General features: G+C 43.0%; 72 protein-coding genes, 3 tRNA genes and 1 other annotated feature. Of the genes, 13 read left to right on the top strand and 62 right to left on the bottom strand.

Annotated elements, in window-relative coordinates:
* Window positions 1-146: 146 nt before the first annotated feature.
* The 7 genes from AB5213_RS10845 to AB5213_RS10815 all read right to left on the bottom strand — a co-directional run bounded on the left by AB5213_RS10845 (window position 147) and on the right by AB5213_RS10815 (window position 7,379).
* Entirely contained in the window at window positions 147-2,027 is a 1,881-nt protein-coding gene (locus AB5213_RS10845) for a heavy metal translocating P-type ATPase (RefSeq protein ID WP_055156101.1), read from the bottom strand.
* 33 nt (window positions 2,028-2,060) lie between these two features.
* Window positions 2,061-2,279 carry a cation transporter gene (locus tag AB5213_RS10840; RefSeq protein WP_055156100.1) on the bottom strand — a complete coding sequence of 73 codons (219 nt, stop codon included), beginning with the start codon at window positions 2,277-2,279 and terminating at the stop codon, window positions 2,061-2,063.
* Window positions 2,280-2,533: 254 nt separating this feature from the next.
* Window positions 2,534-3,097, bottom strand: a complete 564-nt coding sequence (locus AB5213_RS10835) for a TetR family transcriptional regulator (protein WP_022220520.1) — start codon at window positions 3,095-3,097, stop codon at window positions 2,534-2,536.
* A gap of 88 nt (window positions 3,098-3,185) precedes the next feature.
* On the bottom strand, window positions 3,186-4,595 hold the full coding sequence (locus AB5213_RS10830; protein WP_368276679.1) for a radical SAM protein: 1,410 nt from the start codon (window positions 4,593-4,595) through the stop codon (window positions 3,186-3,188).
* A 20-nt stretch (window positions 4,596-4,615) separates the two neighbouring features.
* The gene (locus AB5213_RS10825; RefSeq protein WP_195368872.1) at window positions 4,616-5,206 is read right to left on the bottom strand and encodes a manganese efflux pump; all 591 of its coding nucleotides are present in this window, start codon (window positions 5,204-5,206) and stop codon (window positions 4,616-4,618) included.
* A 251-nt stretch (window positions 5,207-5,457) separates the two neighbouring features.
* Window positions 5,458-6,636, bottom strand: a complete 1,179-nt coding sequence (locus tag AB5213_RS10820) for a phosphoribosylaminoimidazolecarboxamide formyltransferase (RefSeq protein ID WP_008373294.1) — start codon at window positions 6,634-6,636, stop codon at window positions 5,458-5,460.
* A 29-nt stretch (window positions 6,637-6,665) separates the two neighbouring features.
* Entirely contained in the window at window positions 6,666-7,379 is a 714-nt protein-coding gene (locus AB5213_RS10815; RefSeq protein ID WP_008373293.1) for an IMP cyclohydrolase, read from the bottom strand.
* 213 nt (window positions 7,380-7,592) lie between these two features.
* Here AB5213_RS10815 and AB5213_RS10810 point away from each other — a divergent pair, with 213 nt between their 5' ends.
* The 5 genes from AB5213_RS10810 to AB5213_RS10790 all read left to right on the top strand — a co-directional run bounded on the left by AB5213_RS10810 (window position 7,593) and on the right by AB5213_RS10790 (window position 12,092).
* Complete coding sequence (locus AB5213_RS10810) at window positions 7,593-8,339, top strand: AzlC family ABC transporter permease (RefSeq protein WP_055156097.1); 747 nt, start codon at window positions 7,593-7,595, stop codon at window positions 8,337-8,339.
* Window positions 8,329-8,640, top strand: coding sequence for an AzlD domain-containing protein (locus tag AB5213_RS10805; RefSeq protein WP_022220771.1), 312 nt, complete (start codon window positions 8,329-8,331; stop codon window positions 8,638-8,640). Before AB5213_RS10810 ends, AB5213_RS10805 begins: the two co-directional genes overlap by 11 nt.
* Window positions 8,641-8,678: 38 nt before the next feature.
* Window positions 8,679-9,941, top strand: coding sequence for a sensor histidine kinase (locus tag AB5213_RS10800; RefSeq protein ID WP_368276678.1), 1,263 nt, complete (start codon window positions 8,679-8,681; stop codon window positions 9,939-9,941).
* Complete coding sequence (locus tag AB5213_RS10795; protein WP_195548676.1) at window positions 9,942-10,799, top strand: response regulator; 858 nt, start codon at window positions 9,942-9,944, stop codon at window positions 10,797-10,799.
* Between the two features lie 228 nt (window positions 10,800-11,027).
* The gene (locus AB5213_RS10790; protein WP_055247708.1) at window positions 11,028-12,092 is read left to right on the top strand and encodes a PTS sugar transporter subunit IIC; all 1,065 of its coding nucleotides are present in this window, start codon (window positions 11,028-11,030) and stop codon (window positions 12,090-12,092) included.
* A gap of 106 nt (window positions 12,093-12,198) precedes the next feature.
* Here AB5213_RS10790 and AB5213_RS10785 read toward each other — a convergent pair whose 3' ends face one another.
* A complete protein-coding gene (locus AB5213_RS10785) occupies window positions 12,199-12,654 on the bottom strand; it encodes an Lrp/AsnC family transcriptional regulator (RefSeq protein ID WP_055156113.1) in 456 nt (151 codons plus the stop codon).
* 408 nt (window positions 12,655-13,062) lie between these two features.
* Here AB5213_RS10785 and AB5213_RS10780 point away from each other — a divergent pair, with 408 nt between their 5' ends.
* The gene (locus tag AB5213_RS10780; RefSeq protein ID WP_008373270.1) at window positions 13,063-13,266 is read left to right on the top strand and encodes a cold-shock protein; all 204 of its coding nucleotides are present in this window, start codon (window positions 13,063-13,065) and stop codon (window positions 13,264-13,266) included.
* An 88-nt stretch (window positions 13,267-13,354) separates the two neighbouring features.
* On the opposite strand, the gene AB5213_RS10775 is transcribed toward AB5213_RS10780, so the two are convergent.
* The 10 genes from AB5213_RS10775 to AB5213_RS10730 form a co-directional block, all read right to left on the bottom strand.
* Entirely contained in the window at window positions 13,355-14,356 is a 1,002-nt protein-coding gene (locus AB5213_RS10775; RefSeq protein ID WP_055156093.1) for a dipeptidase, read from the bottom strand.
* 3 nt (window positions 14,357-14,359) lie between these two features.
* Window positions 14,360-15,154, bottom strand: coding sequence for a class I SAM-dependent methyltransferase (locus tag AB5213_RS10770; RefSeq protein WP_173692565.1), 795 nt, complete (start codon window positions 15,152-15,154; stop codon window positions 14,360-14,362).
* Window positions 15,155-15,176: 22 nt separating this feature from the next.
* The gene (locus AB5213_RS10765) at window positions 15,177-16,409 is read right to left on the bottom strand and encodes an MFS transporter (protein ID WP_175305774.1); all 1,233 of its coding nucleotides are present in this window, start codon (window positions 16,407-16,409) and stop codon (window positions 15,177-15,179) included.
* Window positions 16,363-17,229 (bottom strand): zinc dependent phospholipase C family protein, encoded by an 867-nt coding sequence (locus AB5213_RS10760; RefSeq protein WP_368276677.1) that lies wholly within the window; start codon window positions 17,227-17,229, stop codon window positions 16,363-16,365. Before AB5213_RS10760 ends, AB5213_RS10765 begins: the two co-directional genes overlap by 47 nt.
* A gap of 326 nt (window positions 17,230-17,555) precedes the next feature.
* Window positions 17,556-19,112, bottom strand: coding sequence for an ABC-F family ATP-binding cassette domain-containing protein (locus AB5213_RS10755; RefSeq protein ID WP_055260823.1), 1,557 nt, complete (start codon window positions 19,110-19,112; stop codon window positions 17,556-17,558).
* Between the two features lie 177 nt (window positions 19,113-19,289).
* Window positions 19,290-19,682, bottom strand: a complete 393-nt coding sequence (gene rpsI, locus AB5213_RS10750) for a 30S ribosomal protein S9 (protein WP_008373223.1) — start codon at window positions 19,680-19,682, stop codon at window positions 19,290-19,292.
* Window positions 19,683-19,709: 27 nt separating this feature from the next.
* Window positions 19,710-20,138: a 50S ribosomal protein L13 gene (gene rplM, locus AB5213_RS10745; protein WP_022220779.1), complete on the bottom strand. Its 429-nt coding sequence runs from the start codon at window positions 20,136-20,138 to the stop codon at window positions 19,710-19,712.
* A gap of 185 nt (window positions 20,139-20,323) precedes the next feature.
* On the bottom strand, window positions 20,324-22,867 hold the full coding sequence (locus tag AB5213_RS10740) for an HD domain-containing phosphohydrolase (protein ID WP_173692566.1): 2,544 nt from the start codon (window positions 22,865-22,867) through the stop codon (window positions 20,324-20,326).
* 9 nt (window positions 22,868-22,876) lie between these two features.
* Window positions 22,877-24,493, bottom strand: coding sequence for a GH3 auxin-responsive promoter family protein (locus AB5213_RS10735; protein ID WP_173692567.1), 1,617 nt, complete (start codon window positions 24,491-24,493; stop codon window positions 22,877-22,879).
* A gap of 17 nt (window positions 24,494-24,510) precedes the next feature.
* Window positions 24,511-25,083, bottom strand: a complete 573-nt coding sequence (locus AB5213_RS10730; protein WP_055156086.1) for a hypothetical protein — start codon at window positions 25,081-25,083, stop codon at window positions 24,511-24,513.
* Window positions 25,084-25,336: 253 nt separating this feature from the next.
* Between AB5213_RS10730 and AB5213_RS10725 the strand changes: the two genes are divergently transcribed.
* Window positions 25,337-26,641, top strand: coding sequence for an alpha-amylase family glycosyl hydrolase (locus AB5213_RS10725; RefSeq protein ID WP_008373212.1), 1,305 nt, complete (start codon window positions 25,337-25,339; stop codon window positions 26,639-26,641).
* Between the two features lie 165 nt (window positions 26,642-26,806).
* Here the strand turns inward: AB5213_RS10725 and AB5213_RS10720 are convergent, their stop codons facing one another.
* On the bottom strand, window positions 26,807-27,853 hold the full coding sequence (locus tag AB5213_RS10720) for an AraC family transcriptional regulator (protein ID WP_368276676.1): 1,047 nt from the start codon (window positions 27,851-27,853) through the stop codon (window positions 26,807-26,809).
* Between the two features lie 240 nt (window positions 27,854-28,093).
* Between AB5213_RS10720 and AB5213_RS10715 the strand changes: the two genes are divergently transcribed.
* Window positions 28,094-30,481: a glycoside hydrolase family 2 TIM barrel-domain containing protein gene (locus AB5213_RS10715; RefSeq protein WP_195548673.1), complete on the top strand. Its 2,388-nt coding sequence runs from the start codon at window positions 28,094-28,096 to the stop codon at window positions 30,479-30,481.
* Between the two features lie 91 nt (window positions 30,482-30,572).
* On the opposite strand, the gene AB5213_RS10710 is transcribed toward AB5213_RS10715, so the two are convergent.
* From AB5213_RS10710 to AB5213_RS10555, 32 genes are all read right to left on the bottom strand, one after another.
* A complete protein-coding gene (locus AB5213_RS10710; RefSeq protein ID WP_055156083.1) occupies window positions 30,573-31,175 on the bottom strand; it encodes a nucleoside triphosphate pyrophosphatase in 603 nt (200 codons plus the stop codon).
* A gap of 3 nt (window positions 31,176-31,178) precedes the next feature.
* Window positions 31,179-31,688 (bottom strand): flavin reductase family protein, encoded by a 510-nt coding sequence (locus AB5213_RS10705; RefSeq protein ID WP_055156082.1) that lies wholly within the window; start codon window positions 31,686-31,688, stop codon window positions 31,179-31,181.
* Between the two features lie 12 nt (window positions 31,689-31,700).
* Entirely contained in the window at window positions 31,701-32,924 is a 1,224-nt protein-coding gene (gene tyrS / locus AB5213_RS10700) for a tyrosine--tRNA ligase (protein ID WP_055156081.1), read from the bottom strand.
* Window positions 32,925-33,303: 379 nt separating this feature from the next.
* Window positions 33,304-33,558: a binding site (T-box leader), on the bottom strand.
* Between the two features lie 137 nt (window positions 33,559-33,695).
* Window positions 33,696-35,099: a sodium:alanine symporter family protein gene (locus AB5213_RS10695; RefSeq protein ID WP_008373201.1), complete on the bottom strand. Its 1,404-nt coding sequence runs from the start codon at window positions 35,097-35,099 to the stop codon at window positions 33,696-33,698.
* A 130-nt stretch (window positions 35,100-35,229) separates the two neighbouring features.
* A complete protein-coding gene (locus AB5213_RS10690; protein ID WP_022220784.1) occupies window positions 35,230-36,072 on the bottom strand; it encodes a carbohydrate ABC transporter permease in 843 nt (280 codons plus the stop codon).
* A complete protein-coding gene (locus AB5213_RS10685; RefSeq protein ID WP_055156080.1) occupies window positions 36,072-36,923 on the bottom strand; it encodes a carbohydrate ABC transporter permease in 852 nt (283 codons plus the stop codon). Before AB5213_RS10685 ends, AB5213_RS10690 begins: the two co-directional genes overlap by 1 nt.
* A gap of 190 nt (window positions 36,924-37,113) precedes the next feature.
* Window positions 37,114-38,433, bottom strand: coding sequence for an ABC transporter substrate-binding protein (locus tag AB5213_RS10680; protein WP_055156079.1), 1,320 nt, complete (start codon window positions 38,431-38,433; stop codon window positions 37,114-37,116).
* Between the two features lie 162 nt (window positions 38,434-38,595).
* The gene (locus AB5213_RS10675; protein ID WP_227084714.1) at window positions 38,596-39,885 is read right to left on the bottom strand and encodes an ABC transporter substrate-binding protein; all 1,290 of its coding nucleotides are present in this window, start codon (window positions 39,883-39,885) and stop codon (window positions 38,596-38,598) included.
* Window positions 39,875-41,656, bottom strand: a complete 1,782-nt coding sequence (locus AB5213_RS10670; RefSeq protein WP_055247690.1) for a sensor histidine kinase — start codon at window positions 41,654-41,656, stop codon at window positions 39,875-39,877. Before AB5213_RS10670 ends, AB5213_RS10675 begins: the two co-directional genes overlap by 11 nt.
* Complete coding sequence (locus tag AB5213_RS10665) at window positions 41,653-43,251, bottom strand: response regulator (protein ID WP_055156077.1); 1,599 nt, start codon at window positions 43,249-43,251, stop codon at window positions 41,653-41,655. The genes AB5213_RS10670 and AB5213_RS10665 overlap by 4 nt, the downstream gene beginning before the upstream one ends.
* A 35-nt stretch (window positions 43,252-43,286) precedes the next feature.
* Entirely contained in the window at window positions 43,287-43,769 is a 483-nt protein-coding gene (locus AB5213_RS10660; protein WP_215634179.1) for a Na+/H+ antiporter NhaC family protein, read from the bottom strand.
* 63 nt (window positions 43,770-43,832) lie between these two features.
* On the bottom strand, window positions 43,833-48,962 hold the full coding sequence (locus AB5213_RS10655) for a penicillin-binding Tp47 domain C-containing protein (RefSeq protein WP_215634178.1): 5,130 nt from the start codon (window positions 48,960-48,962) through the stop codon (window positions 43,833-43,835).
* 68 nt (window positions 48,963-49,030) lie between these two features.
* Entirely contained in the window at window positions 49,031-49,546 is a 516-nt protein-coding gene (locus AB5213_RS10650) for a Gx transporter family protein (RefSeq protein WP_215634177.1), read from the bottom strand.
* 14 nt (window positions 49,547-49,560) lie between these two features.
* The gene (locus AB5213_RS10645; RefSeq protein WP_368276675.1) at window positions 49,561-49,959 is read right to left on the bottom strand and encodes a NusG domain II-containing protein; all 399 of its coding nucleotides are present in this window, start codon (window positions 49,957-49,959) and stop codon (window positions 49,561-49,563) included.
* 3 nt (window positions 49,960-49,962) lie between these two features.
* Entirely contained in the window at window positions 49,963-50,826 is an 864-nt protein-coding gene (locus tag AB5213_RS10640; protein ID WP_215634194.1) for a 4Fe-4S binding protein, read from the bottom strand.
* 10 nt (window positions 50,827-50,836) lie between these two features.
* Window positions 50,837-51,271 (bottom strand): FMN-binding protein, encoded by a 435-nt coding sequence (locus tag AB5213_RS10635; RefSeq protein WP_055156073.1) that lies wholly within the window; start codon window positions 51,269-51,271, stop codon window positions 50,837-50,839.
* A gap of 2 nt (window positions 51,272-51,273) precedes the next feature.
* On the bottom strand, window positions 51,274-53,031 hold the full coding sequence (locus AB5213_RS10630) for an FMN-binding protein (RefSeq protein WP_215634176.1): 1,758 nt from the start codon (window positions 53,029-53,031) through the stop codon (window positions 51,274-51,276).
* Window positions 53,032-53,059: 28 nt separating this feature from the next.
* Complete coding sequence (locus AB5213_RS10625) at window positions 53,060-54,151, bottom strand: FAD:protein FMN transferase (protein ID WP_215634175.1); 1,092 nt, start codon at window positions 54,149-54,151, stop codon at window positions 53,060-53,062.
* A gap of 177 nt (window positions 54,152-54,328) precedes the next feature.
* A complete protein-coding gene (locus tag AB5213_RS10620; protein ID WP_215634174.1) occupies window positions 54,329-54,862 on the bottom strand; it encodes a GNAT family N-acetyltransferase in 534 nt (177 codons plus the stop codon).
* Window positions 54,863-56,014, bottom strand: coding sequence for a double-cubane-cluster-containing anaerobic reductase (locus AB5213_RS10615; protein WP_022220794.1), 1,152 nt, complete (start codon window positions 56,012-56,014; stop codon window positions 54,863-54,865).
* A gap of 5 nt (window positions 56,015-56,019) precedes the next feature.
* On the bottom strand, window positions 56,020-56,790 hold the full coding sequence (locus AB5213_RS10610) for an acyl-CoA dehydratase activase (RefSeq protein ID WP_022220795.1): 771 nt from the start codon (window positions 56,788-56,790) through the stop codon (window positions 56,020-56,022).
* 246 nt (window positions 56,791-57,036) lie between these two features.
* On the bottom strand, window positions 57,037-57,783 hold the full coding sequence (gene truA, locus AB5213_RS10605) for a tRNA pseudouridine(38-40) synthase TruA (RefSeq protein ID WP_022220796.1): 747 nt from the start codon (window positions 57,781-57,783) through the stop codon (window positions 57,037-57,039).
* Between the two features lie 11 nt (window positions 57,784-57,794).
* Window positions 57,795-58,619, bottom strand: a complete 825-nt coding sequence (locus AB5213_RS10600) for an energy-coupling factor transporter transmembrane protein EcfT (RefSeq protein WP_215634173.1) — start codon at window positions 58,617-58,619, stop codon at window positions 57,795-57,797.
* Window positions 58,616-59,479 (bottom strand): energy-coupling factor transporter ATPase, encoded by an 864-nt coding sequence (locus AB5213_RS10595; RefSeq protein ID WP_022220797.1) that lies wholly within the window; start codon window positions 59,477-59,479, stop codon window positions 58,616-58,618. Before AB5213_RS10595 ends, AB5213_RS10600 begins: the two co-directional genes overlap by 4 nt.
* A complete protein-coding gene (locus tag AB5213_RS10590; RefSeq protein WP_008373161.1) occupies window positions 59,464-60,315 on the bottom strand; it encodes an energy-coupling factor transporter ATPase in 852 nt (283 codons plus the stop codon). Before AB5213_RS10590 ends, AB5213_RS10595 begins: the two co-directional genes overlap by 16 nt.
* A gap of 140 nt (window positions 60,316-60,455) precedes the next feature.
* A complete protein-coding gene (locus tag AB5213_RS10585) occupies window positions 60,456-61,145 on the bottom strand; it encodes a GTP pyrophosphokinase family protein (RefSeq protein ID WP_022220798.1) in 690 nt (229 codons plus the stop codon).
* Window positions 61,146-61,234: 89 nt separating this feature from the next.
* Window positions 61,235-62,914 (bottom strand): PucR family transcriptional regulator, encoded by a 1,680-nt coding sequence (locus tag AB5213_RS10580; protein WP_252198796.1) that lies wholly within the window; start codon window positions 62,912-62,914, stop codon window positions 61,235-61,237.
* A 142-nt stretch (window positions 62,915-63,056) separates the two neighbouring features.
* Window positions 63,057-64,427, bottom strand: a complete 1,371-nt coding sequence (locus AB5213_RS10575) for an amidohydrolase (protein WP_349096105.1) — start codon at window positions 64,425-64,427, stop codon at window positions 63,057-63,059.
* A 37-nt stretch (window positions 64,428-64,464) separates the two neighbouring features.
* Window positions 64,465-65,163, bottom strand: a complete 699-nt coding sequence (locus AB5213_RS10570) for a hypothetical protein (RefSeq protein ID WP_173690430.1) — start codon at window positions 65,161-65,163, stop codon at window positions 64,465-64,467.
* A gap of 13 nt (window positions 65,164-65,176) precedes the next feature.
* Window positions 65,177-65,872, bottom strand: a complete 696-nt coding sequence (locus tag AB5213_RS10565; protein WP_173690429.1) for a DUF5058 family protein — start codon at window positions 65,870-65,872, stop codon at window positions 65,177-65,179.
* A 203-nt stretch (window positions 65,873-66,075) separates the two neighbouring features.
* Window positions 66,076-67,929, bottom strand: coding sequence for an ATP-dependent helicase (locus AB5213_RS10560; protein WP_252198795.1), 1,854 nt, complete (start codon window positions 67,927-67,929; stop codon window positions 66,076-66,078).
* Window positions 67,850-70,558 carry a DEAD/DEAH box helicase gene (locus AB5213_RS10555; protein WP_349096104.1) on the bottom strand — a complete coding sequence of 903 codons (2,709 nt, stop codon included), beginning with the start codon at window positions 70,556-70,558 and terminating at the stop codon, window positions 67,850-67,852. The genes AB5213_RS10560 and AB5213_RS10555 overlap by 80 nt, the downstream gene beginning before the upstream one ends.
* Before the next feature lie 276 nt (window positions 70,559-70,834).
* Between AB5213_RS10555 and AB5213_RS10550 the strand changes: the two genes are divergently transcribed.
* The 4 genes from AB5213_RS10550 (at window position 70,835) to AB5213_RS10535 (ending at window position 74,342) form a co-directional block, all read left to right on the top strand.
* On the top strand, window positions 70,835-71,773 hold the full coding sequence (locus tag AB5213_RS10550; RefSeq protein WP_368276674.1) for a phosphate ABC transporter substrate-binding protein: 939 nt from the start codon (window positions 70,835-70,837) through the stop codon (window positions 71,771-71,773).
* A 137-nt stretch (window positions 71,774-71,910) separates the two neighbouring features.
* Window positions 71,911-72,786, top strand: coding sequence for a phosphate ABC transporter permease subunit PstC (gene pstC, locus AB5213_RS10545; RefSeq protein WP_215634169.1), 876 nt, complete (start codon window positions 71,911-71,913; stop codon window positions 72,784-72,786).
* The gene (locus AB5213_RS10540) at window positions 72,776-73,609 is read left to right on the top strand and encodes a PstA family ABC transporter permease (RefSeq protein ID WP_195255926.1); all 834 of its coding nucleotides are present in this window, start codon (window positions 72,776-72,778) and stop codon (window positions 73,607-73,609) included. The genes pstC and AB5213_RS10540 overlap by 11 nt, the downstream gene beginning before the upstream one ends.
* Window position 73,610: 1 nt before the next feature.
* Window positions 73,611-74,342 (top strand): phosphate ABC transporter ATP-binding protein, encoded by a 732-nt coding sequence (locus tag AB5213_RS10535; RefSeq protein ID WP_117557126.1) that lies wholly within the window; start codon window positions 73,611-73,613, stop codon window positions 74,340-74,342.
* A gap of 83 nt (window positions 74,343-74,425) precedes the next feature.
* Here the strand turns inward: AB5213_RS10535 and gatB are convergent, their stop codons facing one another.
* From gatB to AB5213_RS10505, 6 genes are all read right to left on the bottom strand, one after another.
* Window positions 74,426-75,859 (bottom strand): Asp-tRNA(Asn)/Glu-tRNA(Gln) amidotransferase subunit GatB, encoded by a 1,434-nt coding sequence (gatB, locus tag AB5213_RS10530; protein WP_215634168.1) that lies wholly within the window; start codon window positions 75,857-75,859, stop codon window positions 74,426-74,428.
* Entirely contained in the window at window positions 75,860-77,350 is a 1,491-nt protein-coding gene (gene gatA, locus AB5213_RS10525; protein ID WP_215634167.1) for an Asp-tRNA(Asn)/Glu-tRNA(Gln) amidotransferase subunit GatA, read from the bottom strand.
* A gap of 14 nt (window positions 77,351-77,364) precedes the next feature.
* A complete protein-coding gene (gene gatC, locus AB5213_RS10520) occupies window positions 77,365-77,658 on the bottom strand; it encodes an Asp-tRNA(Asn)/Glu-tRNA(Gln) amidotransferase subunit GatC (protein WP_008373126.1) in 294 nt (97 codons plus the stop codon).
* A 14-nt stretch (window positions 77,659-77,672) separates the two neighbouring features.
* Window positions 77,673-78,818, bottom strand: a complete 1,146-nt coding sequence (locus AB5213_RS10515) for a hypothetical protein (RefSeq protein ID WP_368276673.1) — start codon at window positions 78,816-78,818, stop codon at window positions 77,673-77,675.
* Window positions 78,819-78,882: 64 nt separating this feature from the next.
* Entirely contained in the window at window positions 78,883-80,214 is a 1,332-nt protein-coding gene (gene aspS, locus AB5213_RS10510) for an aspartate--tRNA(Asn) ligase (protein WP_022220804.1), read from the bottom strand.
* A 472-nt stretch (window positions 80,215-80,686) separates the two neighbouring features.
* Entirely contained in the window at window positions 80,687-81,955 is a 1,269-nt protein-coding gene (locus tag AB5213_RS10505) for a chloride channel protein (protein ID WP_368276672.1), read from the bottom strand.
* A gap of 536 nt (window positions 81,956-82,491) precedes the next feature.
* Between AB5213_RS10505 and AB5213_RS10500 the strand changes: the two genes are divergently transcribed.
* Entirely contained in the window at window positions 82,492-83,055 is a 564-nt protein-coding gene (locus AB5213_RS10500; RefSeq protein WP_368276671.1) for a hypothetical protein, read from the top strand.
* Between the two features lie 85 nt (window positions 83,056-83,140).
* On the opposite strand, the gene AB5213_RS10495 is transcribed toward AB5213_RS10500, so the two are convergent.
* From AB5213_RS10495 to AB5213_RS10475, 5 genes are all read right to left on the bottom strand, one after another.
* Window positions 83,141-84,106: a carbohydrate kinase gene (locus tag AB5213_RS10495; RefSeq protein ID WP_368276670.1), complete on the bottom strand. Its 966-nt coding sequence runs from the start codon at window positions 84,104-84,106 to the stop codon at window positions 83,141-83,143.
* Window positions 84,107-84,440: 334 nt separating this feature from the next.
* Complete coding sequence (locus AB5213_RS10490) at window positions 84,441-86,117, bottom strand: M3 family oligoendopeptidase (protein WP_368276669.1); 1,677 nt, start codon at window positions 86,115-86,117, stop codon at window positions 84,441-84,443.
* 212 nt (window positions 86,118-86,329) lie between these two features.
* Window positions 86,330-86,403, bottom strand: a tRNA-Pro gene (locus AB5213_RS10485).
* A 62-nt stretch (window positions 86,404-86,465) separates the two neighbouring features.
* Window positions 86,466-86,536: transfer RNA gene (locus tag AB5213_RS10480), tRNA-Gln, on the bottom strand.
* A gap of 65 nt (window positions 86,537-86,601) precedes the next feature.
* Window positions 86,602-86,675 (bottom strand) — tRNA-Pro (locus AB5213_RS10475).

Raw genomic sequence — 86,675 nt, 5'->3', positions numbered from 1 at the left:
TTTCAGTCATTTATACACAACAGGTACAAAAAGGGAGATGTAAAAAAACTCAATCGAGTTTTTTCACATCCCCTATGAAACAAAAAAGAATTATCCCCATCACGTTAAGGATAATTCTTTCTTGTTTTACATTATGCTTTTGACATCTATTTTACTTTCAGTGTTCTCATAGAGTTCAGGATTGCGATTACGGATACTCCTACATCGGCAAAGACGGCTTCCCACATATTGGCCATGCCGAGGGCTCCCAGGATGAGGACCAGAACTTTGACACCGAGGGCAAAGACGATATTCTGATGTACGATCTGGAGAGTTTTTCCTGCAATTCTCATAATGGAGGATATCTTAAGGATATTATCATCCATCAGAACAACATCTGCGGCTTCGATTGCTGCATCGGATCCCATGCTTCCCATTGCGATTCCGATATCAGCTCTGGAGAGTACCGGTGCATCATTGATACCATCACCAACAAAACCAAGCTTTTCTTTCTCACCGAGTTCTCCGAGAAGTGCTTCAACCTTATCTACCTTATCCCCCGGAAGGAGATCTGTGTAGACTTCATCGATTCCAAGGCTTTCTGCTACTGCTTCACCGACATCTTTTCTGTCACCGGTAAGCATAACTGTCTTTTTGACACCGCTTTGTTTGAGCTGCGCGATCGCACGTTTGGCTTCCGGTTTGACCGTATCAGAAATTACAATGGTCCCGAGGAATTCTTTTTCAGCCGCCAGATATACGACCGTACCAGGGACTGTGCATGGCTCATATTCCACGCCTTTTTCTTCCATCAGCTTTGCATTTCCGGCATAGACAACTCTTCCGTCGATCTTTGCCTTGATTCCATGTCCGGCGATTTCTTCAGCCTGTTCCACCCTGTCCATGGACAACTCACCAAGCTCCGCTTCTTCGTACGCTTTCTTGAGTGCTGCTGAGATTGGATGATCGGAATAGCCTTCCGCAAGGGCTGCCACTTCAAGAAGTCCTTCTTTTTCCCATCCGTTCGGAATAACTTCTGATACAACGAATTCACCTTTTGTCAGTGTACCAGTCTTATCAAATACAATCGTTTTCATCTCAGAGAGTGCTTCCAGATAATTGCTTCCCTTTACCAGAACGCCCTGTTTGGATGCTGCTCCGATTCCTCCAAAAAAACCAAGTGGAACAGAGATCACCAGTGCACATGGGCAGGAGATTACAAGGAAAATACATGCTCTCTGAATCCATTCTGCAAATCCACCGCCAAGAATGATTGGTGGAAGGAATGCAAGTACAACTGCCGCACAAACCACGATCGGCGTATAGTATTTTGCAAACTTTGTAATGAAGTTTTCTACATGTGCCTTTTTGCTGCTGGCATTTTCAACCAGTTCCAGAATCTTCGCAACTGTAGAATCATCAAACTCTTTCGTTGTGCGCACCTTAAGAAGTCCGCTTCCATTTACACAACCGCTGATAATCTCGGAACCTTCTGTTACTTCTCGCGGAACCGACTCTCCGGTCAGTGCAGAAGTATCTACAAAGGATGTTCCCGATACAACCACACCATCGAGAGGAACTCTCTCTCCTGCTTTGATGACGATCTCTGTACCAATCTCTACATCATCCGGATCAACCTGTTTGAGCTTTCCGTCTTCTTCAATATTCGCATATTCCGGACAGATATCCATCATTGCACTGATTGACTGGCGGGAACGGTTGACTGCATAACTCTGGAATAACTCCCCGATCTGATAGAACAACATAACCGCTACCGCTTCCGAATATTCCTTTACTCCAAGTGCACCAAACGTTGCTATACACATCAGAAAGTTCTCATCAAATACCTGACCATGACTGATATTGCGCACAGCCCGGTAAATGATGTCCCATCCCACGATCAGATAAGGTATCATAAATAACAAAAACTGCACCGGAATTTCGGACTGAAATTCCAGTTTTCCCATATGTTCCAGTACAAAAAGAGGAACATAAATAACTGCCGCTGCGATAATACGGTACAGCATTATTTTCTGTTTTTTCATCATAGAAGCCTCTCCCCTTTCATACCTTTTCCGGTTTTACAGCTGAATCTGGCAGTCCGGCTCTACCTTCTTGCATACAGCAACGACTTCCTGCATGATCTCATCAAATCTTGCATCATCTGCATCAATCGTAAGCTTCTGCATCATAAAACTTACCGTTGCATCATTTACACCATCAATTTTTTTGATTGCATCTTCCATTTTTGCTGCACAGTTTGCGCAATCAAGGTCTACCATTTTAAATTTTTTCTTCATCTTTCTTTCCTCCTGAAAAATTTTCTCTCACTGAACATATGAGCAACTGTTCATATGTTCATAATAACTCTGTAATAGAAATCCGTCAAGCAGTTTAGATAACATTTTTTATTTTCTACAATTTCAAAAGAATATACCTCTCCAGAACGTATTCCCTTTTATTTATCAGAACGCTCTATCAGAATTTTCTGACAGAAAAACAAAAAGAAGAACCCGGAATATCCCAGATTCTTCTCAAATTTATATTTTGTTCTTTACTTTTCAAGCAGCTCCAAAATAGGATGCGACATCAGGAACAGATAATACTCCATCGCTTCATCCGCCGACAGATGAATATCCCGGCTGGTCAGCCAGTATTTGAGTCCGGTTACAACGGTGATCGTATGGAACTCCAGAAAAATCTTTTTGTCTTTGATTCCCTGAAGCTTCTCAAGCTTGATCTTATGTCTGCCCACCATCTCTTCGATCAGCTGACGGATCTTCTTTTCAAGAATTTCCTCAAACCCATTCTGACCGGTCGCTTCAAATGCTTTCTGATAATAAATCCGGTCTTTCTCCATCTTTCGGAACAACAGATAAATGGCTTCTCTTTCCATCCCGTCTTCGGTCATCTCACGGATATGCTGAAAAACCTCCGTCTCCAGAAGCCATTCCATCACTTCATACTTATCCTGAAAGTAATTATAAAAAGTCGGTCTGATGACTCCCGCCTGATCTGTGATCATTTTAATCGTTATCTTATCAAAAGATCCTTTTATCAGTAGTTCCTTAAAGCTTTCCGCAAGCAGGATTTTTGTTAATTCTCTTTTTCTTTCCATGTGTTGTCCTCTTTTTCCTGCCCATTTCTCTTGACGAATATTCTATCACAAACAAAACGTTTTTTCAAACCGCTTTTTTTCTGTTTTTTTACTGCTTTTCCACGCATTTTTTGTAATTTGTGTAACCCTTCTGCTGATGCGGATGCTCTTTCCATAGTTGATCTGCTGTTTTTTTCCACTCACAGGCATAAGCTTTGCACTTACTGCACAAATGTTCCGCACTTTCCGGTGACTGCAGATCGGTCGATTTTGCACTGGTCTCTTTGATCATTTCCTGAAGAATCTCCGGATTTTCAAGCATCGGACAAGGACGCAAATGATTGCTATTAAAAGGCTGCCGGTCTCTGTATGCCATAAAGAGTGGCTGTTTCAGAGCTTCCAGCAGAGTAACTTCCCGAATATTTGCAGAAGAGTAGTGAATAAATACACATGGTTCTACATCTCCATTCGCATTGATATGGCAGTAGTTTCTTCCACCTGCGATACAGCCTCCGACAAATTCTCCATCATTCTGGAAATCCATTGCATAAATCGGCTTTCCACCTGTTGCACCGCGGATTTCTCTTACCCGGTGATACATATATTCTCTCTGTTCCTTTGTCGGGAGCAGATCCGGTGCTGCATCATTTCCAACCGGCATATAATGGAAATACCAGGTGAAACGACATCCCTTTCCGATGATCATATCCAGGAATTCATCCGATGTAACCGTTTCAATGTTCTTTCTGGTATAACAGATTGACGTACCGAAGATCAGTCCATATTTCTTTAACCGATCCATAGCTGCCATAACCTTGTCGAATACACCCTCTCCACGGCGCATGTCATTGACCTCTTCAAATCCTTCCAGACTAATTGAAAGGGACAGGTTGCCGACTCTTCTCATCTCTTCGCAAAATTCATCATCCACCAGTGTTCCATTTGTAAATGCATGGAATTCGCAGTCATAATGCTTTTCACAAAGTCTGATAATATCTTTTTTTCTTACTAACGGTTCCCCGCCTGTATACATATAGAAATAAATCCCCAGTTCTTTTCCCTGCGTAATGATGTTGTCCATCTCTTCATATGTAAGATTCAGTTTATGCCCATATTCTGCCGCCCAGCATCCGGTACAATGAAGATTACATGCACTTGTCGGATCCATCAGGATCAGCCACGGAATATTGCACTGATGTACCTCTCTCATACTGCGGATTGTCTTCGTTCCATGGAACGCCGCTTCAAATCCAAGGTTTAATGCTGTCTGTTTAATAACATGCGGGTCAATTTCATCCAATGCACGATTCACATAACTCATCCACTTCGAATCCGGATCCTGTATCATCTTTCTTGCGCCTTCATAGGAACTCTTCTGGAAATTGTCTCCCATGAAACGCTCGGTCAGATCAACAAGATCAAGCAGACCTTTTTCTCTGTCTTTATCCATTTTTCGCATTGCCAAATCAATTGCTCCGCCAAATGCTGCCCTTGCTGCTTTATGTGTCAATTCGCCCATACTCTTTTCCTCCTGCTATTTTAAAATAAAAAATGCGTAACCACCATATCTGCCCCGGCGATCAGGAATAATATCCCACCGATCCAGTAAGCTTTGCAGTTATATTCACAGCCCAATCTATATCCGACCTCCACACCAAGAAAGCACTGAATGATCGTAACCGGAAGCAATACCATTCCCTGTTCCAGGATCTCCACACTCCAGAATCCGATACCCATTCCGGCAAAATACGCATCTACGCTGGTAAGTACTGCCAGTTTTCTAAGCCGTTTCCAGTTTATTTCATCGTTTCTCCGCTCAAAGATCTGCTTATTATTTCTTGCTTTACAGATCATATAAATGCCAAGTCCGATAAATATCAGCACCGATAAAATTTCCCAACCGCTTGCCGCTGTTGAAATCGTTTCATTCATCTTCCTGTCCGGCTTCAGAATATCTGCAACAACATTTCCCAGAATCAATGCAAGGAGTTGTGCCCCTCCAAAAAGCAGACTGGATAAGAGTATGTCTTTTCCGTGCTTTCTTGAAAATCCTGCTCCGACACAGATATGCACGACAAATACGTCAAACGAAAGCCCGATTGAAATTAAAAGAATTTCAAGAATACCCATAGATTCGCCTCCTCCTGCTGGCTGTTATATATATATTATGTAATTTCCTTCCGAATAATAAATCTTCAGATTACCGGTTCTGTTTATTTTTTAACGACATTTTTCCACATTTGTCGCATATCTTTTTATTTTTCAATAGACTATTCTTCCGAATTTTTTATACAATAGAAAACTCCATTTTCTGTTAAAAATAAAAAATTCCCGCAAAGGTAGATCTTCTACCTCTGCAGGAACTTTGCTTCTTTATTATCTTAGTGATGGAATAAACGGATTCCGGTAAATGCCATCGCCATGTTGTATTTGTTGCAGGTATCGATTACATTGTCATCACGGATTGATCCACCCGGTTCTGCAATATATGTAACACCGCTCTTATGTGCACGTTCGATGTTATCTCCAAACGGAAAGAATGCGTCTGATCCAAGTGCCACACCCGTCAGCTTATCAAGCCATGCTCTCTTTTCTTCTCTGGTAAATACTTCCGGTTTTTCAGTGAAAATATTTTCCCAGGTTCCGTCAGCCAGTACGTCCATATATTCTTCACCAATATACAGATCAATTGCATTATCTCGGTCTGCACGCTTGATTCCTTCTTTAAATGGAAGAGCAAGTACTTTCGGGCACTGTCTCAGCCACCAGTTATCTGCCTTCTGTCCGGCAAGACGGGTACAGTGGATACGGGACTGCTGTCCGGCTCCGATTCCGATTGCCTGTCCGTCTTTTACATAGCATACAGAATTTGACTGTGTATATTTTAAAGTAATCATGGAAATTGCAAGATCTCTCTTTGCGTGATCCGGAATTTCTTTGTTCTCAGTCACTATATTTGAGAAGAAATCATCATCGATCTTCAGTTCATTTCTTCCCTGCTCAAAGGTAATACCAAATACATCCTTGTGTTCTGTAGGTGCCGGAACATAATTCGGATCGATCTGGATCACATTGTAATTACCTTTCTTTTTCTGTGCAAGAATCTCCAGTGCTTCCGGTTCATATCCAGGTGCGATCACTCCATCCGACACTTCTCTCTTGATCAGTCTTGCCGTATCAACATCACAGACATCAGAAAGCGCAATAAAATCACCGAATGAAGACATACGGTCTGCGCCTCTTGCACGTGCATAAGCACTTGCAAGCGGAGAAAGTTCTCCAAGGTCATCTACCCAGTAAATTTTTGCAAGAGTTTCATCCAATGGCAGTCCGACTGCAGCACCTGCCGGTGACACATGCTTAAAGGAAGTTGCTGCCGGAAGTCCGGTTGCTTTTTTTAATTCCGATACCAGCTGCCATCCGTTAAATGCATCCAGAAAGTTGATATATCCCGGACGGCCCATCAGAACTTTGATCGGGAGATCACTTCCGTCTTTCATATAGATACGTGACGGCTTCTGATTTGGGTTACATCCATATTTGAGTTCTAATTCATTCATGATTCCTGCTCCTTCTTCACCTTTGTATACTATTTATTCTTATTGATGATCTTGCTTTCGTATGTTCCTGTCTCAATATCAATATATCTTACAAACAGAGATACTTTATTATCTGCATTCAGACTGTTCCAGAGTGTATCTGCAAATGTGTCCATATCATCCGGAATTGCAACAAGCTTTGGTTCTCCTTCAAAACTCGGAAGCGGATTTCCATCACACTTGTATGTGTGGATAAAATGTCCTTCTCCGGCTACCGGATTCTCATATGCAAAGGTGTAACGGTTGCATGCATCCGGATTTCCGTTATTGCTCTTCAAAATGGACATTGCATAGTTATATTTTCCGTTCTCAATGTGCATGATACCGGAAATACGTGGTGTGTAGTTTGGTCCATCCGGTTCAAATTCACGGCTTCGAAGGGACTGTTCAAACGTCATCTGTCTGTCCATACCTTCATAAATTGTATCAGTCTGATCTCCGTTTGTAACGATCGTCTTATTGCCGAGTACACGCACCGGTGCGTAGATAATTAAGCTTGGGTCTGTCAGCTTTGACTCGTCAAATGCCTGTGTGCGGATTCCTTCTCCCTCTTCTACAAAGACACGATTACGGCTGTTCTCACTTCTTCCCATGATAAAATAAGCTGTTACCGCTTTGCTTCCGTCGGCAGACTTTCCGATGATGATCCCTCTTCCGGGATAAGAATTGCTCTGCAGTTCTTTTTCAATAGATAACATTTCCATGCTTCAATCTCCTTTTATAACTTGTACTTATGTTTGCACATTCATTTATCACTATTTATTATAACTCATAATACCACTATATTTCCAGTCTTTCTGTAAATTTTTTTCAAGTTCTTTTAAAACATCATTTTCAAGACCACTGTTCCATGGTAAAATGTTAGTAAAATAACAATTCAAATTTGGGGATTATTTACAAAAGAGAGGTTTTACTTCATGAGTAGAAACAGAAAAATGGATTTTGCAGCCGGGATACAGGATGGCATTCCCATCTGTCTCGGTTATATTGCGGTATCATTTACCTTTGGTATCATGGCAAAAAATGCAGGACTTTCCACTTGGGAAGCTGTTCTGATTTCCCTTACAAACCTGACCAGCGCCGGGCAATTTGCTGGTCTGTCACTGATTACGGCATCCGCATCCTATTTTGAAATGGCATTCACCCAGCTCATCATCAATCTCAGATATTCGCTGATGTCCTGTGCCCTTTCACAGAAAATTGATAACCACTATCCTTTTTTCCACCGTTTTCTTATCGCATACGGTGTAACGGATGAAGTCTTCGGCGTATCCGTATCCCGCCCCGGAAGGATTACTCCATGGTATTCTTACGGTGTGATGGCACTTGCCGCACCTGGCTGGACACTTGGCACTTTCCTCGGAGTAGTATCAGGAAATATCCTGCCTGACCGGATCGTTAGCGCACTGAGCGTTGCATTATATGGAATGTTTATCGCAATCATTATTCCTCCGGCACATGATAACAGGATCATCGGAACCATTGTCTTGATTTCCATGGCAGCAAGCTTCCTTTTCACAAAGGCTCCTGTGCTATGCCAGATTTCTTCTGGCTTCCGAATCATTATCCTTACGATTCTGATTGCCGGAATCGCAGCGTATTTCTTCCCTGTAAAAGAAGAAACAAATCCAGAAGATAAGGAGGATTCTTCCGTTGAAGCATAATCTATATATGTATATCTTTGTCATGGCAGCCGTCACCTATCTGATCCGTATGCTGCCACTGACGCTGATCAGGAAAGAGATCAAAAATACTTTTATAAAATCTTTTTTATATTATGTACCTTATGTAACTCTGGCTGTTATGACCTTTCCGGCCATTCTGACAGCCACAGCCAATATCTGGTCTGCCGCCATTGGTTTTGCAATCGCACTGATCCTTGCATGGAACAGAAAAAGTCTGATCTGTGTTTCCCTGTTTTCATGTGCCGGCGTATTTCTGGTTGAATTATTAACCGGACTGTAGACTGTAAGAGAGATGATCTGAATAAAGGAGGCTTTCTTATGTGGACCAAAAGTTTTTCACGTTATACCCGCATTTTGCTGGTCAGTGCTGCTGTTATCATTGGCGCCCAGATCAGCATCTCACTTTTTGAAAGCGATTTTCGTGTTTCCATCGGAATTTTTGGCATTTTCATGTCTCTGATCCTTTTTGGGAAATATCCGATTCTTCCGGTCACGGTGATAAGTGCCCTCTGTGTTTTCTTTTCCCGTACGCTGATGCACTGGCTTCGCTTTGGCAGCTGGAATCCACAGAGCTATTTTCCGGAAATGTTTTTCTATCTGGTCTACGGAGTCCTTTTTTTCCTCTACTGCCGTAAAAATGACTATGAACTTTCGATGTATTCTCTGCCCTGGATGTTTCTTTTTGACTATCTGGCAAATATAACAGAACTGCTGACCCGTAGGGGTATGGACGCTTTTTCTTTTCAGTCCCAGGCAGGCGTCCTTCTGGTTGCGCTTCTGCGTACTGCACTTGCGGGTCTTTTCCTGTTCTGTCTCAGCCATTACAAGTTCAGTCTCCTGAGTGCTGAACATGCACGGAGATACCAGAACCTTCTTCTTTTGATTTCTGAGCTTAACGGCGAAGTTGTTCTGATGCAGAAAGGTACACGTATGATAGAGGACACCATGAGCACCGCATACCGGCTTTACCACGATATGAGTGAACGGAATATAGACGAATCCCTCACCCGCACCGCACTTCAGATTGCACGTGATGTCCACGAGATCAAAAAAGACTACAATCTGATTGTAAGAGGACTTTCCTCTTCAATGGAATTAAATTCTGAAAATGACGGAATGAGCCTGGATGATATCCTCACCATTCTGAAAAGCAGCCTGGATGCATCCCTTCCAAAAGGGAAACGACTTTTTTTTAATATACAACTGGAGGAAAATCTATATACACAGAACCATTATCTTCTGCTCTCAATCTTCCGCAATCTTTTCAACAATGCGATTGAAGCAGCAGACGGAAATCCGGTCGAGCTTTCTGTCCGTCAATCCTCCACGGATTCTTCTTATGTTATTGAAGTTGAAGATCATGGACCCGGAATTGATCCGGAGGATATGGAACAAATTTTTGAACCGGGTTTTTCCACAAAGATCAATTACGAAACCGGCGAGGTCAATCGGGGACTTGGACTTAGCCTGGTAAAGGATTTTATCGAACTCCGCCTGGGCGGAACCATCCGGGTAACTTCCGTTCCCGGAAAAACAGTTTTCACACTTACTATACCAAAAGAGAAATGGAGCGGTTTATAAATGAAATTCTATCTCATTGATGATGATAAAAATGTACTGCATATATTAAAACGTATTATAAGGGACCGGGGGCTTGGAGAGATTGCCGGAACTGCCGAAAACGGTGTGGATGCACTCACGGATCTTACTCTTATAAATCCAGACATCGTAATTGTTGATCTTCTGATGCCGGAAATAGACGGAATCACTTTCGTGAAACGCGCCCGCTCTCATGCACCGAATCTTACTTTTATTATGCTTTCCCAGGTTGCATCCAAAGATATGATCGCAGATGCCTATTCTGCAGGCATTGAATTTTATATTCATAAGCCAATCAACAGTATCGAAGTAGAATCCATACTCCGGAAGGTCAGTGAATCCCTGACTGCCCGCCGGACATTGCAGCAGGTACAGACGATTTTCCAGACCCAGCAGAATTTTGTACAGCCACAGGGATTTATAAATGATACGGCTGAAAAACCTTATATTATCCGGTTAAAAGGAATTCTCCAAAAGCTTGGCATCACCGGTGAACGTGGCAGCAAGGATATCATTTCCCTTGTCGATTATCTGATCCAGCATAACCAGAAAGTTGACAATGTCACTTTAAGCGAACTTTGCAGTCGGTTCAGTGACAATCCAAAATCCATGGAACAAAGAATCCGTCGGACAGCCAACATGGGAATGGTCAACCTTGCCAACCTTGGTCTTGAAGATTACGCCAATGACACGTTTACAACCTACTCCAACTCCCTGTATAACTTTGAACAGGTCCGAAGGGAAATGGATTTCATCCGTGGAAAAAGTGTACGGCACGGCAATGTGAAAATTAAAAATTTCCTGAATGCACTGATTCAGGAATGCACCGAGAGAGCCTGATTTTCAGGTTCTCTCCTGCTTCTTATTTCATCTCTTTATATGTTTTCTCTATAATTCATTATCACTTATAGTTATCGTCATTATATACAATAAATCTTTCCCGTATTTGTAGTTTTTTCCAAAAATAAATTTCATTTTGATACTTTTTGTATCTTTTTGTAACTTCCATTTTATTATGTTATCACGATAACTGATGCGAATAAGTATAAATTTTAAGGAGGATGTCATATGTTAACAATCGTAAAAGGTATTGGTTTACTGCTTCTCACTTTAGCCTGTTTCTCTGTATTCAGCCTGAAGTTTCCAAAAGGATCAGAAGCAATGTCCGGAATGGCTAATGCAGCCGTTGCTTCGTTCCTGGTAGAAGCTGTTCATCATTACATCACAGGTGATTTATTAGGAATTGCATTTTTCTCAGAACTCGGAACCATATCCGGCAGCTTCGGGGGAATCGCTGCAGCTACTTTAGTTCCGATCAGTATGGGATGTAATCCGGTACTTGCAGTCGTTGCAGGTGTTGCAGTCGGAGGATACGGAATCCTTCCTGGTTTTGTAGCAGGTTATATTGTAGGTTTTGTAGCTCCGTTCCTGGAAAAGAAACTTCCAGAAGGTCTGAATCTGATCGTTGGTGCTCTTGCAATCGCACCGCTTGCAAGAATTATTGCCATCGCAGTTGATCCGGTCGTTAATTCAACACTGCTCAACATCGGACGTATGATTTCTGCAGCTGCTGAACAGTCTCCACTTATCATGGGATTCCTGCTCGGTGGTATTATGAAGATGATCTGCACCTCACCACTTAGTTCTATGGCTCTGACTGCTATGCTCGGACTTGATGGACTTGCAATGGGTATTGCAGCAATTGCATGTGTTGGTGGTTCTTTCACAAACGGTATCATTTTCGACCGTTTAAAACTTGGCGAGCGCAGTAATGTTATCGCGGTAATGCTTGAACCTCTTACACAGGCCGATATTATTACACAGAATCCGATTCCGATTTACGGATCAAACTTCTTTGGCGGCGGACTTGCCGGACTCGCAGCAGCTATGCTCGGTATTATCAATAACGCCCCTGGAACAGCATCTCCGATTCCTGGACTTTTAGCTCCATTCGGATTTAACCCACCACTTAAGGTTGTAGCTGCAATCGTACTTGCTGCGATCGGCGGATCTTTAGCTGGATTTGTTGGTTCTATCGTGTTTAAAGGTTTTGCAAAAACACCTGCAGATATCAAAGCATCTGAAAAAGCTACTGAAACAATTGTTCCGGAAGTTGCTATCGCTGCTGAATAATCAAAATGACTATTTCAAACTGCTTGTTTATATAGCCCTTAAAGAAGAAAAAGACTCGAAAACTTTTGTTTCCGGGTCTTTTTCAATTTACGGGAAATTATATTTCTCACTCCAGTGTTTCTTCTATATCATCTGCATTGATTCCTCTGTGTTCAACCGAAGTTGAAAATACGATCAGTGTCTTTGTTCTTCCAAATCGCTGCAATTCTCCAATAAATTTATCCAGCTCTGTTGTGCTGGGAAACAGTACTTCCAACACCATAGAATATTCTCCGGTCACACAGTTGCATTCGATCACATTTGAACACTTTCTCACAAACGGATAAAACACATTTTTTTCCTCCGGCGAAACCTCCAGATTGATCAGTGCCTTGATATGATATCCAAGTGCTTCCGGATTCACCTGTGCCTGATAACCGAGAATATATCCTTCTTTTTCCATCTTTTCAATCCGCGCTGATACAGCCGGTGTAGACAGATACACCTTCTCTGCAATCTCTTTCAATGGACATTTGGCATTTCTCTGTAAAATATTCAAAATTGTACGATCCACTGCATCCAGTTCATGATTTTTCATCTGCACTACCTCTTTCTGACATCCCATTTATACTTTTGACCCCTTTGATACCAGATTGCTACGTGCTTTGCACTCCTGCAAGTCAAAAAAAAGATACTCTCTGCGTTCTTCTCCGCAGTAAAGTACCTCTTTGTACAAATATTTTCACTCTTTAAATATGTTAAAAATAATAGCATTCCTTTTTCTTCCTGTCAATAAAAAGACATTTATTTTTTCCTATTTTTCCTATTTTGATTTGACATTTGTCCTACCACGTGATATTCTGAAATTGTGTTTTAGATAAGATTTAGATTTCACATATTTTTGTAAATCATTAACATCTGTCTGATGACTTACAAAAATATGTGATTTTTATTTTTATCGGCATCATCAATTTTTTAGGAGGTACTACTAATGAACAAGGGTACAGTTAAGTGGTTCAACGCACAGAAAGGCTACGGATTCATCACAAACGAAAGCACCGGAGAAGATGTATTCGTACATTTTTCAGGAATCGCGGGAGAAGGATACAAATCTCTTGAAGAAGGACAGAACGTTACTTTCGATATCACAGAAGGAAACCGCGGACTTCAGGCTGTTAATGTAACAGTTGCGTAATCGCTGCAAAAGATGCTAGAGTAAAAAACCCGGCTTGTGTATTACTCCACAGCCGGGTTTTCTATGTTATAAATATGCTTTGCCGGAATTACCCAAGCAGTTCTCTATATATTCGCATTACATTCTTACAGAAGATTTTCTCAATCTCGCTCTCTGTAAATCCATTCTTTTTAAATACATCTTCCAGCTTTGTCATATCTACAGGGGATGCGATCTCCAGTTCTCCATTCATACCATCAAAGTCCGAACCAAGTCCTAAAGCCTCTATTCCCGCCATATCACGGATATATTTTGCATGTGCCACAATATCCTCCGCTCTGCTCACAACCGTCTCTCCGTCTTTCCAGTCGCGCAGGAAATATGCATAATAATTCAGCCCGATCACACCGCCTCTTTCCCCGATCGCTTTCAGAAGTTCATCATTCAGGTTTCTCGGATGACTGCACAAATGTCTCGCGTTGGAATGGCTCGCTACAAAAGGCTTCTTTGTGAACTTTAATACATCCCGGATTCCTGCATCGTTTAAATGTGCCACATCGATGATCATTCCCAGGTTCTCCATCTCTTCCAGAAACTCAATTCCACGCGCTGTAAGCCCATATCCGGCTTCTGAAAAGACTTTTCCGGCAAATTCTCCGCCAGTCGCTTTTGCCGGATATCCAAGCTGATTCGGATAGTTCCAGGTCAGAGTCATCATCCTTGCCCCCATCCGGTAAAAGTCTCTTAAAAGGGAAGGATCGCCCTCGCAGATTTCTCCTTCTTCCAATGTCAGCAACGCCGACATCTTTCCATTCTTCCGGTTTTCTTCAATCTCGTCATACTTTGTGACCGGCCGGATCCAGTCTTTATTTTTCTCCATTTCCCGATAAAATACATCCGCCATTTTCATTGCATAACGAAATGGACTTCCTGCAAGCATCGGATCCTCCAGATCCAGAAAAATGGCAAAATTCTGAATCAGATAATCCCCCTTTTTCATCCGTTCAAGATCCACATTTAAATTATTTTTCCGAAGTGAAATCTCTTTTCCCTGTTCCCTTCCTCTCTGAATCGCTAAAATTGTATCACAATGCATATCTGCTACTTTCATTTTCTATTCCCCCATCTTTTTCTTTCTTATAATATCTACCGTATGTGATCCCGCACCAACCAATTCCGGGCGTTCACACGTAGTCAGATGATAGTCAATAAACGTCTGGAAAGTCTTTTCATCCATCGTATTTAACACCTGACGCATATAATCGGATGGTCCATCCGCCGAAATAATCTGGATCCGTTCCATTCCTGCTGCTTCATTGTAGCTGTCAATATCCTCCAGACGCACATAATCATACAAATCTTCCGGTGAAGGACATACCCGGTAATTCGCATCCAGTTTGCCATTTTCCAGGCATTCCTGTATATGGTTCTCCCGGAATCCATACACCAGAACACTGTACTCATTCATTGTATAAGCCACCAGGATCGTGCCCTCATCCTTCAGAACACGCTTCGCCTCCATCAGCGCCTTCACCTTATCTTCCTTTGTATAAAGATGATACATCGGCCCAAACAGGATGATCAGGTCAAATTCCTTATCCGGAAAACGTGACAGCTTCAGCGCATTTCCCTGATATGCTTTCACAGAGCTGTTCTTCTTTTTCAGAATTCCCAGATTGTATTTCACCAGCTCTACCGCCGTCACATCGTACCCTTCTTCGGCAAGTGCAACACTGTAGCGCCCGGTTCCGGCTCCTACATCCAGAATCTTTACCTGTCCATGCTCCCGCTTAGGAAGATATTTGTGAATGTACTTCATTGAGGTAATAAATTCTACCTGTCCATGGCGGCTCTTAAGCCGCTTCTCTTCGTTGAATTTGTTATAATATTTTTCAAGCTCTGTCATCATAAATCTATTGTATCCTTTATTTTTATTCTAGCGCTGCCGCTCTCCGGAATAGAATAATTCCGATCACAAATAAGACAGCGATCATCCCCACACCAATATTGATATTGCCGGTAAGCTGCGAGATCAGGCTCACGATCGTTGTTCCCATAAAGGACGCGCCTTTTCCGCAAATATCCATTAAGCCGAAGAATTCACCTGACTGGTTCGCCGGTATGATCTTCGTAAAGTAAGATCTTGAAAGCGCCTGCACACCCCCCTGGAACATACCTACCCAGACTGCAAGAACCCAGAACTGCCACTGGTAATGCAGAAAAATCGCAAAAATTGCCACTCCAAGGTATGCCACGATACATACTGTGATCAGCTTTTCTGCAGAATATTTCTTCGCAAGTCTTCCGAAAATAATCGCAAATGGGAAAGCTACGATCTGCGTAAGCAACAATGCAAGAAGAAGTCCTGTACTGCTAAGTCCAAGTGCTGATCCATATGCAGTTGCCATATCAATAATCGTATAAACCCCGTCAATATAAAAGAAAAACGCCAGAAGAAACAGAAAAACCTTCTTCTCCTTCTTTACATTTTTCAGAGTAATGCCGATTCTTTTGAAGCTTTCTGAAAAAGCATGCTGCTTCTTTTCTACATAATACTTCTGGTGATAAGTTTTCAGAAGTGGTAATGTCATAATTACCCACCATACCGTGATGATCACAAAGGAAACCATCATTGCTATCTCCATTGTAATCCCAATCTTCCCTGCATTTAACACAACCAGAAGACAGATTACAAACGGTACACAGCTTCCGATATATCCCCACGCATAGCCCTGGGAAGACACTTCATCCATCCGGTCTTCCAATGTCACATCAACAAGCATGGAATCATAAAATACCAGCGTTACGGAATATCCGACCTTTGCAATGACAAAAACTACCAGAAAGGCCAGCCAGTACTTTGCAAATCCCAGTGCGACTGAAGCAATTACCCCGATTCCAAGTGCAATTGTAAAAACTGGTTTTTTATAGCCTTTTGTATCTGCAACGGTTCCAAATACCGGTCCTGCAAGTGCTGTAAGTAAGGTTGCAATGGATACTGCATATCCCCAGTATGCCAGATACTGTACATCCGAAAGTCCCTGCTTTCCTGCGATATAGTTGAAATAAATCGGTAAAATGGTTGCTGCCAGAAGTGTAAATGCAGAATTTCCGACATCATAAAGTATCCAGTTTTTCTCCTGTTTTGTCAATTTTATTTTCATTTAACGTATCCTCCTTGCCAGGAAACTGAGAACCAAATGTATAGGCATATACAGAATCTAATGTGGCGTTTCCTTCCAGAAACGGTTTGTATTCGCAGATCAGTTTGTCTGCCAGTGGAACTGCTTTTTCATAAAGATGAAGCAGTTTTCTTATCTGTTCCCTGCAGGATTCATTCTCATGATACTTGATAATAAACCCATGAAAATCATAATAAAGCCCTGCCACTTTAAGTGCTGCATAAAGTGCCATCCGCTTTAATTTAGATGGACAGACAAGAATCCTGTCATAAAATACCATTCCATTCAGTGCTTTTTTGACTTCCTTTGCTGTAATTCCGCGATAAAAATCTTTTATAATTATCGCATTTTTCATAGAAGGAACAATATGTCCGGTCAGTCTCCTGCTCACTGGATTTTCTCCGTTCATAATCATCAGCTTACGATCCAGCTCGCCCTCCACTGCAATATGTGCAAGACCAGTCTCTTTTACTGCCTGTTCCACGTAACCATGACAGATTTCATCCAACGCGAAGTGGCAGAGCACTCCATATACATAAGCCAGATGCTTCTCATACTGGTCGTGTGTATGTAAAGCCTTCGCTGCATGAACGAAAAACTTTGCCCCGCTCTCGTTATGTATACGGCTTCCCAACTGATTGACCTTGTTCTTGCCAAGCGGTCTGTAATAAAAAAGAATATCCGGTCCATGAAGTCCAATATTAAAAAGCTCCGGATATTTATCAATAATTTTTCTCTCATATCCGCTTAATCTGCCCCTGATCTGCTGTCCAAAAATGTAATGTGCATAAGTTGACGGCATATTATCCCATCCTTTCTTTTCTGAAACACGTTTTATTATAGACGTTGCGCTTTGCAGGCTCTATCTTACTTCTGTAAAGCTTATATAACGGCTTTGTAAAAAAGAATGTGCCTTGGCACATTCTCGCGCCGAGCGCAGTCGCTTGCGACATTCTTCATCTTCGTGCGAGTGCGCATCTCCGGCACGTAGTGCCTTTTATTTCATAGGAAGTTCCTTCGGAATTTCCTATAAAATAAAAAGTAATGACTAAAATGATACGTTCTGAATAAATAGTAACACAAAAAGGCCTTTCAGGATAGTCCCGAAAGGTCTTCTGCACGACACTTTTAAAATACTTTCATCGTCCACTTGCTCATATCCCACACCTCATTTACCACATCCTGATAGAATTCCGGCTCATGGCAAATCAGAAGAATACTTCCTTTGTATTCCTGAAGCGCTTTTTTCAGAGAATCCTTTGCATCCACGTCTAGATGATTGGTCGGCTCATCCAGGATCAGCAGATTCGTGTCCTTGTTGACCAGCTTACAGAGTCTTACCTTTGCCTGTTCACCACCACTCAGTACCCTTACCTGGCTCTCAATATGCTTCGTAGTGAGTCCGCATTTTGCAAGGGCAGAACGCACCTCATACTGGGTAAATGACGGAAATTCCTGCCACAGCTCTTCAATACAGGTTGTCTTGTTTTCTCCTTTAACTTCCTGTTCAAAATAGCCGATCTGAAGATTTTCCCCAAGCTCACACTCGCCGGAAATTGCCGGGATCAGACCAAGTACACTCTTCAAAAATGTAGTCTTTCCGATACCATTTGTTCCGACAATCGCAATCTTGTGTCCTCTTTCCATCTGGAAATTCAGCGGCTTGGAAAGTGGTTCATCATAACCGATTACAAGATCCTTTGTTTCGAATAACATTTTCCCCGGAGTCCGTCCGTAACGGAACTTAAATTCCGGTTTCGGCTTTTCCGCTGCCAGCTCAATTACATCCATTTTATCCAGCTTTTTCTGTCTGGACATCGCCATATTTCTTGTAGAAACACGGGCTTTATTTCTTGCCACAAAATCCTTCAGTTCACTGATTTCCTGCTGCTGTCTGCGGTATGCTGCCTCAAGCTGTGCTTTCTTAACTGCATAGACCTCCTGAAAATGATCATAGTCTCCCACATAACGATTCAGTTCCTGGTTCTCCATATGATAGATGATATTTACCACTTCATTCAGGAACGGAATATCATGGGAAATCAGAATGAATGCATTCTCATAATCCTGCAGATACCGCTTCAGCCACGTAATATGCTCTTCATCCAGATAGTTTGTCGGTTCATCCAGAAGCAGGATGTCCGGCTTCTCAAGCAGAAGCTTTGCCAGAAGAACCTTCGTTCTCTGACCTCCGCTTAGATCTGTAACATCACGGTCAAGTCCCAGATCCAGAAGTCCCAGTGCCCTTGCCACTTCCTCTACCTTTGCATCGATCGTATAAAAATCATGCAGTGTCAACTCGTCCTGAATCGTTCCAAGCTCTTCCATCAGAAGATTCATCTCATCCTCATCTACTTCGCCAAGCTTCTCACAGATCTCGTTCATTCGCTGCTCCTTCTGCAAAAGCGGATCAAACGCACTTTTCAGTGCGTCCTGGATCGTCATACCGCTCTGAAGGACTGCATGCTGGTCCAGATAGCCTGCTCGTACATTCTTCGCCCATTCCACCTTTCCCTCGTCTGGCGTAAGTTTCCCGGTAACGATACTCATAAAGGTAGATTTACCCTCTCCGTTTGCTCCTACAAGACCGATGTGCTCCCCTTTTAAAAGACGGAACGATACATCATCAAAAATGGCACGGTCACCAAAACCGTGTGTCAGATGTTCTACATTTAATATACTCATATTTTATTATTCTCCCTGATTCATTTCTTTACACATTGTCTTTTATTATATGTGGAAATTGGTGTTCTTTCAATATAAACAGACAAAAAACCCCAGAAACACAAGGTTTCTGAGGTTTGTATTTTTGAAAATGAACTCGAAAAAACTTCGTCTTTCCCGCAGCCACATTGCTCCAAATTAACGTTTTGAGAACTGTGGTGCTCTACGAGCTGCTTTGAGACCGTATTTCTTACGTTCTTTCATACGTGGGTCACGTGTAAGGTATCCGGCTTTCTTAAGTACCGGTCTGTAATCAGAATCTGCTTCAAGAAGTGCTCTTGCGATTCCGTGACGGATTGCTCCTGCCTGTCCTGTGTATCCACCACCACGTACGTTAACGAGAACGTCAAATTTATCAACTGTTTCAGTTGCAACTAATGGCTGACGAACTACAACTTTAAGAGTTTCAAGTCCTAAATATTCGTCGATATCTCTTTTATTGATTGTGATCTTACCTGTACCTGGTACAAGGTATACTCTTGCGATAGATTTTTTTCTTCTTCCTGTTCCGTAGAATTTAGCTGTTGCCACTTTTATTTCCTCCTTTCAAACCTCTGACTAAAATGTTAAAACTTCTGGTTTCTGTGCCTGATGAGCATGTTCTGCTCCAGCATATACGTGAAGTTTCTTGATCATTGTTCTTCCCAAAGGTCCTTTTGGAAGCATACCTTTAACAGCAAGTTCGATAACCTGTTCCGGTTTCTTTGCCATCATTTCTCTTAATGTAGTTTCTTTCATTCCTCCTACATAATCTGAGTGATGATAGTATACTTTCTGATCTAATTTCTTTCCTGTAACTTTGATCTTTTCAGCGTTGATAACAATTACGTTGTCACCTGTATCAATGTGCGGTGTAAATTCCGGTTTATTTTTTCCTCTTAAAACTTTAGCGACTTCTGCTGCAAGACGTCCAAGTGTCTGTCCTTCAGCGTCAACTACATACCATTTTCTTTCAATCTTATCTGGATTAGCCATGTAAGTTTTCATTGGTTGACCTCCTATGAATTTCAGTTTACTAATTATTTTCATTGTAGATTCTATAGAAAACAAGTTCACTCCGGGGCTTTGGTGCAAACCGTTTCTTCTCACGTCATACTTGCATATTATATTATACCAGCAAGCTTTTGTCAACTGTTTCTTGCTGATTTTCGTCACTTTTTTGTGGGAATTTTCTACAGCATTTCTTTCAGATTGTCCACAGTTTCTTCTGCCTTCACCAGTGTAATACTGCCATGATCCAGGCATTCAACAAACTTACATACCAGGTCAGGATCAAACTGTCTGCCTGCATCCTGAAGAAGCTTCTCCCGTGCTACTTCAATAGGAAATGCTTTTTTATAACATCGTTTGGATGTCATGGCATCAAAAGAATCTGCCACGCACAAAATCCGCGCAGTCAGTGGAATATCTTCTCCTGCGATCCGGCGTGGATATCCTTTTCCATCATACCGCTCATGATGACCGATGACTGCCGGAATTACATAATCCAGCGATGGAAGGTGACGGATAATATCGATCGATGCCTCTACATGCCCTTTGATGATCTCATATTCTTCATCTGTCAGTTTTCCCTCTTTATTGAGTACATACTCCGGAATGCCGATTTTGCCGACATCATGCAGAAGTGCTGCCTGCCGGATAATCTCTATCATATCTTCGTTCATTCCAAGGGCAGATGCCAGTGCCGTTGCATAATAAGCTACGTTGTTGGAATGGCTGAACGTATAGTGATCCTTCGCATCAATTGCCGCCGTCAGCGCATAAATCGTAGCCTCATACTCCTGATAAATATGGGTGCGATTCCTTGTATTGTTCCCCACACTGTTGTTCCGGAACATCATATCAAAGACCTGGATCCCATTTTTCCCATTATGTTTCACATGATAAACTGCCAGATCTACATTTTCCATCAGCTCTTTCACGTTCCTTGCCGCATAAGGAGCCGCACTGATACCGGCACTCACAGTTACTGCTTTCAGCTTCATATCCGTTCTGCGGTTATTCATAACGTAAATCTGTTTTGCAATAGATTCCACCATATTTCTGGCAGAAAAAAGATCATATCCCGGTAAAAGAACCGCAAATTCCTTTCCTCCATAGCGAGCCGTGTATCCACTTTCTCCGACACTGCTTCTGATGATATCTGCAATCCGCTGCAGACACAGATCTCCTTCTTTCACCCCATACAACTGATTATACAATTTAAAATCATCTACATTGATGATCGCAAGTGCCAGCGATGCCTCCCTGTTTTTCTCAAGCTCTTCATTCAGCACTTCGTAGAAATACTTCCGGTTCAGTAATCCGGTCATCTCATCTGTTCTGGCTTCCTGACGGGCTCTCTCGTACAATCTTGAATTCTTAATCGCAATCGATGCAACCGACGTAACAGATGAGATCAGCTGCACCTCATCATATACCAGCCGTTTTTTTGCCGAAGCATCTGTGATCAGAATCACACCAACCAGGCATTCTCCATCTTTCAGTCCTGCACAGTAACGGATATGCGTCTTATCCAGCCGGTGTTTTTCACTCTCCCACATCGACTTATACTCCACAGTATAACGAAAATCCCGGTAAATGATCGGCTCTTCATGTTCTTTCAGCCACTGGATCATCGGGTTTTCTTCTTCCATCGTAAATGTCAGATCATTCAGTGGCTGATCACTTGCCACTCCCCGATATGGCTGTCCTGGTGCATCCTGCATACAAATATAGATATTTCCAACATCCATCAGTTCTTTCATGACACTGATCGTTTTGTCCAGAATTTCATTTAAATCCAGCGTCTTCGAAATTGCAGAGCTGAACTCCCTGATTTTTTCTGTCTGATAATTTTCTTCCCTGACAAACACACTGCGTACCAGAAGCTTCCACAAAAAAGTAAACAGCGCATAAATCACCAGAAACACAATTGCAAAAACAAGGGCATAAAGCGTTGTATTCTTATCCATCTGTATATGGAAGATTTTCTGCAGATATGGAATTATATTTAAAAATACAATAACAGAAAACAAGAATCCTACACCGTAACACAGACTGGGCGATGCCAGCATCTGCAACCGGAACAGACGTCTGCGTATCAGTGCATAAAACAGAAAAAATACATTTACAACGCCACTTAAAATATCAATCGGAAATCCACTGAAGAATGGTATTCCAAGCAACATATTCCCTGCAAACAACACCAGAACCCCTGCCATGACCGGTTCATACTGTACTTTCATATTGGGATTCGCTTTGCAGATCCGCACAAGGATAAGGAAAAGATAAATCAAAAAAATCCCAGCCGGGAAAAAGAGTACTAATATAGTAGGTTTAATCTCATACACAAAAGTAGGAAGCCCATTCTTTTCCACCACATTCGGGCATCCCAGGAATACCCCATGCCGGATATTTACCACAAAACAGATCAGCATAACAGCCAGATATATTTTCCCTGGCAGACTTTTTTTCACTCCGCCAAATGCCAGAATAAAACAATAATATGCATACGGCAGCAGTAAAATTCCAAGCAGGGAAACCTGATACCAGAATTCATAACTTGGCCACAGATGGACACGCATAAATGCCGATCCTCCAGCCCAAAAAAGCAGTCCAACCAGCACTACCAGAAAGCTATTTACAATTTTATTTCGCTTCGCTGTCAGAAACATCAGCAGCATAAATCCATAGCACACCATTGCTATGATTGAAATATATCCATAGGTTCCCATAATTCCCTCTTATCTCACTTTGTTCAAACATTCCTGCACTTCCAGCAACGCCTTCAAATCATAATAAGAAGGATTCATCTGATGCAGTTTTTTCCCAGTCTTTTTTTCATAAGTTTCAAATGTTCCGCACGTAAAAATTGTAACCTGTAAAGGATCCATTCCCAGGATTTTCTTCAAGTCACGGTAATCCTGATCAATATATTTAAAATATGTACTCAGTAACTCTTTTAAAATATCGGCGCTCATGGCACTGTTCAGCAAGGATTCCCGTTCCAGTTCTACATACATATGCAGATATGGGCGGTTCTGTTCATTATATTCCTTTGCCGCAACCCAGTTTGTGATCGGGAGCTTTGACAGACGAATGACATTTCGGATCCCATTTTCTGAAATCCTTGTAAATCCTGCTATATCAATGATCCATGGTACCCGGTCCACATATTCAAAACGTGGGATCTGTGTTTCATCTTCCCTGTTTTCCAGTCCAACGCACCGATACATATCACCACAGCGATATCTCGCGAATGCACCGCCTTTCAAAATCGTAAATACGAGCTCATATTTTTCTCCCGGCTGGACTTCATCCATCAGATATGTCGGTGGAACATAAGACGGATCCTCATGATTTTTCAACATGTCCTTCTCTGTGATAAATTCATAAAATGCCGTATCCGGGAAGAAATACATTCCTTTTCTCGTCCAGGTCTCTGTCCCCATTATAGATGGTTCCGTACCGGCAAACAATTCCATCGGCCGGATTCCCCAGAGTTCTTCCAGATCATCTTTATAGCACTGATTGTCCGTACCTGCTACCATGAACCCTTTCAAATGGAATAAATCCTTTGGGAGTAATTGCCGGTTCTCCTTTTTGCAGCGGTATTTTGCCTGTATCATACGGAAGATCATATGCGGTCTGCATTTCAGAAGACTTGATAGTTGGATACCGCCGCCACCGGTCATCGAAGAAAGGCTCAGACTTACCGCATAAGCCACACTTCCAAGACCAAAGAAAAATCCCAGATCTTTTTTCATCGCCATTTTAAATCCCAGCTTGTTTCGTTCGCTGAAACTCATATTCACAGCATCTTTTACTGCCGGAAGGAACTCAATATCGATTTCTTCCCCGAGTGCCAGTGGAAAAAGTCCGGTAGCATACGGAAGCGGTGCCAGCGCATACAGAAATTTGTCCGTAGATGCAACATCAAAAGAACCCTTTTTCCTGCTGGTCGATAAAATCAGACATGCTGTCACATTATTCCGGTAGGTATCCAGCATACTTCTTGTATACGGTGCAACCTTAATCGGATGTTTCCCGCCTTCCCAGGTTGTCTGAATCCAGATCACCGGATTCCCCGGAAGCATATCAGGCTGCTTGGTCAGAAGAATGTCTGCATAATCTTCATACTCCGTCAGCGGTACCATTTTGCGGAATTCATCCAGATTTCGGGGATGTTTTCCTTTCAAAATCGACTGTCCAAGTCCACAGTTACTCCACAGCTGGATCTGTTCTTCCATCAGCCGCCGCTGGATTTTCATGTAACCGTCCATCGACAGATCCAGAAATCCACAGTACTGCTGCCATATTTCATTATACTGTTGTTTTTTTAATTTTTCTTTTAAATTCATAGACTGTCCGCTCCAGATCAATCATTTTTTCTGATAGTACGCAGGCACACCCGTATACTTTTTCTGTTCGGTATCAGAAACGGTGTACTTTGCTGATATTCTTTATAGTTAAAAAATGTCCGTGGGAATGTCCACAGATCCTGAAAAATAATATACAGATAATTCCAGAAAATCATAAGTAAAAAATAAATCCCATGTTTCCATCCACCGACCATTCCCCACATGCACAAATATGCTCCTGCAAACCATAAAACACCAGGATGGCGGCACAATCCATACATACCTTCCGTATAAGCCGCACGCAGTTTATTTTCTTCACAATAGGTTTCTTCAAAGGGAAGCGCAAAAAACAACGTATAAATGAGCAGACAAAGGAAAAGGAATCCTCCTAATCCAAATCCGGTCATTGTTCCGATCTTCCGCTGGCAACTCCCCCATGCTGCATAAAGCTCTGCAATCAGTGATACTACAACGAGAATACTCCCAGCTGCAAAAAATTTTTGTAATACTGCATTCTTCATCCGAACACTGTTGATATCATAAATAAAATACAGAATAAATCCTGTACTTCCTAGTATAAACTGCCACATTTTTCTCTCCATGATTTGTGCATTATTATGCACAAATACCTTTTCACGCACTCTAAATTATAATAAAAGCTACTATAAATTGCAACCAAAAAATGTCTTCCCTTTCCCCTTTTTTCAAAAACATTACCATATCATTACATTTTTTACAAATTCCACTTTTGCTTTAAATAGTATACCATCATTTGCTTCTATCTGATACAATAGATGTATGGGATTTTTATCCAAATTTTGACTAAAAGGCAGGTACTAGAATATGTGGGCTTATGAAGGAATTTTTTATCAGATCTATCCAATTGGATTCTGTGGCGCTCCGACCGCAAATGACGGCAAAACCGTATCCCGGATTTTAAAATTAAAGGACTGGAGCAGTTATCTGGAATCCTTAGGTATCTCTTCTATATTATTAAATCCAATTTTCGAATCAGACAATCATGGTTATGATACCAGGGATTATAAAAAAATCGACTGCCGTCTCGGAACCAATGAAGATTTCGCAGAAGTATGCAAAGATCTCCATGCACACAATGTAAAAATCGTTCTTGACGGTGTGTTTAATCACGTAGGACGCGGCTTCTGGGCATTTAAGGATGTACAGGAAAAGAAATGGGACTCTCCATACAAGGACTGGTTCTGCATCAATTTTGACGGTAATTCCTGCTACAATGACGGATTCTGGTATGAGGGATGGGAAGGACATTTTGAACTGGTCAAACTGAATCTTGCCAATTCTGCTGTTGTAGATTATCTCCTGGAATGTGTAAAAGGCTGGATCGATGAATTTGACATCGACGGTCTCCGGCTTGATGTTGCATACTGCCTGGACCGCAATTTCATGAAACGTCTGCGCAGTTTCTGCCAGGAATTAAAACCTGACTTTGCCCTGATCGGAGAGGTTCTCTTCGGGGACTACAATCAGATCGTCAATGACGAAATGCTGCACAGCTGCACCAACTATGAATGCTATAAAGGTATTTATTCCAGCTTCAACAGCATGAACATGTTTGAGATTGCGCACTCTCTGAATCGTCAGTACGGACCGGAACAGTGGTGCATTTACCGCGGAAAACATCTGATGTCTTTTGTTGACAACCACGATGTAACCCGAATTGCAAGTATCCTGACCAACAAGAACCACCTGCCGCTGACTTACGGACTTCTTCTTGGTATGCCGGGTGTTCCTTGTATTTATTATGGAAGTGAATGGGGTGAGGAAGGGGTAAAAGCACCAAATAATGACTACGCCCTTCGTCCATGCTTTGAAGAACCAAAGCCAAATGAACTGACCGAAGAGATCAAAAAAATGATCCACGTCAGAACCGGAAGCAATGCACTCTGCCACGGAAGCTACCGTAATGTTGTCCTGACCAACCATCAGCTCATCTTTGAGCGTCGGACCGATGATGAACGGATGCTGGTTGCGATCAATGCATCGGACGCACCGTTTACTGCGCACAATGGAGAACTCGGAGGCACAATGACCGACCTGCTCACCGGAAATGAAATCCAGATGAGCGGACAGCTTGAGATGCCGCCGTACAGTGTGCAGTATCTGAAATAATATCTCCGGACATTTTCCAAAGCAGACCTCTTTGGTTTGCCATGAGAATGATTGATATTGCTTAACAGCACAAATGCCAGTTCCGGCTTGCTGTCGGTTCTGGCATTTTTTCAAAGAATCTCTGTTCCAGTAAATACAGTAATTTCGTTTGAGATTTCCTGTCATTTAACGGAACTTCGATTTTCTATATTCCCTCGGAGTCATTCCATAATTTTTTCGAAAAAGCCTGTAAAATTGTGTCCGATTACTAAAGCCAAGGTCCTCCATGATTTCTGCAATCGTAAGATCCGAATCCAAAAGAAGTCCCTCCGCCTTTTCCATTGTAAATTTCGTGCTATATTCATACAGAGACAACCCGGTATATTTTTCAACCGTTTTATAAAGATAATCTCCTGAATAACTAAACTTTTCCTCCAAATCCTTTCTGCGCACCTGTCCATCCTTTTCCCGGATATAACTGGTTATCTGATCAAATAGTTCTCTCTCAGACGTATTTCCGAAAGCAACCGGCGTATTTGTGTAAAGCGCTCCGTCAAACAATGCAGATAACATTCCTATCATTGCTCCTGCAATCTGAAAATTTGATTTAGGCGTTCTCTTCTGCAATCCTACTGCAATTTTGTCAAAACAATCATGCACTACTTTTGTCTCTTTCATCGGAATAAAATCGATATAAGCCCGTCGTGATGCCTCTTCTTTATCCAATTCATGTAAAAAGAATTTCCTTACCATCTCATATTCCTTTGTGCGTTTCCCGGAAAAAACACTTGGAAATTGTAGTAAATTCAAAATATATTCTTGTGTAAATTCCAGAAAAATCACTCTGCAATACTCATCGAATTCCTCCAGATGGCGAATATTCATATTCATCAGACAGCAACTTCCTTTCGGATAAAGATGTCTGGTATTTTCAATGTTCTGATATAGCCTTCCATCTGCAACATACATCAACTCATAGAAATTATGTCTGTGCATACTTTTCCTTTCAAGAATTTTGTCCGATTCCTCCTTGTCCATACAAAGATATCCTAAATCCTTCGGTCCTATAAATGTAAGCACCTCTCTTCCTTCTTCTTTTTCCGGATAATAGGAATCTAAAATAAAAGAAAGACTATCTTCTGTAAAATGATTTTCTCCAAAACCTTTTTCATATGCCTTCATTTCTTTAATTAAATCCTGATACATCATAGGACGTGTAGATTGAAAATACATAATTTATTCCTCTTTCTGATAAAAACCAGTTTTATCTTTTTATAGTGATCATTCCTGTTCATCTCGAATAGCTCTTAACAATTGAATCTGATACACATAAGGTTCAATCCCATCATTTATGCCATTTATACTCTTTTTCATATCATTTATAATAATATCATATGATGTGGATGTCAAAATTTTTTACCACTCACTAATTAACCGAATTGTTCTATTCAATAGTAAAAGCGAGGAAAACTTATGCAAAAAACAGATTTCAACCGTGACTGGACCGTACAGAAAGACGGATCCAATGAAATACTTCATGTCAATCTTCCAGATGACGCCATGATCCGTGAAGAGCGCTCAAAAGAGAATAAAACCGCAAGTGCAAGTGCCTATTTTGCCGGTGGCAAATATATTTACACTAAAATTTTCGATCTTTCGGAAAATGAAACCAGACAAACTCTGATCTTAGAATTTGAGGCTGTCTATCAAAACGCAACCGTATTCTTAAACGGCAGACAGGTTGCCGAACATCCTTACGGATACACAAACTTTTTTGTTGACATCACCGGAAAAGTTATTGCCGGAACAAATGAACTGAAAGTCGTTGCAGACAACGCAGATGTCCCGAACAGCCGTTGGTACTCCGGATCCGGTATCTACCGCGAAGTGCACCTTTACCGTTCCGGAAGTTCTTATATCCGCCCGGAAGGGTTAAAAGTGCAGATTGTTGATCTTAATACAATCCACATTTTTACTGACGCGGTTATGCAGCCTGATGAAAAAATTGTACTGGAAATTTTCAATGACACTGGCAAAATCGTATCTTCCGAAGGCACAGATGTCACCATCACCATCCCAGATGCACACCTCTGGTCTGCCGAAGATCCTTATTTATATACCTGCAAGGCAACCCTTCTACAAAATGGAACTGCCATTGATACTGCCAGAACCTCTTTCGGAATCCGTACCCTTTCCTGGGGAAAAGATGGATTTCTTGTAAACAACAAGTCCGTCCTTTTCCGGGGTGCCTGCATCCATCATGATAATGGGGTACTCGGTGCCTGTGGCTTCCATGATGCTGAATGTCGGCGGGTACGCATTTTAAAAGAAGCCGGATTTAATGCCATCCGTTCTTCACACAATCCCATTTCAAAGGCAATGCTGGATGCATGCGATCAACTTGGTATGTACATTATTGACGAAGCTTTTGATATGTGGCTGATCAAGAAAAATCCTTACGATTACGCCGGTGAAACATTTTCCAAATGGTGGAAAGCTGATATTGCTGCCATGATTTCAAAAGACTATAACCATTCTTCTGTTGTGATGTACTCTGTTGGAAACGAGATTACAGAGCTTGGACTTGCAGACGGGCAGGAACAGGCCCGTATCATGACTGAATTCTGCCATACCAAAGATCATACAAGACCTGTCACAGCCGGGATCAATCTGATGCTTGCTACCATGGCCGGAAGTAAAAAAAGTATTTATGGCACGGACGAAGACGGTAAAGTCAAAGACAGTGGTTCCGGTGGACTGGATAACGCTCCGACCTCTGAATTTTTCAATATCATGATGAACAAAATGGGCGGACTCATCAATAAAGCAGCCAAAACAAAAAAAGCGACTGCCATTGCTGAAATTATGTCCGGTATTTTCGATATTCCCGGATATAATTATGCATCCAGCCGCTATAAAATTGATGCCAGAAATCATCCGGAACAGGCGACAACCGGCTCTGAAACTCTCCCGCAGACCCTTTACGATAACTGGCAGCTTGTCAAATCGATTCCTACCATGACCGGCGACTTTATGTGGACCGGATATGATTATCTTGGTGAATCAGGCATTGGCACCATTCAGTACAAAGACAAAAAGACGAAGCAAAATGCCGATCCGGGCCTTATTATTTCCGGTGGTGCCGGTATCATTGATATCTGTGGAAAAAAACGTCCGGAAGTTGGATGGAGCAAGATCATCTGGGGATTACAGAAAACTCCAACAATTGGTGTTGACCCTTATACCCGCACAGACTATTTCCAGTCTCTTTCTATGTGGCGTGTCACAGATGCGGTGGAAAGCTGGTCATGGGAAGGCTGCGAAGGGAAAAAAGCTTCTGTAACAATCTACTCAGATGCAGACAAAATAGAACTTCTTGTCAATGGAAAAAGCGCAGGTAAAAAGAAACCGAAAAAAGATATTGCAAAATTCAGGAAAATTCCATATGAAGCCGGCAAAATCGAAGCCATTGCTTACGACTCCTCCGGAAAAGAAACAGCCCGCACCACGCTTGTCTCAGCCACTGGAAAAACTTCGATAAAACTCACTCCTGAAACAACAAACCTCTGTGCAAATGGTCAGGATCTCTGCTTCCTTAATATCGATCTTATCGGTGAAAATGGAATCACAAAATCCTCTGTCGACCAGGAGCTGAAAATAGAAATCTCTGGTCCTGCAACACTTCAGGGATACGGTTCTGCAAGACCAAATGTTGAAGAAAGCTTCTGCAACGATACTTTCAAGACATTCTATGGCAAATCCTTAGCCGTAATCCGGGCCGGCTATGAACCAGGCACTGTCACTGTAAAAGTATCCGGAAAAGGATTAGACACCCAGGAACTCACACTAAATATCTGTTAAAACTCTACAGATTTCTAAATAAAACCAAAGGAGAACATCAGAACTCTTTTTCTGTTCTGACGTTCTCCCTTCTGGTCATTTATCCCATTTTCTAATAAATATATTTCTTCATTTCCTGATATACCCTTGCAAGAGGAAGTCCGACGATCGTATTATAATCACCTTCAATCCCACAGATATACACGCCAAATGCCCCTTGGATTCCATAGGCTCCTGCCTTGTCCATCGGCTCTCCTGTCGCAATATATTCCCTGATTTCTTCCTTGCTCATCGGATATACATGCACATCACTGCATTCATGAAATGTCTTCCGGATCTTTTTCCCATCCTTCTTTATCAGAAGCGTAACACCGGTGTAAACCTGATGTGCTTTTCCCTGAAGCATGGAAATCATCTGATATGCCTGCTCTTTATCCTTTGGCTTTCCGAGAATCGTTCCATCCGCTGCAACCACCGTATCTGAGCCGATCACCAGAAAATCTCCTGTATTTTTCGTTTCATACTGCTGATAGACATCTTCTGCTTTCTGTACAGAAAGTTCTTCCACAACCTGGCTTGGAACCTGGGATGTAATTACTTCCTCACAGTGTGACGGCATGACTACATGCTTTATATTTCCCTGTTCCAGCAGTTCTGTCCTGCGCGGTGATGCAGAGGCCAGAACTACAGTCAGCTTCTGTGTCCTACTACACATAGCCTAATCCTCTTTCACAAGAATCTTCTTAATTTCTCCCATATACATGTTATGCATATCTTTGTCAGCATACCATTTGTCAAGATTTGCTTTCTCAACAAAATTTTCTTCTCCCATGCGCTGTACATAAACCTTCTTGCATACAAAGATCATTTTTGCTTCTTCAAACGCAACTGTTCCATCTACATAATATGGTGTCAGACCGGCTTCTTTGATCTTATCTTCGTCCCTTCCGGAGACTCTTCCACAGAGATTTAACGCTTCTCTATGCTCTTCTCCAAAGAATGCCAGTGTAAAATAATCTTCTCTGTCTACAAATTCTTTTGTATAACGGGAATCACGGATATAGGCTGTTGCAGTTGGTTTTCCCCACATGATTCCGACACCGCCCCAGCTTGCGGTCATGGTGTTACATTTTTCTTCATTTCCTGCTGTGATCAGCATCCACTGTTTTCCGATCAGGTCAAATGGATTATCCTTTAATTCTTCTGCTTTTATTTCTGTAAAACTCATTTTTCTGTCCTCTTATTTTGCGATTACTTTACGGAAATTCTTCTTTCCTTTTCTTACAACTTTTCCTTCTCCTTCAAAGTCTGCTTTTGCAAATGTTGCTGAAATATCAGAAACCTTTTCTCCGTCAACGGCAACTCCGCCCTGCTGTACAGCACGACGTCCTTCTGATTTGGAAGCAACCAGTCCGCTCTTATGAAGAAGTGTCAGGATATCGACAGACCCGTCTGCGAAATCTTCATCAGAAAGCTCTGCTGTCGGCATATCTGCTGCATTTCCTGAGCTGAACAGTGCACGTGCACCTTCCTGTGCCTTCGTAGCTTCTTCTTCGCCGTGAACCAGCTTTGTCAGTTCAAATGCAAGGATTTCTTTTGCTGTATTCAGCTGTGCGCCTTCCCATTTATCCATCTCATCAATCTGCTCAAGCGGAAGGAATGTCAGCATACGCAGGCATTTGAGAACATCTGCATCTGCCACGTTTCTCCAGTACTGGTAGAATTCAAACGGAGAAGTCTTTTCCGGATCAAGCCATACAGCTCCAGACTGTGTCTTACCCATCTTCTTTCCTTCTGAATTCAGAAGCAGTGTGATTGTCATCGCACTTGCATCCTTACCAAGCTTACGACGGATCAGTTCTGTACCACCAAGCATGTTGCTCCACTGGTCATCTCCACCAAACTGAAGGTTACATCCGTATTTCTGGTATAACATATAGAAGTCATAGCTCTGCATGATCATGTAGTTGAATTCAAGGAAGCTCAGTCCCTTTTCCATACGCTGTTTGTAGCATTCTGCTGTCAGCATACGGTTTACGGAGAAGTGTGCTCCGACTTCACGAAGTACTTCCACATAATTCAGATCCATCAGCCAGTCCGCATTATTAACCATCAGTGCTTTCCCGTCTGAAAAATCAATAAAACGGCTCATCTGCTTCTTAAAGCAATCACAGTTGTGCTGGATTGTCTCCGGTGTCATCATCTGACGCATATCTGTTCTACCGGACGGATCCCCGATCATAGCAGTACCGCCCCCGATCAAAGCAATCGGCTTATTGCCAGCCTCCTGCAGTCTCTTCATCAGGCACAATGCCATAAAATGTCCAACATGCAGACTATCCGCCGTCGGATCAAACCCAATATAAAACGTAGCCTTCCCATTATTCACCAGATCCCTAATTAACGGCTCATCCGTAACCTGTGCAATCAATCCTCTAGCCTGCAGCTCTTCATAAATACCCATTTCTAATCTTTCCTTTCTTTTTCAAAACCTATATCTTACTCACAGCCAATCTTCTCCGCCAGGAGAAGGAGGCGTCCCTGTCTGGAACTCTTTGAAGTTTTTAAGGATGTCAGCCATCCGGAAACCATTTCTATTTGACTGCATGTGCAGGCGGATGCTCATACTTCTTAGGTTTTGGGAATTTGTGTTATGATTGAAAATCCATCTGTCTGAGCGCAGCGAGTTATGGATTTTCAATCATGCCCTTAACAAATTTACAAAACCTTAGAAGTATCAGCTGCCGAACCCGCAGACAAATAGAAATAGATTCCGGATAGCGTCCGTCCTGAACCCCTTCAATTTTTCCAATAAAAAAACCTCGTCCTCCGGCCAATCAGCCTTTAAGGACGAGGTATATTCTCTCGTGGTACCACCTTAATTCACATCCGGCTCGCACCGAATGCCTCAGTCAGTAACTAACATTACCGTAGCAGGTATAACGTCCGCCACTCCGTCACAGCTTACTTGCGCTTCCGTGCGTTCGGTGTGAAACTCCAAGATGTATTCACATCTGACTCTTCGTGCACCTCTCATCAACCGGTTACTTTCTGTCTGAGCCTTGTCATCTGCTACTTGTTCTCTTCATAGTCTGTAATTTTCTCTTCTTTTGTCATACTACCGTATCCTTCAAAATTTGTCAAGCCGGATTTCACGCCAAATTATCACAAAACAACTTTTGTCAAATCCAATTCACAGCCTTCCATCATTTTCCGAACCACTCTCGCAGATTCCCTAATTCCAGAAATCCGTCTTCTGCTCCAGCTCAATATCTGCACTTTTAAACACCGGATTAACTCCCCGCTTCAACTGATCCTCATAATCCCGGATTGCCTTAAATGCCGTCCCGGACAAAATCAGGATCACCGGAATATTGATCAGTGCCATCACACCCATCAGTACATCGGAAAGATCCCACAAAAGCGACATTTCCATACCTGCCCCTAGAAATACAACAAATGCAGATACCAGGCGGAATCCGCGCATAAATTTTTTCCCCGGTTCCTTTTTATGGATATAGGTCAGAAGATTGTCGCAATAGAAACAGTTTCCAAGCAATGTTGTAAACGCAAAAAATACCATAGCCACCGTTATAAATACCGGACCAAATGCTCCCAGGGATTCCTGAAGAGATGCCTGAACCCACGGTGCCCCCTGCATCTCCCTGGTTGGATCAATGCCAGACGACATACACATCATCGCCGTTGCCGTGCAAAGAAGAAGTGTGTCGATAAAGACAGACAGCATCTGAACCAGTCCCTGTTTGACCGGATGGCTGACATTTGCAGAAGCAGATGCATTCGGTGCCGAACCGATTCCGGCTTCGTTGGAATAAAGCCCACGGCGGATACCCTGCATCATAGCAGAACCCGCAAACGCTCCGAAAATCGCCTTGAAATCAAACGCTTCCTCAAAAATACGCAGGAACATTTCCGGCACATTGCGGATATTGATGATAACCACAATCAGCGCCATACCGATATATGCAAGTCCCATCACCGGCACAAGCGTCGATGTCACCTTTACAATACGGCTTCCACCGCCAAGCAAACACCATCCGGTCAGAACTGCCAGAATCCCACCAATGATCCATGGGCTTACCTTCGGATCATAAAAAGAAAATCCGGAAAATGTAGACTGCAGATTGTAGGATGCCAGCATATTGAATCCAAATGCATAAGTCAGGATCATGGCAATACAAAACACGATCGCCAGTGGTCTGCAATGCAGCGCCGCCTCGATATAATAAGCCGGACCACCATAGCATTTCCCATCCTCTCCCTTTTTCTTGTAAATCTGTGCCAGCGTACTTTCAATCAGTGCAGACGCACTTCCAATGATCGCAATCACCCACATCCAGAATACAGAACCAAATCCCCCAATACAAATTGCCGATGACACCCCGACAATATTTCCCGTTCCTACTCTCGATGCCGTTGAAACCATAAGCGCCTGGAATGATGAGATTGCCTCTTTGTCGTCCGGCTTCTCCATCACGGACTCACAAGCTCTCTCAAATAAACGCACCTGTGGAAATCTTGTCCGGATTGTAAAATATAAACCTGCACCGATCAGAATAATCACCAGAAGTTTGCTGTACATAAATGAACTGACCGCCCCAATAATCGTCTGAAACATACCTTCTTTCCTTTCTCAATGTTTTCTACCATTTTCGCTATATCTTAACGGAAACTCTCAAAATTTGCAAGCTTTTTCTATTTAAAAGCGGACAAGCAACGCCTGTCCGCCAAATTTATACTATATTTTTCTATCCCTTTACAGCTCCGGCAGCAACACCCTTGATGATGTACTTCTGTCCTGCCAGATATACAATGATGATTGGGATTACTGTAAGCATAATGCTTGCCATCATCGGTCCCATTTCAACTCTTCCGTAACTTCCGCGGAAATACTGGATCAGCATTGGGATTGTTTTATACTTCTTAATATCAAGTACAAGAGTTGGAAGCAGGTAATCATTCCATACCCACATTGCTTCCAGAATACCTACGGATATCATGGTAGGCTTCAGGATATGGATATCGATCAAAAAGAAGGTCTGCAGCGGATTACATCCGTCGATCATGGCAGCTTCTTCGATTTCTACAGGAATCGATTTTACAAATCCGCAGAACATAAATACCGCAAGACCTGCGCCAAATCCGAGATAGATCACCCAGATATTCCATGGCATATTCAGATGTAAGGTATCTGCTGTCTGTGACAAGGTGAACATAACCATCTGGAAAGGAACAACCATGGAAAATACAAACAGATAATATAAAATCTTTGAAATCGGACTATTTACACGGGTTATATACCATGCACACATGGAGCAACATACAAGAATAGCAACTACAGAAGTAATCGTAATAAATGTACTGTATCCAAGACTGCTCAAAAATCCTTTTGAAGCAACGGCATCTACATAGTTTGCGATTCCTGCAAATGCATCTGCAGTCGGAAGTTTAAATGCAGTTCCTGTACTGATCGCTGATTCTTTTTTCAAAGAGTTCATCAGGATCATAATGATCGGATAAATCCAGGCGAGTGCCGCAATTGTTAATATAACTATCCATATTGTATTTGCAATACTTTTCTTCTTTTTCATTACTGCTGCACCTCCTTAGATCTTGTTGCTTTCAGCTGTACCAGTGAAATAATGATAACCAGAACACAGAAGATCACTGCTTTTGCCTGTCCATAACCTTTCCACTGCATTCCGGCACGTGCGTAGAATGTCTGGTAAATATTCAGTGCCAGCATTTCTGTCGCATGGTTCGGATCTCCACCTGTAAGAGCCAGGTTCTGGTCAAACAATTTAAATGAATTGGTAAGTGTCAGGAAGACGCAGATCGTGATGGAAGACATTACCATCGGAACTCTGATTTTCCAGAGGATATCCCACTTTGCTGCTCCGTCAATCTCTGCTGCTTCGATCAGATCATCCGGTACATTCTGAAGACCTGCGATGTAAATGATCATCATATATCCGATCTGCTGCCAGCACATCAAAATGATAAGTCCCCAGTAACCGGCTGAAGAATTCAGTGCCAGAAGCGGCTGTCCGATGATCGTAAGCAGACAGTTGATCAGGATCTGCCAGATATATCCAAGTACGATTCCACCAATCAGGTTCGGCATAAAGAAAATAGTTCTGAAAATATTGGTTCCCTTTAACTTCTGTGTCAGAAGCAGTGCCAGACCAAATGCCAGTACGTTGATCAGTAAGATCGATACAATCGCAAATAATACTGTAAATTTAAATGAACTTGTAAATGATGTATCCTTGATTGCTGCGGTATAATTTGATATTCCAACAAATGTTGCATTTCCTACTGTTGTAAACTTACAAAAAGAAAGATAAAATCCCTGTGCAAACGGAATAATAAATCCGATCACAAATGCAAGAAATGTTGGGAGAACAAATATTGGTGCATGTTTTTTCAGTGCCTTCTCCATAGAAATCCTCCTCTTTTCCTTTTGCCCGGAAGGATCTTCCTACCAGGTGGCTCTCATTTCACTTTTTATTTTTATATGGAAAAACGTAGGTTCCCATATCCAGAAAACCCGCTTCGTACAGGCTCTCCTCTCACTTAAAAGGGGCAGGCAAGCCGCCTGCCCCTAGGTCAGTTCTTTTTATGCAACTTATTTATTCATTTGCAAGCTTGTATTCAGATGCCCATCCATCTACGAATGCACTTACTACTGCATCCCAGTTAGCATCTGTCTGATCTGCCGCATAAGCTGTCAGTGCAGATCCAACACCATTTTTCCACTCTTCTGAAGGCATTGTTGAGAAGTTCCATGCTACCGGAGTCTTTCCGTCTTCGGTCATCTGTTTGTCTTCTTTGATAAAGAGATTCTTAGATTCCTGAGCTTTCTTAAACGGAATGTTGAATCCCATATCGTCTGCCATACATTTTGTTCCTTCATCTGAAGTTACACACCAGTCCATAAAATCTAATGTAGCCTGAATATCAGCTTCGTCTGCGTCTTTATTTACGCACCAGTAATTTTCTGTACCTGTGCAGAGTCCCTGGTTTGCTTCATCGCCTACACCAAAGTAAACCGGAAGCATGGTCATGTCATCATCTGTCAGACCGCCATCGATCAGCTGTGTATATTCCCATGTACCATTCTGATAGAATACAGCTTTTTTATTCAGGAATTCATTTCTTGCATCGTCACCTGTCTTTGCAGCAAGATCCTTTGGATCGCATGTGCTGTTGTTGATGTACAGATCCCACATATCGCGATAATTGTCAAGATATGTGCCTTTGATTGCATCTGTTGTGTTAATTCCTTCATCCTGATATTCAAAGTAGATCGGAAGGTTTGCAAGGTGTGTCTTGAATCTCCAGTCAGAAGATCCGTCCATACCTGCTGAAGTAAATGCAGAAAATCCAAGTTCAGAAGTTCTATTTGTAATGTCTTCTGCTACTTTTTTCAGATCTGCAAAAGATTTGATGTCATCCGGTGTATATCCTGCTTCTTTTAATAATGTCTTATTTGTGATAATTCCGTATGTTTCAATAACATATCCGATACCCGCTACAGAATCTCCGTCTTTCAGTGCATAATCATCACTTGTGAGTTCTTTGTAAATATCAGAATCTGATAAGTCGTAGCAATAATCTTTCCAGTTTGCAAGTCCTACAGGTCCGTTTACCTGGAATAATGTTGGTGCTCCGCTCTTTCCCATTTCACTCATCAGAGTGGTTTCATAGTTTCCGGAAGCTGCTGTAACAACCGTTACATCTACACCTGTCTCTTTTGTGTAATCCTTTGCCAGCTGCTGCCACTGCTCATCCTGCTCCGGTTTGAAGTTCAGATAATATACAGATCCTTTGCTGCTGTCCCCTTTACCGTCTGCACTCTTGCCATCGCTCTTGCTTCCACATCCTGCAAAGCATCCAAGTGTCATGATTCCTACCAGCCCCAGTGCCAGCCATCTTTTTTTGTTTTTCATAATTTCCGTTCCTCCTCGTCTGGATTTCTTTTCTATGCTTAGATAATAGCAAGAATCCGTGCAAAAGATGTAGCAAATAGAAAACCTCATATACCAAAAAATATACTTTTGGGTATGTAAAAAATTTGTTATTGATAAAGGGACGCCAACAGCCGTCTTCTCCTACCTCTCTGCCGCATACTCCCGGATACTTTCATCGGCAGTCTCCACCATCTGCGCAAGCGTCATTTTCCCGGCGGCAAGCTGTGGCAGGCACTCCCCGATCGTCTCTTCCTGAAGGATGGAGTTCCATTTCACCTGATAGTTCGGAACGATCTGCGGATTGTTATTGTAGGCATTTACATAATCCTGAAGGAGCTGGCTGATTTCAGTGCGTCCGTTCTTGTCCATCAGCTCTTTTTTCTCTTCCAGATTGAATTTCGTGCGAAATTTCAAAAATTCAACCGCTCCTTCTTTGACCTCCTCGCTGTAAGTGGAAACCACCGCCCAGCCAAAGGTTTCCGGTGAGGCAATCAGTTTATTTCCCGGAAATGCGGAAAATCTTACCTTTTCTTTCCATTCTTCCGGCAACTGGTCGATCATCCAGTATCCGTTCGGGATCATTGCCACCTTTCCTGCGACAAAATTATTGTATGCCACATCGTAGTCAGCATGAATTGCATCTTCTGTTGTATACCGAAACAATTTCTGCAAGGTTTCTGCAATTTCAAGACCGGTATCATTGGAATAGCTTTCTGGGAGAAGCTCTTTCATAAATGCATAGCCTTCTTCCGTGTGTGCTGCCTCTGCTGTTGCAATCAGCATCGGCGCCCAGCCGGTTCCTTCAGTGTGAAGTCCAAGCGGTGTGATTCCGTTTGCCTGCAGCCGGTCACAGCAGTCCCAGAATTCTTCCCATGTCTCCGGGAATTTCTCAATCCCTGCTTCCGCAAAAAGCTCCGGATTCCAAAACATGCCGGCGCACGCAAATGCCGCCGTACTGATCGGTCCAAGATAGATATTGCCATCCTCATCCGTACAGCCTTCCATCACCGCCGGTTCGATCATATTCCTCCACTCTTCATCCTCTTCCAGATACGGACTCAGATTCTCGATCCGTCCATCCGCAACCATCATCTGATAAAAGGACGGCAGGGTGCGCACATCATAGATCACAGCCGGAAGCTCGTCTGTGACATTTAACCGTTTCAGATTTTTTCGGTATTCCTCTTCCGTCTCCATGATCCATTCCACTTGCATATGATACGTACCGGCATATTCTTCATTAAACGCATCAACGACATCCTGTTCCGTTTTCTTGCCGGAAGTCGGATCTACCGTCAGAATGATCGGAATATCAATCTCTTTTTTTTCTGTGCTCCGGCTTGTCTGCCCCGTATTTTTACCACATCCGGTCAGCACTGTCAGAACCAGTGCGATACAAAACACCGATTGCAAATATTTTCTATAAATCACGTTTCTCCTTTCCGTCATCCGGAATTTGGATTGTACACCGAGTTCCATTTTCTTCTGCCTCATAGTAAAACAGCACATCCTCTCCATATTTCAGCCGCAGTCTGGTCAGTACATTCACCACTCCATATCCGTGTTCCTTATCCTGGAAGCATTTTTTCGCCTCCAGAATCGGATGCCCGTTTAAGGCATTGATCTTTTCCATCATTTCCCGGTCAATCGGCTTCCCATTATTGAATACCACGATTTTCAGCTGGCTATCCTCCCTCGCAATCTCAATCCGGATCAGACCATTCTCATAAATTTCGCAGAATCCGTGCTTGATCGCGTTCTCGACAAGTGGCTGCAAGATCAGCTTCAGCATCCACGTACTCTTCTCTTCCACCTTACACTCAATCTCATACCGGAACAGATTTGCATTCCGGATCTGTTGGATTTCCATATAACTCTTTACATTTTCCAGTTCGTCCTCCACCGTCGCGATATCACTGCCCTTGCTGAGTGACAGACGCAGATATTTGGAAAGTGCCTGAATCATCTTCATGGTTGTCTCTTCTCCGTTTATCCGCGCAAGCATGTAAATTGTATCCAGCGTATTATAAAGGAAATGTGGGTTGATCTGTGCCAGAAGCATGTTCAACTCCGTCCGTCTGAGCACCCCTTCCTGTTCTTTGATCTCTGCCAGAAGATTCTCAATATTTTTTAGCATCTTATTGTAGGAATGTCCGATCTGATCCAATTCTGTATTGGTATTCAGTTCAATCAGGCGACTGAAATCATTTCCGTCAAACTGTGTCATCTCTTCACTGATCTCCCGGATCGGACTGGTGAACCGCTTGGAAAAATAGATACTGATCACAACCGCTACCACTGCCACAAACAGATAAATCCCGATCAGCACCGTAAGTACCCTCATCGTTCCCTGCGTCATTACACTCGACGGAACGACTGTGAACACCGTCATTTCAGAGCTGCTTTCTTTGTAAATGGAGCAGACACCACCGCTCACTCTCCGGCTTTTTGCAAGAATACCACTCGTTTCCTGTGCGCTGATCTTATAGACTTCCTGTTTTACCGCATCCGAAATCTTCGTCCCTTTCGGGCACCAGGCAGCGCATAAATTTCCCTTCTTATCCAGAATTCCGATCTGCACTTCATCTGTCATACTCCGATCCTTTCCAAGTATCGTTTCCAGAAAGCCGTCATTCATCTTGATGAGCAGCAGTCCTGGTTTGCTGGCGTATTCCATGCTGTGTACATATCTTCCGATAAACAATGCTTCTTTCTCCGTCCCAAACAGAGTATCCTTCGCCCAGAACCATTGTGTTTTCGCATAAGAATCTCCCATGTAATCTTCCAGATGGCTGTCTGAAAAATCTTCATAATCAATATGCGAGTAGGATCTGGCATAAACATTATTTTTATTATCCACATAGCAGTATTCTGCCACATGATCCAGATTCATATAGGCAAAATATTTCTGAAGAGAGTTCTTTTCCACATCTGCAAATGAAGCTTTTTTCAGACTTTCCTGAACCTGATCGTAAGTAATACATTCTGCTGTCCCTTCATCCGCCTCTTTTGACAGTGTATCCAGAGCCAGCCCCATCTTCTCATTTAAAAATTCATATTTATCTGTAACCTCTGTGGTCAAACTCTGCCTTACATAAATCCAAACACCGATGCTTGACAGCAAAATTGCCAGCAACAACAGCCCCATTATATATCGAAGGTATTTTCTCTGTATTCCGGATTTAATCACCCATTTCTTCATTCTTCGTAATCCTTTTTGTATTCACTCGGTAATTTTCCTGTATATTCTTTAAATAAATGTGAAAAATAGGATGCATTGCTGATTCCCACCTGCTCACATACCGTTCCTATACTCTCACATCCATCCTGGATCAGCCTCTTTGCTTTCTCCATTCTCTGCTGTAAGAGATACTTTTTAAAGGTCATATGAAATGTATTTTTAAATACACGCCCGAAATATACCGGATTCAGATAAATCTGCGTTGCCACCTGAACAATAGAAAGTTCTTCCTCCTGCAAATGCTCACCGATATAAGAAAGTGCCACTGTCATATATTCCTTTGCACATTTATTTTCTCCGCTTTCTGCATATTTTTCCCGTTCCTCAATTGCTTCTCCGAGGATCCTATAACTGACATCTACCGCCTGTGCTGCTGTCAGACTCTCCATATTCGAATAATAATTTCGGAACTGTTTCTGCAGTTTTTCCGTCATTCCGTAAGTATCGTTCAGCATCATCTCCGCTTGCAGCATAACCTTATGTATATAACGGATCTGTAACTCTTCCTCATGTGGAAGTGCGTAGATCAACACAATAAAAGCCTGTTTTAACTCTTTAAACGTATTCTTCCGAACAGCATTGACGATCGTAAGTCCTGCCTCTTCACAATCACTTTTTGCCGCTTTTTCTTCCTTTTTCACAGGTATGGGAAAAGTATTCTCATTTGTGGCATTGCTGCAGATTGGCTCGAAAAGTCCCTGCGCCTCTTCGTAACTTCGGCGGATTCCATCCAGTCCTTTATACGGTTTGGAAATCGATGCAGTAACCGGACTTTTCTGTTCCCCTTTAACCTGTTCCAGAATCTGCGCAATCTCGCGCACTGTCGCATTTTCCTTTGTCTTGATCAGAAATACATGACAACCTTCTGCCTTTTCAAAATGCCAGAAAAAATACCGCTCTGAAAACATTTCTTCCAGAGATTGTATCAATTCCAGCCTGGCTGCTTCGTAATTCAGTGCATCCGTAATCTTATATGTAAGATCAAGATCCACACACATTGCAATAAAACGGTCGCCCTCTTCGATCACATCTTTCAAGATCGCAAATACTTCCTGCACCTTTTCATAGGAAATTTTATTCTGTAAATATTTCTGTACAACAACCTGGAGAAAACTGGTGGAATCTTTTCGGATCATATTTTCCCAGCTTTCATAACGTTCTTCGCTCTCCAGTTTCTCCATACAGGTCTGGTATGCGCCCTGCATGGTCTCCTGCAGTTTATCTTCCTCGATTGGTTTCAGCAGATATGCATATGCACCAAGATCACACGCCTGCTGTGCATAATTAAAATCACGGTACGCACTGAGCACAATAAAAACCGGATCCAGCTCTGTCTTCTGGATCTCTTCCATCACCATCAGACCGGAAACCTGTTTCATCCGGATATCCGTCAGTACGACATGGGGCTTCACTTTTTTGATCACTTCGATTGCCTGCTCCCCACTCTGTGCCTGACCGGCAACTTCGAATCCCATCTCATTCCAGTTGTACGTCTTAACCAGTCCCTGCAGAAGGATTGGTTCGTCATCTACAATCACAAGTTTTAATAATTTCATACCATTTTCCCCATTCCTGATAATCTTCCTACTTCTTATTTTAGATAAGACATGATAAAGAATTTATCAAAAACTATACTTTTGATGCAAAAAATCATACTTTTACCAAAAATTATACATTTCGGGGAAAAAAATAGCAAGAAATTAAAAAAAGCCGTTACATGATCGATATGATCAGATCCGGTTGCAAGTGATGATAAAATCGTGGTATCAGAAAGCGGTGAACAATGATCTCCAAAGCATCCTCCACCCATTACAGCTGCTATTGCAGCATATACGACCGGTGTTAAAGCTCCACCAGATATATTCAGAGCCATCTGTACACAGATTGGTGTAACAATCGCATAGGTTCCCCATGAAGTTCCTGTAAAGAATGCAATAAAAGCAGATACTACAAAAGTCAATGTCATAAGGATCGTCGGTGTCATCCAGCTTTCTGTAATAGAAATTACATAATCTGCAGTTCCTTCGGAATCTCCTATAAAAAAAAGCTGGCAGACAAATGTATTTTTTCTCATCTGTCTGTCAGCTTTCTGATTCTTATTCTAATTTGATTCTTTTTTACAAATTATCGTGTAGTCTTATTTTCTTTTTCTGCGTTTCCAGGCAAAGCCGCCCATACCTGCTCCGAGCGAAGAAACTGCAAGTCCAATCCAGCCAAGTACACTTGCCGGATCTCCTGTTTTTACAGAATCGCTTCCGCTTGTCTTGGATCCATTGGTTGTACCATCTGTCTTCTTTACAGATGAGCTGCCTTTCTTTACAAGTGCTTTGATCGCTTTGTTCAGGCTATTTGTTGCATTATCTACTGCTTCCTGGCTTTCTTTCGCTTCCAGTGCTTTCCGGGCATCTGAAAGTGCGCTCTGCAGTGCTTTCCAGCTTTCTGCTGTGTAGTCTGCTTCTTTAAGCGCTTTTGCATCTGCAATTGCTTTTTCAAGAGAAGCAGTATTGATTGCAACCGGTTCTTCTTCAGCTTTAACCAGTGCATCTTTTGCTGCATTCAAAGTAGAAAGTGCCTGATTGACTGCTTCCTGACTTTCCTTTGCTTCCAATACAGTGCGTGCATTCTGAAGTGCTGCCTGGTATGCAGCCCAGCTGTCTGCTGTGTAGTCTGCTTCTTTAAGGTTATCAGCTTCTGCAATTGCAGCTTCCAGTGCTGTTGTATCAACCTCTGCCGGTGCCGGAGTCTCTGCTATCTTGTAAGTAAATGTAAGAGGAGTTGTATAACCTGTTGAAGCTACTGTAATCTGGAATTCCGTTCCAGCTACCGCATCCTTAAACGGATCTGCATCTGTCTTGATCGTACCATCCTTATTGATAATAACTACGGAGCCTCTTCCACTTGCTGCATAATCTTTACCATTTACATTTACAGAAGTAATATTTCCAAGATAAGCTTTAAGCGCATCTGTGTCAAATCCTTCTGCCTCTACAAGTTTCTTGTTCTCTGCATCATATGCTGCAGGCATATCTTTTGTTGTCAATGTAAATGTTGTAACAACATCTGCATATTTGTTCTTCTTATCTTTAATAGTAAGTGTATATTTTCCAGGTTTTACAGAAGCTGCTGCTCTGCTCTCTGTCGCTGCTTTAAAAGTCAGTACATTACCTTCTACCGACACATCCAGTCCATCCACACTGTATTCCGGATCAAATCCATCTGGAAGCTGTACATTGATTGTAGTCTTGCCTGCTGCAATGTCTGCATCTGCAACTTCTGATTTTGTAGTTTCTGATTTTACAGGAACATAGATATCTGCGATATCCATTGTATACACCCCATTTGTTGTATAATACTCAATGCTGTCAATGGTCTTGCCCATCATAGATTTGTAATGTTCAGATGATGTCGGGCAACCATGTACTTCACTAGTAAATCCGGTACTCCATGCAATTTCATTACCTCTCCAGATATTTTCCAGATGACGCATACCATAAGCGGTTCCGTCTGTTGTCTTTACTACAACTGCATTTACATTATCTGATTTGATTTCTTCTGGAAGTCCATCAAGATCAAGCTCATAATCTCCATAAGATGTTTCGGTTAAAAGTTCAGCTGTAACTCCTTCTACTTTCGTTGCTTCCTGACCTTTTACTTCACTGAACACAAGATTTCCATCTGCATCGACAGAAACTTCTTTATAGTTTGCCGGTGCTTCTGTAAGTGGATAGTATGCATAAGATGCATTTTCAAATAATGTGTCTTTTCCAGTCAGTGTTGTGGTAGTTGTCTGTCCTCTGTTTGTAACTGTAATTTCTACGGAATCACCGTCTTTCACTTCTTTGTATTTTGAAAGATCTACCGAAGGGTCTACTTTTACAGCATAAGTGATACCATCAATCTTGGATCCATCTGCATTTTCATGGTATGATCCACCTGCAAGGCCTTTGGTTCTGGTCTTGTTCTTTGTCGCAGAAGTAAATGCATCTACCGCAATATCATTACCTGTTGTTTCAGCTTTGTAGAATTCTGCGTATGGGATGTTCATGAGAACATATTGCACTGTCACAAGAGAGTCAATTGCATCTGTCAGATGTTTAACCTGTTCGTTTACTTCTGACTTCAATGGATTTTCTGACTTAAGGAGAACTTCTGATTCTTCCAGTTCATCCTGCATCTTTTTCCAGCTATCAGTAGTATACGCAAATCGATTCAAGGCTTTTGCTTCATCGATCTTTGCCTGCAATGCCGCTATTTCTTCTGCACTTGCTGTTTTTAATGTGGCAATATTCTCTGTTCCAACCTCAAAATTATAGCTGTAATCAGCATAACCAAGTCCATAGATAGTAATCTTCCAGTAACCGGTTCCATTCGTATTTTCCGGCAGCTGGCATCTTAAAGAATCAGTAAGTCCAAGCTGGATCCCCATTGATTTATGCATCCAGTTATCTGATGCAAATTTTGTTCCAAATACTCTTACCGGATTTGTATAAGTATCATCATTTCCATAGTATGTCCATTCAACAGCCTGCATCGCAGAACCAAGTCCGCCATAATTTCCATTAAAATCTACACGGATGAATTCTCCATAGCTTCCAACTTTATCTCCTGCTTTGACATCCGGAGTAACATCAGCAGTTGCAAGCTGTGTATCCTTTAATCCAGAATAAGATCCTGTTGTTCTTGCTGAAAATGTGAAAGAACCATCTTCCTGCTTTTCTGCTGTCTTAAGACCATTTGTATTTGGGGTTACATCTGCAATTGCTGTGTATGACTGGAGCTGATTTTCAGAGAATCCTCCACTTAATGTGCCTCCGTTTTCCACAACTGCATATTTTTTTCTTAATGCATTCAGATCTGCTGTCTTTACTTTGACCGGAACATATTTGATACCTGTCACTTTATAATCAGCCTGGATAAATGAGCTTCCGTCTTCAGCTGTAAATACTGCTTTTTTATCTTCATTGGTTGATCTCGTATAAACACTTCCGTCTGTCATTACAGCTTTTCCATCTGCATTCCAGTATGCAAGATCATATTCGTTTCCATTTGTATCTTCAATAACTGCGCTGCACTGGAAACTTCCTCGATGTAATCCATGATTTGCAGTCGCTCTTGTTACTGCATCAAAAGCACCCTTGTCATACTCATTACGTGAATCTACATCAGCAGAGGATTCTGTATCACCTGCTGCATAGACACCTTCATTTGCCCAGTATTCAGACCAGCTCATACCAACATAAACATAAGAATATTTACTGTCTTCTTCCGGCACTTTATAAGTAAATGTGTATGTCTGATAACCGTCTTCTGCAATTGTTACGGCAAATCCCTCTCCTGCTTTTGCATCTTTAAATGCATCCTGTGAAAGATCCAGTTTTCCGTCTTCTGTGATCAGTTTTACTGCTTTTTTCCCGGAAGCCGCATATTCTTTTCCATTCACAGTTACGGATGTAATATTTTTTAAATATGTCTGGAATTCTTCTTCATCAACACCATCCGCTTTCACCACAGCCGGATCTTTGTCATTCTCATTATATTTTACCGGCGTTGTCTCTGTGTAAACATTAAAAGTCGTTGAAATCGGTACATAATTTCCATTCTTATCGCTAAGCGTAACTGTATATCTGCCTTTTGCAAGTGCTTTCTTAAAATTAATTGTTCTTGTAGTTGTCTTGCCATCTGATTTGATCTCAACAGAATATGCATCTTCATCGATTCCATCAATTTTATATTCTTCTTCAAAATCATTTGGAAGCCCACTTACCGTTATAGCTGTTTTTTCTGATTTCACAGATACATCTGCTACTGATACTTCTCCGTCAAATTTCTTTGCAACTTGCTGATCCATCGGAATTTCATAAATACCCTGATCTGTGTAGTAAGTTACTTTATTGATCGTCTGTCCCATCATGGCAGCATAATCTTTGGAATCCAGTGTGTTCCCATGGGATTCTGTTACAAATCCAGTACTCCATGCAAGTTTTGTTTTCTTCCAGATATTTTCCACATGGCGAAGTCCATAACTGCTTCCTTCTTTTGTGCTGACCACTACACCATATACAGTATTCACATTTTTCAGATCCTCACTCGTAATATCTAACTGGTAATCACCATATTTTGATGACGTAGAAAATTCAGTTTTCGCATTTGTCAAAGTTGTCGGCTCTTCTCCCTTTACTTCGCTAAAGCTGAGGCTTCCATCCTCATTTACAGTTGCCTCTTTATAGTATGACGGTGTATCACTTAATGTGTAATAAGAATAGCTTTCGCTTTCAAATAATGCATCTTGTCCTTTATATGTAACAGTATTTTCTTTTCCTTTAATATTTGTTGTAATCGTAACTTCACTTTTATCAGTAACCTGTGTATATTTTTCTAATACAGATGCATCACTGATCTTAACCGGAAATGTTACACCGGTAATATCAGAACCATCACTGTTCACATGATAAGAACCTGCTGCAAGGGATGCTCTGGTTTTCTGCTTTGTTGCTGATGAAACAGTATCTGCGCCTGCGACACCGTCTGCTTTATAGAAATCGGCATATGGGATGTTCATTAATACATAGACTTCATTCTGTACGTCTGGTGTTTTCGACACAAGTGCATCAATTGCTTTTGTTAAAGTATCTGCTGCTGTATCTACTACGGATTGTGATTCTTTTGCTGTAAGAGCTTCTTTTGCTGCTGTTAACTTTTCCTGCATTGCTGTCCAGCTTGCTTCTGTGTATGCGTCCTTACTTAAGCCTTCTGCTGTTGAAATTGCATTTTCAAGAGCAGATGTATCTACTGTTATTTCAGTTGAAGCTGTTGGTGCGGACTGAATTGCCGCAAGTGCAGCTACTTTAACTGCTGTTGCTGTACGTGTAGCACCACTTACCGCATCTGTACCATCTGTTTTCCAGCTATTCACTACATCTTCTGTCGCATCTTTTCCTTCAAGCAGCGTCTTGATTCCTTTTGATTTATTATAAGCTTTATTAAAGTAACTGCTATTTCCAGAATCATATCCTTCTCCTGGTGTTACAGTAATATCTGCAAATTTTCCATTTTTTACTGTAAGACTTACCTCTACATCATATTCATTCCATTCATCATCCGAATCTATAGATTCTATTCTTGTTACATGCGCCGTTTTCGTATAAGTTCCATCTGCTGCAACTTCGTTTTCCGATGCCGCAAACACCGTCGACGGACAAAGTCCAGCTACCATCGACATTGCCACAGCCATCGTCATAGCTTTTGTCTTAATTGTTCCCTTTCCCATAATTACCTCCTTGTTGTTGATAAAATTTATTATTAAGTTAGTTTATACTAACCCATAATTAAAAAAAATTAACCTATCTGCGCCTCTCTCTCAGATTCTCTTTTTACGATCGGAAGCAACTTTTTACTTATCATTCCCATCACAAATCCGGTCACTGTACCGGCGATCAGAAGTGCCGGAAGATAATAGATCAGTTTCAGATTCTCTACCACAACTGATGCCACAATGATCTGACCGATATTGTGTGACACGCCTCCGGCGATACTGACTCCGGCTACGGAAAATCCTTTCAGCCTCTTCATCAGCGCCATGACCAGAAAGCTTAAGATTCCTCCTGCCAGGCTGTAAACGATCGACATTCCATTTCCAAATAAAAAGCCGGTCAGCAGGATTCGCATAACTACCACCAGAAATACTTCCGGAAATTCCAGAAAGTACAGCCCGGTCACTGTCACCAGATTGGCAACTCCGAGCTTCATTCCCGGTATCCCGAAATTGATTGGTATTAAGCTTTCCACATAACTGAATATCATCGCCAGCGCAACCAGCATTGCCATATTGGCAAGTTTTTTGTTTTTATTCATCTATTTTTCCTTTATCATTTTGCAATCGTATCCGGAGCTACATCTTCCGGATCTGAAGTTCCAAAGCTCTGGTCATTCTCATTTTCCAGAACCTCTACTACGAGCTTATGTGGCAGACAGACGATCGTCTGTGTATGCCCGCTGATCTTTCCCTGCTCTTCACAGTATCCATCCGGGCAGTTTGCCTCTTCCATATACACCTTTCCGTCTTCGATCCGGATCCGGTTATAAAAATCGCCGTCCTTTACTTCGATGGTCTGATCCTTCGACAAGGAATACGTTCCATAGATTTTCCCATCCAGCGTAACCCGGATCTGATTTCCTTCTTCCCCTCTCGTCAGCTGCATCACAAGCAGCATCGCAAGCGCAATCACAATAATTCCTGCTCCAAGTATCAGATCTTTCTTCTTCATCTTCTATACACCCAGCCAGAGTAGAAGAATCAGTAAGATTACTGCCCGCAAAATCGTAAACCAGAATTCATTTCCACAAAGTCCTTTTACTCCGGTATGAATATTTCCTTTCGGACAGGTATCGATACATTTCTGACACTGGAAACAGTCCCCTTCTACCTTCGGAGATCCATCTTCCGGAAGTCCAATGTTAGAAGGACATTTCTTTGTACATGCCTTACATCCTTTGATGCAGTTTTTCCGGTCTCTGTGAAGTGCGAAAAACGGAAGGACCGGAAGCAGGGAAAACACAGCTCCCATCGGACAGAAATTTCTGCAGAAAAACCGTTCTTCAAAACACATTCCCACGAGGATCAGAACCAGAAGAACGAGTCCCACCAGATATCCGCCAAGCTTAAAGTTGCCTGCATGGAGCATGGAAAATACATCCCACGGGCTGGTTCCTTTTGCTTTGCTGTAGACGCCTGTAAAGCACAGGATTGAAATCAGTGCCAGTACAATATATTTCAGATAACAGAGCTTTTCTGTCCACGCTTCTGCGATCTGAAGCGGTTTCTTTTTCATTTTTTTACAGATCCACACATAGAGTGCATGCACGCCGTCTCCCAGCGTACCGAATGCACAGGCAAATCCGCAGAAGAATCTTCCGAACAGGATCGTATAAATGCAGATCACAACCAGTACTGTCACGAAAGAGGTCACGGCAACCTTTTCGCCTGCACCGATCTGTGTAAAGATGTATTTCACTCCGGCAAATGCCGCTGTATACACAGATGGGATAAACAGAAAATAAAGTACCTGGATCAATGCTCTCAGCCATATATGTAATTTTTTTATATCTTTCGCCGTTAAATTATGAATATCCATCTTTTTCACGTTACTTTACCGCCTTTTCCAGAGCCTGTTCCGATGCATTTTTGATTCCGGTCGAGCTGAATGTCGCACCACTGATCGTATCTATATCTGCGCTCTGTGCATCGATGATCTTCGGAATCATATCCTTTGCCATGGAAAGGTATGCTCCGTCTTCTTTCTCTGCCGATATCACATTGATCTCTGCAATCTTGCTTTTCTCAATCTTCACTTCTACCTGAATCGTTCCGCCAAATCCATCAGCTTCCCCGGTATAGGTTCCGTCCTTGTAGTTTGTGGAACCTCCATTTTCACTGTCTGATTGTCCGTTTCCGGCAACCTGTGCGGAAAGCCGGGCGATCTCATCTTCTTTCGCACGCACATCCAGCACTGAATTGTATCCCAGCAGAACTCCCACGATCGCGAGCATACTTACCAGTCTTACCCAGAATTCTCTCATTGTTATTCAGCCTCCATATCTGTCGGTCTTTCTGCTGCTTCCAGTACTTTTTTGCATCCTTCCAGGATTGCATTGGAAGAGCAGGTCGCACGGGAAACAGTATCAATATCCTCCGGCATTCCTTTATCTATGATTTGGGATACCACACCTTTTATGCTTGAAGTACCATTTACCGCTCTCTTAATATAGCTGTCATTACTGCTTGCACCATCGCCTGTGATATCCGTAATTGACACAATTTTATCGTTGCGGATCTCCACCGACATTGTCAACTCATACTCTTCAAAGTCTTCGTCTTCATCCGGCGTACACGGAACGGTCACTTCATAAGTTCCACTGACATATTTTGTATTTTCTTCGTCTTTTCCATCTTTTGATTCCAGCTGAGCAATTGCTGTTTTCAGCTTTTCCACCGCTTTATCAACCGCAGTCTGTTTCGTTTCCTCAAGTGTATCTTTTGCGTCCGCAAGTCTGGTCTGCAGAACTGCCCAGCTTGTTTCTGTGTATTTATCTTCTTCCAACTTCTCAGCTTTCTCGATCAGTTCTTTTAATTCTGTCAAATCCGGCTTCTCATCAATGGATTCTCCATTTGTCACTTTCTCTGCCTGTTTCAGTGCATTCTTGATCGCATTTAACAGTCCTTTGGAACTGTAGGTTGCTCCTGACACCGTATCTACATCGTCTGTCTTCTGTGTCCTTATCACCTTTTTCACAACATCCATTGCGCGGTTAAAGAATGCTTCATCATCTGAGCTTTCTGTGATCAGGATTGCTTTGATCGTCTTTTCCTGGATCACGACTGCAACGGATACATCTCCGCTGTAACCCTCTGCTGTTCCGTAATAGATCCCTTCCTTGTACGGAACAGTTCCGGTTACAGTAGAACTATCGTCATCTGACGAACTGTTGTTATTGTTATTTTGCGTGCTGTCCGATGTACCATTTACCGCCGCCTGACCCAGTGCATCCCGGACTGCCTGGATAATTCCAACAGAGCTGTAGGTTGCCCCTGACACCGTATCCACATTAGTACTCTGTGTCGTAATAATAGAATCAATCAGAGAAGCTGCTTTGGAAATATAATCGCTTCCGTCACTGTTCTCCACAATCTGGATGGATGCGATCTTCCCTCCGCTGATTTCTACCATAACCTTCAGTGGACCGCCAAATCCGGTTCCCGAACCGTAATAAGTTCCGTCCTTATACGCTGCCACATCTTCTACCTGTGCCACACTAGTTGAGCTTCCTGCCGCCGCCCCTGTCTGACCGGACTGCGCCTGTCCTGTCTCACTGGTATCCTTTTCCCCGGTCAGCGCATTTTTTACCGCGCTGATGATTCCTCTGGAACTGAACGTTGCTCCCGATACAGTATCCACATCCAGCATCTGTCCTTCGATGATCTTGTCGATCACCGCTTTCGCACGCGTGAAAAACGCCGCATCATCGGAAGAGCTCAGAATATCAATCGAAACGATCTGCTTGTCCTTGATCAGTACCGATACGGTGATGTCTCCTGCATACCCTGTTCCGGTTCCCTTATACACACCATCCTCCAAGTCAAATGTTCCTTTGGCTGCTGTCTTTTTTTCTTCTTTCTTCTCTTTTGTTTCTTCTTTTTTTACCGGTGTTTCTTCCTGTGTCGCTGCATAGACCGGAGCCTCATATCCACTTAAAGAGCCTGCCACGCACGCCGTAACCAGTGCAACTGAAAGAACGGGTGCAAACGGTTTTAATTTTTTACCGGTTTCTTTGATGTCCATCTCTCATTATCCTCTCATTTCACGCAAATTATTTCGTAATAACCTTCATGTCAAGATCCGTTGTAAAGCTGTCTTTCAGACCTTCTGTCACATAAATCGTCCCGTCATCTGTCGCAAAGATCGCCTCAAACTCATTACTGTGCACCTTCCAGAACTCTGCCGCTTTTTCTTCTCCCATGATAAAAAGGGAGGTGGAAAGCCCATCTGCAAGGGTTCCGTCCGAGCTTACGATTGTGACAGATACCAGTCCGTTCTCTGCCGGATATCCGGTCTTTGGATCAATAATGTGATGATAGGTCACACCATCCTGTTCAAAATAGCGTTCATATCCACCAGATGTGATCACCGCTTTATCCTGAATAGATAAAACTCCCAGATAATCCTCTGTGTCGTCCGGACTCTGTACCGCAACCCGCCAGTTGCTTCCGTCTGTCTTGGTTCCGAGTGCCTGTACATTTCCACCCAGATTTACCAGACCACTTGTAATCCCGTTTTCTTTGAAAATATCCATAATCCGCGAAGAAGTATAGCCTTTTGCAATTCCTCCAAGGTCGATTTTCATCTGGTCATCTTCAAAAGAGATTTCTCTCGTATCCTTATCGTATGAAATCTTCGCTGCATCCACATGCTTCAGAAGCCCTGTCAGTTCGTCAGCTGATGGGACACGGAAATTCTGTATCGGAAATCCCCACGCCTCCATAACCGGATAAATTGCGATATCAAATGCCCCATCCGTTTCCTTATTCAGTTCCAGTGCGCGCTTCACAAGATATCCGCCATCTTCTGAAAGTGTTGCACTTTTCTGTTCATTCAGTTTTACAATCTCACTGTCTGCATTTCCCGTTGATAAAAGTGTATCTAATCTTTCAATCTCTGCTTCAGCGGCATCCACCGCATCCTGTGCTTTTTCTCCATATGCTGTCACTGTCATATAGGTATCCATTGCAAAAATGTCTTTTGATACCTCATTATCCTGAGAGGTTCGTTCTGTACTTTCCTTCGAACTGGCTGTTCCTTCACTATTTTTACTCTTTGTTGTATTCTGACCACCTTGACCGCATCCACCCGCGAATACAGATGCGCACAGACAGACCACAATGATTTTATTTTTGAATTTCATTCTGTTTCCTCTTGTTTGTACTTTCTAACTTAGAATAGTTTATATTACCGCAAGTTAGTATGTCAACATTGAAGTTGTTAGTTAAGAAACTTTCTCATTTTACAATTCATACTTGTATTCAAAAAGAGCTTATGAAAAATGTGCCATTACATTTTCCATAAGCTCTTTCGTTTCTTTCTAAGATTCTAATGTTTTACTCATAACATATCTTCGTTTCCCGCCATACTTCTTTGTCTCGAGAACTGTCTTCATTCCAAGCTTTTCCATATTGCGAAAACTGTATATATTATCCGGATGAACTGTTGCCATCAGATACCTCATCTGCTTATTTTTTACGATTGCTTCTGACTGACAGAAAAGCTCATATTGCAGTCCGTATCCCTGATACTCCGGTACTACAACAGCAATCTCCAGATGCGCAACCCGCTTCATTTCTTCCCTGGAAATCTTCAGATATTCTCCCAGGTTGTCCTCTGCCAGTCCGGGAATACGGACAATCATGATTGCTGCAGTCTGTCCATTTTTCTTTGCCAAAAGGGTAAATCCTTCCTCACGGATATGCTTTGCAAGAAATTCTTCATCCTCTGCCTCAAACCATTCTTTCACGGGAACACTTTCTCTGGCAAGCTTTACTATACGACAGATTTCAGGAAGATCCTCCTCATTCGCCCTGCGGAACTGAAACGCATTTCTCTTCGTCGTACTCTCCATTTACAGCATCTCAACAAACGCAGCAAGTCTGGTGTTCAGCTGTCCGATGTCTGCCTGAGAGTAATCGGTTTCCACACTGATATACGGAATTCCCTTTTCACCTGTTACAAACTTGCGGATGGTATTGGTCTCCACATTGTAGGTATGACAGGCCTGAAGGATCATATCTACCACACCGTCTACCTGATATTCGTCGATCAGTCTTCCAAGAAGCTCCAGACGATTCGGGTTCGGCGTCATAACAGAACATCCAATGCTGAGGTATCTTCTTGCGATTGCATCGTAGATATCTTCTGCGTCCTCGTCTACCAGCTTGTCAATGGATTTTGCACCGCTGCAATTTTCAAAAGTTACAACAATACCACCGTTGTCTTCTACGGCACGGATTACTTTTTCAGTTGCTCCTCCGATTGGACATCCTGTGATCAGGATACGTGGTTTCTTCTCTTCTCTCTTGCCCTCTGCATATTCTTTTTCAATCTTCGCAGTAAGAGCATCCACTTCACCCGGGATCAGGGAACGGTCAAATTTGAAGGTGCTTCCGTACAGAACTTTGAACAGATCCTGTCCTTTGATCGGAGCCGGATCATATTTCATTACTTCATAAAGTTTCTTTAAGGATCGACGTGCCTGATTCTCTGTCTTTACAGCTTCACGGATCTGCTCTTCCGTGATCGTCACGCCAAATTTCTGTTCCAGATATTCCTTGAAACGGATGATCTCGCCTTTCCAGAGTTGAAGTCCCGGTTCTCTCTGGCTATTCGGAAGTTCCATGATAAATACATCTTTGAATTCTGACATATATTCATACATCTTCTTCTTACCATCACAGGTTGTTTCCCCAACTACTACATCTGAGAAATAGAAGAACGGACATTTATCTGTCTTTGCAAATCCATAGCTTGATTTGATCAGCGGACAGAGGTTCTTCGGAAGATCTTTCTCTGCTTCCGGAATTGTCTCATCAGAAGTTGAGCAAAGGCTTACGCATCCTGCCCCCATCGCCATTGCAATCTCTTTCGGGAAATATGTACAGTACGATCCAACAACCGGAACCCCTTTCTCTTTTAACTCCTTGACAGCCAGAAACGATTTCTGTCTCTGCTCTGCGAATTCCTCAAATACCTCTGGTAAATCTTTAATCAGTTCCATTTTCATTATCTCCTTTTATCCTTTTTTTCTCTGGCAAGAAGTGCTGCCCCGTATGCCCCCGCAAAACGGCCAAACTCTTCTGATTCCACTTTCTGATCCAGCTTGTCTGACAGGATTCCTGTGAAATAAATGCTGTGACTGAGTCCTCCGGTCAGGATCACTCTGTCTCCAAGTTCCTTTTTCTGCGCAAGCTGCACTACTTTATTGGCAACAGAATCTACAACTCCGGCCGCAATATCTTCACGCTTTTTTCCTTCTCCGATATAGTTAATCACCTCAGATTCGGCAAATACCGTACAAAGTGAGCTGATCGGAATAACTTCTCCTGCTGCCGCCATATCAAATAATTCATTGATCGTAACACCCAGACGGTTCGCCATGATCTCCAGAAACTTTCCTGTTCCCGCCGAACATTTATCATTCATCTGGAAATCAGATACCATTCCATTCTGTACAATGATCACCTTCGTATCCTGTCCTCCCACATCAATGATCGAACAGTCCCCCCCTGCAAGTTCACGACCACCTCTGGCATGGCAGGTAATCTCTGTAATTACATGATCTGCAAAATCAACTGCGATTCTTCCATATCCTGTAGCAACTACCTTTGTATCATCTGAGGTAACATCTACCCCCATCTCAAGCAACTTATTCTTGATCTTTTCGCAAGTCTCTTTGCTGCTCCATCCTGTCGGCAGTACGAAATGTTCTTTCTTATCTCCTTCAACAACAACCTTGGATGCTGTTGATCCGATATCAATTCCTACATAATTCATATTTCTTCCCTTTTCTCTCTTTAATGACATCCTGTTTCTATGCTGTTTTTCCAAAATGCCTCTGATTATTAGGATAACATTTTCATAATATTTCTTCAATAAAACTGCCTGTTTTACTTATTGTTTATCCGGATAGTCCGACTTCTCTATAGAGTTTTTCTATTGTAAAATTTCTCCGATATGTAATACCTTCTATTCGGAATCTCCTGTTAAAAAATGAGCCTGCCTAAAAAGCAGACTCATGCACTATTCTTCATTCTGATAGCGGATTTCCATCAGGCAGAGTCCCTGCGGCGGTGCCGTGACCGCTTCCCTGGTTCTTTCTCCGCCTTCCAAAAGTTCCTTTACCTTTTCCGGTTCGTAAAATCCTCTTCCGACACGCACCAGTACCCCGGCTATGATGCGCACCATGTTATACAAAAATCCATTTCCCGTAATCCGGATCGTAATATGCTCTCCGCTTTGCAGAATCTGCAAATCCGTGATTGTCCGCACCGTTGTCTTTGCATTAGTACGGATACAGCAAAATGGTGCAAAATCGTGTTCTCCTTCCAGATAAGCCGCTCCGCGTCTCATCTGCCCCACGTCCAGGTCAAAACTTACAAAGTAATTATAAAGCCTCTCTGTCGGAATCGGCACTTTCGTATTGATGATATGATATTCATAGGTTTTCAGAGTATCCTGATAACGTGGATGCCAGTTAAGATCCACCTCATCTGATTTTACAACTACAATATCTTTCGGAAGACGCTGATTCAGGGCATAAGAAAAACGTTCTGCCGGTATCCTGCTTTCCGTATCAAACACAGCAATATTTCCTCTTGCATGAACCCCGGAATCCGTCCGACTCGCCCCTATCACCTGAATCTCTTCTCCGGTGAGCTTACAGATTGCCTTATTCAGCACTTCCTCGATCGTAATTCCATTTGGCTGGATCTGCCAGCCACAATAATTTGTTCCATCATAAGCCACTGTTAATCTGATTCTTCTCATCTTATGACTCCTTAAAAGATCCACAGCTTGAATGGAACATATCTTCCAACAACAAATGCGATCACAACATACAGGATCGTAATCAGGTATGCCATGTGGTCAGCACTCTTATAAATCAGAGGTTTCATCTTGGTTCTGCCATTGCCACCGCGATAACATCTTGCTTCCATTGCCATTGCAAGATCATTGGCACGGCGGAATGCGGATACAAAGAGCGGAACCAGGATCGGAATCATTGCCTTTGCCTTCTGGATTAGATTTCCACTTTCCATATCCGCACCTCTGGCAATCTGTGCCTTCATGATCTTATCCGTTTCCTCCAGAAGGATCGGAATAAAACGAAGTGCGATCGACATCATCATCGAAATCTCATGTACCGGTACATGGAGCTTATTCAATGGGTGAAGAAGCTTCTCCAGACCGTCTGTCAGTGAATTCGGTGTAGTTGTCAGTGTCATAAGTGAGGATCCCATAATCAGATAGATCAGCCGGATCGCCATATAAACCGCTGTGCTTAAGCCGTACTCCGTGATCTTGATAAAGCCCACATGGACCAGTGTCTTTCCGCCCGGTGTCAGAAATAAGTTGAAACCTACTGTGATCAGAAGCAGAATGATAATTGGCTTCAGTCCTCTGACAATGAATTTAAACGGTACCTTCGCCAGCTTAATGCATCCAAACAGGAACACAGTCGCAAGTACATATCCCAAAATACTTTTAAATGTAAAAAGAGAAATCAGATACAGCAGTGTGCATACAATCTTCACACGCGGATCCAGCTTATGGATATGGCTGTCAGCCGGATAATATTGTCCAATCGTTATGTCTCGAATCATTTGGCTGCCCTCTCCTTCTTCAGTGCTTTCATAATGCCATCCGCTGCTTCTTCTATCGTGGTTGCATCTGTCGGAACATCCATTCCCTTTTCCTTCAGCGCATGCATGATGTACGTTACCTGTGGTGCCGCAAGTCCCACACTCTCCAGTTCTTTGTAGTGTGCAAACACTTTCTTTGGCACATCATTAAACATGACGCTGCCTTTATTCATCACAATAATACGATCCACATATTTTGCAATATCTTCCATACTGTGGGAAACTAAAATGACAGTCATGTCTGCTTTTTCGTGCAGATAGGCAATCTGATCCAGGATCTCATCTCTTCCCTTCGGATCCAGTCCTGCAGTCGGTTCATCCAGAACCAGTACCTTCGGACGCATTGCCAGTACACCTGCGATCGCTGCACGTCTTTTCTGCCCGCCTGACAGATCAAACGGGGAATGATCGAAATATTTTTCTTTGAGACCAACAAGCTGCAACGCCTCTCTTGCCCGCTTTTCACATTCTTCCGGTGAAAGTCCCTGATTCTTCGGTCCAAAACAGACATCCTGAAGTACATTGACCTCAAAAAGCTGATGCTCCGGATACTGAAAGACCAGCCCGACCTGATTTCGCAGCTCACGTAAGTTATAGTTTTCTCCGTAAATATTCTCTCCGTTGTAATAAAGTGCTCCGCTTGTCGCCTTGATCAGTCCGTTCAGGTGCTGGATCAGTGTCGATTTACCGGAGCCGGTGTGACCAATGATCCCGACAAATTCACCGTGTGGGATTTCCAGGGATACATCCTTCAGCGCATGCTTTTCATATGCAGTTCCTTCACTGTATACATAATTGATATGTTCTAATTTAATCGACATAATATCTCCACCAATTCTTCCTTCTTCAAAACTCCCGCCGGAATATCAAGTCCTCTTTTTCTCAGTTCATCAGCAAGGATCGTCACCTGCGGCACATCCAGTCTGTAGTGCTTTAAAGTATCCACCTGTGAAAAGATTTCTCTCGGTGTTCCCTGCATTACCACATGACCGTGATCCATTACGAATACGTGGTCTGCATCTACAACCTCTTCCATATAATGGGTGATCAGAATCACTGTAATGTGTTCTCTTTTTCTCAGCTCCATCACGCTTCGAAGTACTTCTTTTCTTCCATTCGGATCCAGCATCGCAGTTGGCTCATCCAGTACAATACACTTTGGACGCATTGCCATGACACCGGCGATTGCAACCCTCTGCTTTTGCCCCCCGGACAATTTATTCGGTGAATGGTGACGATATTCAATCATCCCAACCGCTTTCAGGCTATCTTCCACTCTCTGCCAGATTTCCTCTGTCGGCACGCCCAGGTTCTCCGGACCAAATCCCACGTCTTCCTCAACGACCGTTCCTATGATCTGATTATCCGGATTCTGGAATACCATTCCGGCGCTCTGACGTACATCCCACAGATGTTCATCTTCCTTCGTGTCCATTCCGTCTACCCACATGGTTCCGTCAGACGGAACCAGCAGGGCATTCATATGCTTTGCAAGTGTAGACTTCCCAGAGCCATTATGCCCCAGGATCGCAATAAACTGTCCCGGCTCGATATCCAGCGATACCTCATCAATAGCGCGGCTTTTCCCTATAATATTACCTTCTTCGTCACGCTTTGCATATTCAAATACAAGTTTATCTGTCTTGATCATTTTCATGGTATTTCCTCATATCCATTCTGTAATTTATCTGTCCATACTGTACTAGATTATAACCTAACTGGAATGCCTATGCAATTGATTTCCTGATTGTATCAAAAAAAGAATGCGCCTTCGCACATTCTTTCCCTGTGTTTCTACTACATTTTTTCAATCTTATCCCTGAGTTTCAGCATTTTTGCATCCAGCTCAGAAATTTCATCTGCATAGGTTTTTAATTCCTTTGCAACCTCTTCATTCTCTGTCTTCTTATAAAATATCTGGTACTCGAGCACAGACCAGTAATCCATTGCCACCGTACGGAGTTGGATCTCCACCTTTTCCTTCAGTGGTCCTTTGGATGAATAAATTGGGACCTCCACGATCATGTGAAGACTCTTGTATCCGTTCTTTTTGGGATTCTTAATATAATCTTTCTCACGGATGATCTGTACATCTCCCTGCGCTTTCAGACGGTCTGCGACCTCGTACACTTCATCTTCAAATGGACAGACCACGCGGATTCCGATCAAATCCTTCAGTTCTGCTCTTGCCGTGTCAAAATCCGGCTCCAGGCCTTTCCGGATCAGTTTTGTATAAATACTCTCTGCCGTCTTCACTCTGCTGCTGATCTGGTTGATCACAACATGGCGTTTCTTGCGCGAAAGATCTGCATTTATCATATTCAGCTTTGCTGTAAGAAGATCGATTGCAGCTCTGCATCTGAGCTGATACTTCTGATCCTGAAGCGAACGGTCTATCTCTGCAATCTCTTTTGCAGCCTCTGTCCGGATCAGCTTTTCAGGGCACTTATTTTTCTGCTTTATCTTTGCCTTCTGTTTCTTTGGCATAGGCATCTCCCTTTTTGTCTTTTTTTTCACACAATATATATTGTATCATCTTTTGCCCTGAAAATCATCAATTCTTGTTCAAGGAAACGTTAAATTTTTTCTTCCAGATTCAAAAAGCGCAGTAAAAGCTCTGCATTCATCCGTGCAATATTATCGCTCCAGTCAATCTGCAGAAGTTCGTTTACCTTGTCGATCCTCTTCCTGATCGTATTGATATGTACATATAATTTTTCAGCTGTTGCGCTGTAGTTCATATTATTTTCCAGATATACTTTTAAAGTCTTTAAAAGCTCGATATTCTTTTCATCTTTCAGAAGTACACTGTAAGTCGAGAGCATATGAGTAAGCTCTTCTTCCGGGATATCCAGCCATGCAAGTGCACCAAGCTGAGAATACTCCCATGCAAAAAGGTTTGGATAAATCATTTTTCCCATATTCAGTGCTTTCTGGCATTTCTCTATGCTCTGACGGATATGCCCCAGAGAAGCGGCATCCAGTGAATAACCAAATTCCAGTGCCGTCTCCGGACAGCTCTTCAGAACTCTTCTCCGGAATTCTTCCAGAAGTGCCAGGATATGACCTTTCTCCCAGTCTTCTTCTCTGTCTTCCAAAAAAAGAATTCCCACATTTTCTCCGATCATTGCGATTCTGGCATATTTGATCAGACTGCTTTTCCTGTAAGCCTCAAGGATCTCTTTTCTCCGGTTTGGAAGTTCTTCCTGATTGTCCGCGCGCCGGAACAATACATACCTGTATTTTGTACTCATGGAAATTCCCTGTACATTCGCCTGAAACATCATCTTCTGTGTATCATCTTCCGTTGCACTCAAAGCGTATAACACAAAGTTCTCAAATCCGATATTTCCCATGTTCTGTGCCGCTACGATCTGCTCATATAATCCCTGCAGCATCAGATAGGCAATCCGGATACTGTACTCATCATAATAATCCAGGAATTCCCGCGCTTCCATCACGGCAAAATACGCCTGTACACTTCCATTTACAGAAATCGGGACCCGTATCCAGCTGATTCTCGGTCCCTCCTGGTGACTCTGATTCACAAGACGGTATCTCACCATGTCCATGTAATCACAAAGCGTATGCCGGGTATACGGCATTGACGGCTCCCAGAAATCCTCTGTTTTAAGTCCGAATCCTTTCGCTATCTTCTGAAAATTCATCGAACTGTAATACGCCTCTTCTTCTACAAAATCATATAAAAATGCCGGGAAACCCATCTCAGCCTCCATCGCCTGCAGGATCCGCTTGATCTTCTGCTCTTTATATGAAACATTCGACATTTGAAATGTCATATGACTGGTATTGATCCGCAGCCTGCGTATGGTCCGGTTCAGCACAGCAGTATTAATCTGGCTCATCACTTCCATCCATGGTGCTGAAAATGGCATGGAGATAAGGGGCACCTCATACTGTTCAAAAAGCTCCAGTATCTCCTCCGGTATCTTCTCCAGATATCGTTCTCTTTTGATCATCATTCCCGCTGATTTCTGGACACTTCCCTCCCGGAACGCTTTTTCAATACAATCCGGTTCCTTTGCAATAACGTACCCTGATGAAAGTACCAGTTCCTTCCCTTTTGTCCAGTGAAATGCATCCGGTGCCTCCATAACTGTGATCCCCTGGATCTCACGGTGCAGTCCCTTTGCCCCCGCCAGAACGTAAAAATCCTTAAAATATTCCTGCGATAATAATTCCTGTATTGCGATACCCATTTCTGTCTCCTGCCTGACTGCACTTATCCCCCTCATACAGTCTGTTTTTCTCCTATTTTCTCAGTGTAACATTCATGAAAATTCTTGTCAAATCCAGTCACACACTTACTTTTTTTCCTCATAAAAATCCCGGAAACCTCACGGCTCCGGGATCTTTTTTCTTTACTTTTTCTTGTTCTTATTCACCCTCATACATCGGTGCATATGGTTCTCTGTCCTGCGCATCAAATTCGTCCTGAATTTCTTTTCGCAGTTCCGGCTGTGTATACAGGTCATATGCTGTTGCTGCAATGACTTTTGCTGCGTAAAATGCACCTTTCTGTCCGATCGTGCTTCCGGCAGATGCACAGCTCTGCCAGGTATGCGGTGCAACACCAACCGGCCAGCAAACTGCAGTAAAGAGGTTCATCGGCATCATCTGGCTCACATCTCCACTGTCTGAAGAAGCAGTAAGCGGTGCCTTTTCCCAGGCATTTCTGGGAACAACACCATCTGCTAATGCCTTTTCTTTTGCTTCATACATTCTCTGATCTCTGTCTTTGATAGCCGGATCAACGGTAGCCTGCAACTGTCTTGCAAATTCCATTTCCTCTTCCGTATAAGTTGGTGTTCCGACCTCCTGCAGATTCTTCCATGTCAGATCTGCAAATGATTTTTCGCTGACCATATCGCAGCAGCCATATTCAATTTTGGTCTCAACCTCCGTCTCTGTCATCATTGCAGCACCTTTTGCCACAAGTGTCAGTCTGCGGAGAATGTCTTTTACATCGCTGATGTGCGGAGCCCTTGTAAAATACCATGCACTTGCTTTATCCGGCACGATATTCGGTGAAAATCCGCCACTGTCTGTAGTATAGTGGATTCTTGCCTTGTCAACTACATGCTCTCTTAAATAGTTGGCGCCTACACTCATAAGTTCCACTGCGTCAAGCGCACTCCGACCTCTTTCCGGCGCAAATGCTGCATGTGAAGTTTTTCCTTTGAAATAAAACTTCGCAGATGCACTCGCCAGATATCCTTCATCATAAATCATGTTTGCAGACATCGGGTGCCAGCTCAGTGCCATATCGCATCCGTCAAACATATGATAATATGCCATTTTTACTTTTCCACTTAGCAATTCTTCTTCCGGGCATCCATAGAATCTTAAGGTTCCCGGAATTCCTTCCTGCTCAAGAAACCGTTTGATCATGATCGCTCCTGTCACAGCCCCTGCGCCCAGAAGGTTATGTCCACATCCATGTCCTGCTGCTCCCGGTGTTACCGGCTCTTTCGTGATCTGGCATTTCTGGGAAAGTCCCGGAAGTGCATCATATTCTCCAAGAACAGCGATCACCGGTTTGCCACTTCCATATTCTGCATAAAACGCATGTGGAAGATGTTCTTCATTTACAATCACAAATCCTTCATGATGAAGAAGCTCACGGATCATATCCGCTGACTTCTGCTCATTCCCGCCACTCTCAGGATTATTCCATAAATTAGTGCAGATGTCCACGCAGGTAGACCTAAGTTCCTCCATCTGCCCAAGCATCTCTTTTTTCGTCATATCTACCTCTCCTTTTCCATCCAATTATACACTATTCTTACTTTCCGGCTTCTTTTTTCTTTCCATAAGTTGCAAGTGTTACACCGATTGCTACAAATACACTTGCAAGAGTTGTCAGATAGTTTGCTGCTCCCGGAAGCCAGTTGAAAAGACCTGCGTTGATTGCAATACCGATGAGAATTGCAAATGCAAGCATACCACCTGCAAATTTGATTCTTTTCAGTCCAAACTGCATAAGCAGGGCACCAAACAGTGCCGGAAGCAGATAATTCAATGCCTCTATCACACTTGCCGGCATTGCTGAAAGTACAGAGCTTCCGAGGATAACTCCGATCGTCAGCACAGATACGTTGATGACGATGGATGTCGCCATACCGATTACTGAAACGATCGAACCTTTTTCTGTTCCTGGTTCAACGTCAGCTGCGACCTGAGCCATACCGGCACAAGGAACTCGCATATTGGAAATATTTCCTGACAAAAATGCCATGTATGTACCTACCGGACCAAGTACGGTAAAGTAAGAAATCGGTTCTACAATCCAGAGGAATCCGAATGCACTTGCTGCAGAAATAAATGCGGTGGCAAGTGCAGCAGGTTTTGGAAGAAGTCCGTACACAACTGCCAGTACAAGTGCCGGCAGGAAAGATAATACAGCTCCAAGCAATCCGGTAAGTTTACCAATCTTATGCATCTGCGGCATATATTCGCCTTCATAAAAATCTTTTTTTTCCATGTTCGCTCCTCCTTTAAATCACGGCTGTGATGATCATTGCTGCCAGAATTGAAATCGTAAGATTCCATTCTTTCAGCCACTTGATATTCTTTTTTTCTGAAATGGTTAAAAGTATTGCCATAAATACAGCTCCAAGTACGCAGGCAACTGAGTTTTTATTCAGCTTGATCAGATGAGAAGATGACATTGAACTAAATGCACCAATGATAGCCGCACTTGAAATTGCCATCAGTTTTGCCGGATCTCCACCTGAAATTTTATGCTGTACCTTGTCCATACGGTTTGCAGAAATAGTTGCAAAAATGATCCATCCGATTGATCCAAGGATCATGGTCCATACTGCCATATCAAGTGCCAGTGGTGTCAGTGTATCTGCTCCAAGCTGTACACCAACTGATGCAGTACCAAAACCTGCTGCGATAGATTCAAACATAACAGAACCGATCAGGGAAAGTCTCATCCACGCCATCGGTCCTCCAACAGTGATCAGAAGGGAAAGCATTCCACTTAAGATTACAATAGATGGTCCAATGGAAGTGATCGCGCTGCTCTTGATTGCGTTCTTCATCTGCTTTTCTGTAAGTCCGATCTTCTTTCCTGCCGAATAAGATTTTTTTGCAAAGATCAGGGCCTGTGCGATAACGAGTATTACCGGGATTCCACAGGCGATCCACATCGGTATACTGTTGGCGATTTTCATAGCATCCATATTGCTACCTCCTTAAAAATAAATAAAATATTCATAAAATTTATTGAAATTATAATAAAATTATCGCGATAATTCTATGAATAAATATTCACTTTTCTTTTAAAAGGCATATAGAGGTGAAAAAAATTCACTCCCATATGCCCTTTCATGAAAAAATATTTTATTGATAAATTCTTTCAGCAAACAATTTGTATTGCCATTTTCTATAAGCCTTTCAAAACTTCCACTTCGCCAAATGCTTTCAGAAATTGTTTTTTTCCATATCCCGGAAATTCCAGTTCGATCATCATCTCGTCCTCAGAAATAATCTCCCCTTCCCCGTACTTCGGATGTCTGCCTTTTCGCTCTGGCTTCCGTGTTTCTTTCTGTTCTTCTTCCTCCTGCTTTTTCTCCCTGATCAGCTCCCGCGTATCTTTCCGCAGTTTCTGCAGATTCGCTTTCCGCGACTCACTTCCCGGCTTTTCTTCCCAGTCGAGCAGCTCCTCCGGCAGCATCCGCAGATAATTGCTTGGTGTTTCATATGTCCCCGGGATCGTCGGATTTGTATAATAGGAAAGTTCCAGATTCTTCCTTGCACGGGTCAGTCCTACGAAGAACAGACGGCGCTCCTCTTCTTCCTGTTCTATGCTTTTGCAGCGAAGCGGGATCAGTCCCTGATTCATTCCGATGATGAATACATAGTCAAATTCCAGACCTTTTGAGGCGTGCAGTGTCATAAGATGAACTGCGTCTTCTTCCTCCGTCTGTCGTTCTGTATCTGCCGCTTTTTCCATCGTATGTTCGCCCGAAACCGCATTCAGTTTCCCTTCTGCAACATACTCCCGGATCATATGAGGTCTTTCCGGAACCGGATCCTCATCCTCTTTCTGTTTTGTCGGAAGAACATAAGGAAGTTCTGCTCTTTCAAATACTTTTTCCAGAATCTCTGCCTGCTTCTGCACCCGGTAGAAAACCGCAATCTCCCGGTAAGGAAGTCCCTGCTCATGAAGCTCACGGATCCGCTCTGTCAGATACTCTGCCTCGATAAATGGATCATAATGATTCCTTACCAGAATCTTCTCCCCTCTTTCGCCACTTCCCTCAATCTTTCCTCCAAACTGAAGAAAACGGTTCGCCGCTTCCAGGATCACTTCATCGGACCGGTAGTTAACCGGCAGAGTCAGTTCTTTTGCGCCAAATCTGTGCTTGATCAGGAAGAACATATTCGGTCCGGTTCCTCTCCAGCTGTAGATCACCTGATTCGGATCCCCTACCGCAAAAAAGTGGGTCTGTGTGCCTTTTAACGCCTCCAGAAATTTCAGCTGTTTTTCGTCACTGTCCTGTACCTCATCGACAATGATCCACTTAAGATCCAGCACCTCTTCCTGCTCTTTTGCCACCTGCGTTCCTTCTTCCAGAAGATCTGCAAAGGACATTTTATTCTGCTGTCTTTTTGCCTTCTCAAGAAGCGGAAAAATCTGAAACAGATCATCTTTGTATTTTCCCTGTGTTCTTCCTTTCCGATATGCCGCGTAATCCTCTTCCATCCGCTTTTTCAGACGGTTCTGGTATTTGATCTTATAACCGCCTTCTTTTGCGATGGCAAGCACCATTTCCATTTCATCTTCCGGTGTGATAACGGTAAATTCCCGGTTCCATTCTTCCAATTTTGTTCCGTCTTCTGCCTTTTCCGGAAGAAATCTTCGCAGAATCCTTAAGGCAACACTATGAAAGGTTCCAAATCCCCACAGTTCTTCTTCCGTAAGCTCTGCTTCTTTTCTGGATAGACGTTCTGCGATCTCATCTGCCGCCTTGTTGGTAAAGGTAAGCACTGCCATTTTCTCATACGAAACCTGCTTTTTCTCATGCAGATGCCGCACTTTCTCGATCAGCACTGTTGTCTTTCCGCTCCCTACATTTGCATTTACCAGACATGCCGGGCTTTCATCCAGCACCGCCTCCTGCTGGTAAGGATTTAAAGTTTTTATTTCTTCTATATTATTCATTTCCAAGCTGTTCATCATATCGCCTTTGCAAACGGTCTCTCTTCTTCTGTCGTTCTTTTTTCTCCTGCTCATCCATTTTTGCTTCATACCGTACCCGGATCTGCATATCCGCCGGACAGATCACATGATACCGTAAGGTATTGGTCAGACTTTGGAGGTTATCCGGCTCCATCAGCCATTTTGCATAAAATTCATTTTCCATCGTCAGGATCAGCTTGTGTCCTTCTGTACTGACTTTTTTAATGGTCTTCAGGAACTGCCCGCCTGCCTCGCCATTTTTGACCACGGCATAACAGACCTTCTCCCACTCATCCGGCAGATTGAAGAAAGAAAATTCTTTCCGGATCACAGGCTGTGGCTCTTTGATATTTTTCTTCAGATAAACCGGTGGTTCGCTCTCTTCCAGAAGATTATCAAGTCCCCACAGAACCGTCTTCTTATCCAGATTGTAGTCACCTACGCATGCCGGACAGCCATCCTCACACGGACAGCCGCTGACCATTTTAATCGCACTTTCCAGAATTTCCGGAACCAGATCATAGATCTTCTCCGAATAACCAAGTCCCCCCTCATATTTGTCATAAATGAAGAGGGACACCTTTTCCTCCCGGAACTCATCCGGAATGGTCGCATTGTTGGACATGGTCACATCAATATCATCCCGCTCCGTCATCGTCACCATCATTACCGCATTCTTGATCGCATACTGCATTCCGTCAAAATGATTGTTCAGCACCAGCTCTCCCATCCGATTTGGCAAAAGAAGACTCCGGTAGACTCTGACAACATTCTCCGGCATCGTAAGCCAGGTGCTTTCCGTGCCATAATTCTTCTGAAGCGGCTGTGTCAGCGTCACATAGCCCAGATTCTGATGGTTATGGAACTGCAGTTTCTTGTACATGGCAATGATTTCGTTTACATTGATATCTCCAAAACGGATTTCCGTCCTCTGATACGCGTCCTCCTGAAATACATGCAGGATACGCGTCTCTTCCTGTCCTGCCGGTACCGTATAATAATCCCCTGTAAACGGAATGGCGTAAGCTGTCCGGCTGACCAGATCCATCTTCGTGATCTCATAGGATGCACCATCATGCATATATACAGCACCCGGATGGATCTCATGGTATGCCTGGGATTCGTCCATCTCCGTGATCTCATGTCCGTCCTCCTGCGCGAGCAGCTTGAACCTGGTCTTGTCCATATTACGCAGGCTGTAATCCCCTGCCGGAAATGCAGGTCCCGCCCAGGCAAATCTTCCGGCAAGGCTTTTTACTTCTCCGGCGCTTAAAAGTACCGGGATCATTTCTCCAAGATCCGGAAAAAGCGCAATATCATCCAGTGAAAGTGGCATCTCAGCAGCCGCTGCGCGCAGATGTGCAAGCTCGATCAGAAGATTGTCCGGATCCACGATCGCATTTTCACTTTCTCTTGAGAACAGCCATTCCGGATCGATGGCAATGTACTGGTCAAACGGTTCATTTTCCAGGATCAGATAATTGACACAGGCACTGCCGCTTCGTCCGGCACGTCCACTCTGTTGCCAGAAGGACGCCCTTGTCCCCGGATAACCGACGATCACAGTTGCATCCAGCTTTCCGATGTCGATCCCAAGCTCCAGTGCATTCGTCGATACCAGCCCGGTCAGTTCTCCCTCCGTCATCTTCCGCTCAATCTCTTTTCGCTCCAGCGGGGTATAACCGCCACGGTATCCTGCGATCAGATCTGCCGGATTCTTGCCGCCCACCCGCACCATTCCAAGAAATCCGGCAGCATCTAATTTATCCTTTGCTTCTTTTAGAATAACTTCTACATTTCTTCTGGATCGTCCAAAGGTAATAAAATGATGATCCTCTTCCACCAGCTCCGGTATCAGTCCGGCTGCCACGGTTGACGCCGCAATCCTTCCGTATACTTTGTCATTATTCCCCTTGACCTCCGGCGGCTGGATAATACAGTATTCCTTCTCCGGTGCCGGCGATCCATCCCGGTCAATCAGCGTAAATCCGCTTCCACAGATCTTTTCGGCAAGCTCTACCGGATTGGCGATCGTCGCGGAACTGCACAGAAAATGCGGATTCGAATGGTAATACCGGCAAATCCGGTGCATTCTCCGGAAAATATTTGCCAGATGTGCTCCGAAAGCACCGCGGTAAGAATGAAGCTCATCGATCACTACATATCGTAAATTTGCAAAAATCGCGTCAAACCCGTAATTGCTGTGATTCGGAAGGAATGCCGAGTTCAGCATCTCCGGATTGGTCAGGATAATATTTGCACTCTTGCGGATCCTTGTCCGCTCGGCAGGTTTGGTATCTCCATCGTACACGCCTGCTGAAACTCTTCCCTCTCCGAAAAATTTCAAAATCGACTGCATCGCGCGGTACTGGTCACTTGCCAGTGCCTTGGTCGGGTAAATAAAAATCGCACGTGTCAGCGGGTCTTCCAGAATTTTCTGCAATACCGGGAGCAAAAAGGCAAGCGTCTTTCCACTTGCCGTCGAAGTCGTAATAACCACATTTTCTCCGGCTCTGACCTTCTCAAACATCTCAACCTGATGTGCATAGAGTCTGGAAATATGGTTGCTTTCCAGATATCCCCGGATTTCTTCCCGGAACTCCTCCGGGTAGTCCCGGTACAACAGCTCCCTTTTCTTCATTTTTCTTGTATAAATGATCAGCTTTTTAATTTCTTCCGTCATGAATTCCTCCATAATTTAAAAAATGTGCACCTGTAGCACGCAATACCTTTTATTTCACAGGAAGTTCCCGTAGAATAAAAACCAAACACATATTCGTATGTACAGTATAGCATGGCTTTCCCATTCCTTCCATAGATATTTAGTGTATAGATATATTCTATATCATTCATGTAAATTATCTATAAAAAATGTTGTCCATGCAACATACATTTTATTAAAAGAATGTTAAATTTATATTTTGGATATGTAAATTTTATTCAGGGAGGAATACATACAATGAAAAAGAGATTTTTATCAATCGCTCTTACACTTGCTATGGTATCATCTATGGCAGTAGGATGCGGAAGCAGCAAGTCAGATTCTGCTGATAGCAAAAAAGAAGAGGGTGCAAAGACAGAAGCTTCTGCCGATACAGAAAGTAACCAGATCTTATTTAACGGGTCTTCTACTTTAGCACCGGTTATCACTTCTATGGCTACTACTTTCTTTGATACTTATGGAACATGGGATGCATATGATTCATCTCTTCCAAAAGAAGATATCGCAATCTACGTTTCAGCAGGCGGATCCGGACAGGGAACCAAAGCCGTTATCGATGGAACTGCAACATTTGGTATGGTTGCAAGAAGCGTAAAGGATGAAGAAAAAGAAGCAATCAAAGTTGAGAAAGAATACCAGGTTGGTATCGATGCTCTGACGATCGCAGTAAACCCGGCTAATCCAGTAAATAATGTTCTTGATAACCTTACAACGGAACAGATCGTAGGACTTTTCTCCGGCGAATATGCTACATGGAAAGATCTTGACTCATCTCTTCCTGACGAAGAAGTTGTTGTTATTACACGTGATATCAATGGTGGAGCTCACGAAGTATTCCAGAAGAATATCATGGGTGACACAGAAGTAAAAGCGGATGCGATCCAGGCTTCTTCTATGGGTGAACTTGTTCAGGATATCATTGATAACCAGTACGCAATCGGATATGCTTCATTTGGTGTTGCTAACCAGAATGAAGGAAAAGTAACTCCACTGAAAGTAAACGGTGTTGCTGCAACAAAAGAAAACATTCTTGATGGATCTTACATCATCCAGAGACCACTTCTTCTTGTAGGTTCTGGTGATCCGACAGATGTACAGCAGGCTTTCCTTGATTACGTTCTTGGTGATGAAGGACAGAAAACTGTAGAAGATATGGGATTCATTCCTATGAAATAATCTTCCGATATTGAAGGGGGTGTGCAAAGACACACCCCTTTTTCTTGCTATATGTCGCTGGTTAATCCCAGGTGTCAATTTTGATTTGTATCCGGACAGCGCTGTCTGTCCTGCATCATACCTAGAAAGGATTTACTATGTTTAAGAAACTTTCAGATAAATTCAGCAAAGGAATCATTTATCTGGCTGCCTTTCTCGTAACGGCACTGATGGCAGTCATGATGATCCATATTGTGAAGGAAAGTATTCCTGCCATTTCACAGCTTGGAATCAAAATATTCCTGCCTACCACTGAATGGCGCCCTGTCAGTCAGAAACCGCAGTACGGACTTTTACCTGCGATTGCCGGTACCCTTTATGTCTCAGCGATCGCAGTTGTCCTCGCACTCATCTTCGGCGTTGCCTGTGCCTGCTTTCTGGACTATTACCTTCCGAAAAAGGTGGCATCCATATTCCTTGCGTTCATCGATCTGGTTGCAGGAATCCCGTCCGTCATCTTCGGATTTATCGGACTTACGGTTCTTGTAAAAGCCTTTGCCACCCACCTCCATATGGCAGCCGGTCAATGTATCCTGGCAGCCGGGATCGTGCTGGGGATCATGCTTTTACCATTCGTTATTTCCACCTGTCATGAATCTTTACAGACTGCACGAAAGACTTACGAGTTCAGTGCGATCACACTTGGATTCTCCAGAGAATTTACCCTGCTGCATTTTATTCTTCCGGCAATCCGGCCGGGAATCATTGCAGGTGCCATGATGGCATTCGGCCGCGCACTTGGCGAGACAATGGCCGTCATGATGGTAATCGGTAATTCCCCGATTTATCCCAAACTCCTTGGACGTGGTCAGACACTTCCTGCCCTCACCGCACTGGAAATGGGAAGTATTGAATACGGAAGCCTTCACCTCTCCGTACTTTACGTTGCAAACGCTGTGCTGCTTGTGATTCTTTTCATCGTACTCGGTATCAGCTATCTTCTGAAAAGGAGGCTTGCCACCCATGAGAACTAAACTGCAGAAATTTTTCACACGCCTGATTCTCAGTATACTCGGACTTTGCGTGATCGTTGTTACACTCTTCCTTTTCCTTTATGTCTTCTGGAAAGGGAAAAAAGTATTTAGCTTGTCCTTCCTTCTGGACAAGCCTGCCGGTGTTCCACTTGGAACTGCAGGCGGTATCTATCCGGCACTGATGGGTTCCATTTACCTTGGCGCACTTTCCGCACTGATCGGCGGTATCCTTGGTATCGGCGCTGCCATTTATCTTGTATTTTACAGCACCGGAAAACGATTTTCCGTCCTTGTAAATATGGCGATCACCGGACTTTCCGGAATCCCTTCGATCCTGTTCGGGCTGGTTGGATATACGCTTCTGATCTACCGTTTTGGACTTAACCGCAGCCTTCTGTGTTCGGCACTGTGTGTTGCAGCAATGATCATTCCTTTTGTTGCAATCCGAGCAGAAAAGATTCTGGAAGAGAAGGGACGTGAATATATGAAGAACTCCCTAAGTCTCGGACTTTCCCGTGAGTATGCTCTCCGGAAACTGATCCTTCCGGTCTGCTTTGTAGAGCTTCTCGGAACCGTTGCGCTTGGAATGGCATACGGTATGGGTGCCGTTGCACCGATTTTATACACCGGAGCTGTCATGCAGGCAGATGTTCCGCATTCTCTCTCCGATCCGTTCATGTCACTTCCATATCACCTGTATATCCTTGTGAACAACGGATTTTCTCTGGATTATGCTTATGGAACCGCATTTGTACTGATGCTCTTCCTGCTCATCATCCAGTTAATATGTAAATTTATCACCTATCTACGAAAGGACAATTGATATGCTGAATATAGAAAATCTAAAATGTGGATTTGGAAAACACGAAATTCTTCACGGAATCAGCCTGACGATCCCGAAAGGACAGATTACAGCCATCGTTGGTCAGTCCGGCTGCGGAAAAACAACTTTTCTGAAAACCCTGAACCGGATGGTAGAAGAAGAAGGCGGCTATCTCTCAGGAACAATTACTTTAGAAGGAACCGACATCAAATCTCTTCCGAAAGAAAAACTCAGAAGGCGTGTTGGCATGGTTTTCCAACAGCCGATCGCTTTCCCGCACAGTATCGAAAAGAATCTGTCTTATGTACTGAAATACCACGGTGTCCGTAATAAGAAAGAGATTGCTGAGAAAATTACAGAGTCTCTGCAGAAAGCAAAACTCTACGATGAGGTCAAAGATCAACTGAAAAAATCCGCCCTCAAATTATCCGGCGGTCAGAAGCAGCGTCTTGCTATCGCACGAAGCCTCTGTGCCGGTCCGGAGATCCTGCTCCTTGACGAGCCGTGCTCCGCACTGGATATGAAGAATACAATTGCAATCGAAGAAACGCTTTTGGAGTTGAAAAACCAGTATACTTTCGTCATCGTCACACATAATCTGGCTCAGGCAAAGCGAATTGCCGATCAGGTGATCTTCATGGATCATGGAGAAGTACTGGAAGTGACGGAAAAAGAGAAATTCTTTGAAAATCCGGCATCGGAACCGGCGAAAGAGCAGATACAGTATATGTAATAAAAAACGAGCAAATGTCTTTTCACATGACATTTACTCGTTTTTTTTATTTATTCCGCAAAGGATTTCTGTCAGTCTGATTTTTATTTCAGCATCTCTCTGAGCAGTTCATTAACCATACCCGGATTTGCTTTTCCTTTCATTGCCTTCATGATCTGTCCAACCAGTGCGCCAAGTGCTTTTTCTTTTCCACCCTTGAAATCTTCCACTGCCTTTGGATTCTTTGCAATCACTTCTTCCGCAAGTGTGCGGAGTGCACCTTCATCGTTGACGGTCTTCAGTCCGTGATCCTCTACATATTTTTCCGGATCCACATCCTCTGCAAATACCTTTTCAAATACCTCTTTTGCTACAGAACTGTTGATGGTTCCCGCGTCTGCAAGTTCGATCAGTTTTGCAAGGTTCTCCGGTGAAAATTTAATATCTGCCGGCTCCTGTCCGTTTTCATTTAACAGACGCATGGTTTCTACCATCAGCCAGTTGGACACCTTTTTCGGCTTGTTGCAGATTGCACAGGTCGCCTCAAAGAGATCTGCCATCTTCTTCGTTCCGGTAATGAGCTCCGCATCATAACGTGGAATATCATAATCTTTCTCATAACGTGCAAGTTTTTCACTTCTCAGCTCCGGCTGTTGGTCTTTGATCTTCTGGATCCATTCATCACTGATCACGATCGGCACCAGATCCGGTTCCGGGAAATAGCGATAGTCCTGCGCATCCTCTTTGGAACGCATCGCATAAGAATATTCTTTATTATCATCCCATCTTCTGGTTTCCTGAATAACTTTCTTTCCTTCTTCGATGAGTTCGATCTGTCTCTGTCTCTCTCCCTCGATCGCATGTGTAATCGCTTTAAAGGAGTTCAGGTTCTTCATCTCAGTACGTGTTCCAAACTCAGAAGCACCTACTTCACGAACCGAAAGATTGACGTCTGCTCGCATGGATCCTTCCTGAAGCTTACAGTCCGATGCTCCCAGATACTGGCAGATCATACGCAATTTTTCCAGATAAGCAATGACTTCATCTGCCGAACGCATATCCGGCTCCGATACAATCTCGATCAGCGGAACCCCACTTCGGTTATAATCTACTAAAGAGCAGTCCTCCCACTCATCATGGATCAGCTTTCCGGCATCCTCTTCCATATGCATCTCATGGATCCGGACTTTTTTCTTCTGCTCTCCGACTTCAATCTCTACATAGCCGTCTCTCGCAATTGGCAGATAGAGCTGTGAAATCTGATAGTTCTGCGGGTTATCCGGATAGAAATAATTCTTACGATCGAATTTGCACACCTGTGTGATCTTACAGTTTGTCGCAAGTCCTACTGCCATCGCATATTCTACTACTTTTTTATTTAATACCGGAAGGGAGCCCGGCATACCGGTACATACCGGGCAGGTATGTGTATTCGGTGCGCCCCCGAATGCGGTACTGCATCCACAGAAAATTTTTGTCTTTGTTGCAAGTTCTACGTGAACCTCCAGACCGATTACGATTTCATACTGCTTTGACATCTATGCTTCCCCCTTTCCGGCTGCTTCTGTTTTGTCGTACATAGATACCCATTTTTTCTCTGTCAGGCACTCATAGGTATAAGCTGCCTGAAAAAGCTTCTTCTCCTGGAAGCAGTCTCCGATGAGCTGCATTCCAACCGGAAGTCCTTTCGCATCCCGTCCAACCGGAATACTGATCCCCGGAAGTCCTGCCAGGTTGACGGAAATCGTATAAATGTCGCCCAGATACATTTTGATCGGATCACTTAAGGAAGCTCCAAGCTTCGGTGCTGTCGTCGGTGCTGCCGGCGCCAGGATCATATCATATTTTGCAAATGCACTGTCAAATGCCTTTTTAATCAGTGCTTTTGTACGGAGTGCTTTCAGATAATAAGCATCATAATATCCGGAACTGAGTACGAAAGACCCAAGCATGATACGGCGCTTTACTTCCGGTCCGAAGCCCTCGGAGCGGGTCTTTTTGTACATCTGGTGAAGCTCTTCATAATCCTTTGTGCGGTATCCGTATTTCACACCGTCAAATCGGGACAGGTTGGAGCTTGCCTCTGCTGATGCGATGACATAATAAGCCGGAATCGCATATTTTACAAGTCCAAGATCAAATTCTTCAATCTCAGCTCCTGCATTTTTCAGAACCTCTGCGGCTTCCAGAATCGGTTTTTTCACTTCTTCGTCCAGACCTTCTCCAAAATAATCTTTTGGAATACCGATCTTCATCCCTTTTACATCGTTTACCAACGCACTTGTAAAATCCGTGTCCTGGCGTTCTACCGAAGTGCTGTCTTTTACATCATGGGATGCGATGGTCTCAAGAACCGTCGCACAGTCGGTTACGTCCCTTGCAACCGGTCCGATCTGGTCAAGAGATGATCCGTAAGCGATCAGTCCATAACGGGATACCGTTCCGTAGGTTGGCTTGATTCCAACGATTCCGCAGTAAGAACTTGGCTGACGGATCGATCCGCCGGTGTCAGATCCAAGAGCATATGGTACTTCCAGAGCCGCAACTGCCGCACAGGAGCCACCGGAAGATCCACCCGGTACATGCTCCAGATTCCACGGATTCTTTGTCTCTCCATAATAAGAAGTCTCAGTCGTGCTTCCCATCGCGAATTCATCCATATTAGTCTTTCCGATCACAACTGCACCTGCTTTTTCCAGATTCAGAACTGCTTCTGCTGAAAATGTCGGTACAAAATTACTCAGAATTTTTGAACTGCAGGTGGTCGTCACACCTTCCGTACACATGTTATCCTTGATTGCAACCGGTACTCCTGCAAGCGGTCCGGTCAGTGTTCCGTCATCGATCAGCTTCTGCACTTCTTCCGCTCTTTTTAAGGCAGCTTCTTTTTGAAGTGATACAAAACTGTTGACTTCTTTTTCTACTTTATCAATCTGTGCGAAGCAGGCTTCCACTGCTTCTTTTACTGTAACTTCTTTTGCCTGAATCTTTTTCCCAAGTTCAACGGCAGTAAGACCTTTCAAATCCATCTTTCGATTTCCTCCTATGCGAATGTTCTAGGTACTTTGTAGCTCTGTTCTTTCTGCTGCGGCGCATTTGCCAGCATTGCTTCGTGATTGTCTCCATTTGTCACTACATCCTCACGGAATACATTATTTACCGGAAATACATGTGACATCGGTTCAATTCCTTCTGTATCCAGTTCATTCAGGGTATCAATATAATCAAGCATGGTTTCCATATCTTTCTTTGCCTGCTCTTTTTCTTCGTCAGAAAGCTCCAGCTTTGCCAGGATTCCAACGTATTCGATTGTTTCATCCGAAATCTTGTTTGCCATTGTACTCGTCCTTTCTAATAATAATTATCGTAAAAGCTTTCGTACTCCTCCGATTCAATCCACTCACTCGGTGTAAGTTCTACTGTAAGTCCTTCCAGATCAACTTCTGTTCCATCGATCAGGACAATATTTTTCAGCTCCTGTGGAAATCCCGACTCTTCATTACCGATCAGCATTCCCATATAGTTTTCGTATCCGGCACTTACTGTCACGTCATAATCAAAAATCCCAAAACCTTCCACACATTTCACATCATAGACACCTGCAGGTACGTCTTTTCCTACTGTAAATTTATCCGATACGGTTTTCGATTCTGTAAGCGGATTTGCAATTGCTGTCAGATTCATCTGTGCATTCTCTGCTGTCATGTGAAGCTCCAGTGTATCCTCTACTATCACATAACATCCCGGAAATACTTCAAAGTCACTGACTTCTTCTTCCGTATTATCGTAGTCATCACCAAAATTGTACTGCACCCAGATATTATTTTTGCTGTCTGTCAGCTCTACCTGACCACTTCCACTTTTGCAGGTCAGTGTATAGGTTCCCTGCGGAAGATGTACACCGCCTTTATAAATTCCGGCTGTCAGGTCTGCTTCATAAAGTTCTCCTTCTTCCGGCATCACTTCCTGCAAATCACTGTATGGATCTTCCTCGGTGTAGCTGTCACTGTCATCATGAGTATAGTCATCAAAATAATGCTGAACTTCATCGCTGATCGTTCCGCCAAGCTCACCTGCAAATGCTGCAATGATCACAAAGCCGATCAGAAACTTTCCAAGCTTCCTTTTCTTTTTTACCGGTCTGCTGCTTTGTCGCATTGAAGATGATGTATAACTGTAACTCTGGTTTCCTGTCTGGCTGTAGCTTGTGTCTGCGGTATTGTAGCTCGCATTTGCTGCCGCATTCTTTGACGCCTTTTTTGCAGCTGCTTTCTTTGCATTTTTATCTGCATTCTTCGCCTTACGCACATTTTCCCGAGTCATGGTCTTTCCTTCATACGGCTTTTCCGCTTCCGTATGTATATGTGTCAGCGATTCTTCATGACCGGAATTTTCAAGTGTCACATACTGATCGTCATTCTTTGAATTGTCAAGCCCACACTCTGTGCAGATATTTCCGTTTAATTTTCCTCCACATAAGGAACATCTTCGTCTCATTTTGACCTCCCCCGCTGCCTCTTGTCAGCTTCCTTTTTTACCTGCCAGCCAGGGAGCTTCGTCTCTACGGAGTAAGTCTGCTTAAATCTCTCGGGAAGAGGGTTGTCTCACGGACGTTATCTTCACCAAGAAGCTGCATTGTCAGACGTTCCATTCCGATTCCAAGACCTCCATGCGGCGGCATACCATGTTTGAATGTATCCAGATAGGTCTCCAGTCCTTCTTCCGTCATTCCCCGCTTTGCAAGCTTTTCCATCAGCATGTCGTAGTCATGGATTCTCTGTCCTCCGGTCGTGATCTCAAGTCCACGGAACAAAAGGTCAAAGCTGAGTGTGAATTTCTCATCCTGTGGATCGTCCATTGCATAGAACGGACGCTTCTTTGACGGATAGTAGGTTACAAATACAAAATCAGAATCCCATTCCTCTTTTGCGTACTGTCCGATCAGATGCTCTTCCTCGGGTTCCAGATCAAATGGATTGCGGATCTTACGTCCATACTTTTCTGAAACCTTCTGCTTTGCCTCATCAAAACGAATTGCCGGAATTTTAGAGACATCCGGAAGTGTCACGTCCAGGATTTTAAGTTCCTTCGCATAATCCTTTTTCAGAAGCTCCATCGTATACTGAAGGAAGCCCGTTTCCATCGCCATGATATCTTCAAAACTGTCGATATAACCCATTTCAAAATCCAGACTGGTATATTCGTTCAGATGACGCTTGGTGTTGTGTTTTTCTGCTCTGAATACCGGTCCTGTCTCAAATACTCTGTCAAAAACACCAACCATCATCTGTTTGTACAGCTGTGGACTCTGTTCCAGCACTGCCGGACGATGGAAATAATCCAGTCGGAAGAGGTTAGATCCTCCTTCTGCTCCTTTTGCTCCGATCTTCGGGGTATGAATTTCTGTAAAACCTTCTTTATACAGGAACTCTCTGAATCCTCTTACGATTCCTTCCTGAATTTTAAACTTCGCTCTTTCCCTTACGTTCCGAAGAGAAATGGAACGATAGTTCAGCTTCGCTTCCAGGGAAGTGTTCAGTTTCCACTTTGAAACAGCAAGTGGAAGGCTGTCTTTTGGCATACTGAGTACTTTTATCTCACTCAGACGGATTTCAATTCCGTTCGGTGCCTTCTCTGATTCGGTCAGTTTTCCTGTTACTTCTACTGTAGCGGCTTCTCTTAAATCTTTCAAGTTAAATTTTGTAACGCCTTCTTCGTATACACACTGGACCAGACCTTCCCGTTTTCTCAGAATCACGAAAGCGACTGTTCCCATGTCACGAATTGTATGAACGGCTCCATTTACCTTCACTTCTTCTCCAAGTCTTCCCTCTTCCAGTAATTCACTAAGTTCCAGCGTTTCTTTTTCTTTTACACCTGTCATAAATTCCATGTCACAATCCTCCTAAAATATGTTTTGCTTTTGTCAACTTCGTATTCCGGATTGGTTTTGATATGCATAAAAAAAGCCCCGGAATACTTTTTCGTATTCCGGGACGGATAATCTGATGATCCGCGGTACCACCCGCATTGAATCCTTTAGGATTCCTCTCTTACATACGTAACGTGCATGAACCGTATTACCCTACTAAAGCACCTGTGCTTTCCATTCAGATAATCTGCTCCAGAGTGTTCCCTTCGCCTCATTCCTCAAACAGCGCTCTCAGTCGGTGACGCCGTATTCCTGTCAAGTTCCAGAAGCAAGAGTCTCTTTCATCGCTTTGCTTTACTAAATTATTTTTAGATACTAGCACACGTTCTTTACTTTTTCAAGTATTTTCTTCTATTTTTTAATTTTTTCTCGTTAATTGTCAGCTTTTTTGCTTTAAAATCATCAATTTACTTTGTTTCTTTTTGTTTTTTGATTATTTCGTATGTTTATCCACGTATTTATTCTCTGTTTTGGAATAAACAATTTTCTGTTCCTTATATAAGCTGTAATATCCGGAAAGCAGATAGCTTACCGCAACCACAATACAGTAAAACGGCATCCCGTTAAATCCAAACAACTCTGCTGCAATCAAAAGAGACGTGATCGGACTGTTTGTAACTGCACAAAAGACACCAACCATTCCACATGCTGCACAGATATCTGTCGGTGCTGCAAGGATCGTAGACATAAAAGAACCAAGTGTCGCCCCGATAAACAGTGACGGTACGATCTCCCCACCCTTGAATCCGGCGCAGAGCGTCAGTACCGTAAACAGCATTTTCTGAAGGAACATCTGTGGTCCTGCCGTCTCTTTAAAGCTTGCCTGGATCACACCTGTTCCAAGCCCCAGATAGGCATCCGTTCTGAGTGCAAAATACAAAATGATCACTCCTGCTGCCCCTGCAACCACACGCACATACGGATTCGGAAACCATTTCTTCAGATAATGTTCCCCCTTATGCAGCACAATACAGAACAGTGCTCCGGCAAGCGCACACGCAATTGCCAGAATGATCGCTTTGATCGAATCCACACTGTAAAAATCCGGAACCGATTCTACCAAATACGGCGGAGTAACGGTCCTCACTTTCAGAAGCAGCGCAATCCCCTGTGCGGCAAATGCAGAAAATACACATGGCACCAGCGCGGCATAATACATCACACCAACACTGATCACTTCCATTGGAAATACAACCGCCGCCATCGGTGTCCCGAAAAGTGCTGAAAATGCGGCACTCATACTTGCCAGAATGATGATCTTCTTGTCACTCTCATTCAAATGCAGATATTTCGCACATACATTTCCTACACTTGCTCCAAACTGAAGCGCTGCACCCTCTCGTCCGGAAGATCCTCCAAACAGATGTGTGATCGCTGTCGATATCAGGATCAGTGGTGTCACCCATCCCGGAACCTCTTCCTCATCCGACCGGACTACCGTCAGAACCAGGTTCGTTCCGGAGTTCTTCTCCTGCCCGGTAATTTTGTACAGCCAGACGATCAAAAGACCTCCTAGCGGTAGCCCAAGAATGATCATCGGATTTGCCTGTCTAAACGAAGTCACCCATACAATCGCATAGGAAAATCCGCTGGCGATCAGTCCGATGAGACTTCCGATTACCCCGGACAAAACGATCCATTTGAACAATGAACCATACAGATTTTTCCATGCTTCTCTCATTTCTTTTAATTTTTCATTCATCCTTTGTTCCTCGTACTCTTATTTTCTTAAAAAAAGAATGTGCCCTGGCACATTCTCGCGCCGAGCGCGTTGCTGAGCGCCAGTGGCGCTCGTTAAGCAACGACCGAAGCGGAGCGTAGACCGCTTGCGACATCCTTCATCTTCGCGCGAGTGCACATCTCCGGCACACGGTGCCTTTTATTTAACAGGAAGTTCCTTCAGAATTTCCTGTTAAATAAAAAATGCTGTATACACATCCTTATTCCACTTTTTATTATAGAAAATTTTTCTTTTTTTGACAATTCCAACTGACAAAGATTATTTCTCTTTTTCTAGCTGCATATGATAATCCCGGATCATATCTGCAAGCGTAACTGTCTTCAGGCTGTCCGACAGGCGCAATCAATAAAAATAATATCCGGACGAAAGCCAAATGAGATTTTCTTATAATCCTCAGCAGACATTTCCTTCTCGCTGTCGATTGAAATTTTTATACGAAACTGGTATTCTATAAGAAAAGAAAATCGATCATTTTCATGATCGAAGGAGGTTAAGATATGTCTGAAATTTTAGCTTTCTCAGAATCTGCCGATTCTGATCCAAAGCTTTCTACAGAACCGGTTTCCGAATCCGAAGACATCCATACAGCCACTGATGTACAACCCAAAGAAGCTCCAGCTCCGGAACCAGATTCCCCTGAAGCAGAAACCATTTCATCTGAGGAAAAAAAGAATACTTACACGGATTTTTCATCGGAAGATTTCAAATCTTCTGACGATTCCGAAAAAGATCCGTTTACCGGAGAAAAGAAAAGTTTCCACCACCACATTTTCCATACAGCAAAAGAACTGAACTATCTGCGTGAAAAATATATCCTGGAAAAAATTCCGGATGACCAGCTTCTTGAGTATCTGAAGCTTGAAGAAAAGCGTCATGAGCTCCAGGTGCAAGAACGCAACATCCGCGAAAAACGGATTATGAATGCCTTTATGCTGACAGTAATCCTTGCTGCAATTGTGGCTGTAGTATACAGTCTGCATGAGAATCCGACGGTACTCATCAGTATCCTGTATATTGGTGGAATCCTTGCAGGCATCCATGTCTGGAATAAGAAAAAATAAATATTATAACATGCACATAAGAACCTCTGCCGGACAAGATGTCAAGCAGAGGTTCTTCTCTTCTGTCTTACAACAGATTCCTTTTTTATACATTCTGGATAAAGTTCTTGATTTCTTCTCTGGTCGGCATAACCCGAAGTGCCCCTTTTCTTGTTGTGATCAGGGATGCTGCCGCATTTGCAAATGTGAGAAGCTCTTTTAAATTTTCTTCAGTCAGCTCTTCCATTCCATGCTCCAGAATATAATTCAGGGAATTGGCACAGAACGTATCTCCGGCGCCGGTCGTCTCGATCGTATGCTCCTGGACAAAGCCCGGAACTTCTACCCGGAAATCTTTATAATATGCACGGCTTCCGTCTTTTCCAAGGGTAATGAGTACCAGCGGAATCTGATATTTTTCACGGATCAGTCTTGCTCCCTCATCATAGTCCGTGGTTCCGAACAAAAATTCCACTTCATTATCTGAAATTTTCAGGATGTCACATTTGGAAAGTCCGTATTCGATCTCGACTTTCGCCTCATCCAGTGATTTCCAGAGTGGCGGGCGGAGGTTCGGGTCAAAACTTACGATACATCCTGCTTCTTTTGCCACATCAATCGCATATCTGGTTGCTTCTCGCACGCCTTCATGGGTAGAGGAAAGTGTTCCGAAATGGAAAATCTTTGCCCCGCGGATCAGATCTTCGTCCACTTCTTCTTTTTTCAGCATCATATCTGCTCCCGGATTCCGGTAGAAAGAGAAATCTCTGTCACCGTCCGGATAAGTATGTACGAACGCAAGTGTGGTATGTACTTCTTCATCCATTACCAGATTCCGTGTATCAATTCCAACTTCTTCGACTGCAGTTTTTAGCTGTTCTCCGAACATATCTTTTCCGACTTTTCCGATAAATGCGGTCTTTTTCCCAAGCTTTTCAAGCATGGCGAGTACGTTGCATGGTGCGCCTCCCGGATTGGCTTCCAGAAGCGGATTGCCCTGTGCACTTGTTCCATTTTCTGTAAAATCAATTAGCAGTTCGCCTAAGGCGGTTACGTCATAAATCTTTTCCATATTCGATTCCTCTCTTTATAATCCTCTTGGATGCGAAGTTATAGGCTGTGAAGACGAATTACACAAAAGAACTGTTTCAAATTCAGTTGTGCAAACCATTCCGATGAACCTCTTAGGACGAAAATCGTGTTCAGCAGAGGCTTCCACGATTTTTGAGTTTCATCTCCATTGCACAAAATTAGAATTTGAAACAGTTCTTTTGCGTAATTCGTCCATCAAGGTTATCGATAATAATCTTCGATCCCATACTCTTATAAGCAAATTATACCTTGTCCTTCCAGTACATGCAATAAGATTATGTAATCGATATCATGTTTTTTCAGTTTTCTTTCGCTTAAATCAGGTTCAATTTTTTCAGAACGTTGTAGATGGTTCCTTCTTTGAATGGGTCGCTTAAGTTTCCGATTCTGAGGAGTTCGTGGTAGCCTTTGCTTCCGCCCTGGCTGCAGAGGGCGTAGTAATCTTTCCATGCGCCTTCCAGGTCTTCCTGCATTTTTCCGTAGTATTCGAGGGCTCCTACACGGGATACGGCGTAATCAATATAATAGAACGGGCACATGAATAGGTGCTGTTTCTGCATCCAGAATCCGCCCTGTCCCAGGAATTCATTGCCATCATAATCTCTCCATGGGAGATAGATTTTTTCCAGTTCGTGCCATACTTTTCTTCTTTCCATTGCATCGGTCAGATTTTCAGCGTATACACGGTGCTGGAATTCATCTACGCATGCCATGTATGGCATTGCTTCCAGCGAATCCCACAGGTATGCTTTTTTCTGTTTTTCTGCATTTTCTCCGAAGAACAGATGCATCCACGGCAGTGTGAAATATTCCATCGCCATTGAATGGATCTCACTGATCTCTGCGGTACTGAATGTCTGCGATAATACCGGAATATTGCGTGACGCTGTGTATGCTTCAAAGGCATGTCCTGCTTCATGGGTAAGGACATTGACATCTGCATTGGTTCCATTAAAGTTTGCAAAAATGAACGGTGCCTTATATTCTTCCATAAAGTCACAGTAGCCACCCTGCTGTTTTCCCTGTCTTCCTTCCAGATCAAACAGACAATATTCCATCATAAAATCAAAGAATTCTCCTGTCTCTTTGGAAAGTTCATGATACATGGTTCTCGCCTTTTCCAGAAGTTCTTCTTCCGTTCCCTCCGGAACTGCATTTCCATCCGGATAGGTAAGACTTTCGTCATAATATTTTAATTCTTCGATACCAAGTCTATCTTTCTGTTCCTCATAAAGTTTCTGACAAAGCGGTACGATATGCTCCCTGATCTGCTTACGGAATATTGCTACATCTTCCGGCGTGTATTCAAATCTTTCCATCTTCTGATACATCATCTCGGCATATCCATTAAATCCAAGGTTCTTTGCCATCTGCTGACGGATTCCGATTAGTTCCGTATAAAGGGAATCCAGTTCATCCGAAATCGCTTTATACAGCTCTGCCCACTTTTCAAAAGCTTCTTTACGGATGCTTCTGTCGGTATCTTCCATCATCTTTAACAGACCATAGAATCCTAGCTGTTCTCCGTGGAAATCTGTAACCGGTGCTGCTGCGACCTGGAAATATTTCTGGATCAGTTTGTTCTCCTGGATCTGCAGATCGGCATTACACGGATCGGTAAGCCGGACTTTGTTCTCTGCCTGTCTGGAATAAACTTCTCCGAACTCTTTTTCAAGCTCTGTTCTGTAAGGAGACTTCAGATAACTCTCATAGAATTTTTTCATTTCTATATCAATCTGTGGCTCGATCTCGAAAATATATTCCATCTCTTTTCGATAGAATTCATCATTGGTATCCTGGCTGTTGCGGATACTTGCTATGACGCGTGTCGTATTAAAGTGGCTGTTTGCATTCAGAATTGCGACAAATGCCTGATGCGCGCCTTCAAAATCTGCAGCCTCGTTAAAGTTCTTTGTTTCTTTCTGGATGGTTCGGATATACGCTTCCCCATCTGGACGTACATATTTCATCTCTGAAAATTTTTCCATCATCTTTTCCTTCTTTCCAATCTTTTTCCTCTGCCTGTCAGAATCATATTCTTTTCCCCAAAAGCAGCTCTATCCCGATTTTATCACAACTCATCCTGTGATTCCATCACCTTTTCGTACAATGTTACGAAAGAATAAAAATCTCTTCTGACACAGCCGGATTCTTCAATCCACATCTGCATCAAAAGAGATTCTTATCTTCAAACATACAAAAATCGGAGTGACAGGATTTGAACCTGCGACCTCTACGTCCCGAACGTAGCGCTCTACCAAACTGAGCCACACTCCGATAATAAATATATTGGATATTCCAAACGGAATATCCAACTTAAATTCTTATTCAATTAAAAACTACGGATAGAGGACTCGAACCTCTACTAACAGAGTCAGAGTCTGCTGTGCTGCCATTACACCAATCCGCATCAATCATCTGTTAATATCTGTCCATCGAAATGAACAAAACATTATAAATTTTCAGAAAACCAAATCGGAGTGACAGGATTTGAACCTGCGACCTCTACGTCCCGAACGTAGCGCTCTACCAAACTGAGCCACACTCCG

This window comes from Coprococcus sp. RTP21204st1_G4_RTP21204_210225, from assembly GCF_040915385.1.
Taxonomy (GTDB): domain Bacteria; phylum Bacillota; class Clostridia; order Lachnospirales; family Lachnospiraceae; genus Allocoprococcus; species Allocoprococcus comes.
This window is presented reverse-complemented; position numbering and strand designations above follow the sequence as displayed.

Bases quoted from the DNA above. Each gene is read 5' to 3' on its own strand.
- AB5213_RS10845 (WP_055156101.1), bottom strand. From the start codon at position 2,027: ATGATGAAAAAACAGAAAATAATGCTGTACCGTATTATCGCAGCGGCA.
- AB5213_RS10840 (WP_055156100.1), bottom strand. From the start codon at position 2,279: ATGAAGAAAAAATTTAAAATGGTAGACCTTGATTGCGCAAACTGTGCA.
- AB5213_RS10835 (WP_022220520.1), bottom strand. From the start codon at position 3,097: ATGGAAAGAAAAAGAGAATTAACAAAAATCCTGCTTGCGGAAAGCTTT.
- AB5213_RS10830 (WP_368276679.1), bottom strand. From the start codon at position 4,595: ATGGGCGAATTGACACATAAAGCAGCAAGGGCAGCATTTGGCGGAGCA.
- AB5213_RS10825 (WP_195368872.1), bottom strand. From the start codon at position 5,206: ATGGGTATTCTTGAAATTCTTTTAATTTCAATCGGGCTTTCGTTTGAC.
- AB5213_RS10820 (WP_008373294.1), bottom strand. From the start codon at position 6,636: ATGAATGAATTAGAACTCAAATATGGATGTAACCCAAATCAGAAGCCG.
- AB5213_RS10815 (WP_008373293.1), bottom strand. From the start codon at position 7,379: ATGGAAATGTTATCTATTGAAAAAGAACTGCAGAGCAATTCTTATCCC.
- AB5213_RS10810 (WP_055156097.1), top strand. From the start codon at position 7,593: ATGAGTAGAAACAGAAAAATGGATTTTGCAGCCGGGATACAGGATGGC.
- AB5213_RS10800 (WP_368276678.1), top strand. From the start codon at position 8,679: ATGTGGACCAAAAGTTTTTCACGTTATACCCGCATTTTGCTGGTCAGT.
- AB5213_RS10795 (WP_195548676.1), top strand. From the start codon at position 9,942: ATGAAATTCTATCTCATTGATGATGATAAAAATGTACTGCATATATTA.
- AB5213_RS10790 (WP_055247708.1), top strand. From the start codon at position 11,028: ATGTTAACAATCGTAAAAGGTATTGGTTTACTGCTTCTCACTTTAGCC.
- AB5213_RS10780 (WP_008373270.1), top strand. From the start codon at position 13,063: ATGAACAAGGGTACAGTTAAGTGGTTCAACGCACAGAAAGGCTACGGA.
- AB5213_RS10775 (WP_055156093.1), bottom strand. From the start codon at position 14,356: ATGAAAGTAGCAGATATGCATTGTGATACAATTTTAGCGATTCAGAGA.
- AB5213_RS10770 (WP_173692565.1), bottom strand. From the start codon at position 15,154: ATGATGACAGAGCTTGAAAAATATTATAACAAATTCAACGAAGAGAAG.
- AB5213_RS10765 (WP_175305774.1), bottom strand. From the start codon at position 16,409: ATGAAAATAAAATTGACAAAACAGGAGAAAAACTGGATACTTTATGAT.
- AB5213_RS10760 (WP_368276677.1), bottom strand. From the start codon at position 17,229: ATGCCGTCAACTTATGCACATTACATTTTTGGACAGCAGATCAGGGGC.
- AB5213_RS10755 (WP_055260823.1), bottom strand. From the start codon at position 19,112: ATGAGTATATTAAATGTAGAACATCTGACACACGGTTTTGGTGACCGT.
- rplM (WP_022220779.1), bottom strand. From the start codon at position 20,138: ATGAAAACTTACATGGCTAATCCAGATAAGATTGAAAGAAAATGGTAT.
- AB5213_RS10740 (WP_173692566.1), bottom strand. From the start codon at position 22,867: ATGGGAACCTATGGATATATTTCAATCATAGCAATGGTGTGCTATGGA.
- AB5213_RS10735 (WP_173692567.1), bottom strand. From the start codon at position 24,493: ATGAATTTAAAAGAAAAATTAAAAAAACAACAGTATAATGAAATATGG.
- AB5213_RS10730 (WP_055156086.1), bottom strand. From the start codon at position 25,083: ATGTGGCAGTTTATACTAGGAAGTACAGGATTTATTCTGTATTTTATT.
- AB5213_RS10725 (WP_008373212.1), top strand. From the start codon at position 25,337: ATGTGGGCTTATGAAGGAATTTTTTATCAGATCTATCCAATTGGATTC.
- AB5213_RS10720 (WP_368276676.1), bottom strand. From the start codon at position 27,853: ATGTATTTTCAATCTACACGTCCTATGATGTATCAGGATTTAATTAAA.
- AB5213_RS10715 (WP_195548673.1), top strand. From the start codon at position 28,094: ATGCAAAAAACAGATTTCAACCGTGACTGGACCGTACAGAAAGACGGA.
- AB5213_RS10710 (WP_055156083.1), bottom strand. From the start codon at position 31,175: ATGTGTAGTAGGACACAGAAGCTGACTGTAGTTCTGGCCTCTGCATCA.
- AB5213_RS10705 (WP_055156082.1), bottom strand. From the start codon at position 31,688: ATGAGTTTTACAGAAATAAAAGCAGAAGAATTAAAGGATAATCCATTT.
- tyrS (WP_055156081.1), bottom strand. From the start codon at position 32,924: ATGGGTATTTATGAAGAGCTGCAGGCTAGAGGATTGATTGCACAGGTT.
- AB5213_RS10695 (WP_008373201.1), bottom strand. From the start codon at position 35,099: ATGTTTCAGACGATTATTGGGGCGGTCAGTTCATTTATGTACAGCAAA.
- AB5213_RS10690 (WP_022220784.1), bottom strand. From the start codon at position 36,072: ATGAAAAAGAAGAAAAGTATTGCAAATACAATATGGATAGTTATATTA.
- AB5213_RS10685 (WP_055156080.1), bottom strand. From the start codon at position 36,923: ATGGAGAAGGCACTGAAAAAACATGCACCAATATTTGTTCTCCCAACA.
- AB5213_RS10680 (WP_055156079.1), bottom strand. From the start codon at position 38,433: ATGAAAAACAAAAAAAGATGGCTGGCACTGGGGCTGGTAGGAATCATG.
- AB5213_RS10670 (WP_055247690.1), bottom strand. From the start codon at position 41,656: ATGAAGAAATGGGTGATTAAATCCGGAATACAGAGAAAATACCTTCGA.
- AB5213_RS10665 (WP_055156077.1), bottom strand. From the start codon at position 43,251: ATGAAATTATTAAAACTTGTGATTGTAGATGACGAACCAATCCTTCTG.
- AB5213_RS10660 (WP_215634179.1), bottom strand. From the start codon at position 43,769: ATGAGAAAAAATACATTTGTCTGCCAGCTTTTTTTTATAGGAGATTCC.
- AB5213_RS10655 (WP_215634178.1), bottom strand. From the start codon at position 48,962: ATGGGAAAGGGAACAATTAAGACAAAAGCTATGACGATGGCTGTGGCA.
- AB5213_RS10650 (WP_215634177.1), bottom strand. From the start codon at position 49,546: ATGAATAAAAACAAAAAACTTGCCAATATGGCAATGCTGGTTGCGCTG.
- AB5213_RS10645 (WP_368276675.1), bottom strand. From the start codon at position 49,959: ATGAAGAAGAAAGATCTGATACTTGGAGCAGGAATTATTGTGATTGCG.
- AB5213_RS10640 (WP_215634194.1), bottom strand. From the start codon at position 50,826: ATGGATATTCATAATTTAACGGCGAAAGATATAAAAAAATTACATATA.
- AB5213_RS10635 (WP_055156073.1), bottom strand. From the start codon at position 51,271: ATGAGAGAATTCTGGGTAAGACTGGTAAGTATGCTCGCGATCGTGGGA.
- AB5213_RS10630 (WP_215634176.1), bottom strand. From the start codon at position 53,031: ATGGACATCAAAGAAACCGGTAAAAAATTAAAACCGTTTGCACCCGTT.
- AB5213_RS10625 (WP_215634175.1), bottom strand. From the start codon at position 54,151: ATGAAATTCAAAAATAAAATCATTGTGGTCTGTCTGTGCGCATCTGTA.
- AB5213_RS10620 (WP_215634174.1), bottom strand. From the start codon at position 54,862: ATGGAGAGTACGACGAAGAGAAATGCGTTTCAGTTCCGCAGGGCGAAT.
- AB5213_RS10615 (WP_022220794.1), bottom strand. From the start codon at position 56,014: ATGGAACTGATTAAAGATTTACCAGAGGTATTTGAGGAATTCGCAGAG.
- AB5213_RS10610 (WP_022220795.1), bottom strand. From the start codon at position 56,790: ATGAATTATGTAGGAATTGATATCGGATCAACAGCATCCAAGGTTGTT.
- truA (WP_022220796.1), bottom strand. From the start codon at position 57,783: ATGAGAAGAATCAGATTAACAGTGGCTTATGATGGAACAAATTATTGT.
- AB5213_RS10600 (WP_215634173.1), bottom strand. From the start codon at position 58,619: ATGATTCGAGACATAACGATTGGACAATATTATCCGGCTGACAGCCAT.
- AB5213_RS10595 (WP_022220797.1), bottom strand. From the start codon at position 59,479: ATGTCGATTAAATTAGAACATATCAATTATGTATACAGTGAAGGAACT.
- AB5213_RS10590 (WP_008373161.1), bottom strand. From the start codon at position 60,315: ATGAAAATGATCAAGACAGATAAACTTGTATTTGAATATGCAAAGCGT.
- AB5213_RS10585 (WP_022220798.1), bottom strand. From the start codon at position 61,145: ATGCCAAAGAAACAGAAGGCAAAGATAAAGCAGAAAAATAAGTGCCCT.
- AB5213_RS10580 (WP_252198796.1), bottom strand. From the start codon at position 62,914: ATGAGGGGGATAAGTGCAGTCAGGCAGGAGACAGAAATGGGTATCGCA.
- AB5213_RS10575 (WP_349096105.1), bottom strand. From the start codon at position 64,427: ATGACGAAAAAAGAGATGCTTGGGCAGATGGAGGAACTTAGGTCTACC.
- AB5213_RS10570 (WP_173690430.1), bottom strand. From the start codon at position 65,163: ATGGAAAAAAAAGATTTTTATGAAGGCGAATATATGCCGCAGATGCAT.
- AB5213_RS10565 (WP_173690429.1), bottom strand. From the start codon at position 65,872: ATGGATGCTATGAAAATCGCCAACAGTATACCGATGTGGATCGCCTGT.
- AB5213_RS10560 (WP_252198795.1), bottom strand. From the start codon at position 67,929: ATGAGCAGGAGAAAAAAGAACGACAGAAGAAGAGAGACCGTTTGCAAA.
- AB5213_RS10555 (WP_349096104.1), bottom strand. From the start codon at position 70,558: ATGACGGAAGAAATTAAAAAGCTGATCATTTATACAAGAAAAATGAAG.
- AB5213_RS10550 (WP_368276674.1), top strand. From the start codon at position 70,835: ATGAAAAAGAGATTTTTATCAATCGCTCTTACACTTGCTATGGTATCA.
- pstC (WP_215634169.1), top strand. From the start codon at position 71,911: ATGTTTAAGAAACTTTCAGATAAATTCAGCAAAGGAATCATTTATCTG.
- AB5213_RS10540 (WP_195255926.1), top strand. From the start codon at position 72,776: ATGAGAACTAAACTGCAGAAATTTTTCACACGCCTGATTCTCAGTATA.
- AB5213_RS10535 (WP_117557126.1), top strand. From the start codon at position 73,611: ATGCTGAATATAGAAAATCTAAAATGTGGATTTGGAAAACACGAAATT.
- gatB (WP_215634168.1), bottom strand. From the start codon at position 75,859: ATGTCAAAGCAGTATGAAATCGTAATCGGTCTGGAGGTTCACGTAGAA.
- gatA (WP_215634167.1), bottom strand. From the start codon at position 77,350: ATGGATTTGAAAGGTCTTACTGCCGTTGAACTTGGGAAAAAGATTCAG.
- gatC (WP_008373126.1), bottom strand. From the start codon at position 77,658: ATGGCAAACAAGATTTCGGATGAAACAATCGAATACGTTGGAATCCTG.
- AB5213_RS10515 (WP_368276673.1), bottom strand. From the start codon at position 78,818: ATGAGACGAAGATGTTCCTTATGTGGAGGAAAATTAAACGGAAATATC.
- aspS (WP_022220804.1), bottom strand. From the start codon at position 80,214: ATGGAATTTATGACAGGTGTAAAAGAAAAAGAAACGCTGGAACTTAGT.
- AB5213_RS10505 (WP_368276672.1), bottom strand. From the start codon at position 81,955: ATGAATGAAAAATTAAAAGAAATGAGAGAAGCATGGAAAAATCTGTAT.
- AB5213_RS10500 (WP_368276671.1), top strand. From the start codon at position 82,492: ATGTCTGAAATTTTAGCTTTCTCAGAATCTGCCGATTCTGATCCAAAG.
- AB5213_RS10495 (WP_368276670.1), bottom strand. From the start codon at position 84,106: ATGGAAAAGATTTATGACGTAACCGCCTTAGGCGAACTGCTAATTGAT.
- AB5213_RS10490 (WP_368276669.1), bottom strand. From the start codon at position 86,117: ATGATGGAAAAATTTTCAGAGATGAAATATGTACGTCCAGATGGGGAA.